This window comes from Carnobacterium gallinarum DSM 4847 (genome assembly GCF_000744375.1).
Lineage (GTDB): Bacteria > Bacillota > Bacilli > Lactobacillales > Carnobacteriaceae > Carnobacterium > Carnobacterium gallinarum.
On record NZ_JQLU01000005.1, the window covers coordinates 2,018,502 to 2,133,844 of the forward strand.

At 33.7% G+C, this 115,343-nt stretch carries 119 protein-coding genes, 1 pseudogene, 1 riboswitch and 1 other annotated feature (2 of these 122 cut by a window edge); of the genes and pseudogenes, 94 read left to right on the forward strand and 26 right to left on the reverse strand.

Annotated features, from left to right (window positions below; all coding sequences use genetic code 11):
- Both BR43_RS14150 and rpiA read left to right on the forward strand, forming a co-directional pair.
- Positions 1 to 380: the 3' portion of an ASCH domain-containing protein gene (locus BR43_RS14150; protein WP_034563060.1), read on the forward strand. The gene continues 79 nt to the left of window position 1, outside the view; only the last 380 of its 459 coding nucleotides appear in the window; its start codon lies off the left edge, out of view; the stop codon is at positions 378 to 380.
- A gap of 50 nt (positions 381 to 430) precedes the next feature.
- Complete coding sequence (rpiA, locus tag BR43_RS14155; protein ID WP_034563062.1) at positions 431 to 1,102, forward strand: ribose-5-phosphate isomerase RpiA; 672 nt, start codon at positions 431 to 433, stop codon at positions 1,100 to 1,102.
- A 37-nt stretch (positions 1,103 to 1,139) separates the two neighbouring features.
- Here rpiA and BR43_RS14160 read toward each other — a convergent pair whose 3' ends face one another.
- The 3 genes from BR43_RS14160 to BR43_RS14170 all read right to left on the reverse strand — a co-directional run bounded on the left by BR43_RS14160 (position 1,140) and on the right by BR43_RS14170 (position 4,132).
- Positions 1,140 to 2,381 carry an MFS transporter gene (locus BR43_RS14160; protein ID WP_034563064.1) on the reverse strand — a complete coding sequence of 414 codons (1,242 nt, stop codon included), beginning with the start codon at positions 2,379 to 2,381 and terminating at the stop codon, positions 1,140 to 1,142.
- Entirely contained in the window at positions 2,371 to 2,853 is a 483-nt protein-coding gene (locus tag BR43_RS14165) for a hypothetical protein (protein ID WP_034563067.1), read from the reverse strand. Before BR43_RS14165 ends, BR43_RS14160 begins: the two co-directional genes overlap by 11 nt.
- A 391-nt stretch (positions 2,854 to 3,244) precedes the next feature.
- Positions 3,245 to 4,132, reverse strand: a complete 888-nt coding sequence (locus BR43_RS14170) for an alpha/beta hydrolase (protein ID WP_034563069.1) — start codon at positions 4,130 to 4,132, stop codon at positions 3,245 to 3,247.
- Between the two features lie 171 nt (positions 4,133 to 4,303).
- On the opposite strand from BR43_RS14170, the gene BR43_RS14175 reads away from it, so the two are divergent.
- The 5 genes from BR43_RS14175 (at position 4,304) to BR43_RS14195 (ending at position 8,790) form a co-directional block, all read left to right on the forward strand.
- Positions 4,304 to 4,792, forward strand: coding sequence for an SRPBCC family protein (locus BR43_RS14175; RefSeq protein WP_034563071.1), 489 nt, complete (start codon positions 4,304 to 4,306; stop codon positions 4,790 to 4,792).
- A 135-nt stretch (positions 4,793 to 4,927) separates the two neighbouring features.
- Entirely contained in the window at positions 4,928 to 5,482 is a 555-nt protein-coding gene (locus BR43_RS14180; RefSeq protein WP_034563073.1) for an RNA polymerase sigma factor, read from the forward strand.
- On the forward strand, positions 5,448 to 6,878 hold the full coding sequence (locus BR43_RS14185; protein WP_034563075.1) for an ECF-type sigma factor negative effector: 1,431 nt from the start codon (positions 5,448 to 5,450) through the stop codon (positions 6,876 to 6,878). Before BR43_RS14180 ends, BR43_RS14185 begins: the two co-directional genes overlap by 35 nt.
- Positions 6,879 to 7,027: 149 nt before the next feature.
- Positions 7,028 to 7,711: a MarR family winged helix-turn-helix transcriptional regulator gene (locus BR43_RS14190; RefSeq protein ID WP_051933978.1), complete on the forward strand. Its 684-nt coding sequence runs from the start codon at positions 7,028 to 7,030 to the stop codon at positions 7,709 to 7,711.
- Positions 7,712 to 8,007: 296 nt separating this feature from the next.
- A complete protein-coding gene (locus tag BR43_RS14195) occupies positions 8,008 to 8,790 on the forward strand; it encodes an IclR family transcriptional regulator (protein ID WP_034563077.1) in 783 nt (260 codons plus the stop codon).
- Between the two features lie 170 nt (positions 8,791 to 8,960).
- Here the strand turns inward: BR43_RS14195 and BR43_RS20755 are convergent, their stop codons facing one another.
- The 3 genes from BR43_RS20755 to BR43_RS19970 all read right to left on the reverse strand — a co-directional run bounded on the left by BR43_RS20755 (position 8,961) and on the right by BR43_RS19970 (position 9,447).
- Entirely contained in the window at positions 8,961 to 9,137 is a 177-nt protein-coding gene (locus BR43_RS20755; RefSeq protein ID WP_169741066.1) for a transposase, read from the reverse strand.
- A complete protein-coding gene (locus tag BR43_RS20220; protein WP_169741067.1) occupies positions 9,134 to 9,274 on the reverse strand; it encodes a hypothetical protein in 141 nt (46 codons plus the stop codon). The genes BR43_RS20755 and BR43_RS20220 overlap by 4 nt, the downstream gene beginning before the upstream one ends.
- Positions 9,275 to 9,339: 65 nt before the next feature.
- A complete protein-coding gene (locus BR43_RS19970; RefSeq protein ID WP_157464047.1) occupies positions 9,340 to 9,447 on the reverse strand; it encodes a transposase in 108 nt (35 codons plus the stop codon).
- Between the two features lie 161 nt (positions 9,448 to 9,608).
- On the opposite strand from BR43_RS19970, the gene BR43_RS14200 reads away from it, so the two are divergent.
- The 13 genes from BR43_RS14200 (at position 9,609) to BR43_RS14255 (ending at position 17,630) form a co-directional block, all read left to right on the forward strand.
- Positions 9,609 to 9,872, forward strand: coding sequence for a DUF3130 family protein (locus BR43_RS14200; protein WP_034563079.1), 264 nt, complete (start codon positions 9,609 to 9,611; stop codon positions 9,870 to 9,872).
- A complete protein-coding gene (locus BR43_RS14205) occupies positions 9,872 to 10,261 on the forward strand; it encodes a hypothetical protein (protein WP_034563080.1) in 390 nt (129 codons plus the stop codon). Before BR43_RS14200 ends, BR43_RS14205 begins: the two co-directional genes overlap by 1 nt.
- Positions 10,234 to 11,727: an AHH domain-containing protein gene (locus tag BR43_RS19660; RefSeq protein ID WP_084679947.1), complete on the forward strand. Its 1,494-nt coding sequence runs from the start codon at positions 10,234 to 10,236 to the stop codon at positions 11,725 to 11,727. The genes BR43_RS14205 and BR43_RS19660 overlap by 28 nt, the downstream gene beginning before the upstream one ends.
- 20 nt (positions 11,728 to 11,747) lie before the next feature.
- Positions 11,748 to 12,203 carry a DUF4274 domain-containing protein gene (locus tag BR43_RS14215; RefSeq protein ID WP_034563082.1) on the forward strand — a complete coding sequence of 152 codons (456 nt, stop codon included), beginning with the start codon at positions 11,748 to 11,750 and terminating at the stop codon, positions 12,201 to 12,203.
- A gap of 58 nt (positions 12,204 to 12,261) precedes the next feature.
- Positions 12,262 to 12,831 carry an SMI1/KNR4 family protein gene (locus tag BR43_RS14220; protein ID WP_034563085.1) on the forward strand — a complete coding sequence of 190 codons (570 nt, stop codon included), beginning with the start codon at positions 12,262 to 12,264 and terminating at the stop codon, positions 12,829 to 12,831.
- A 38-nt stretch (positions 12,832 to 12,869) separates the two neighbouring features.
- On the forward strand, positions 12,870 to 13,028 hold the full coding sequence (locus BR43_RS19975; protein ID WP_157464049.1) for a hypothetical protein: 159 nt from the start codon (positions 12,870 to 12,872) through the stop codon (positions 13,026 to 13,028).
- Positions 13,029 to 13,173: 145 nt separating this feature from the next.
- Entirely contained in the window at positions 13,174 to 13,431 is a 258-nt protein-coding gene (locus tag BR43_RS14225; RefSeq protein ID WP_034563087.1) for a hypothetical protein, read from the forward strand.
- Between the two features lie 20 nt (positions 13,432 to 13,451).
- A complete protein-coding gene (locus BR43_RS14230; protein WP_034563089.1) occupies positions 13,452 to 14,546 on the forward strand; it encodes a hypothetical protein in 1,095 nt (364 codons plus the stop codon).
- 12 nt (positions 14,547 to 14,558) lie between these two features.
- Positions 14,559 to 15,083, forward strand: coding sequence for a hypothetical protein (locus BR43_RS14235; RefSeq protein WP_034563091.1), 525 nt, complete (start codon positions 14,559 to 14,561; stop codon positions 15,081 to 15,083).
- A 174-nt stretch (positions 15,084 to 15,257) separates the two neighbouring features.
- Positions 15,258 to 15,863: an EndoU domain-containing protein gene (locus BR43_RS14240; RefSeq protein WP_245617870.1), complete on the forward strand. Its 606-nt coding sequence runs from the start codon at positions 15,258 to 15,260 to the stop codon at positions 15,861 to 15,863.
- An 18-nt stretch (positions 15,864 to 15,881) separates the two neighbouring features.
- Positions 15,882 to 16,193, forward strand: a complete 312-nt coding sequence (locus BR43_RS14245; protein ID WP_034563092.1) for a hypothetical protein — start codon at positions 15,882 to 15,884, stop codon at positions 16,191 to 16,193.
- Positions 16,194 to 16,422: 229 nt separating this feature from the next.
- The gene (locus tag BR43_RS14250; RefSeq protein ID WP_211252930.1) at positions 16,423 to 17,145 is read left to right on the forward strand and encodes an HNH endonuclease; all 723 of its coding nucleotides are present in this window, start codon (positions 16,423 to 16,425) and stop codon (positions 17,143 to 17,145) included.
- Between the two features lie 17 nt (positions 17,146 to 17,162).
- On the forward strand, positions 17,163 to 17,630 hold the full coding sequence (locus BR43_RS14255; RefSeq protein ID WP_034563094.1) for a DUF6985 domain-containing protein: 468 nt from the start codon (positions 17,163 to 17,165) through the stop codon (positions 17,628 to 17,630).
- A 31-nt stretch (positions 17,631 to 17,661) separates the two neighbouring features.
- Here BR43_RS14255 and BR43_RS20485 read toward each other — a convergent pair.
- Positions 17,662 to 17,766 (reverse strand): annotated as a pseudogene (locus tag BR43_RS20485) (IS5/IS1182 family transposase); the annotation flags it as partial.
- 148 nt (positions 17,767 to 17,914) lie between these two features.
- On the opposite strand from BR43_RS20485, the gene BR43_RS19275 reads away from it, so the two are divergent.
- From BR43_RS19275 to BR43_RS14295, 8 genes are all read left to right on the forward strand, one after another.
- Complete coding sequence (locus BR43_RS19275) at positions 17,915 to 18,289, forward strand: hypothetical protein (protein ID WP_051933979.1); 375 nt, start codon at positions 17,915 to 17,917, stop codon at positions 18,287 to 18,289.
- A gap of 30 nt (positions 18,290 to 18,319) precedes the next feature.
- Complete coding sequence (locus tag BR43_RS19985) at positions 18,320 to 18,472, forward strand: SMI1/KNR4 family protein (RefSeq protein ID WP_342668061.1); 153 nt, start codon at positions 18,320 to 18,322, stop codon at positions 18,470 to 18,472.
- Between the two features lie 243 nt (positions 18,473 to 18,715).
- On the forward strand, positions 18,716 to 19,117 hold the full coding sequence (locus BR43_RS14270; RefSeq protein ID WP_034558808.1) for a hypothetical protein: 402 nt from the start codon (positions 18,716 to 18,718) through the stop codon (positions 19,115 to 19,117).
- A 23-nt stretch (positions 19,118 to 19,140) separates the two neighbouring features.
- Positions 19,141 to 19,446 carry a hypothetical protein gene (locus tag BR43_RS14275; RefSeq protein WP_034563096.1) on the forward strand — a complete coding sequence of 102 codons (306 nt, stop codon included), beginning with the start codon at positions 19,141 to 19,143 and terminating at the stop codon, positions 19,444 to 19,446.
- Positions 19,447 to 19,486: 40 nt separating this feature from the next.
- Positions 19,487 to 20,164, forward strand: coding sequence for a DUF5081 family protein (locus tag BR43_RS14280; RefSeq protein WP_034563099.1), 678 nt, complete (start codon positions 19,487 to 19,489; stop codon positions 20,162 to 20,164).
- Positions 20,164 to 20,481, forward strand: a complete 318-nt coding sequence (locus BR43_RS14285; protein ID WP_034563101.1) for a hypothetical protein — start codon at positions 20,164 to 20,166, stop codon at positions 20,479 to 20,481. Before BR43_RS14280 ends, BR43_RS14285 begins: the two co-directional genes overlap by 1 nt.
- Positions 20,482 to 21,642 (forward strand): hypothetical protein, encoded by a 1,161-nt coding sequence (locus tag BR43_RS20350; protein WP_211252931.1) that lies wholly within the window; start codon positions 20,482 to 20,484, stop codon positions 21,640 to 21,642.
- A gap of 9 nt (positions 21,643 to 21,651) precedes the next feature.
- The gene (locus tag BR43_RS14295) at positions 21,652 to 22,044 is read left to right on the forward strand and encodes a hypothetical protein (RefSeq protein ID WP_034563102.1); all 393 of its coding nucleotides are present in this window, start codon (positions 21,652 to 21,654) and stop codon (positions 22,042 to 22,044) included.
- A 425-nt stretch (positions 22,045 to 22,469) separates the two neighbouring features.
- Here BR43_RS14295 and BR43_RS19990 read toward each other — a convergent pair whose 3' ends face one another.
- Positions 22,470 to 22,643, reverse strand: coding sequence for a helix-turn-helix domain-containing protein (locus BR43_RS19990; RefSeq protein ID WP_245617871.1), 174 nt, complete (start codon positions 22,641 to 22,643; stop codon positions 22,470 to 22,472).
- A 374-nt stretch (positions 22,644 to 23,017) separates the two neighbouring features.
- Here BR43_RS19990 and BR43_RS14305 point away from each other — a divergent pair, with 374 nt between their 5' ends.
- The 13 genes from BR43_RS14305 to BR43_RS14365 all read left to right on the forward strand — a co-directional run bounded on the left by BR43_RS14305 (position 23,018) and on the right by BR43_RS14365 (position 43,584).
- The gene (locus BR43_RS14305; RefSeq protein ID WP_034563104.1) at positions 23,018 to 23,338 is read left to right on the forward strand and encodes a hypothetical protein; all 321 of its coding nucleotides are present in this window, start codon (positions 23,018 to 23,020) and stop codon (positions 23,336 to 23,338) included.
- 1 nt (position 23,339) lies between these two features.
- Entirely contained in the window at positions 23,340 to 23,939 is a 600-nt protein-coding gene (locus BR43_RS14310) for a hypothetical protein (RefSeq protein ID WP_034563106.1), read from the forward strand.
- Positions 23,940 to 24,250: 311 nt separating this feature from the next.
- Positions 24,251 to 24,898 carry a hypothetical protein gene (locus BR43_RS14315; RefSeq protein WP_034563108.1) on the forward strand — a complete coding sequence of 216 codons (648 nt, stop codon included), beginning with the start codon at positions 24,251 to 24,253 and terminating at the stop codon, positions 24,896 to 24,898.
- A complete protein-coding gene (locus BR43_RS14320; RefSeq protein WP_034563110.1) occupies positions 24,899 to 25,399 on the forward strand; it encodes a hypothetical protein in 501 nt (166 codons plus the stop codon). It abuts the gene before it with no gap.
- 118 nt (positions 25,400 to 25,517) lie between these two features.
- Positions 25,518 to 25,844 carry a DUF4274 domain-containing protein gene (locus BR43_RS14325; protein WP_051933980.1) on the forward strand — a complete coding sequence of 109 codons (327 nt, stop codon included), beginning with the start codon at positions 25,518 to 25,520 and terminating at the stop codon, positions 25,842 to 25,844.
- A gap of 431 nt (positions 25,845 to 26,275) precedes the next feature.
- Positions 26,276 to 26,926 carry a bifunctional 4-hydroxy-2-oxoglutarate aldolase/2-dehydro-3-deoxy-phosphogluconate aldolase gene (locus BR43_RS14330; RefSeq protein ID WP_034563112.1) on the forward strand — a complete coding sequence of 217 codons (651 nt, stop codon included), beginning with the start codon at positions 26,276 to 26,278 and terminating at the stop codon, positions 26,924 to 26,926.
- Between the two features lie 2 nt (positions 26,927 to 26,928).
- Positions 26,929 to 27,948, forward strand: a complete 1,020-nt coding sequence (locus tag BR43_RS14335) for a sugar kinase (protein ID WP_034563114.1) — start codon at positions 26,929 to 26,931, stop codon at positions 27,946 to 27,948.
- Between the two features lie 34 nt (positions 27,949 to 27,982).
- Entirely contained in the window at positions 27,983 to 28,813 is an 831-nt protein-coding gene (gene kduI / locus BR43_RS14340; RefSeq protein WP_051934061.1) for a 5-dehydro-4-deoxy-D-glucuronate isomerase, read from the forward strand.
- Between the two features lie 54 nt (positions 28,814 to 28,867).
- A complete protein-coding gene (kduD, locus tag BR43_RS14345) occupies positions 28,868 to 29,644 on the forward strand; it encodes a 2-dehydro-3-deoxy-D-gluconate 5-dehydrogenase KduD (RefSeq protein WP_034563116.1) in 777 nt (258 codons plus the stop codon).
- A gap of 84 nt (positions 29,645 to 29,728) precedes the next feature.
- Complete coding sequence (locus BR43_RS14350; RefSeq protein ID WP_034563119.1) at positions 29,729 to 30,523, forward strand: discoidin/SUN/FTP domain-containing protein; 795 nt, start codon at positions 29,729 to 29,731, stop codon at positions 30,521 to 30,523.
- Between the two features lie 300 nt (positions 30,524 to 30,823).
- Positions 30,824 to 34,900: a bacterial Ig-like domain-containing protein gene (locus tag BR43_RS20355; RefSeq protein WP_051933981.1), complete on the forward strand. Its 4,077-nt coding sequence runs from the start codon at positions 30,824 to 30,826 to the stop codon at positions 34,898 to 34,900.
- A 712-nt stretch (positions 34,901 to 35,612) separates the two neighbouring features.
- Entirely contained in the window at positions 35,613 to 37,190 is a 1,578-nt protein-coding gene (locus BR43_RS14360; protein ID WP_034563121.1) for a hypothetical protein, read from the forward strand.
- Positions 37,191 to 37,533: 343 nt separating this feature from the next.
- Positions 37,534 to 43,584, forward strand: coding sequence for a SpaA isopeptide-forming pilin-related protein (locus tag BR43_RS14365; RefSeq protein ID WP_051933982.1), 6,051 nt, complete (start codon positions 37,534 to 37,536; stop codon positions 43,582 to 43,584).
- A 165-nt stretch (positions 43,585 to 43,749) separates the two neighbouring features.
- Here the strand turns inward: BR43_RS14365 and BR43_RS14370 are convergent, their stop codons facing one another.
- Entirely contained in the window at positions 43,750 to 44,661 is a 912-nt protein-coding gene (locus BR43_RS14370) for a LysR family transcriptional regulator (RefSeq protein WP_034563123.1), read from the reverse strand.
- 188 nt (positions 44,662 to 44,849) lie between these two features.
- Here BR43_RS14370 and BR43_RS14375 point away from each other — a divergent pair, with 188 nt between their 5' ends.
- The 7 genes from BR43_RS14375 to BR43_RS14405 all read left to right on the forward strand — a co-directional run bounded on the left by BR43_RS14375 (position 44,850) and on the right by BR43_RS14405 (position 53,009).
- The gene (locus BR43_RS14375) at positions 44,850 to 46,886 is read left to right on the forward strand and encodes an oxidoreductase (protein ID WP_034563126.1); all 2,037 of its coding nucleotides are present in this window, start codon (positions 44,850 to 44,852) and stop codon (positions 46,884 to 46,886) included.
- Positions 46,887 to 47,015: 129 nt separating this feature from the next.
- Positions 47,016 to 47,885 carry a shikimate dehydrogenase gene (locus BR43_RS14380; RefSeq protein WP_034563128.1) on the forward strand — a complete coding sequence of 290 codons (870 nt, stop codon included), beginning with the start codon at positions 47,016 to 47,018 and terminating at the stop codon, positions 47,883 to 47,885.
- A 103-nt stretch (positions 47,886 to 47,988) separates the two neighbouring features.
- A complete protein-coding gene (locus BR43_RS14385; protein ID WP_034563130.1) occupies positions 47,989 to 49,182 on the forward strand; it encodes an MFS transporter in 1,194 nt (397 codons plus the stop codon).
- A gap of 53 nt (positions 49,183 to 49,235) precedes the next feature.
- Positions 49,236 to 49,997: a type I 3-dehydroquinate dehydratase gene (aroD, locus tag BR43_RS14390; RefSeq protein WP_034563132.1), complete on the forward strand. Its 762-nt coding sequence runs from the start codon at positions 49,236 to 49,238 to the stop codon at positions 49,995 to 49,997.
- Positions 49,998 to 50,045: 48 nt separating this feature from the next.
- Positions 50,046 to 51,281 (forward strand): MFS transporter, encoded by a 1,236-nt coding sequence (locus tag BR43_RS14395; RefSeq protein WP_034563134.1) that lies wholly within the window; start codon positions 50,046 to 50,048, stop codon positions 51,279 to 51,281.
- Positions 51,282 to 51,901: 620 nt separating this feature from the next.
- Positions 51,902 to 52,324: a methylglyoxal synthase gene (gene mgsA, locus BR43_RS14400; RefSeq protein WP_034563137.1), complete on the forward strand. Its 423-nt coding sequence runs from the start codon at positions 51,902 to 51,904 to the stop codon at positions 52,322 to 52,324.
- 85 nt (positions 52,325 to 52,409) lie between these two features.
- The gene (locus BR43_RS14405; protein ID WP_034563139.1) at positions 52,410 to 53,009 is read left to right on the forward strand and encodes a class I SAM-dependent methyltransferase; all 600 of its coding nucleotides are present in this window, start codon (positions 52,410 to 52,412) and stop codon (positions 53,007 to 53,009) included.
- Positions 53,010 to 53,054: 45 nt separating this feature from the next.
- Here the strand turns inward: BR43_RS14405 and BR43_RS14410 are convergent, their stop codons facing one another.
- Genes BR43_RS14410 through BR43_RS14420 form a run of 3 tightly spaced genes read right to left on the reverse strand, consistent with a single transcriptional unit; the run spans position 53,055 to position 55,716 of the window.
- On the reverse strand, positions 53,055 to 53,897 hold the full coding sequence (locus BR43_RS14410; RefSeq protein WP_034563140.1) for a MetQ/NlpA family ABC transporter substrate-binding protein: 843 nt from the start codon (positions 53,895 to 53,897) through the stop codon (positions 53,055 to 53,057).
- A gap of 52 nt (positions 53,898 to 53,949) precedes the next feature.
- The gene (locus BR43_RS14415) at positions 53,950 to 54,627 is read right to left on the reverse strand and encodes a methionine ABC transporter permease (protein WP_084679949.1); all 678 of its coding nucleotides are present in this window, start codon (positions 54,625 to 54,627) and stop codon (positions 53,950 to 53,952) included.
- 12 nt (positions 54,628 to 54,639) lie between these two features.
- The gene (locus BR43_RS14420; protein ID WP_034563142.1) at positions 54,640 to 55,716 is read right to left on the reverse strand and encodes a methionine ABC transporter ATP-binding protein; all 1,077 of its coding nucleotides are present in this window, start codon (positions 55,714 to 55,716) and stop codon (positions 54,640 to 54,642) included.
- 235 nt (positions 55,717 to 55,951) lie between these two features.
- Positions 55,952 to 56,225: a binding site (T-box leader), on the reverse strand.
- Between the two features lie 183 nt (positions 56,226 to 56,408).
- A riboswitch (THF riboswitch) is annotated at positions 56,409 to 56,514 on the forward strand.
- A 42-nt stretch (positions 56,515 to 56,556) separates the two neighbouring features.
- Between BR43_RS14420 and BR43_RS14425 the strand changes: the two genes are divergently transcribed.
- The 8 genes from BR43_RS14425 to BR43_RS14460 all read left to right on the forward strand — a co-directional run bounded on the left by BR43_RS14425 (position 56,557) and on the right by BR43_RS14460 (position 63,523).
- Positions 56,557 to 57,075 carry a folate family ECF transporter S component gene (locus tag BR43_RS14425; protein WP_034563144.1) on the forward strand — a complete coding sequence of 173 codons (519 nt, stop codon included), beginning with the start codon at positions 56,557 to 56,559 and terminating at the stop codon, positions 57,073 to 57,075.
- Between the two features lie 177 nt (positions 57,076 to 57,252).
- A complete protein-coding gene (locus tag BR43_RS14430) occupies positions 57,253 to 58,206 on the forward strand; it encodes a glycosylasparaginase (RefSeq protein WP_034563147.1) in 954 nt (317 codons plus the stop codon).
- A gap of 18 nt (positions 58,207 to 58,224) precedes the next feature.
- Positions 58,225 to 58,947 carry a GntR family transcriptional regulator, LSA1692 subfamily gene (locus BR43_RS14435; protein WP_034563149.1) on the forward strand — a complete coding sequence of 241 codons (723 nt, stop codon included), beginning with the start codon at positions 58,225 to 58,227 and terminating at the stop codon, positions 58,945 to 58,947.
- A 75-nt stretch (positions 58,948 to 59,022) separates the two neighbouring features.
- The gene (locus tag BR43_RS14440) at positions 59,023 to 59,358 is read left to right on the forward strand and encodes a PTS sugar transporter subunit IIB (RefSeq protein WP_034563151.1); all 336 of its coding nucleotides are present in this window, start codon (positions 59,023 to 59,025) and stop codon (positions 59,356 to 59,358) included.
- A 55-nt stretch (positions 59,359 to 59,413) separates the two neighbouring features.
- A complete protein-coding gene (gene celB, locus BR43_RS14445; RefSeq protein WP_034563153.1) occupies positions 59,414 to 60,772 on the forward strand; it encodes a PTS cellobiose transporter subunit IIC in 1,359 nt (452 codons plus the stop codon).
- A 15-nt stretch (positions 60,773 to 60,787) separates the two neighbouring features.
- On the forward strand, positions 60,788 to 61,306 hold the full coding sequence (locus BR43_RS14450) for a GrdB-related putative oxidoreductase (protein ID WP_034563155.1): 519 nt from the start codon (positions 60,788 to 60,790) through the stop codon (positions 61,304 to 61,306).
- A gap of 24 nt (positions 61,307 to 61,330) precedes the next feature.
- Positions 61,331 to 62,650: a Sapep family Mn(2+)-dependent dipeptidase gene (locus tag BR43_RS14455; RefSeq protein ID WP_034563157.1), complete on the forward strand. Its 1,320-nt coding sequence runs from the start codon at positions 61,331 to 61,333 to the stop codon at positions 62,648 to 62,650.
- 141 nt (positions 62,651 to 62,791) lie between these two features.
- Complete coding sequence (locus tag BR43_RS14460; RefSeq protein ID WP_034563159.1) at positions 62,792 to 63,523, forward strand: TraX family protein; 732 nt, start codon at positions 62,792 to 62,794, stop codon at positions 63,521 to 63,523.
- Positions 63,524 to 63,581: 58 nt separating this feature from the next.
- Here the strand turns inward: BR43_RS14460 and BR43_RS14465 are convergent, their stop codons facing one another.
- Positions 63,582 to 64,631, reverse strand: a complete 1,050-nt coding sequence (locus BR43_RS14465) for a YdcF family protein (protein WP_034563161.1) — start codon at positions 64,629 to 64,631, stop codon at positions 63,582 to 63,584.
- 158 nt (positions 64,632 to 64,789) lie between these two features.
- Here BR43_RS14465 and BR43_RS14470 point away from each other — a divergent pair, with 158 nt between their 5' ends.
- On the forward strand, positions 64,790 to 65,236 hold the full coding sequence (locus BR43_RS14470) for an NUDIX hydrolase (RefSeq protein WP_034563164.1): 447 nt from the start codon (positions 64,790 to 64,792) through the stop codon (positions 65,234 to 65,236).
- Positions 65,237 to 65,400: 164 nt separating this feature from the next.
- Here the strand turns inward: BR43_RS14470 and BR43_RS14475 are convergent, their stop codons facing one another.
- Positions 65,401 to 65,838, reverse strand: coding sequence for an organic hydroperoxide resistance protein (locus BR43_RS14475; protein WP_034563166.1), 438 nt, complete (start codon positions 65,836 to 65,838; stop codon positions 65,401 to 65,403).
- Positions 65,839 to 66,324: 486 nt separating this feature from the next.
- On the opposite strand from BR43_RS14475, the gene BR43_RS14480 reads away from it, so the two are divergent.
- The 8 genes from BR43_RS14480 (at position 66,325) to BR43_RS19285 (ending at position 74,819) form a co-directional block, all read left to right on the forward strand.
- The gene (locus BR43_RS14480; protein WP_034563168.1) at positions 66,325 to 66,504 is read left to right on the forward strand and encodes a 2-hydroxymuconate tautomerase; all 180 of its coding nucleotides are present in this window, start codon (positions 66,325 to 66,327) and stop codon (positions 66,502 to 66,504) included.
- 78 nt (positions 66,505 to 66,582) lie between these two features.
- Positions 66,583 to 68,064: an AcpB/EbpR/MafR family transcriptional regulator gene (locus BR43_RS14485; RefSeq protein ID WP_034563170.1), complete on the forward strand. Its 1,482-nt coding sequence runs from the start codon at positions 66,583 to 66,585 to the stop codon at positions 68,062 to 68,064.
- 280 nt (positions 68,065 to 68,344) lie between these two features.
- Positions 68,345 to 69,655 carry a glycosyltransferase family 2 protein gene (locus tag BR43_RS14490; protein WP_034563172.1) on the forward strand — a complete coding sequence of 437 codons (1,311 nt, stop codon included), beginning with the start codon at positions 68,345 to 68,347 and terminating at the stop codon, positions 69,653 to 69,655.
- Between the two features lie 33 nt (positions 69,656 to 69,688).
- The gene (wecB, locus tag BR43_RS14495; RefSeq protein ID WP_034563174.1) at positions 69,689 to 70,804 is read left to right on the forward strand and encodes a non-hydrolyzing UDP-N-acetylglucosamine 2-epimerase; all 1,116 of its coding nucleotides are present in this window, start codon (positions 69,689 to 69,691) and stop codon (positions 70,802 to 70,804) included.
- Between the two features lie 20 nt (positions 70,805 to 70,824).
- Entirely contained in the window at positions 70,825 to 70,980 is a 156-nt protein-coding gene (locus BR43_RS20020) for a hypothetical protein (protein WP_157464059.1), read from the forward strand.
- A 64-nt stretch (positions 70,981 to 71,044) separates the two neighbouring features.
- Positions 71,045 to 71,722: a Pr6Pr family membrane protein gene (locus BR43_RS14500; RefSeq protein WP_051933983.1), complete on the forward strand. Its 678-nt coding sequence runs from the start codon at positions 71,045 to 71,047 to the stop codon at positions 71,720 to 71,722.
- Positions 71,723 to 71,760: 38 nt separating this feature from the next.
- A complete protein-coding gene (locus BR43_RS20025; RefSeq protein ID WP_157464060.1) occupies positions 71,761 to 71,925 on the forward strand; it encodes a hypothetical protein in 165 nt (54 codons plus the stop codon).
- A gap of 140 nt (positions 71,926 to 72,065) precedes the next feature.
- On the forward strand, positions 72,066 to 74,819 hold the full coding sequence (locus BR43_RS19285) for a leucine-rich repeat domain-containing protein (RefSeq protein WP_051933984.1): 2,754 nt from the start codon (positions 72,066 to 72,068) through the stop codon (positions 74,817 to 74,819).
- 108 nt (positions 74,820 to 74,927) lie between these two features.
- Here BR43_RS19285 and yidA read toward each other — a convergent pair whose 3' ends face one another.
- Genes yidA through BR43_RS14520 form a run of 3 tightly spaced genes read right to left on the reverse strand, consistent with a single transcriptional unit; the run spans position 74,928 to position 78,001 of the window.
- On the reverse strand, positions 74,928 to 75,737 hold the full coding sequence (gene yidA / locus BR43_RS14510) for a sugar-phosphatase (RefSeq protein WP_034563176.1): 810 nt from the start codon (positions 75,735 to 75,737) through the stop codon (positions 74,928 to 74,930).
- Between the two features lie 15 nt (positions 75,738 to 75,752).
- Positions 75,753 to 77,132 (reverse strand): HD domain-containing protein, encoded by a 1,380-nt coding sequence (locus tag BR43_RS14515; RefSeq protein ID WP_034563179.1) that lies wholly within the window; start codon positions 77,130 to 77,132, stop codon positions 75,753 to 75,755.
- Entirely contained in the window at positions 77,129 to 78,001 is an 873-nt protein-coding gene (locus BR43_RS14520; protein ID WP_034563181.1) for a lipoate--protein ligase family protein, read from the reverse strand. The genes BR43_RS14515 and BR43_RS14520 overlap by 4 nt, the downstream gene beginning before the upstream one ends.
- A 272-nt stretch (positions 78,002 to 78,273) precedes the next feature.
- On the opposite strand from BR43_RS14520, the gene BR43_RS14525 reads away from it, so the two are divergent.
- From BR43_RS14525 to BR43_RS14565, 9 genes are all read left to right on the forward strand, one after another.
- Positions 78,274 to 79,278, forward strand: coding sequence for a thiamine pyrophosphate-dependent dehydrogenase E1 component subunit alpha (locus BR43_RS14525; RefSeq protein WP_034563184.1), 1,005 nt, complete (start codon positions 78,274 to 78,276; stop codon positions 79,276 to 79,278).
- Positions 79,275 to 80,273 carry an alpha-ketoacid dehydrogenase subunit beta gene (locus BR43_RS14530; protein ID WP_034563186.1) on the forward strand — a complete coding sequence of 333 codons (999 nt, stop codon included), beginning with the start codon at positions 79,275 to 79,277 and terminating at the stop codon, positions 80,271 to 80,273. The genes BR43_RS14525 and BR43_RS14530 overlap by 4 nt, the downstream gene beginning before the upstream one ends.
- 20 nt (positions 80,274 to 80,293) lie before the next feature.
- Positions 80,294 to 81,244 (forward strand): sugar-binding transcriptional regulator, encoded by a 951-nt coding sequence (locus BR43_RS14535; protein WP_034563188.1) that lies wholly within the window; start codon positions 80,294 to 80,296, stop codon positions 81,242 to 81,244.
- Between the two features lie 18 nt (positions 81,245 to 81,262).
- Positions 81,263 to 81,694 (forward strand): YwiB family protein, encoded by a 432-nt coding sequence (locus BR43_RS14540; RefSeq protein WP_034563190.1) that lies wholly within the window; start codon positions 81,263 to 81,265, stop codon positions 81,692 to 81,694.
- Positions 81,695 to 81,738: 44 nt separating this feature from the next.
- A complete protein-coding gene (gene rpoE / locus BR43_RS14545; protein ID WP_034563191.1) occupies positions 81,739 to 82,338 on the forward strand; it encodes a DNA-directed RNA polymerase subunit delta in 600 nt (199 codons plus the stop codon).
- Between the two features lie 454 nt (positions 82,339 to 82,792).
- The gene (locus BR43_RS14550; RefSeq protein ID WP_034563193.1) at positions 82,793 to 84,391 is read left to right on the forward strand and encodes a CTP synthase; all 1,599 of its coding nucleotides are present in this window, start codon (positions 82,793 to 82,795) and stop codon (positions 84,389 to 84,391) included.
- Between the two features lie 316 nt (positions 84,392 to 84,707).
- The gene (locus tag BR43_RS14555; RefSeq protein ID WP_034563195.1) at positions 84,708 to 85,973 is read left to right on the forward strand and encodes a UDP-N-acetylglucosamine 1-carboxyvinyltransferase; all 1,266 of its coding nucleotides are present in this window, start codon (positions 84,708 to 84,710) and stop codon (positions 85,971 to 85,973) included.
- 13 nt (positions 85,974 to 85,986) lie between these two features.
- Positions 85,987 to 87,282, forward strand: coding sequence for a transcription termination factor Rho (gene rho / locus BR43_RS14560; protein ID WP_034563197.1), 1,296 nt, complete (start codon positions 85,987 to 85,989; stop codon positions 87,280 to 87,282).
- Positions 87,283 to 87,407: 125 nt separating this feature from the next.
- Positions 87,408 to 87,671, forward strand: coding sequence for a type B 50S ribosomal protein L31 (locus tag BR43_RS14565; RefSeq protein WP_034563199.1), 264 nt, complete (start codon positions 87,408 to 87,410; stop codon positions 87,669 to 87,671).
- 295 nt (positions 87,672 to 87,966) lie between these two features.
- On the opposite strand, the gene BR43_RS14570 is transcribed toward BR43_RS14565, so the two are convergent.
- Together BR43_RS14570 and BR43_RS14575 are read right to left on the reverse strand one after the other, a co-directional pair.
- Entirely contained in the window at positions 87,967 to 88,260 is a 294-nt protein-coding gene (locus BR43_RS14570) for a hypothetical protein (protein ID WP_034563201.1), read from the reverse strand.
- Positions 88,260 to 89,222 (reverse strand): exonuclease domain-containing protein, encoded by a 963-nt coding sequence (locus BR43_RS14575; RefSeq protein ID WP_034563203.1) that lies wholly within the window; start codon positions 89,220 to 89,222, stop codon positions 88,260 to 88,262. The genes BR43_RS14570 and BR43_RS14575 overlap by 1 nt, the downstream gene beginning before the upstream one ends.
- Before the next feature lie 208 nt (positions 89,223 to 89,430).
- On the opposite strand from BR43_RS14575, the gene BR43_RS14580 reads away from it, so the two are divergent.
- The 9 genes from BR43_RS14580 to gorA all read left to right on the forward strand — a co-directional run bounded on the left by BR43_RS14580 (position 89,431) and on the right by gorA (position 96,724).
- Positions 89,431 to 89,700, forward strand: a complete 270-nt coding sequence (locus tag BR43_RS14580) for a hypothetical protein (protein WP_034563205.1) — start codon at positions 89,431 to 89,433, stop codon at positions 89,698 to 89,700.
- Between the two features lie 348 nt (positions 89,701 to 90,048).
- A complete protein-coding gene (locus tag BR43_RS14585; protein ID WP_245617907.1) occupies positions 90,049 to 91,089 on the forward strand; it encodes a GGDEF domain-containing protein in 1,041 nt (346 codons plus the stop codon).
- Positions 91,090 to 91,210: 121 nt separating this feature from the next.
- A complete protein-coding gene (locus tag BR43_RS14590; RefSeq protein WP_034563210.1) occupies positions 91,211 to 92,290 on the forward strand; it encodes a D-alanine--D-alanine ligase family protein in 1,080 nt (359 codons plus the stop codon).
- 10 nt (positions 92,291 to 92,300) lie between these two features.
- A complete protein-coding gene (locus BR43_RS14595) occupies positions 92,301 to 92,786 on the forward strand; it encodes a tetratricopeptide repeat protein (RefSeq protein WP_034563213.1) in 486 nt (161 codons plus the stop codon).
- 219 nt (positions 92,787 to 93,005) lie between these two features.
- Positions 93,006 to 93,926, forward strand: coding sequence for a helix-turn-helix transcriptional regulator (locus BR43_RS14600; RefSeq protein WP_034563215.1), 921 nt, complete (start codon positions 93,006 to 93,008; stop codon positions 93,924 to 93,926).
- A gap of 57 nt (positions 93,927 to 93,983) precedes the next feature.
- Entirely contained in the window at positions 93,984 to 94,370 is a 387-nt protein-coding gene (locus BR43_RS14605; protein ID WP_034563217.1) for a GyrI-like domain-containing protein, read from the forward strand.
- Positions 94,371 to 94,434: 64 nt separating this feature from the next.
- Positions 94,435 to 94,815, forward strand: coding sequence for an MmcQ/YjbR family DNA-binding protein (locus BR43_RS14610; RefSeq protein ID WP_034563219.1), 381 nt, complete (start codon positions 94,435 to 94,437; stop codon positions 94,813 to 94,815).
- The gene (locus BR43_RS14615) at positions 94,812 to 95,192 is read left to right on the forward strand and encodes a VOC family protein (RefSeq protein ID WP_034563221.1); all 381 of its coding nucleotides are present in this window, start codon (positions 94,812 to 94,814) and stop codon (positions 95,190 to 95,192) included. Before BR43_RS14610 ends, BR43_RS14615 begins: the two co-directional genes overlap by 4 nt.
- A 179-nt stretch (positions 95,193 to 95,371) precedes the next feature.
- Complete coding sequence (gene gorA / locus BR43_RS14620) at positions 95,372 to 96,724, forward strand: glutathione-disulfide reductase (protein WP_034563223.1); 1,353 nt, start codon at positions 95,372 to 95,374, stop codon at positions 96,722 to 96,724.
- A gap of 329 nt (positions 96,725 to 97,053) precedes the next feature.
- Here the strand turns inward: gorA and BR43_RS14625 are convergent, their stop codons facing one another.
- A complete protein-coding gene (locus tag BR43_RS14625) occupies positions 97,054 to 97,620 on the reverse strand; it encodes an LOG family protein (RefSeq protein ID WP_034563226.1) in 567 nt (188 codons plus the stop codon).
- A gap of 346 nt (positions 97,621 to 97,966) precedes the next feature.
- On the opposite strand from BR43_RS14625, the gene BR43_RS14630 reads away from it, so the two are divergent.
- The 3 genes from BR43_RS14630 to BR43_RS14640 all read left to right on the forward strand — a co-directional run bounded on the left by BR43_RS14630 (position 97,967) and on the right by BR43_RS14640 (position 101,941).
- On the forward strand, positions 97,967 to 98,989 hold the full coding sequence (locus tag BR43_RS14630; protein ID WP_034563228.1) for a LacI family DNA-binding transcriptional regulator: 1,023 nt from the start codon (positions 97,967 to 97,969) through the stop codon (positions 98,987 to 98,989).
- A 118-nt stretch (positions 98,990 to 99,107) separates the two neighbouring features.
- The gene (locus BR43_RS14635) at positions 99,108 to 100,409 is read left to right on the forward strand and encodes a pyrimidine-nucleoside phosphorylase (RefSeq protein WP_034563231.1); all 1,302 of its coding nucleotides are present in this window, start codon (positions 99,108 to 99,110) and stop codon (positions 100,407 to 100,409) included.
- A gap of 641 nt (positions 100,410 to 101,050) precedes the next feature.
- Positions 101,051 to 101,941, forward strand: a complete 891-nt coding sequence (locus BR43_RS14640) for a helix-turn-helix domain-containing protein (protein ID WP_034563234.1) — start codon at positions 101,051 to 101,053, stop codon at positions 101,939 to 101,941.
- A 252-nt stretch (positions 101,942 to 102,193) separates the two neighbouring features.
- On the opposite strand, the gene BR43_RS14645 is transcribed toward BR43_RS14640, so the two are convergent.
- A complete protein-coding gene (locus BR43_RS14645) occupies positions 102,194 to 102,808 on the reverse strand; it encodes an MBL fold metallo-hydrolase (RefSeq protein WP_034563236.1) in 615 nt (204 codons plus the stop codon).
- Positions 102,809 to 103,467: 659 nt separating this feature from the next.
- Between BR43_RS14645 and BR43_RS14650 the strand changes: the two genes are divergently transcribed.
- A complete protein-coding gene (locus tag BR43_RS14650) occupies positions 103,468 to 103,827 on the forward strand; it encodes a hypothetical protein (RefSeq protein WP_034563238.1) in 360 nt (119 codons plus the stop codon).
- A gap of 29 nt (positions 103,828 to 103,856) precedes the next feature.
- Positions 103,857 to 104,240: an ACT domain-containing protein gene (locus BR43_RS14655; RefSeq protein WP_034563240.1), complete on the forward strand. Its 384-nt coding sequence runs from the start codon at positions 103,857 to 103,859 to the stop codon at positions 104,238 to 104,240.
- Positions 104,241 to 104,899: 659 nt separating this feature from the next.
- On the opposite strand, the gene BR43_RS19670 is transcribed toward BR43_RS14655, so the two are convergent.
- Positions 104,900 to 106,305, reverse strand: a protein-coding gene (locus tag BR43_RS19670; RefSeq protein WP_157463898.1) for an IS3 family transposase whose coding sequence is annotated in 2 segments (ribosomal slippage) — positions 104,900 to 105,759 and positions 105,759 to 106,305 — 1,407 coding nt in all. Because the reading frame shifts where the segments join, the coding sequence is not laid out codon by codon here.
- Positions 106,306 to 106,415: 110 nt separating this feature from the next.
- Positions 106,416 to 106,805: a pyridoxamine 5'-phosphate oxidase family protein gene (locus BR43_RS14670; protein ID WP_034563242.1), complete on the reverse strand. Its 390-nt coding sequence runs from the start codon at positions 106,803 to 106,805 to the stop codon at positions 106,416 to 106,418.
- Positions 106,806 to 107,481: 676 nt separating this feature from the next.
- Between BR43_RS14670 and BR43_RS14675 the strand changes: the two genes are divergently transcribed.
- Positions 107,482 to 108,363, forward strand: coding sequence for a helix-turn-helix domain-containing protein (locus tag BR43_RS14675; protein WP_245617908.1), 882 nt, complete (start codon positions 107,482 to 107,484; stop codon positions 108,361 to 108,363).
- A 190-nt stretch (positions 108,364 to 108,553) separates the two neighbouring features.
- Here BR43_RS14675 and BR43_RS14680 read toward each other — a convergent pair whose 3' ends face one another.
- Complete coding sequence (locus tag BR43_RS14680; RefSeq protein WP_034563246.1) at positions 108,554 to 108,925, reverse strand: helix-turn-helix domain-containing protein; 372 nt, start codon at positions 108,923 to 108,925, stop codon at positions 108,554 to 108,556.
- A gap of 199 nt (positions 108,926 to 109,124) precedes the next feature.
- Positions 109,125 to 109,457 (reverse strand): helix-turn-helix domain-containing protein, encoded by a 333-nt coding sequence (locus BR43_RS14685; RefSeq protein ID WP_034563248.1) that lies wholly within the window; start codon positions 109,455 to 109,457, stop codon positions 109,125 to 109,127.
- Between the two features lie 473 nt (positions 109,458 to 109,930).
- Between BR43_RS14685 and BR43_RS14690 the strand changes: the two genes are divergently transcribed.
- The 5 genes from BR43_RS14690 (at position 109,931) to BR43_RS14710 (ending at position 115,266) form a co-directional block, all read left to right on the forward strand.
- Positions 109,931 to 110,248: a PTS lactose/cellobiose transporter subunit IIA gene (locus BR43_RS14690; RefSeq protein WP_034563250.1), complete on the forward strand. Its 318-nt coding sequence runs from the start codon at positions 109,931 to 109,933 to the stop codon at positions 110,246 to 110,248.
- A gap of 176 nt (positions 110,249 to 110,424) precedes the next feature.
- Complete coding sequence (locus tag BR43_RS14695; protein ID WP_051934062.1) at positions 110,425 to 111,591, forward strand: galactokinase; 1,167 nt, start codon at positions 110,425 to 110,427, stop codon at positions 111,589 to 111,591.
- Between the two features lie 29 nt (positions 111,592 to 111,620).
- On the forward strand, positions 111,621 to 113,108 hold the full coding sequence (gene galT / locus BR43_RS14700) for a UDP-glucose--hexose-1-phosphate uridylyltransferase (RefSeq protein WP_034563256.1): 1,488 nt from the start codon (positions 111,621 to 111,623) through the stop codon (positions 113,106 to 113,108).
- 21 nt (positions 113,109 to 113,129) lie between these two features.
- On the forward strand, positions 113,130 to 114,176 hold the full coding sequence (locus BR43_RS14705) for an aldose epimerase family protein (RefSeq protein WP_034563258.1): 1,047 nt from the start codon (positions 113,130 to 113,132) through the stop codon (positions 114,174 to 114,176).
- A 94-nt stretch (positions 114,177 to 114,270) separates the two neighbouring features.
- Complete coding sequence (locus tag BR43_RS14710; RefSeq protein ID WP_034563260.1) at positions 114,271 to 115,266, forward strand: LacI family DNA-binding transcriptional regulator; 996 nt, start codon at positions 114,271 to 114,273, stop codon at positions 115,264 to 115,266.
- A 66-nt stretch (positions 115,267 to 115,332) separates the two neighbouring features.
- Here BR43_RS14710 and BR43_RS14715 read toward each other — a convergent pair whose 3' ends face one another.
- Positions 115,333 to 115,343, reverse strand: partial view of a CsbD family protein gene (locus tag BR43_RS14715; protein ID WP_034563262.1) — the 3' portion only. It continues 154 nt past the right edge of the window; only the last 11 of its 165 coding nucleotides appear in the window; its start codon lies off the right edge, out of view — the gene reads right to left on this strand; the stop codon is at positions 115,333 to 115,335.

Consider the following 115,343-nt stretch of genomic DNA (forward strand, 5'->3'; position numbering starts at 1 on the left):
GGTCCTTTGGAAATACTAAGGAAATGGCTGATGAGTTAGCTGAGCTAGTTTTAGAAGGATTAAAAACAGCAACTAGTAGTGCTTTTTGTTTTTACGAAATAGATAATGAACCAGTACCAAAGGTAGGCGACTATTCGATTGTGTTAAATGGCAATGATGAAGCGATCGGAATTATTCAAAATCGTAAAGTAACGATTTTAGCTTTTGATGAAGTTTCAGAGGAAATTGCGATTGAAGAAGGCGAAGGCGATCGTACGTTAGAGTATTGGCGTAAAGTTCACGAAGAGTTTTTTAAGCGAGCCTTTGAGGAATATGATCAACTTTTTTCAACAGATATCATGGTTGTGTGTGAGCAATTTGAGCTAGTTTATGCAGCATAAATAAATGAATAGAAACTAGGAATCATCTAATCTAGGAGGAATGGAAGAAAATGAATTTGAAGCAAATGGTTGGCGAAAAAGCCGCAGAGTACGTTAAGGATGGTATGGTTGTTGGGTTAGGAACAGGATCCACAGCCTATTATATGGTTGAGGCTGTAGGTAGAATGGTACAAGAAGGAATGTCGATTATTGGTGTAACGACATCTAGTCAAACAACAGAACAAGCTGAAAAATTAGGTATTCCTCTAAGAAGTGTGGATGAAGTTGATGTAATTGATTTAACGATTGATGGCGCGGATGAAATTAGCCGTGATTTTCAAGGAACTAAAGGTGGCGGTGGTGCCTTGTTATTTGAAAAAATTGTCGCAGATTATTCAAAAAAAGTAATTTGGATTGTGGATGAAAGTAAAATGGTTGAAGAACTTGGGGCTTTCCCTTTGCCTGTTGAGGTCATGCCTTATGGTAGCTTACAATTATTCAGAATTTTTGAAAAAAAAGGCTATAAACCTGCTTATCGTTTAGATGAAAATGGTGAAAAGTTTGTAACCGATGGTGGACATTTGCTGATTGACTTGGCGATGGGAACGATTGAAAAACCTCATGAATTAGCTAGCTGGTTAGACAGCTTAACCGGAGTTGTGGAACACGGTCTTTTCTTAGATCGCGTGAACACCGTTATTGTTGGCTATCCAGAGGGACCAAAAGTGTTAGAAGCACGTTAATTAACTAGTTAAACCTTCAAAAGTTAGACATAATAGTCTAACTTTTGAAGGTCTTTTTAATTTCAATAGGTTTAATTTTGTCGAAATGTTCTAGTTGATAAATGGATTTATTTAGAAAGTAGATGATTGCTGTTATCCCTAAGGCAAAAGCGTTAAATGACATGACAACTTTTAAAGGAAGTACGGCTATTAATACCCCACCTAATAAAGAACCGATGGGCATTGCGATTGTAATAATTGAATTTACAGAAGTATTAATTCTACCTAAAAGCTGCGGAGGAGTCATTAATTGGAATAAAGAGGAGAAGATGATATTGTATCCTCCCATGCACAAATTAGCTAAGAAAATAAAGAAATAAGCCAAATAGGGTGTAGGACTGATGATTGTTAAGAACCACATAACTCCATTAAAAAACAAACCAAAAGTCAGAATTTTTCCTGGTAATGACTTTTCCTCTATCTTGTTTATAAGAAGGGCGCCAATCATGCTACCTGCCCCACTAAAACTCAGTAAAAGTCCATAAGTTGCAGGAGATGTCGAGAGGCTATTAGCAAAAAAAGGTAAAGAAACCATATTAATTGCAGTGAAAAAATTTAAAAAAGCCAAGGGTAGAACCATTAATCGAATTTTAGATTTTAAGACAAAATGCAATCCCGCTTTTAAATCTTGCTTGTAGTTAGCTAACTTAAAAGATTTTTTGTGTTGAACAGTTAAGGTTAATTTCAAAGAGCGTATCAGCAGTAAAGGAACTAGAAAAATAAAAAGATTTATCCCATAGATCATTGAAACCGTACTAATAGCCAAAAGAATTCCAGCTAGTCCATCAAATAAAGAATTGGTCATCTTATAGGCAATGCTAAACAATGAATTCGCTTTTACGATTTCATGATTCTCAACAATTTGAGGAATCACTGTTTCTTCAACTGGATAGGTTATTGAAGATGCTGTGGCCGATAATAGCAATAAGATCAGTAATAGGGGGATGTTGACTAGATTAAAAGTAAATAATAAAATAAGGACTAAATGAACGATAATTTGGATTAAAGTAGAGACCGTTAGAATTTTTTTGGGATTAAAATTATCGATAAAAGGACCAAAAAATAGTAATAATGTTTCTGGGAGTGTAAATAAAAATACGACTAAGCCAACATAAAAAGAACTAGTAGAATGGTTAGCTATATACCACATAGTTACAATAAAAAAGATACTATCACCAATATTCGTAAAGATACCAATTGAAAAAATTGATTTAAAATTTTTATTTGTTCTAAGAATCATGTTCACCTCCCATAGTTATAATTTTATTGTAAAGGATATTAAAATCGTTACTACTAGTATCTAATAAATAGTTGATACCTTTTAATTTATCTAAAGATTCATTTAGGTAAACATCAAGTAATCCACAATTGCTAAATTCCATACCTTGTTGATCTAGTTTTAATCCTGATCGAGAGTTAATTAATATAAGATTTTTTATATGTCCCAGTCGATCTAATAGTATTGAAAAATCAAAATATGAACCAAGTAAACTTGAATCAAATACAATAACTTTTAATGAGTTCTCTTTTTGTTTAGAACTTTTTTGACTGAACTCCTCGACAGTGGTTTTATCAAGAGTAAAGGTAGTTTGAACTGGTTCTAAAATAAAAAAATTATAGTTTGCCAAAGGCTTGTTATACAACATATAGTCCATATGCATATTTTTTCTGTATTCATTTAATAGTGAAATGGATTCAAAATAACCAATCATCTAGAATTAAATCAACATCAAAATTATTTTGATTTTCCATATTATCACCTCCGTTTATTTGATATACTATACAATGTAAATCAAATTATAATCTGAATCAAGTTAATTTTTAATTCAAATGAAATTAAAAATTAATAAAAAGTATTGATTATAATTATATAGAAAAGGGAATTATTTATGAAAAAGATAACATTAGGAGCAAGTAATAGTGATACTTATTTAGTTGTGTTAAGTCAATGTTATTCTCACGGGAAATGCTAAAAATTTATTATGTAATTTAAAAATAAGCATTGATAAGTATGTTGAATAGTGGCATTATTTTCTTATAAAAAATCGCGACTCAAAAAAAGTTAGATACAAAAATCTAACTTTTTTGAGTTTTGATATAATGTTAGTCATTCCATAAAAATTTTTGAACTAAGCGATCAACCTTGAGATTTTCATGTAAAAGGCTATGTGCAGCCCAAAATCCCGTAATCGCTACTTCCTGATAATTCTCTGATGGAAAGATAAATTTGGCACTTAAACCACTATCAACAGCTACCGCACCATCACTGCGACTCCCGTCATCTAAATCACCAACAATATTTAGAACGTGCAACTGTTTTGGAATAGAATCTTGTCGCTCTTTTAGTTTCTTAAAATAAATTGATTCTTTTTTAGGTCCAGTTGAACTTAAATCATAGTCGGTCACTCCGTCATCCCCAATGGCGGAACCATTAAATGGGGTACCAAGGGCAACGAATTTATGGATTTCTGGGAAGGTTTCTTGATTATAGAGGTATTCAGTAAAGTAAGTAAAATCTAATCCACCATAAGAATGACCAATGACATCTATTTGATTAATATGATAAGTATTTTTCAATTCTGCCATAGCACTCGATAGCCATTTAACATTTTGTTTGAGCTTTGCTGTATTATCTTCAAATTCAATCCGAATCATTGGATGCTTCATGGCTGGATCATAAACACCAGAAGTTTGGAGTGAGCCATCTTTTTGAACTCTTAAAACAAGTGAAGGCGTGGCTATATTTTCGATGCTATAACGTAAATCAGTTGTAAAAAAAGTCCATTTAGAACCAGAATATCCATGAATGAGAACCGTGGGAATTGAATTGGTAGGCTGCTCTTCTTGGGTAGACATAGCCGTAAAAAAATGTTGAAGTCGATAATAAGTAGGGGCTAGTAAAGTTGTTTGTGTGCCAATAAAAAATAAAATAAGAATGGAAATAATTAGACTTGCCACTTTGAAATTACGTTTTTTTTGTTTAATAGACATCAGAGTCACCTTCGTTTCATGCTTATATAGTAGCATATTTTTTTGAAAATTCAATGAAAAAAGATCAAGGTAAAATGAAAATAAGAGTAATCGTATTTAGTTGATTTTATTCTAATTTTTTGTGTTAAAATAGCGGAGAAACGAAATCATAAAAAAGTGAGGGTTATGCTGATGAAAGAGAGAATTGAAGCGCAGGAAGATGCGACAATTGAAGCATCGTTTGACTTGTTTTTAGACGTAGATCAAAAAACGGCATGGGAATTATTAACTACAACAGAAGGTTTGCAAAAATGGTTTAATGAGTTGCAAATTGGCGAATTAGGTGCTACAGGCTTTCTAGAATTTATTATGACTCCAGAGGAAAAAATCACTATGCCGATTCTAAGCTATCAACCGCAGGAAGTTATTGGTTTTCAATGGGATCAAAATCAAGTATTGTTTCATATAGAAGGTGTGAAACCGCAACAAACAAAATTAACTTTTAGAGAAATTATAACAGCAGTCAATGGGCATACCGGTCGGGATATTGCTGGTTGGAAGATGTGCCTGCATAAATTAATGCGGGTTAGTCAAAATAAACCTTATGTATTTAATCAAGTCGAATTTGATCAAAGTGCTCTTCGTTATCAAAAAGAGTGTGAATTTCTAGCTGAAACCTAGATTGAAAAATAAGTGTTGATGGAAAACCATCAATGCTTATTTTATTATAAAGAAATCTACCTACATACGTTTTTTCTGAAAAATGTCACAAAAGCTTACTCCCCATTCGTTATATATTTTGAAAGGAGGAATTAGATGCGGTCCGTAAAGAATCATTATCAAAAAATGGAAGAATTATATCAACTATATGAACAAAAAATATACTACGTAGCTTACTCGATTTTATCGAATGTCCAGCAAGCGGAAGATATTACACAAGAAACATTCATTACTCTGTATCAAAATTTAGAAAAAATCAGTCTGTTAGATACTCATGAGCTAAAGAGTTATATTTTAAAAATTGCGAAGAATAAAGCGATTGACAGTTATCGAAAAAATCAACGGCAAGCTTTATTCATTGAAGAATATCAAAAAGAAGTGAACGAAGCAGAAACAAGTACGAAAAATCAGGAACAGTATTTAATGTCTGAAGCACAAATGGATACGCTACTAAGTACACTGAGCGACTCCTATAAAAAGGTGTTTAAATACAAAATATTTTATGGATTAAACTATCAAGAAACCTCTGAATTAATGGGGATAACCGAGGCGACAGCACGAAAACAATTTGAACGAGCCAAAAAAAGAGTGATGAATATTATAGGAGGGAGTCCAAATGACGAATTTGAAGAGCTCAAAAAAAATAGATGAACTAGCAGAAAAAATTGCATTAGAGGATTTTGATAATATAGAGAAAAATCATGAATTTTCAGACACGTACCAACAGAAAAGAAAGGTTTTTATGAGAGACATTAGAAAAAATAGCCAATCAAAAATAAAACATAATAAGAAAAAAATGATTAGTGTAGCCGCCGCAATTTTATTTATTGCCATACCAACAACTGTTTTTGCAGCAACTAAAATTTATGATAGTGTAGTGAAGCAACAAAAATATGAAACAAGGATTTCATTAATAAATAAAGATGACAAGAAAATAAATAAAGAGTATCAATTGGTTATAGCAGATTTACCTGAAAATATGGAAGCTATGAATAATGAGTCCTTAAAATATTCATTTAAAGATAACTATGGTAAAGGTGGATTTTCATTTTTATTGTGGCGGGTGGGCAAAAAAAATGAGTTTATTGCTGAAAACACAAAGGATTATGTAGAAAAAGAAATTAATGGTAAAAAGGCAATTATCGTTAATGTAGATAACGGAATAGAAAAGCTTTCCTTCAATAAACATATCTATCTAGTTTTTGAAGAGGAAGGAATTGTTGTAGAAAGTTACGTTGGTAGCGATGTTTCTGATGAACAAATGATGGCTGTTTTAGGAAGTATTTCTTTTAAACCAACAACAAAGGAAGTAGCTTCTTATATAAGAGACTATGATTCAGAGCGTTCAACCAACCAAATTCCAGCATCAGTAGCTGATCGTAAGATTGTTCCCTTGGAAAAAGAGAGTAAAAAATTATTTAAAGTTGGTCAAAAAATTCCAATAACAACGTTTGAAGGGAGTAAGTTAGACTATACAATTGAAAAAGTTGAAGTTTTTGATTCACTTGTCAATTTCAAAGAAGAAAGTTTTAATCCTTTTATTCTAGAGCGTTTAAATGAAGCGAATGCAATGGATCAAGCTAAAAATTTAATTCCTTATCAAAGAAGTGAATTTAAAGCTGGCGATGGCAAAAATACAATTAATGAATTAACCAATAAAACGTTAATCAAACCAAAATTTGTGTTCATAACAACTTCAGTTAAAAATATGAAAACAAAAGCAACTGAAGAGATTTATATGACGCCATCTTTAGAAATACTAAAATCAGAAAAAAATGGTTGGACTTTTGCACAAAAAAATGGAACGTTTGAAAATGGAATCAAAACTGGCGAAGTCGATTATTTAGAACCTGCCGGTGAAGGAAAAGCCTTTTATAATATTGGGAGACTCGCTCCTGGCAAAACAATAACTATCAAATTAGGTTATCTTGTGGATGAAGATAAGCTGGATTCAATGTTTATTGATGCATTTAATAATCAAGGGATGGATGATAAAAAAGAAGATTTAAATGCTGAAAAATACACTTGGATTGATATTCGTCAATAATAGTAAAGCGCGTAAAATTTGAATTTTATGCGCTTTTTTTACTACTTAAAATAAATAAATTAAAAATAGTTGACATTTTTGTAAGGTACCTGTATTATATCGTGTATAAGGTACCTTACTAAAAAATGAAAACAGAGGAGCATGACATTATGACTGAAAATACAAACAATAATACCCAAGGAAAACACACATTAACTGAGCAATTTAGACAATTGAATAAATTACAACACTTCTATTTTGGTAAAAAACGTATGGAGGCTTTTGGTAGAAATCCGCAACGTGAACAAGGTCGCGTATTAGTTATCATCAAAATGCAACCAGAAATTAGTCAAAAAGAATTAGCTTATTTATTGGATATGCACCCACAGGTCTTAAATGAGCTGTTGGCTAAACTAGAAAAAGATGATTTAATTACTCGCGTTTCAAGTGAAGAAGATCAACGCAGTATAAAAATCACGTTAACAGATGCCGGGTTAAATGCAATCAATCAAGAATCAGAATCAACAGATGAAGCAACAATCTTTGCTGTTTTATCTGTTGATGAACAAGTCCAATTATCTGAATATATAGAACGCATCATTAATGAACTAGATAAAAAAATGCCAAAAGAAGAAATCGAAAATTTTAAAGCTAAAATGCAACAAATGCGTCATGGTAAAGGGGATTTTCCTGAAAGAGGTCGAGGTGGTCATGGTCATTCATTTAAAGGGGAACATAGTCCACGTTTTAATAGAGGTGAGAGTGATGTTCATAAGTTTGATAGAAGAGCGGACCCATTCTTTGCTGCGGGTTCAAGCTTTGAGAGATTTTCTTTTGATCAAGAAAATAGCTAACTAAATAAAAATAAAAGGAGTTGATGGTTATGATTGCCATTTGTTTATGGATAGTTTATACTTACAAATTATCCAAAGAATCCCCTGTAAGTGCATAATTAGCAAACAGGAGTATTAAAATTAGCTAGTCAAAAAGCAGCTAGTTTTAATACTACATACTACTCTTTAAAAAATAACTTTTTATGGTTATAAGAAATTTTTCTCGCATCTTTTAATATTTAACGGTATACTGAATTTCTAAATAGGAAAGAATAGTTCTTCTTACTAAATTAATTTAGCTAAAAGGATGAGAATAGATGACAACTGAAAAACAACCTTATGGAACAGTCTTAATTAAAGCATCAAAAATCGTTGATTTTCTCTCAGAGAGTAAAAATCCGCAACCTTTAAATATGATTGCCAAAGAAACAGAAATGACTAGTCCAACGACTTTAAAAATCTTAGATACATTGGTCTTAATTGGCTATGTAAAAAAGGATTCAGATACGAAAAAGTTCAGCTTAGGTCCAGCGTTAATTCGCTATGCTAATCAATATTTGGCGAATTTAGATTTGATTAAAATCAGTTATCCTTACCTAAAACATTTGCAAGACCAATTCGATGAAACGGTTCATCTAGGAATGTTAGAAGGGGATAAAGTGATGTATGTAAATAAATTGGAAACTAAGAAAACAATAACATGTACAAATTCACGCATTGGAATCAGCACACCTTTATACAGTTCAGCAATGGGCAAATCCTTGTTAGCGGAGTACCGTGGAAGTGATCTTAAAACATATTTAGACCAAATTGAGTTACGCTCGTTTACTTCAAATACCATCACAGACAAAGACGTATTGATGAAAGAAGTCATTGAAGCACAAAAAAAGGGGTATGCCTTTGATGATGAGGAAAACGAGAATGAAGTTTTTTGTATTGGTAGTTCTCTAGTATTAGACGGCGAAATCTATGGCGCTTTTAGTATCAGTGTGCCAAAATATCGAATTACTGAGGAAAGTAAAAAAGAGTTTGCTAGAGAAGTTTTGGAAACAAAGAAAAATATTTTAGCAGAATTGCAACAGATGAAAAATTTTATGTAAGAAAGTTAGCAAGTGAATAAGGTAAATAATTGGACTCTTTGTCAATGAGGACGGATGAGTTACTTTTGTACTCTTATTTAAATTTAAAATGGCTCTACGTCAAATGGTGTTGATGGGTCTTCTTCAAGAGAATAAAATCGGTTTGGTTTAAGCAGTTTGAGAGGGAACTTTCAAGCTGCTTTTTGCGTGGTGCGACAAGCCAGTAAAATTCTTGGTCTTAGACTGGAGAAACTGCGGTAACTAGAAGCAATGGGCTTTAAGGTTTTGATTTTGTTGAGGGTTTCCAGAGGACCGCTGGAGTAAGGCAATTGGAACGTAGGGGCAATCCGATGTTTATGCTTCTTCAAGGTATGGTTTTTAGCTCTTCTGATACTTGGGTAGGAATCGCATGTAACAACGCTTCAAAGGACGCAAAATCCTTTTGTTTAAAGGTATAAAAAAGATCTTGATCATACAAATAGCTGGCTTTTGATTCCTCATCCAACGTCAGGAGATAGTCGGTGAAATTCAAGGTGTTGGAATCCTTTAAAAACAAGCGCCAATACCGTTTTAACACTGAACGATATGAAAAGGGTCAATCACGGTTTTCGCGTTTGGAAAAAGCTTTTGAATGACAATGAAATAATATGTTGATGTGCAATATAAAAAATCTATCATATAAAAACTTAGTAAACTGTTTTTGATAAAATAGACAAGATACTATATAAAGTGTTATTCTATTTATAGAAGAACATTTATTTTTTTATAAATGGATGGGAAGTAAAGATGTAAAGAATTAGATGACCATGTATGAGTCTGCAAATTAAAGGAGAATAATCATGACAGGACAAGTATCTACAAATAAGGAAGTGGTTTCAACTCTTACTAAGGGAATGAAACAACCAGTAAAAGAAGTGGATTTTTCATTACAAAATTCTATTTCTTATTCAAATAGTACAGCTGTAAGTAAATTAAAAAGCTGTCTCTCTACGTTAAAAAATGGAACGAAAGAATTTAAAAAAGATGTTGAAGTGGACGTTGGAAATTTAGTGAAAATTCATGAAGCCATTCAGAAAACGGACCAGGAATTAGGGAGGAAGTAATGAATCATCAAAAAGAAGTTAAGAAAAGTAGTCGACAATTAAATGAAGAGTATTTAGATGCGGAAGCAGGTGTACAACGATTAAATAAAGCTAGAAATACGATTGATATCGCTTATTTAGATTTTCAGAAATTTGCAAAACAAGAGCGTGAAATTTGGGAAAGATTGGCTACTTTAAGCAAAGGAACAGAGGCTGAACGTTCTGTTTATCAAGAATTAGATTCTTTAGATGAAGAACAGCAGATGTTCAATCGTGTATTATCCAATGGAGAAGAAGAATTGGATCAAACAATCACTGACAAAACAGCTCAAAGAAATCAATTAGAAGAAGCGACTGTTCAAGCTAGAAAAGAGGAAACTGAATGCCAAAAATCGACTACCAAGAATTAAAAAGTTTGTCAGATGAGCTGACTGCTCTGCGTCAAACCACCGTGTCTCACTTGGAAGATTACGAACAGTCAAATGATGCCTTCACTAGTGATACTATCTTGACTGGAACAGCATGGGATTCCGGTAAAAGGTATCATAAGAACTATAAAATCATTTCCAAGAGCATCTTTAATGCCCTTTATGATAGTGATGATGCGCTTAAAGCATATCTTTCGGCCTTCAAAGGAGTTGTTGGTGAAGCTGAAAATCGTTTAGATACAGATGAATTAGTTGAGTTGGAAAATGAATTGCGTAGACTACAGACTCAAAAATTAGAGTTTATGGAAGCCATGGCTGAAGTTTTTAAAGATGTTCCGATTTTAAAAGATTTTTTTGCACAAAATACGATGAATGGTACAATAAAAGAAATTGAACTGTTAAAAAGATATGAGTACTTTGAAAACACGACACAAGGTAGCTTTGATGAAGTCTATGAAACCATCGTTGCTATTACTGAAGCTCTTGCCTTTATGGGAGAAAGTAAGAACTTTGCAGGAGGTTCAAAGGGCTACAATGAAGTGGATTTTTCCTCACTGGGCTGGCATCAACAACTAGATAAATACAATCAAGCAAACGAAGAAGACCATTATGAAATCAGAGAAACTAAAACCAAATATGGCACCTTTTATCAGGTGTTAAAAAATGGGAAGGTACAAAAAGAAGCCTCCGAAGCCTTACAATCTTCCGAATTACTGGATGCGCTGGGTGGAATGGCTAAATTGACTCCTGAAATCTTGAAAATATTAGTTGGCTTAGATGATGTCGAAATCTTATTAGATGATGGCTCCACTAAAGTTCAAAAAATGGGTGCGGGTTTTTGGTTATTGTTAAGTGTCTTACCGCCAGACAAGATCAAGGATATCCTTAAGAGTGCCAAACTAGCAAAAAAATCAGGAAAAGCATTAGATGGTATTCATATTACCGAGAAACAATGGAAAGAATATAAGGCGTTAGATAAAAGTGCAACTACACTTGGAAGGTTAGTTCCTGGTGAGGTTGGTAAAGTTACAGGTGGGAGCTCAACCAAGTTAGGGAAAAATTTATTAGAGTCAATGGGGCTAAAAAAATCGGGGAAATGGTCAGGATACCAAGCACAGCACATAATCCCTTCCGAATTAGGCAGTCATTCTGTTATTAAAAAAATGGGAATGGATTTAGATGATGCGACTAATGGTATATTTTTAAGAGTTCCTGATGATGCATCCAGTGCAATGTCCCGGCATAGAGGGTATCATTCAACATATAGTGAAGTAGTAAAAAGACAGCTTGATAAAATTGATATAAATTTGTCGCCTCAAGAATTACAAGAACAGGTTGCTAAATTACAGCAGAACTTAAAAAAATTACAAGAGAGTGGTTTGCCTTTGTATCCTAGCCAAGGAGCCACTGTTGAAATGTGGGAAAGATATTTGACTAAACTTAATTAAAATGTGAGGAGTTAAAAAAAATGAATGATAAAGAAAAAGAGATTATAAAAAAAATACTTTATAATGAAGACTCTGTGGATAAAAAAAGGTTAATTAAAGAAATAAATAATCCAGAACAATTATTTTCACTTGTGGAAAACTATAATTGGAATGACGGATTTGAAATTCCTAAAGAAGTAATTGAGAATGAATTTTGTGATTTAAGTACGGCATTGTTAACTTTTTATTTAGCTGACGGATACAGACTATTAGAAGACAGAAAATCCTTTGAAAATAAAGATTTACCTCAATGGGGAGCATTTATTAAGGATTTATTTAATCGTATTCAATCGAATAAATTTAATGAAAGTAGAATAAAATATAAGCCGGAATTAAACAAAGTACAAAAATATAAACTCATGAAGTCAAATCCTGATGTACTCTCTGTTTTTTTTGAAGGTATTGATGGAGAGTTAACAGATACTAATATTGAATAAAGGAATTTGAATCAGACTCTATTCATAATAGTTAATTTAATTAATAGGGGCAAAATAAATGTTAAAAATAGTTAAATTTGATAATACAGATGTATCTAATGAAGTTAGTGACTTTGAACAGAAGTATGATTTGCAATTACCTGATTCGTACAAAAAATTCTTATTAAAGTATAATGGTGGGAACACTCCAAAATCTACATTTAAAATTAATGGGGTATCTAGTGATATAAGAGCTTTTTATGGCTTTAAGAACGCAACTAAAGAGTATAACTTTTCCTATCTAGTAGAGATGAGCTACTTTGAAGAACTTTTAGAAAATCACTATCTACCAATTGCAACAGATAGTTTTGGGAACCAAATAGTTATTACTATAAGCGAAAAAAATAATGGTGAAATTTATTTTTTTGATAGCGAAAAAAGTGAATATGAGTATCTAACAAAAACATTAGAAGATTTTTTTGATAATGTGAAAAGTAAAAAATTTGTTGTTAGAAGTATTGAAGAGAGAATAAACGGAATGAAAGAGTCGGATATTGATATTGAGGTAGATGAAGAACTACTAGGATTATGGCAAAGCGAAATTGATAAGTATTTAGATGGTAAGCAAGAGAAGGTTTTATTGGATTAATAATAAGATAATTCTAGCATACGAGGGGGTTATTAGAGATGGAAGAAAACAAAACATTTCATTCAATAGTGTTCAAAGATTTAGAAGAAATTAATCAAAGAAAACAACAAAAGGTTGTAGAGTTAGATGATAAAAAAAAGGAAGTTGCGTTAAAAAATATTTTAGATATTATGGCCTTTTTTGGAGATAAATCTTAACTAATGATTTTTAAGATGAACAAAAATTCTATAAATAATGACCTTTGAAACAATACTAATCACAAATATATATTATCCTTATGAACCAATCCTAGATCGTTTTAGGATTGGTTCTTTTTATCTATCCAAAAGAAGGAGGAAAACAATGAGTAGTCATTTTAGGAAAGAGTATTTTTGTGATTGGCTGATGGTAAATGAAGGTCTTATTTTAGAGGAGGATTGTGTGAAAGAATCAGTTGATATACTGCTTCATGAGGAACTTCCCTTCATTTTACAATCTATCATAAGAACTATAAAATCATTTCCAAGAGCATCTTTAATGCCCTTTATGATAGTGATGATGCGCTTAAAGCATATCTTTCGGCCTTCAAAGGAGTTGTTGGCGAAGCTGAAAATCGTTTAGATACAGATGAATTAGTTGAGTTGGAAAATGAATTGCGTAGGCTACAGACTCAAAAATTAGAGTTTATGGAAGCCATGGCTGAAGTTTTTAAAGATGTTCCGATTTTAAAAGATTTTTTTGCACAAAATACGATGAATGGTACAATAAAAGAAATTGAACTGTTAAAAAGATATGAGTACTTTGAAAACACGACACAAGGTAGCTTTGATGAAGTCTATGAAACCATCGTTGCTATTACTGAAGCTCTTGCTTTTATGGGAGAAAGTAAGAACTTTTCAGGAGGAACAAAGGGCTACAATGAAGTGGATTTTTCCTCACTGGGCTGGCATCAACAGTTAGATAAATACAATCAAGCAAACGAAGAAGACCGTTATGAAATTAGAGAAATTAAAACCAAATATGGGACCTTTTATCAGGTTTTAAAAAATGGGAAGGTACAAAAAGAAGCCTCCGAAGCCTTACAATCTTCCGAATTACTGGATGCGCTGGGTGGAATGGCTAAATTGACTCCTGAAATCTTGAAAATAGTAGTTGGCTTAGATGATGTTGAAATCTTATTAGATGATGGCTCAACAACTGTTCAAAAAATGGGTGCCGGTTTTTGGTTATTGCTAAGTATTTTACCGCCAGACAAGATTAAGGACATCCTTAAGAGTGCGAAGCTCGCAAAAAATTCAGGAAAAGCATTGGATGGTATTCATATCACGGAGAAGCAGTGGAATGAGTATAAGGTGTTGGATAAGAAAGTCAGTGGGGTTAAGGTACCTGATGTTGAGATCAATAATCCATTATCAAAAAGAAATATTAAGCACATACAAACTAGGCATAATGTTGATTCAATAAATTCTCAAGCAGAATATTTATCAGATGCTCAACTGGCTGAAAAATTAAAAGATCAATCTTTTTTTAATTCTAAGTGGACGACCGATGAGATAACAAAATATTCAGAAATTGCTTATAATGACTTGTTAAATCAAGGGAAAACAGGTGGTTTGTTTGAGTATTCGATAAATGGAGAGAAATTGAATGTTTATATTCATAATGATGGAACATTTGGAAGTGTTTATGGAAACCACACATATTCTGTGCAGGATATACGGAACTTTATGAAGTAGAGGGGGATTGAAATGTTTAAAATTAAGTATAAAATTTTTGATGATTCAGAAGATGAAATTGAGGGAAATGAAATTCATGGAGAAATAGGATATTTTCAGCTAATAGTAGGAGATAGTGAATATGGTGCTTACCTCGATAAAGAAGTGGATATCGTATCTGTATCTATCTATTGGTGGATGAGATATTTTGTAGAAGCTACTTTGAAGCTAAGAGAAGAAAATCCTATATATATTAGTGATATAGAGACGCCAAGAGTATGGATTGAGCTCGCAAAGCAAGATGACAATACAATAATTATTAGTAAGATAGAATCTCCAAAATTAGAAGGTTCTTCTGCAATTGAGTCGGAAAATAAGATTGAGAAGAAAAAAATTGATTGGGAAGAAAAAATTAATTTTGAAGAGTATAATGTGGAATTAATTAGTGCATTTGAAAAATATTTGAATGATTTGAAAACTCTAAATATACAAGAGAACTGTTACATTGAAGAACTAGAAAAGTTATTGAATCAGTTGAAAAATAATGAAGATATTTAAATGATTTCGAGAAAATATCTCAAAGATCATTAAGAAATTATCTTTTTAAAAGCTATTTTGCTAGATTCTGAATAGTGTTTTACGGATTAGAAGAGTTATTCCTATCTTTGAGCCAGTTCTAAGAGTTAGTAGGATTGGTTCTTATTAGATGATGGCTCCACTAAAGTTCAAAAAATGGGTGCTGGTTTTTGGTTATTGCTAAGTATTTTACCGCCAGACAAGATTAAGGACATCCTTAAGAGTGCCAAGCTCGCAAAAAAATCAGGCAAAGCATTAGATGGTATTCATATCACGGAGAAGCAGTGGAATGAATATAAGGTGTTGGATAAGAAAGTCGGTGGTGCTAAGGTACCTAAGATTGAAATTTCAGAACAAAGTTTGAAACATGCAAATGTCGGAGATTTTACTGTTAATCCTTCTACAGGGAAAGTGTCCAAAATGAAAGGTGGCGGGCATGGTCAATCTAACATTGATTTTCTAAAGGAAAATGGGTTTGAGGTAAATATTGAAAAAACGTACCCGAATGGTGTTAGAACTGGAAATATACCAGACCATAAAGTTAAGGCTAAAAGAACTGGAAACAATCAATCTTGGTTTCCTGAAAATTGGACGAATAAAGATATAGAGAGTGCCGGACAACATATTGCTAACCACCCAAACTTTGTAGGTGCTAAGGATGGGGAAGCTATTTTTGGAGAGTTTAATGGTGTACGAGTTGGGGTAATAAAAACTGATGGAAAGCCTGCAACTATATTTCCAGATGCGACCAGACAACCATAAAATTTTAGGAGGAAAATCATGGAATTAAAAAATGAGATGGCAACTATTTTAAAAAAAAGAAAAAGTTTAAATATAAATGATGATTTTGGAATAGAAAAGTGCTGGAACGAAATGACAAAATTTTTAACTCAGAATGAAGATGAAGCAATAGATTATCTTAATGAGTGTAACGAGGATGATTTATATTATATCAGTGAAATTTTTGAAGATATATCTGAGAAACTTCAAAGTGAGAGATTTATTGCTTGCTTAAGAAATCTTGATAAAAAATTTCCTGAGTTAGATATGACCAAAGACATTGATATTGCTGAGAGTTATATTGAAATATAAATAAAAAAGCATTTTGTTATTCGATTGGTGTCGGATAGTGATATTGAGGTAGATGAAGAACTACTAGGATTATGGCAAAATGAAATTGATAAGTATTTAGATGGTAAACAAGAGAAAATTTTATTGGATTAAATATATATATGTAAAAATTAAATTGTTTGCTTTGAGCCAGTTCTACGAGTTAGTAGGATTGGTTCTTATTAGATGTTGGCTCAACAACCGTTCAAAAATGGGCTCTAGTATGTGGCTATTGTTAAGTGTCTTACCACCAGATAAGATTAAGGATATCCTTAAGAGTGCGAAGCTAGCAAAAAATTCGGGTAAAGCATTAGATGGTATTCATATTACAGAAAAACAGTGGAAAGAATATAAGGCGTTGGATAAGACAGTTGGTGGTGCTGTTGATGATATTCCTACAGCTTTTAAACAGACCGAATTTGCTAGTACTTACGAAGCTCGTTTAGGTCAAACTCCTGCACTCGGAAATAAAAAAGTCCAGTTTGTAGGGGCTCGTGGAGAATCACTCTCTACTCTAAAACCACCGCCAGACGCTAAGTTGGAAAGTATATTAAAAAATGCAGGAGTAGAAGGTGTATACTATAAAAATGGGGTCCCTGATTTTTCACCATTTTCTAAAGCAGAAATTGAAATTGAGTACATGCTTGGTGGAAAAGGTGCTTTGGGCAGTAAAGCCAGAGATTTCAATTTTCAACAAGCAAATTCAAATTTGGCTAAACAGCTAAATGATTCTCCAAATTTAGCTAAAACATTTGGTATGGAATCTGGCAATATAAAACCAAGAGACATTGAAAAATATAGGGTACAAAATAATTTGACATGGCATGAATTAAATAATGGCACGACAATACAGCTTGTACCTTCAGAAATTAATAGTACATTTGGCCATATCGGTGGTGTAGGTGAGATAAATGCAGGTGCATTTGTAAAATAGGAAAGGAAGTATTTTAGATGAAAATTAATGATGAAGTTTTTGGTGGGTTAGAATTTGATTATTCTTGGTTTAAAACAAGTAAAATTGATTTTTATAATAAAGAAGTTGAGATAGTTATTTTAGTTGCAGGAGATGAAGAAGCAGATTTTGAAAAAGAGCAATATGAAGCCTATAAAATGTTAATAAAAAATTGGGTGGATATTCAAAAAATATTTTTATCCCCTATTTTAGATTATTATCAAAATAAAAGAGAAGAGCTAGGGTATGATATTGAATTAAATGACAATTATCCTGAAATAGTGACAATAGAAGAAATATTGGAACATATTACATTAGTTGGAATAAAGGTTCCATATGGAGAATTATATGGCGGAAGAAGCATAGGCATAAGTTTTGACTGTACATGGGATTCGGAGAATGAAATAGGTATAAGATTGAGCGACGAAAAAGTGATAGAAGTAGGCTACCAAGATGTAGCAATATAAAAATATTTACTAGAGCGTATCTGAAAAGTAATTTAATCCATAAAGTGATTGCTGCTAAATTGATAAATGCCAGAAAAGAAGTCGCTAGTTTATTATAACGGGTAGCGATTCGACGAAAAATTTTGAGCTTATTAAAAAGCATTCAATGATTATAATAGAGTACAAAATTCTGGTGGAAATTATATAGACGATACAGGTGCTTTTCCAAGTAATGCAAATCGACAAGATGTTAGAGAACTACCCCATTTTTATTTTTAAAATTAAAATTAATAAGGGGAATAACTATGAATAAAGAAAATAAAATCGAACAAAACTTGGCTTCTTTTGATTTTATAGATAGCATAATAACAAAATTATATTATGAAGAGAACCTAACGGATTTAATTATAGAGGTTGATTATTTTTGGACTGAATTAGACACAAATGAGTTAATTAAATTAGAAATTTTTAATTGTCTGAGTTTAAATTATGAGATTCCTGAAAATCTATATGAGAGTAACAATGGAATGTTAAATTTGAGTCAGTTTACTATTCAAAAAATAGAATTTAGTATAGAGAAAAATCCTACATTAAAGATATTCACTTATGATTATAATAAACCGTTGTTAGCTCTTACTTTTATGAACTTATCAATTTCAAGAAGTGAGATACAACCTTAACTATTAAAACTCCTAAACGTTTTTTATGGAATAGATGATATGTATGACAATTTACAAAAAAATATTGATTTTTCAGATGAATTACTTGAAGTTGGTTTTCTTCCAATAGCTGACGATTCAGGAGGGAATCAACTATGTATCGGCATATCTGAAAAGCATTATGGAGAAATTTATTTTTGGTAACATGAGCTTGGAAATGAAAATGAGTTAGAAAATCTATTTTATGTTTCTGATAGTTTCATTAATTTTCTGAACAGCTTGCATGATTAATAAAATAGTTCTTAAGACCTAACTGGTTTTGAGAGCTTATTTTAGGTTATTTTTATAGAATATAAATTAAAATCATCAAAATAATAAAAAGGCGTGTAATTGTAGTAGTAGTTGTGATAATATATATATATAGTTATTTTAAAAGGAGAGAAGAGTATGTATTTTCAAACAGTGGAATACAAAGAAAAACGAGATGCGTATGAATCCTTAGAAACAAAGCTAGCAACTCGATTTGATAACCAAACGAACTATTTAAAAGCGATTCAATCAATGGTTAGTAACGTGAATAAAATGAACTTTTCGGCAGAGTCTGAGGGTCTTCCTAATCAAGATTCAGTCGATAAATTTATGGAATTAAATGGAGAGCTTTCGAGTTTAGTTGATGTCCAGCATCGACAAGCTGAGTCACTTTACTATGCTTCTACAGTAGCGAGAGAGAAATATGAAGAATACAGTGGGCTTTATCAGGCAGAAAAGAAACGTGAAGAAGACTATAATGCAGAAGAAGCGAGAAAAGCAGAAGAGAAAAAGCGTGAGGAACGTGAAAAAATGAACTAAAACAGATTCGGAAAGGAGAACAGATGAGTGATGTAAGAATTAAAGGAGGGGCATTAGCTGATGCAATTGCTACTTCTAAAGAGTTAAAAGAAGCCTTGCACCAATCTTTGAAAACGATTCATACCTTAGAAGGCATTTCATCAGGGTCCGATCGTACCTGGACTGGAGAGTCAAAATCTATCTATTTAATGTACCTAAACATTTTATTGAAAAGCCATCAAAAGCTCGAAGAGATTGTCAAGGTTCAAGATAAAGCCTTGCGAGCGTTGAAGAAGGATAGTGCCAGCATGGATAAAGGTGCCACTATGGCGATGATTCGATCAATTTGATGCGTTTATAAAATAACAAACGTGATCAAGGAGGGGAAAGATGAAAAAAGATGTTTTTTCAGCACAAGAAGTATATGTGCTGATGGATATTTTAGGGGGAACTGAGTTATTTGGGTTCCCAGAACTGTATTTAGTTGGTTTAACGGCACTAGAAAGTAGTGAAGTCGGGGTTGAAAGACTACAAAAGAAACAGATCGTTACGAAAGAAAACCAGTTAACCTCTATTGGAATGACTCTATTGAAAATTTTAGAACGTTATTGTGAAAGTGAAACGTATGTGATGGTTGAAAATCATTTCCTCGTTCCAGATGAAAAAGAAACGATTTGTCTAGAAAAAGTACAAGAAGGCTATCGACTCTCTGTTTTACCAGGGAAAGCGTTATTAGAAAAGTTGTACCATGAGTATGAGCTAGTTCGACGAGAAGCAACTGAGGAAGAATTGACATTTAAGAAGCAACGCCTGCGTCGTTCAGAGTTGAGACAATTAGGTTTAGAAGAAGCAGAATTTCAAGTAGCTCCTCTTTCTATCGGGAAAGTTAGTCCGACAGAATCTGGAATCAGCAAAGAAGAATGGGTCTTTTTTGAGTTAGAAAATCAACTGTACGCTGTCTCTCCTTCCGAAGAATATGTGTATAAAATGAGTCACTATTGGTTGACTCACTGGTTGGTAGAAGAATTAAAGGTACCCTATGAATTGCCAGAAGGAGTGACAGCCTAATGGGGAAAATTCAAGTTAATCCAGATGAATTAGCCGATATTCAAACCTTCTTAAAAAAAGCAGTGACGCAGTTAGAAGTTGCCTATAAAGCCGCAGAGAAATTAGAGCAGATTGATTTTTATGAAGCAGGGGATGCCATGGGACAGATTGGCATGTATCCAGTGTTAACACAGCACGTTGCAGGTTTGTTGGGACATTATCAACGAGTAGACGAGTATGTGAAATTTACAGGAGAGACCTTTGTGGAGCTGGATGAAAGTTTAGGAAGAGGAATCGACGAACCAGGGGAAAAAGTTCCTGGTGGGAGGATTTTATAGATGGATGTGGGGTATAATGAAGAAGACTGGTTGAATAAAATCCAAGCCACTCAATGGTTAGGCTCAGATGGTGCCAATGAAGAAGGCTTGTCTGTGGTTGAATTACTAAAGAAAGCGGCGAGAGAGATTGAGAAAGCCGAGGATGACATTGCGAGATATGACAAAGATTACGTCATCCGTTTAGATGTGCGCCAGTACCCAAGTCAGTACGATGTTTGGGGTGAAAAAATGTACTGGCTGCAGCAAGCTGTGACGAAGATTCCAGATGAATTGTCTAGTAGTATAGATTATCCTTTTTTACAAAGCATGGATCAATTTGTGGAAAAGCTCAGTCATTTTGATATTGCATCTGAAACGACACCGGCTAAAGTAGCGATTCCCAACCCGAATTATTCAGCAGATGGAATGGATCGAAATGGATCGCTTCAACAGGTTAGCTTAACGGATTTAATGTACCGAAAAAGCCCACTGACAACGTACATGAAGGCTGAGTATCTTGCACTCCAACAAGAGTCGGGTGTAGGATGTACGTATGAGGAATATGAAGCGTTGGCCTTTGCGAGTACAGCGTTTGAGTACACGTCTTTCAATGAAAAGAAAACAAATTTAGTAGTCAATACCGTGGTAAATGGAGCGGTATTGGCTATCGGAGCGGCATTGCCATGGAAAATAGCGATGGGATTAGGTTTGGTTTCAGGTAGTGTGAACAGTTATGAATCAATCTCTGGAAACACGATTGGTGGCCGAAAGTTAAGCGGAAAAGAGCGCATTTTGCGTGGAGTATTTGGCACATTGGATCTTGCATTAGCGGGGTATAGTGGTGTGAAAGGGTTTAGGAATAGAGGGAGTAAGGTTCCTGAAATTCCTGAGAAAGCTGGTGGAGCTAACCTTAACAAATTAAAACCTAATGAAATTAATAATATGTCGTTAGATGAATTAAGGAATAGTATCCCCGATGATTGGCAAATTTTTGAAAATAATGGTCGTGTTCACATTAAAGATTCTTTTGGTACTGATAGAGTTAAAATTGATCCACCTGATAAAGTAACTAACTATGATCATATGCATATTTTTGATGCTGATAGAAATCCATTAGATATAAATGGAAATATAATAAATAGAAAAAGTCCAGATGCTCATATTCCTTGGACAAAGAAATAGGAGGAAATAATGAATATTCAATTGCTAGAGGAAGAAATAGAAAAAACCGAATATTGGGATATGACAATACTAGATGTTCAAATTAAATATTTCGGAGATGAAGTAGATATTTTTATAGAAGATGATGATAAAACCTGTTGGAAAATTAGTTTTATTTCTTGCTACAAAGTTGGCTATGAAACAGATGTGAATTGGAGAATGATACGTAATGTAAAAGATATGAAATGGAAACAGTTAGGATATTATGGACAAGATATCTCTTTAAAAAAGTATGAAGAAAATGAAAATTTTGTACACTGTTCCCTAGATTTGTCAATCATGTCCATGGAAATAATTTGTAAAGATATCTCTGTTGAAAAAATAGGCATGGAAGATGTTTCATTTTTTTGGGAAGAAAAATAAATTCTGAATACTAGGATAAATATTTAAACCATGCTATTTTGCAAGATTCTGAGGGTGAAATAAAAAAGGTTTGAAAGAACAAATTCAAATGCTAAAGCAAACGGTGGGCATGTCATGCTGAAAAAGCTCGAGGAACAAGTCAAGGTGCTAGCTATTTCGTGAGTTCCTCGGGCACTAACAAACAGACATGTCCAATAAAGAAAGTCAATAGCGACGTTAGGAGAGTTTAGCGGTCTATTGACTTTCTTTATAGTATTTTACGGATTAGAAGAGTTATTCTTATCCTTTTCTTTTTCTTTCGCTTCTTTTAGAAATTATTTTATGACAAATACCTTCATTGCTTCCATTTCGTCCTCTGTCATATTGAATTTCTCTTTTCCAGCTTCAAAAATAGTGTCCATGTTTTGCATTAATGAACTTGATAATTATTTTGCTTCTTCTTTACTTAAATTTTGTATATCCTCTTTGGAGGTATCCAAAAGATTAATATCTGAATTACCAAGAAGATAATCAACTGTGGTGTTCAGCTCTGTCGCAAGTTCTACAATCTTATCTAGTTCAAGCTCTCTCTTTCCGTTTTCCCAATTGGTATAAATCACTCTATTCAACCTTATATTTTCTTGCGATTCAACAAATCTACCTTACGAATAAGGGAGAGCCACGAAACATAGTGTATCGGGCTTATTTCGAGAGCAAGCTTTTAGAAGGAAAGACAAAAATCCAAGCATTAATTTGTATTATGCGGAAATTAATTCGTGTGATATATGTGATGATTAAGAAAAAAATAGTGTACCAATTGCCTAAAATTGAAGTAAAAGTCGCTAGTTAAGAAAAGTGTGCTAAACTGTTGGTATAAAAGCATTTTAGCACATTTATTCTAAAGCAGGTTTCCCGCCCCGAGAAAGCCAGTGGGGCTGATATTCCAAAGAACTCAAAAAATAGTGCCCAATATCAAAAGTATAAAAATGAGTTAATGAAAGGTGATATACTCGAAAACTCAAAACCTATTATATCTGGTTCTGATTTAAAAGACCCTAAGGTAGTTTCTGAACTTACTAAGGATAGAAGTTCCGTGTCAGACTGGGCGAAAATGGAGTCAACATATAGTTATGAAACGTCAATGGGGAAAGGAAAGATTCACTATTATCAGAATTTAAAAACTGGTAAAATTAGTTTTTATGATGTGAAAATGAAAGTACCCATTCCTAAAGACCTTAAAATTAGGAATGGGCTTACTGATGATTTTTGGATTATAGACTTAGATAATAATTTTATACCAAAGGGGGTTAGATAATATGATTGTAAAAGTAATTTCTAACAAAGCAAATAGAGATATTACTATTAATAAACTCTATCCAGTTCTTATAAAAAAAGAAAATGAAATTAGAATAGTTGATGATTTTGGAGGATTATCAATATATGAACTTAAAGATTTTCAGGTTTACAAAGAAAATATTAGTTCGTACATTAAAGATATGACTTCATTAGTTTATGAGTTAGTTGATTATCCCGCTTTTTTAGAAAATTATTATAATGACGACAAAAAAGCTAGAAATGATGTAGATAAGAGCCGATTAAACATCTTTAAAGAGGATTTAAATGAAGATGAGCTTATTGAATTAATTACATCAGAAGATTATTCAAGCTATGAAAAAATTATATTTATTGAAGTGGTAGAAAATAAAATAAATGACAATTCAGTCAAATTATTAGCTAAATATTTTCAAAATAATCACAATATAGAATCAGAAATGTTGTTGTCTATTTGTAAACTTCTATCTAAGTATAAAAACCAAGAAGTTTATGATTTATTTTTAAATTTTATTAGCGATGATACAATTAATAATAATTTTATGCAAAATATAATTATTGAGTATTTCAACAATTATAATTAAAAAAGGCACTTTACCATTTGATTGGAATCGAGCGGTAAAGCCTTGACTTAGTAAGAATGCACTCACTAATCAAGTTGCCAATAGCGAACAAAAGCTAGCTGTATTCATTGTAAAAAAACTCATGATTTAAAAAGAAACGATTCAACTTTATCGTTTCTTTTTCTACTCTTATAGCTCAATTTATAGCCCCTAGAAAGACAAGGCTGCTCCAACAAGAGTCGGGTATCGGATGCACGTATGAAGAATATGAAGCGTTAGCCTTTGCGAGTACAGCCTTTGAGTATACATCTTTCAATGAGAAGAAAACAAATTTGGTAGTCAATACCGTGGTAAATGGAGCGGTATTGGCCATCGGAGCGGCATTGCCATGGAAGATAGCGATGGTATTAGGCTTGGTATCAGGCAGTGTGAACAGTTATGAAGCAATCTCAGGAAACACAATTGGTGGCCGAGAGTTAAGCGGAAAAGAACGCATTATGCGTGGAGTATTTGGTGCATTGGATCTTGCACTAGCAGGGTATAGTGGTGTGAAAGGGTTTAGGAATAGAGGGAGTAAGGTTCCTGAAGTTCTTGAGAAAGCTAGTGGGGCTGGAAAACTAAAAAATCCAGAGATAGGAAATAAACTTGACTATCTTTTCGGAAAAGCCAAGGGAAATAAACACAACATTCAAAGGTCACAAACTATGCAAAGTGAGTTAAGTAAGATTGGTATTTATGATACGCCAAGTAGCAGAGAACTTTTGAATAATCATTTGAAAAATGTAGTGAATGATTCTTCAAATATTTTAAAAATAGAATCTAGGAGCTATATAGCTAAGGAGTTACCTGGTACACCAACAGTAAATTATACAGCTACTGTAAGAGAGAGCTTTTTAAAAGGTCCTAACGGAGGCGTAAAAATAGAATCTGTTTGGGATGGAGATAGACTACTAACGATAATTGTTAAAGGTGGGAAATAAATGAATTCTTTTGAGAAAAAATCTTATGAATCAGCGGTTGAACTAGAACAAAGCTTAGATGAAAATTCTTTTTTATTCAGTGAAGAAATTTCTGAAAGTAACAAATTCATAAAATTTAGTAATAATTTGGTTGACATAGGATTTATTTACTATGATGTAGGTTTGGAGCCCCAGATAAAGTTGTTAACTTTATCAAATAATATATTCGTAGGAATAAACAGCATTTATGCTTGTCTAGACTATACCACTAAGACTGTATTGTTTGAAGAAAAATTGCCTTCTCTGTTATATGAAATAATGATAGATTCAGATTCTAAATATATTGTATTCATTTGTGAATTAGATGTATTTGTTTATGAAAATGGCGGTTCTTTATTATGGAGTATGGGATTTAGAAATGTAATCGAAGATTACTACTTAGAGGGAACAGAATCCATTGTTATTGAATGTGATGATGGTGATAAAACAACATTTTCTCTAGAGTCAGGAAGGGCAGAATAAAAAGCACATGCCCCAATAAAGAAAGTCAATAGCGACGTTAGGAGAGCTTAGCGGTCTATTGACTTTCTTTATAGTGTTTTACGGATTAGAAGAGTCATTTATAACTTAATTTCCAGATGTGGATAACTATAATTGGAATGACGGATTTGAAATTCCTAAAGAAGTAATTGAGAATGAAATTTGTGATTTAAGTACGGCGTTGTTAACTTTTTATTTAGCTGACGGATACAGACTATTAGAAGACAGAAATTCCTTTGGAAATAAAGATTTACCTCAATGGGGAGCATTTATTAAGGATTTATTTGATCGTATTCAATCGAATAAATTTAATGAAAGTAGAATAAAATATAAGCCGGAATTAAACAAAGTACAAAAATATAAACTCATGAAGTCAAATCCTGATGTACTCTCTGTTTTTTTGAAGGTATTGATGGAGAGTTGGTAGATACTAATGTTGAATAAAGGAAATAAAATCGAACAATTCTACAGAAAAGTTAGCAGTAGCTATAGAAAAAATAGTTTTTGATTCATTCGGAGCAAAGATTATTAATGTATCTAAAGAGGTATATATTTCTTTAGTCGATAACAGTTTAAAAAATAAATATGACAACTAGAGACAATCGTTCAAACTTAGTTTTTTTCATTGAAATAAGTCGAATCACAGCTATCTATAAAAGCTAGTTATCTTATAGAGATAGCTGTTTTTTTTGTTTTTAATTTCTTTATAGGAAATCATTGATCCTATAAAGAAATTTTTTCTTGAAATATGACTTTTTCACTTGAATAATTTAATGGCTAATGTATAATAAGGGTGTGAAGTTTCTTAATAGAAAATGATATTTCCTATTTGGAAATAAAAGAATGAGGAGGTTGAAAATGAAAAAAGTTGAAATCTTAAATAAATTAGAAAAAAGTGGTGTCATCGCAGTATTGAGAGCGGATTCAAAAGAAGACGCTTTGAAAATCAGTCATGCGGTAGTTGCTGGTGGGATGACAGGTTTAGAATTAACATTTACTGTGCCTGATGCAGACCAAGTGATTCGTGAACTAAAGGCTGCTTATCAAACTCGTTCAGATGTTGTGATTGGAGCAGGTACGGTGCTAGATGTGACAACAGCACGTTTAGCAATTTTAGCTGGTGCAGAATATATTGTTAGCCCGTGTTTTGATCAAGATACAGCAGAACTTTGTAATTTGTATCAAATCCCATACTTACCAGGTTGCATGAGCATTACAGAAATTAAAACAGCTATGAAATCTGGTGTCGATATTGTTAAGCTATTCCCTGGAAGTGCTTTTGGACCAAGTTTCATTGGTGCGATAAAAGCTCCGTTGCCACATGCGAATATCATGCCAACAGGTGGAGTAAGTATTGATAATATGGATGAATGGCTAAATGCGGGGTGTGTTGCAGTTGGAGTAGGAGGCAATTTGTTAGCGCCAGCCAAAACAGGCAATTATGGTAGGATTTCTGAATTAGCGAAAGAATATATGGATAAGTTAGCTGAAATCAGAAAGGACGCTTAGTTATGAGTAAAATCTTAACTTTAGGGGAAATTATGCTGCGTTTAGCAACAGATACCGGTATTCGTCTAGATCATACACAGCAATTTATGGCTCACTATGGTGGTGGCGAGGCGAATGTTGCGATTAGTTTGGCTAATTATGGTCATGAAGTGAAATATGCGAGTAAGGTACCTAGTAATCCTCTAGGAAATGCAGTTAAGAAGCATCTACAAAGTTATGGAGTCTTAGTGGATTCTTTAATCATGGGTGGAGAACGCTTAGGTATGTATTATCTAGAAAGTGGCTGTGGTGAAAGAGGTGCCGCTGTTGTTTATGACCGTGCCTATTCAAGCTTTGCAACAATGAAAGAGTTAGAATGGAATTTCGATCAACTTTTTGCGGACGTTGAGCTGATTCATTTATCTGGAATTACACCAGCCTTATCAAAAAATTGGCAAAAAATGATCTTGGAACTTTTAAAAGAAGCAAAAAAACGTTCTATTAAAATCAGCTTTGATATGAATTATCGTGGCAAATTATGGACAGTCCTAGCAGCTAAACAAACTTTTAAAGAAATCTTACCATACGTAGATTATTGTTCAGCTGGCAAGTTAGATGCACTAAATTTTATGGATATTCCAGAAAATGAAAGCGCACTAAACTTAGAGTCAGCCGCTGATATGGCTTATTATTATCAAGCAATGAACGCTAAATATCCAAACATTCAAGTGTTTTATTCAACTTTACGGGAAGTCTACTCAGCTAGCCACAACACACTTCAAGGAACTGTTTGGAATCAAGGTGAGCTTGTAACTTCAAAAATTCATGAAATCAATCCAATTGTGGATCGTGTTGGTGGTGGGGATGCATTTGCTGGTGGGATTTTACATGGCTTACTAGTGAAAATGAAGTTGAATGAGATGGTTGATTTTGCTACAGCTGCTTCAGCATTAAAGCATACGATACATGGTGATTGTAATCAATTTTCAATTGCTGAGGTGAAAGCTTTTGTCGCAGCAGAGTCAGGGAAAATTGTTCGATAAACTAATAGAAATAGGGAGCGATTAAGCAATGAAAATGGAAACAAGGTACACACACAGTCCAGAGGACATTCGTCATTATTCAACAGAAGAATTAAGAAGAGAGTTTTTAGTTGAAAAAATCTTTACACCGGGTGAAGTTCAGTTAACGTATACTCACAATGACCGTATGATTTTTGGTGGGGTAACGCCAACAGATCAACCACTATCCATTGAATTATCAACAGAATTAGGCGTAACTTATTTCTTAGAAAGACGCGAATTAGGTGTGATTAACATTGGTGGACCAGGAGCAATCCAAATAGAAGGTGTGACTGAGTCAATGAAAAAACAAGACGGCTACTATATTGGTAAAGAAACAAAGGACATTCAGTTTACATCAGAAGATCCTAAAAATCCTGCCAAATTCTACTGTGTTTCAGTACCCGCTCATCATAAATACCCAAATGTAAAAATTAGTATTGATTCAATTACACCGATGGAAACAGGCGAGTCAGGTACACTAAACAAACGTAAAATCTATCAATATGTTCATCCTAATGTTTGTGAAAGTTGTCAATTACAAATGGGCTACACTGTTTTAGAGCCAGGTAGCTCTTGGAACACAATGCCTTGTCATACACATGAACGCCGTATGGAGACGTATTTATACTTTGATATGAAACCTGAAACACGTGTGTTCCACTTTATGGGCAAACCAGATGAAACTAAACATCTAGTGATTGGAAATGAACAAGGAGCAATCTCACCTAGTTGGTCAATCCATACAGGCGTTGCGACAAGCGATTATACTTTTATTTGGGCAATGTGTGGCGAGAATATCACGTATGATGATATGGATATGGTACCAATGAGTGAATTAAAATAAGCAACTAGTATTAGTGAATGAAAATAAAAATAACATTATATAGGAGGAATTGGAATGAGTTTAGATAGTTTTAAAATGAATCTTTTTAGTCTTGAAGGGAAAGCAGCAATCGTAACAGGTGGGAATACTGGTTTAGGACAAGGGTATGCAGTGGCATTAGCAGAAGCTGGAGCAGACTTATTTATTCCAACATTTGATAATAATTGGGATGAAACACGAGCGTTAATCGAAAGTAAAGGTCGCCGTGCTGAATTTATTCAATTAGATTTAACAAAAGAAGATTCGCCTAAAAAAGTTGTGGATGCCTGTTTAGCAGCTTATGGTAAAATTGATATCTTAATCAACAATGCTGGAACAATTCGTCGTGCACCGTTATTGGAATACAAAGCGGAAGACTGGAATGCCGTAATGAATATTAATCTAAATGCGGTTTATTTCTTAAGTCAAGAAGTTGCTAAAGTTATGGTAAAACAAGAAAGTGGAAAAATCATCAATATTGCCTCAATGCTTTCATTCCAAGGTGGAAAATTCGTACCGCCTTATACAGCTAGTAAACATGGGGTTGCTGGGATTACGAAAGCATTTGCGAATGAATTAAGTGTGCATAATGTTCAAGTGAATGCCATTGCACCTGGATATATTAAAACAGCAAATACAGAACCAATTCGTCAAGATCCAGCACGTAATAAAGAAATTCTAGATCGTATTCCAGCAGGTCGTTGGGCAGATCCCGAAGATTTGATGGGAACAGCAGTCTTCTTAGCAAGTAAAGCGTCTGACTATGTGACAGGACACATTCTTGCAGTTGATGGCGGTTGGTTAGTTAGATAATTAGGTAAATGATAGCTGAACTCAATTCTTAGTTGGGTTCAGTTTTTTAGTGAAAAAATGTAAGCAAATGAAAGAGGGACAATCATGTCAAAAATGACGTTAGCACTTTTAAATCAAAACAATGAGATTCAAAAAAGCCGAACAGCCGAAGAAACCGTTTATTTAGATTATCTAGCTGACTATCAAGCAGGTGATAAATTACGTTTAACAATTGAAGTGCCAAATGCCTATTATATGGTTCAACTGGATGAAACGTTAAATCCATCTTTACTTTATTTAACTGGTACAACATGGGACTATGAAATTCCAACAAGCGAAGAAGCGGTTCGTGCTTATTCTCCAAAAGCCTTTATAGGTAAAAAGCATTATAGTACAGCAAGAGTAGCAACAGAAGCAGAAATTACAGCATATCAAAACTTAGCGTTAAATCCACATGATCAAAAGCAAGAAAGTGGTGCTTACCCGCATGCAGTCGCTAATGTCGAAACACGGAATGACTCGACTTTCTTTGCACGAAATGCGATTGACGGAGTTATGGCGAATCAGAATCATGGATCATATCCATATCAATCGTGGGGAATTAATCAACAAGCAGATGCCTTGATCCGAATCGACTTTGGACGTAATGTTAAAATTGATCAAGTTGCACTAGTTTTACGTGGTGATTATCCTCATGATAGTTATTGGACTGAAGTTAAATTAGAGTTTTCGGATAATTCTAATGAAACTCTTAATTTGGATAAGGTTTTGGACCATCAATTTTTTAATTTTAATCCGCGTATAATTCAATGGGTGGAATTAAAAGAATTAAAAAAAGCAGAAGATGAATCGCCTTTCCCAGCTTTAACACAGATCAAAGTTTTCGGTATAAATGGCTGATTAACACTAGTTTAACCTTTCTTGTTTGATCAATAAGAAAGGTTTTTATAATGGGCAATTTCTATGTTTATGTTTTTTAAAAAAATGTATATATAAATAAAAACTTATGTTAGAATAAGATTAAAGTTGGTTTTTTGTGTTATTTTTAATCATTTTAATGTTATTATAATCTTAGTTGGAAGCCTTTTATTAGACAAAGTTATTTTGGGGATTATTGTTATTGATTGTTCAAAGATGAACAAAAATTGATAGCTAGAATTGCTAGAGTCAAAAAGGTTTTATATTTTAGGAGGATGATTAATGAAGAAAATGGCAGTAGTATTTTTGATTGGGAATTTGATGTATATGAGTGCAGCACCTGCAATCGTAAGCGCAGAACCACTAGTTTCTGACACGAGTGCAGTGACAGACTCATCTGTAGTTTCAGAGGATAGTAGCTCTGAAATGGTCGATTCATCAAGTGAAGAACCACAAAAAAATGAAGTTGATAAGAGTGAAGAATTAACAAATTCGGATGAAAATAAAATCACAAGCGAAACACCTAGCATTGAGGATAGTTCAGAAGCTGTCAAAGATTCTAGTGAGGTGGTTGATTCTGAAGTGAAACCAGCAAGTAGTGTGGAAAGCGCTGTTAAACCAGAATCAAGCAGCGATGTGAATACAGCTGCAGATGTGTCACCGAAATTAGTTGATACTGGGGTTGCTGGAACAAGTAATTGGCACTATTCACCAGTAGATAAAACCTTATCTATTGGTGCGGGAACATTAACAGGCGATGAATTTAAAAATATTTATGAAGAAACGAGACCAAATGTACTTGAAAAGGTTATCTTTGAAGGGCCGGTTAATTTAACAGGAAGTGCTGAAAAATTATTTTGGGATTTAGGTTCAAAGGTCTCAGAAATTCAAAATTTATCTTATTTAAATACTTCACAAGTTACGAACATGGCGTATATGTTTGCAAATATGAGAGATTTAATAAGCTTGGATGTGAGTCAGTTTGATACGTCGCAAGTCACAGATATGGCACACATGTTTATGAATGTGGGTAAAGTAGAAAGTTTAGATGTGAGTCATTTTAATACCTCAAAAGTGACGAATATGAAAGAAATGTTTTATGAAATGAGAGCGTTAAATCAGTTAGATGTGAGTCGTTTTGATACAAGTAAGGTGACGAATATGAATGGTATGTTTTACTCAGGGTTGAGCTCATTAATTACTCAGTTAGATGTGAGTCATTTTGATACGTCGCAAGTGACGGATATGGAATTGATGTTCAAAGGTTTAGGAAATGTCTCTTCTTTGGATTTGAGTAACTTTGATACTAGCAAAGTTACAACTATGCGTGCAATGTTTACTACGATGAAGAGTATTGAAAGCTTAGATCTGAGTTCTTTTGATACAAGTAATGTGACCAGTTTTGAAATGATGTTTTATTCGATGAATAAATTAACAGATTTAGATGTGAGTAGTTTTAACACAAGTAAAGCTACTAATACCGCTACTATGTTTGCAATTACCGAGGCTTTGTATAAGTTAGATGTGAGTTCTTTTGATACAACAAATGTAACCACACAAAAAGGTATGTTTTCTAGTGCAGCGGTACATGAGCTGACTCTTGGAACTAACTTTCACTTTTTAGGTACGGAATCAGAACTATGGGAAGCTAATAGTGGTCGTAGTAATAGCGATTATACAGGACTCTGGATAAATCTTGGTTCTGGAACGCTTCTTGATCCAAAAGGTTCAGCATTAACAGCTGAAAGCTTGATGCAAACGTATGATGGAACAACAATGGCAGATACCTATATTTGGGAAAGAAATAAAGTTGAATTAAATGCACATGATTCAGAAATTTATGTAGGAGATACTTGGAATCCAGTCGATAACTTCGATAATGCTATTGATAAAGATGGAAACCCCGTTGATTTCAAAGATGTAACAGTAACAGGAACCGTAGATACAACCAAAGCAGGAACTTACAAACTTACGTATAGTTACGATGGCGTAAGTAAGGCAATCACCGTAATCGTAAAAGCCAGACAAACAGCAGTGAATGCTCATGATTCAGAAATGTACGTGGGAGATAGCTGGACACCTCAAGACAACTTCGATAATGCCGTAGATAAAGATGGAAATCCTGTTGATTTCAAAGATGTAACTGTGACAGGAACCGTTGATACCACAAAAGCCGGAACATACAAAATCACCTATAGTTATGATGGAGTAAGTAAAGAAATCACCGTAACCGTGAAAGCCATCCAAACAGCAGTAACCGCTCATAATTCAGAAATATATGTAGGGGATAAATGGACACCTCAAGACAACTTCGATAACGCCGTAGACAAAGATGGAAACCCCGTTGACTTCAAAGATGTTAAAGTAACAGGAGCTGTTGATACAACCAAAGCAGGAACTTACAAAATTATCTATAGTTATGATGGAGTAAGTATAGAAATCACCGTAACTGTAAAGGATCATGGACCAGTACATGTAGTGGCACCACTTATTAATCAGCCTTATGCTGGCGATACGGTCATTACTGGAACTCTAGCTACTAAAGGAACAGCAGCAGACGGAACAGAAACAAGAATTACCTACAATGGAACGGCTGCTTGGATTACAATTAATGGGAAAATGTATAACAATGTTGTTGCTTATACAGTTGATAGTAATCAACGTTTTAGTTTAACTTTACCAAATAGTATTGTGCTAAAAGCTGGAGATGAAATTCGGGCATTTGCTATTCCAGGGATAATTGATGAACCGAATAAATTTGGGCAAGTCAAATATGATTTAGGTCAAGCGGATGCAAAAACCATCCAAACTGCAGTCAATGCCCATAATTCAGAAATGTATGTAGGGGGCAAATGGAAATCAGAAGATAATTTTGATAACGCCGTAGATAAAGATGGAAAACCAATTGGCTTTAAAGATGTTAAAGTAACAGGAACTGTTGATACAACCAAAGCCGGAACTTACAAAATCACGTATAGTTATGATGGAGCTACAAAAGAAATCATCGTAACCGTAAAAACCATCCAAACTGCAGTCAATGCCCATAATTCAGAAATGTATGTAGGGGGCAAATGGACACCTCAAGACAACTTCGATAACGCCGTAGACAAAGATGGAAACCCCGTTGACTTCAAAGATGTTAAAGTAACAGGAACTGTTGATACAACTAAAGCCGGAACTTACAAAATCACGTATAGTTATGATGGAGCTACAAAAGAAATCACCGTAACCGTAAAAACCATCCAAACTGCAGTCAATGCCCATAATTCAGAAATGTATGTAGGGGACAAGTGGAAATCAGAAGATAATTTTGATAACGCCGTTGATAAAGATGGAAAATCAATTGACTTTAAAAACGTAACAGTAACCGGAACTGTTGATACAACCAAAGCCGGAACTTACAAAATCACGTATAGCTATGATGGAGCTACAAAAGAAATCACCGTAACCGTAAAAACCATCCAAACCGCAGTCAATGCCCATAATTCAGAAATGTATGTAGGGGACAAGTGGAAATCAGAAGATAATTTTGATAACGCAGTAGACAAAGATGGAAAATCAATTGACTTTAAAAATGTAACAGTAACCGGAACTGTTGATACAACCAAAGCCGGAACTTACAAAATCACGTATAGTTATGATGGAGCTACAGAAGAAATCACCGTAACCGTAAAAACCATCCAAACTGCAGTCAATGCCCATAATTCAGAAATGTATGTAGGGGACAAGTGGAAATCAGAAGATAATTTTGATAACGCCGTAGATAAAGATGGAAAACCAATTGGCTTTAAAGACGTAACAGTAACAGGAACCGTTGATACAACCAAAGCTGGAACTTACAAAATCACGTATAGTTATGATGGAGCTACAAAAGAAATCACCGTAACCGTAAAAACAGTAGCTCATAAAATTGTGATTAATGCTCATGACTTAACTATTTACGAGGGAGATTCTTGGATAAACTCAGATGATTTTGACAATGCCGTTGATGAAAATGGAAATCCCGTTGAGTTTGAAAAAATTACAGTAACCGGAACTGTTGATACAACCAAAGCAGGAGCTTACAAAATTATCTATAGCTATCATGGCGTAAGTAAAGAAATTACAGTAACCGTGAAAGCCAAAGCAATCAGTAAGCCGAATCCTAGTGAACCAGGAGACACTAATAGTTCATCAAATAACAACAATTCAGGAACAAATACTGGTTCAACAAACGAAAATAATCAATCAAAAGAAGAAATCGCAACTTTCCCGCAAACTGGAGAGCAAGTTGGACTTAATCCACTTCTCTTAGGAATTGCATTTGTTGGAATAGCAACAGCTTTCTTAATAAAAAGAAAAAATAAATTTAGTAAATAAGAATAGAAACAAAGAAGAGCAGAGTTTTTTATCTGCTCTTTTTAATATGAATGAAAGAGGAACCATTCAGACTTTGTGATTTGTTACTAGTTCAACCTAAAATTTTTAATAAACTGTTATTTTAATAGATTTTAGTTTGGAAATACTGTACAAGGTTGGTTACAAAACTATCCAATCCAGATTATTTAATATAGATTATGAAGGTTAAAACGAAAAAAAGGATTTAGGTCTTACCAGAACCAAAAGGCGGAGAAGGTAAACCAGAATTAGGTGAGAGTGAACGGTTACGTATAAGCGTATCAACAAGTAATCGTGGAAATTAGTCCAATTGTTGACTTGATATTGACATTAGAACAAGCCGTAACCTAGGCAGGCACTAATCGAAAATCTTCAGCCGAAAGGACTTTGACTTTACTAGAATTAAGTATCAATAAATAACGATATAAATCATATGTTTAAGCTGTAACACTACAGAATTATAGTGTTTTTTTTGTCACGTTATGGGGTTAAAATAGATAGAAATTAAGCTTGTAAATGGATGCATTTATGGGTATATTAAGATGAGCTAAGAAAATTAGAGCTAAAAAGTGAACTTTTTTCAATTAGATAGATATTGTATACTAGATAGGTAGGAGAACCCTTAATAATAAGATTATTTTAATTAGTAGAATAGAAATACGGATACAAAGTATTAAATGAGATGAGGGTCCCGATGGAGATAAATTTTAAACTATTTAAACAAGATAAGTTCAATCGTGATGAATTTGGGTCTAGAGTGGTCTATTATAAAAAATATTTTTTAATCAATGAATTACGTAGCTTAGGATTGAAATTAACAGGAAAAACAGGAGAAAAATTTAGTAATCAGGAACATCTACCTGAATGGTTTTTATACCCAGAATCGTTAATTAAACAAATAATTATTGAGTTTACAGATTTTGAAGAAGAGACAGTAATCAATGAAGCAATAAACAAATACTTATCATCTTTTGAAAAGAGACATCCTACAATTACTGTATATGAGATTTTTCAAATATCTTTGCCACAAAAAATTCTATTAGGAATGAACTTTTTTATAAACTTTACTTACAATTCAGAACATAGCTTTGAACAAGTTGATTTTATTGAATCCTTGAAATCAATTGGTTTTTCAGAAAGAGATACGGTCTTTGATTGGAAAAAAAGTGAATCTCAGCGACTACTTCAATTAATAAAAAATTCTGATTTGTCAGAAACTATTCAGTTATCAGAAGGCGTCTATGAGAAACAGCCAGAACAACAAAAAATCACTAAAGAAATAGCAGAAATAAAGTCAGCAAACAAACAAGAAGTAGAAAAGCAGGCAGAAAAAACGTTTGCTAAAGTTCAGACCTTGATGGAACAATTGGATCAGAAATTAGCAGAAGTAGCATTAGAGTTAGTTCAACAGCATTCGCCGAATGAGGCAATGATCAAATCCTATCAAGTAATAGAAGATCAAATAAAGCAATTAAAAGAAGTACTTCCTAAAATACTTGTGAAATTTAAAAACTTAAGTCACAAGGCACAAGAATTCATTTTATTAGAAGATAAGATGAACAAACTTGAAAAACAAAGTTATACTCTTAAAGAAACATTGAAGAAATCTCAGCTACCTGTTTCAGAGAGTGAAGATAAAAGTCTGACTGATTCTAATCAAGTAGATGGATTAAATCAGAAAGTAGAATATCTTGAGATTCAGAATTTTAGATTAAAACAGAAAACAAAACAATTAGAAGTAAAAATAATCAGTGAGAAACGTCAACGAGATAAGCGGATTAGACAATTAAAAATGGATCAAAGTAAACTTCAACAAGAAAATCAACTTCTTCAAGAAAAGTTAATGTTACAAGAGGAACAGCCTATCGATTCGCCAGAATCTCTATTCAATAGTGGTAGAATCCGAAGCGTAGATAAGTATAAAGGTTCGCATAAAATGTCTGTCAAAGAGTATAAAAATATGATTAGAACGATTAACTACTTAGAATATACGTGGTCGATTTATCAAAAATATACAGAAAAACTAGATACAAAAACTAGTGATGTCGATTTAAAGATTATTATGAAAAAAATTAAAAAAGAAAAAATTCAACAATTTGTCTATAATCATACATTAAATGACATAACACCAAGAGTAACGATTAAAAAAGTACCCTTACGTGGCAAAGCAATTGTGGTTATCTCAAATAAAGATTTTCGATTGTGTTGTATGATGGAAGAACAATATCATCTAATGCAAACGGCTGTTCGTTATATCCAAAAAATGAATTAACCATTTTCGCCATCCACCAAGAATGAGTGCATTCATTCTTGGTGGATTTTGTTCTATATCAATTAATAATTGATATTTATTGTATAGAAAAATTAATTTAATTTTATTTATTTATGGATTTTTAAAACGATTTAATAACGTTTATATATTGGTTAGGAAATTACTTATAAGAGCTTTGGTTGCGTTTTATAAGCATTTGTTCAATGTTGTTTAAATTAGTAGTTTGTTAAAAATAACTAAGAATTAAAAAAAGAAAGATTAAAAATCACAGTATTTTGTTTTCGTTTTTTCATTTTCTTATATTATGATAGGAAAATACTTAATTTTAAGGGAGCAGAAAATGATGAAAAAAAAATGGAACATTATGGCGTTAATAATTTTGTTACTGCAGACATTTACACCAGTTATTGGTGTAGCACAAGCAGCAGAAGTAAATAAAGGATTTTATTTAACAGATGTGGAAGTTAATAGAAGTGAATTGAAAAATTCAACTGAAGTAAATCTAAACATAATTGGTAACGCTCAAACGTCTAAGGCAGAGACAACAATTTTGACGGTTTCAAGCAATATAGCCTTAACTAAGACTAGTGGGACAGTAGTGAATGAAAAGAAGCAGCAAGTGGGTACCTATCAACAAGAGCAACAACAAATTATTGTTAAGCTAGATGCTGAACTAACAGAAACGGCTTCTCTCGCTATTACGGGAAAAGTAGTTGGTGATGAAAAAGATTCTCAAACGGTTACGATTACTTCTGGAACATCGAGTGTGACAAAAGAAATACCTGCTCAAACTACCGAAGAAGCAACAAAGCCAGATTCTAGTATAGATACAACGATAGATTCAAGTGCTACAAAAGATTCAACAACTCCAACAAAGCCTGATAAACAAGTCGTTGCTGGAACTGCAACAACGAAGCGTGATCCGATTAATATTGGTAATCTTTTGCCATCAAAAGATGGACAAACCTCTTTGATTACTGGAATGGAAGTTTTAGGAAAAGATGGAAAGCCTATTACATCAGGAAGTATTGGGGATTATTTTAAATTCAATATGGATATGGTAATTCCAGAAGATATTCGTGAGAAATTACAAAATGGTGATTATTTTGAATTTCAATTGCCAGATCAAATCAATATTACTCAAAATCAAAACTTTACCTTAACTGATGAAAATGGTGAGCCATATGCGACTGTGTCTATCACAACAGATGGTAAAGTAGTCATCACATTTAATGAAAAGATTACACAAGAATCAGATGTAAGTGGAAACTTTAATTTTGATGGTCAATTTGATAAAGACAGTATTACTGGACCAGGAGATATACATGTGGATACCCCATTTGTAGATAAACAACCAGGAATTGATATTACAATTAAGCCAGAAGTGGATAGTAGCGTTGATAAAGAAGGTGCTTTTGATAAAACGCCTAATCCTGGAAAAGTTATTTGGAATGTTGATGTTAATAAAGCGATGGATGAGATTACCAATGCTACCGTTACAGAGAACTTTCCTGATGGATTAACCTTTGATAGTGTGAAAATTTATACAGTTGATGTTGATTTTGAAGGAAAGGTTATTCCAGGATCAGAAAAATTAGTTGATCCTAGTGACTATACAGTTGATGCCAAAGGGAATGTGACGTTTAAAAATAAAATTGACGGAGCCTATCGTTTAACTTATGAGTCAACAATTGATGAAGATAAGAAGCCGGGAGCTGACGGTGGAAAAGTAAAATTTGAAAATAAAGTGAACTTTGATGGAGATGAGATTAACTCAATTCCAGCTAGTTCAACAGTAACAGCTGATTACAAAAAAGCCTTAGAAAAAGGGCAAGTAGGTTATGATCCTGAAAATCAAACTTTTGATTGGACGATTAAATATAATTACAATGAAGCGAATATTAAAGAATCACAAGCAACAGTTACCGATACAATCAATAGCAACATGAACTTAGAAGATGGTTCAGTTGTGTTGAATAAAGTTACTTTTGATGCAAAAGGAAATCCGATAGAAGGTGCACCGTTAGTTGAAGGACAAGATTATATTTTAGTGCCTAAAGCTGATGGAAAAGGGTTTGACATTCAATTTATTGGTGATGTCGATTATGCTATTACTATTCATTACACAACTAAAGTGGATGAAGAAATTGATGAAGATACAGACTTTAGCAATACGGTTGAAGATGGAAGTGGCAATAAAGATACAGAAGAAGGACATGCAAAGCAACAAGGAGTTGTGAAAGATGTCAATCATGTGGATCAGAATGCTAAGATCATTGAATGGGTCATTGAAGTTAATAAAAACAACTATGAAATGCAAAATTGGAGTTTAACTGATCAATTAGGTGATGGCTTAACGTTATTAAATGCTCCATTTGTTATTGAGGATTTAACAACTGGAAAATCATTAAAAAAAGATATCGATTATACTTTAGACTACGATGCAACAACCAATCGTTTTAAAATCGTCTTTCTTAATAGCTATCTAGTAACATCAGATACATTTAAAATTCACTATCAAACTCGATATGATATTGATAGTCTGCCAGCGGGTAGTTCATTTGTGAATACAGCAAACTCAGATTGGATTAGTACGACGGATAATACTCATAAAAATCCAGGAGACACAGCTGATTTTAAGCCAAATGAAGAAAGCAATAATAATGGATTTAAATCCGGTGACTACAATGCTGTTGATAAAAAAATTACTTGGACATTAGGTGTAAATTATAACCGTGTTCCGTTAAAAGATGCATTTATCACAGATCCAATAACCGGAAATCAAAAATTTGTACCTGGTAGTGTAAAAGTATTCCACTATCAAATTACTTCAGACGGAAAATACATTAAAGGTGCGGAAGTAACAGGCGCTGAATTAGATGGTTTTGAAATTCTGGAACCAAACTTTGCTAATAATAATGTTTTAAGTATTCATTTACCAGATGGCCCTTCAACAAGTCAGTATATGTTTGAATATCAGACTTCTTTAGAAGGACAAGTCATTAATGATTCGGCAACCTATACAAATACTGCCAAAACAACAAATGTTGATAGTCCAGATTATAGTGTTACCGGAGAAGTTAGTGTTGCTCATGGTGGAAACTTAGCTGAAAAATCAGGAGCTCAAGATGAAAATGGTTTTGTTAATTGGAGTGTGAATGTCAATCCAAGTCAATCTACAATTAGTGATGTAGTAGTCCATGACAATCCTTCAACCAATCAAGTAGTTGATGAAAAATCGATTATTGTGTATGAAACAACAGTTGCAAAAGATGGTACGATTACTAAAGGAGCTCCATTAGATCCAAGTAAATATCACGTTGTCTTAACTACTGATAATGAAACAGGATTACAACATTTACAAGTAGCCTTTGATGGTGTCATAACAACTAGTTATGTTCTTGAATATCGTTCAATGATTTTTCTTGATAGCGGCAATACTGGCACAGTTAATAACGAATTAACCGTAACTGGTAAAAATCATGGTGAAGTAACGGGTGGTGATAACACGGATGTGACGGTGAATGTATCAGATGGTGGCGGAATTATTTTTGGGACAAAAGGCAGTTTAACTATTCGCAAAACAAACGATAGCCAAAAAGCTTTAGTAGGTGCCAAATTTGAACTTTGGGATGCCAAAAATGTTCTTAAATTAAGAGAAGGTCAAGTCGATGCCAGTGGTCAATTGATTTTTGGCGCGTTGCCTTATGGAACGTATAGTTTGAAAGAAGTTCAAGCACCAATCGGTTATACCATTCCAGATGATTTGGTAACAGGTCGTGAAGTCACTGTAACCAAAGAAAGCTCACTATCAGGTGCCATGACAAATATTATGGATCCAGAGTCGGCAGTTACTTTAGTTAAAAAATCTGAATCAGGTGCTTTACTAGCAGGAGCAACATTTAAATTAGAGCTATTAATTGGAACTGTTTGGACACCCGTTCGGACAGCAGAAAAATTTATCACAGATAGCAAAGGTCGCTTAATTGTGAAAGGATTAGATGTAGGGCACTATCGCTTTACAGAAACAAAAGCACCTTTAACTCCAAAAGAATATATCTTAAATACAGTTCCAGTTGAGTTTGATGTAACACGGAACGCAAATGGTCAAATTATTCCTGTAACCGTTGGACCATTTATTAACTATCTAGGTAGTGCTGTTTTTGAAAAACAAGATGCTAAAGGCAACCCTTTAGCTGGCGCAGAATTTACAGTTAAACGAATGAAAGATGGTTCAGGCAATAACGTAAATGAAACCATTGCTACTAAGGTGAAATCTGATGCGACTGGGAAAGTTAATTTGAAAGATTTAGCTCCTGGTGTTTATGAAGTTACGGAAACAAAAGCCCCAACAGGTTATCTGCTAAATACTAGTAAACTAACCTTTACAATTGTTCAACAAGCTAGTGGTCCTGTTGCAACGATTGATGCTGGAATCTTTAAGAATTATCAAGGAAGTATTCAATTTACGAAGAAAAATGAAGCTAAAAAGACTTTAGCTGGCGCCATTTTTGAAGTTCAAGATAAAGCGGGTAAAGTGATTCAAACCAACTTAGTCAGTGATAGCAAAGGGATTGTAAAAGTAACAGATTTAGCTCCGGGAGAGTACAATTTAGTTGAAATTAAAGCCCCAACAGGCTATCTTTTAAATACTCACAAAACAGCCTTTACAATTGGCAAAGAAGCAAATGGTCAACCAAACCCAGTTCAATTAGTTGATCAAATTAATTACCAAGGTAGCGTTGTATTAACAAAAATCAATAGTAGCTACGATCCTTTAGAAGGTGCGGAATTTACCTTATATGACGAAAATAATCAAGTTGTTGGTGTTTATACCTCCGCTAAAGATGGGAAAATTAATATCAATGATTTAGCTCCGGGTGATTACAAATTAATCGAAACTAAAGCACCATTACAACCAAATGGCAAACCATATATTCAAAATAGCTATCCAATTACATTTACAATTGGAACAAAAGCAGATGGAAGACCGAAACAACTAGATTTAGGTTACTACCAAAACTTCCATGGAAAATTAGTCTTAACTAAGAAAGATGGTGAGGGTGGAGCTGCTTTAGCTGGTGCAGTCTTTAATCTATATCGTCTAGGAACTACTGATCCAATTGCAACAATTGCGACAGACAAAAATGGTTATTTAGATTATGGGAAATTAGCAGCAGGTTCTTATAAACTTGTAGAAATCAAAGCTCCAGCAGGTTATGTTATTAATACAAATCCAGTTTATTTTGTTGTGAGTCAAAGTGAAACAGGAAATACAGAGGATAAATTTACCTTTAAAAACTTCCAATCGGCAATTGAATTCAATAAGGTTAATGAAGCTACGCAACCTTTAAAAGGTGCAGAATTTAAAATTATCCAAAAAACAGATGCAGCAGGAACCGTTGTAAACCAAACAATTGTTGAAAACTTAGTTGCAGATAAAGATGGTAAATACCGTTATAAAGGTTTGGAAGAAGGTACGTATGAATTAATCGAAACCAAAGCAGCTACGGGTTATATGTTAAATACAACACCATATGAATTTAATGTTGAACCTAGTATGAATAAAGCTCCAATTAAATTATTAGCTAATTTCATTAATTATCGTGGTGCCATTAGTTTTAATAAAACCGATGAAAAGGGCAAAGGCTTAGCTGGCGCAGAATTTAAATTATTTACTAAAAAAGGTGAAGCTGTAAAAGATGTAAAAGGTAAGGAAATTACAGCAACATCTAATAAAGATGGAAAAGTCAGTCTAGATCATTTAATGCCTGGTGAGTATGTCTTAAAAGAAACGAAAGCCCCAACAGGATATTTGCTAAATGAAGCTGAAATTGTGTTTACTATTCAAGCAAGTAATGCAGGAAAACCAACAATCAATCAATTACCAGATTTTATAAACTATCAAGGATCTGCTAAATTAATAAAAGTTGATGCAGATAATCAACAAAAAGTATTAAGCAATGCGGTTTTTGAATTAGTCGATGAAAAAGGGAAAATAGTTTATCAAGGTTTAAAAACCAATAACTTAGGTGAATTTACAGTTGAACGATTAGCTCCTGGGAAATATCATTTTATTGAAACAGAAGCACCAACAGATTATCAGTTAAGTAAGACTTCCTATGAGGTGGTTATCCCTGATAAAGCAAACCAAAAGCCTGAATTGATTACAATAATGGCAACAAATAAACATGTTGAACCAAGTATCCCGAAGGTTCCCCAAGTTCCGAATGTACCAAATGTTCCAAATACACCAAATACACCAGATACACCAAATAAAACCTATCCACAAACAGGTGAGCAAATGAACAATACACTTTGGATGGGATTACTATTACTAGGATTAAGTAGTTTGGTTAGATTTAAACTAAAACCAAAGAAAACGAATAATTAAAGTTGAAAATGGTTAAGGCTTTTGCTGCCTTAATCATTTTTTATTGATTATTTCCCAGGAAATAATCGTTTAATTTAATGAATTGATTTTATTTTCAAAGAAGTTTAGATCTATGTTATCAAGAAAAAAACAACTTTCAGCGTTATAGATCTGAAAGTTGTTTTTTTAAATTCGTTTTCCAGTTGCTAAGAAATTTTGTTGTCCATAGTCTACAATAAAATCTCTAAAAATGCGGGTTGCTGGAGAAAGATAGTGATTCTTTAAAGTAGCCACATAAATATAACGTTGATAGCTAGGATTCGTGATGTGAATAATCTTCACATCATAATAATCTAAAGCTGAGATTCTTGGAAGTATTCCGATACCATGACCAAAAGCAACAAAACCTGCCATTGTATGATCCTCTTCGACTTCACAAACAATTTTTGGCACAACATTCACTTCGGCTAACATAGCATCAATAGTTGGACGAATCCCACTTTTTTTATTAAACGAGATAAAGGGATAAGCGGCTGTATCCGCTAAATCAATGCTGTCCAAGGTTGCTAAGGGATGATTCAAAGGAACAATTAAAACAATTTCTTCTTCCGCAATAGGTTCAAAATGAATTTGATTATCAGGCGTAATCATAGAACATAACGCAATATCCGTTTTTTCCGTTTTTAAATTATGCAAAATATTTTTGGTATTTCCTTGATAAAAAGAAAAAGAAATCTTTTTATGAGCTTCTACCTGTTTAAATTCTTGCAAAAGCAAAGGAGCAAAATAGGGACCTAGCGTATAAATAAAGGCTAAATCAATCTGGCCTTCATCAGGACTCACAAGCTCCTTCAAAGCTTTTTCCCCCTGCTCTAATTCATTTAACGAACGTTCGACATAACTTAAAAAGAATTCACCATACTTAGTTAGCCGGATATTTCGTCCAGTTTTTTCAAATAAAAAGGCGCCTAACTCTTTTTCTAATTCAGTCATAGAATGACTTAAACTAGGTTGAGTAATTGATAAAAGCTCTGCCGCTTGGGTCATATGTTCTGTTTTAGCTAAGGTTTTAAAGTAATAAAGTTGTTTTAAATTCATACTACGCATCCTTTCGTTTGTTTATCCATAGTTTTATTCTATCAATAAATACAAAAATATGCATTAGATTTATGCTAATTTTCGTATTATACTGAAATTGTGAAAAAGAGAACAAGAGAATTTGTGAATTATATTGTAAAAATAATCACAAACGACAGTAGATAAAGAAATGAGACGGAGGAAATACAATGGAAAAATATGCTGCAATTTTTGAACCCTTAACAATTAAACGGATGACCTTAAAAAATCGTGTGATGATGCCCCCAATGGGAACTAATTTTGCGAATATGGATGGCTCATTTAACAACGATCATATTAAATATTATGAGCAACGTGCAAAAGGTGGAACGGGATTGATTACCTTAGAAAATGCGTGTATTGATTTTCCGATGGGAACCAATGGAACGACGCAGTTGCGAATTGATAATGACCAATATTTACCAGGTTTATGGCGCTTTAATGAAGTTATGCATGCATATGGAGCTTGTACATCCGTTCAAATCAATCATGCTGGTGCTTCAGCGTATGGCTTACGCTTAGAAGGAAATCAACCAGTATCTTCATCAACTATTCCATCTAAAACAGGGAATACAGTACCACGATCATTGGATAAAGAAGAAATTATGGAAATTGTCAAAAAATATGGTGATGCAGCGGGGCGTGCACAACGAGCTGGCTTTGATTGTGTGGAGATTCATGCAGGGCACTCTTATCTTGTTAGTCAATTTTTATCACCATTATATAACAAACGAACAGATGAATTTGGTGGATCGCCAGCTAACCGAGCACGTTTTGCTAAACTAATAGTTGACGAAGTTCGCCGTGTAGTTGGTCCCATGTATCCCATTTCAATGCGTGTCAGTGCTGATGAATTTTTAGAAGGCGGCAATAATCTGGAAGATACATTGGAATTAATGACTTATTTTGCTGATGAAGTGGATATTTTAAATGTTTCAGCAGCTTTGAACGACAGCATTCAGTATCAAATCGATCAAATGAATTTAGCTGATGGTTGGCGCTCATACATGGCGAAAGCTGTGAAAGAGAAATTTGGTAAAGTAACGATTACTTCTGGGAACATTCGCAGTCCGCAAATTGCTAATGATATTTTAACTCGTGGTGATGCTGATTTACTAGCGATGGGACGCGGCTTGATTGCAGAGCCTAATTGGGTCAACAAAGTAGCTACAGGTCAAGAAAATTTATTACGTAAATGTATTTCATGTAATATCGGTTGTGCCGATCATCGAATTGCAAAATCTCGTCCATTGCGTTGTACGGTAAATCCTGATGTGATTCATGAAGATGATTATAAATTAAACCAAGTGAAAAATAAATTAAGCATGGTCGTTATTGGTGGTGGAACAACTGCTTTAGAAGCGGCAACAACTGCAGCTGAAGTTGGTGTTCAAGTTACTTTATTTGAAGAAAAAAGTTATCTAGGTGGATTGGCTCATGAGATTGCGCGCTTGCCTGATAAAAAGCGGATTGATGATTATGTTATCTATCTAGAAGAACGTGCAAAACAGTTACCAAACTTAACTGTTCATTTAAATACTCGTGCCGATTTACGAACTATTGAAATGTTAGCACCAGATATTATTGTTAATGCCACGGGTGCAAAACCGTTATTGCCACCAATTGCTGGCTTACAAAAACAATTAGAAAATCCAAATCGTAAAGTCTTCTCGATTTTTGATTTGTTAAACAATATGGATCAGTTCCAAGAATTTGAAGGCAAGCGCATCGCCGTTATCGGTGGTGGAGCTGTTGGATTAGATGTTGTTGAGTACTATGCAGAACGTGGAGCAGCAGAAGTATCTATTATTGAGATGCAAGAAAAACTTGGAAAAGACTTAGATATGATTACTCGTATTTCAATGATGGATATGATGAAACGTCACGGCGTTCATGAATTAACCGAAACAGCTTTAACTGAAGTTTGTGAAGATCACTTTAAAGTGAAACGTGACGGTGAAGAAGTTGAGATTCCATTTGATCTGGGCTTTGTCTGCTTAGGAATGCGTGCAGAGAGTCCTATGATGGAAGCCTTAACCGAATATGGCAAAGTAACAGATACGGCGATTGTGAACCTAGGCGATAGTAAAGTTGCTCGTCGGATTTATGAAGGTAGCCGAGAAGCTCGTGATATTGTAACAACAATTCATCAAGTTGATCGTACAAAGCCTCTAAGTCAATTAAAAATGTTTTCTAATGCTTATTAAAATGCTATCTACTAGTTTTACTAGTTGAGATAAATTTTTTCTAGGGGGATACACAACCACCTTATCTCTCCCTCTAGAAAATAATTAAATAAAAAATAACTAAACATACATTAAAAGGAGTCGAAAAAAATGACAGAACGTTTATCAGGACATACCGAACTTATTGGATTAATGGCAACACCGATTCGTCATAGCCTTTCACCAACAATGCACAATGAAGCTTTTGCAAAGTTAGGTTTAGATTATGCTTACTTGGCTTTTGAAGTCGGCAATGAGCAATTAGAAGATGGGATTAAAGCAATTCGTGCATTAGGCATGCGTGGCTCAAATATCTCAATGCCAAATAAACAAGTCGTATTAAATTATTTAGATAAACTATCACCAGCAGCAGAAATGGTTGGAGCAGTAAATACAATCGTCAACGATGATGGTGTGTTAACTGGACATATTACTGATGGAACAGGTTATATGAGTGGACTAAAACAAGCGAATGTAGATATTATTGGCAAAAAAATGACGATTTGTGGTGCTGGTGGCGCAGCAACGGCTATTTGTATTCAAGCAGCTATTGATGGTGTAAAAGAGTTAGCTATTTTTAATCGCCAAGATGAATTCTTTAAAAATGCAGAACGTACGGTAGCGATGATTAATGAAAAAACAGATTGTCAGGCAACTTTATATGATTTAGCTGACCAAGATAGCTTACGCTTGGAAATTGCTAGTAGCGCTATTTTTACCAATGCTACAGGAGTTGGTATGAAACCATTACAAGATCAAAGTTTAATTACAGATCCAACAATGTTACGTTCTGATTTGGTTGTTGCAGATGTGGTCTACGTACCAAGTGAAACGAAGCTCTTAACGTTAGCTAAAGAGCAAGGTTGTCAAACAGTTAATGGATTAGGTATGATGTTGTGGCAAGGTGCGGCAGCTTTTGAACTATGGACAGGTAAAGAAATGCCTGTTGAGTATATTCGTGAATTGTTATTTAAAAATTAATTAGCCAAAAATCAGAGAGCTAAAAAATCAGCTCTCTGAATGATTGAGTTAATTTATTGAGTAGAGTTGTGAAGTAATGAACAAATAAAAGGAGTGTTTAATGATGAAAAACAAGTATATGCCCACGGCAATTAGTTTATACATAAACTATTTTGTCCATGGGATGGGTGTTATTATTTTAGCCCAAAATATGGATGCATTAGGTCAACAATGGGGAACAGATAGTGCGGGAGTCGCAATTGTTATTTCTTCTTTAGGAATTGGTCGTCTGTTAGTTTTATTAGTTTCAGGAGCCTTGTCAGATAAATTCGGTCGCAGACCCTTTGTTTATCTAGGAATGGCAACGTATGTCTTATTCTTTGCTGGAATTTTATTTAGTCCAAGTATCGGAATTGCTTATATTTTTGGTATTTTAGCCGGAATTGCCAATTCTTTCTTAGATTCAGGAACCTATCCAGCTTTAATGGAATCTTTTCCAGAGTCGCCTGGTACAGCAAATGTTATTATTAAAGCCTTTATCTCTGCCGGTCAATTTGCCTTACCTTTAATGGTTGGTTTCATTGTTTCGACAGGTATGTGGTATGGTTGGACCTTTGTTTTAGCAATCGTAATTTTCTTAGTAAATGGCATTTATTTATTTAACAAACCTTTCCCAGATCAAAAAGCAGCTGATTCTGAAACAGCTGAAGTGACAGTTAAGAAGCCGATGGGCAAAGTTAAATTTGCAGTTGAAGGTGTTTGCTTTATTTTATACGGATACATCTCACAAGCGACTTTCTATCTAGTTAGTCAATGGTTAAGTAAGTATGGTTCTGAAATTGCTGGAATGGGTGATACGGGTTCCCGTGCCTTAATTAGTTATTATAGTATTGGTTCATTAGCTTGTGTGTTCTTAACATCTGCTTTAGTGAAAAAACAATTTAAACCAATTCAATTTTTAGTAATCTATACGTTTGTTTCTTTTGCATCGTTACTAGTGTTATGGATGTTCCCAACACCACTGGTTTGTATAGTATCAGCCTTTGTGATTGGTTTCTCCGCAGCAGGTGGTGTTATGCAATTAGGTTTAACTGTCATGGCAGAGATGTTCCCAGCAGGAAAAGGAACCGTTACTGGGATTTTCTACACAGCAGGAAGTATTGCGTCATTCACAATTCCATTGATTACAGGACAGCTTTCTAAAACCAATATTGCTGACATTATTTTATTAGATGTTGGGATTGCTTTTGTTGGATTTGTGCTAGCGATTATTATTTACTTGCGTTATAATAAGGTGTTTACGAAAGCGAAAGCTTAAATTCATTGAATTTTACTAGATAAATTGTTGAAATGAACAGGAGGAAAATTTAAATGAAAACTGTAATGGTTAAAAATGTAGTGATTGGTGAAGGCGCTCCTAAAATTATTGTACCGATGGTTGGGAAAACGTTTAGTGAGCTTTGTGAAGAAGCTAAACAATTAAACCAGATTGATTTGGATTTAGTTGAATGGCGTGTTGATTTTTTTGAAGATGTAGAAGACTTGGTCAAGGTACAAGCTGTAGCTAAGGAAATTCGTCAAATTTTAAATGAAAAACCAATTTTATTTACCTTCCGTACGAAAAAAGAAGGCGGCGAACATGAAGTTTCAGCTGAGTATTACTTTACTTTAAATCAAACGATGATGGCCAGTGGCTTAGTCGATTTAACAGATATTGAATTATTTATGGGCGATGAAGAAGTACTAGCTGCTGTTAATTATGCACACCAACATCATGTAAAAGTAGTGATGTGTAACCATGATTTTGATCAGACACCTGCTAAAGATGAGATTATTGCTCGATTACAAAAAATGCAACATTTAAACGCAGATATTTGTAAGATTGCCGTGATGCCTCAATCAGCTAAGGATGTGATTACGCTATTAGATGCCACTACAACAATGAGTGAAGAATATGCGGATCGTCCGATTGTGACGATGTCAATGGGCGGATTGGGTGTTGTCAGTCGAGTAGCAGGCGAAATATTTGGTTCGGCCATGACTTTTGGCGCTGCTAAAAAAGCTTCTGCTCCTGGACAAGTTCCAGTAGCGGAATTACGTTCGGTATTGGATTTAATGCACAAAAGCAAATAAGAAAATGAACAAACTAGTATAAAAGAATGACGAGAGGACGAATGAGATATGCGTAAGAATTCCTATTTTTCAACTGTATTGGCTCTGTATATCAACTATATTTTACAGGGGATGGCGGCGATTATTTTAGCCCAAAATATGGTGCCGTTAATGGCGCAACTAAATACGAATGCAGCGGGTATCTCATGGGTCATCTCGGCAATTGGAATCGGTCGGATTTTAATCTTGTATTTTGCTGGACGGATGTCCGATCAGTACGGTCGAAAGTTAATTGTTTGGCTAGGTATGTTGAGTTATGTGATTTTCTTTGGTGGTTTGTTGATTAGTCAGAATGTTTGGATGGCCATCTTTTTCACATTGTTTGCAGGATTCGCTAATGCGTTATTAGATACAGGAACCTATCCAGCCTTATTAGAGGCATATCCTAATTCTAATGGGTTCATGAGTGTTTTAAATAAAGCTTTTATTTCACTAGGTCAGTTATTTTTACCTATTTTAGTCGGTTTTCTAGTTGCTAATAATCTTTATTACGGCTATAGCTTTATCTTGTGTTTAGTTGCAATTATTGCTAATTTACTCTTTATGTGGAAAAGACGTTTCCCCAAGATGGTACAGACGGATTCAGTAGCAGAAGAAGTTGCTACAACCCCCACGCCGTCAAAATTTAAACAAAAACCAAAATTCTGGATTGAAGGAATTGCTTTAACTCTATTTGGTTTTACTTCAGTTTCAACTTTTAATATTATTGTTTTGTGGTTGCCACGGTATGCAGAGAATCTAGCACAGATGTCAAAACCAAGTTCATTGATGTTAATTAGTTTGTATAGTATTGGGTCGTTAATCTCTGTTTTTGCAACAGCATTCGCAGTAAAAAAATGGATACAGCCCATTCAGATGATTGTTTTCTGTTCCTTAGCTTCATTATTAGTCTTAGTGTTGATGGTTTTCTTCCCAACGCCTCTAGGCTGTAGTATTGCTGCTTTTGGAATTGGAATTTTTTCTTCCGGGGGTATTTGGCAATTAGCTTTATCGATTTTATTAGAATTCTTCCCTAAAAACAAAGGGCGAATGACCAGTTATTATACTTTAATGACTTCGTTTTCTGTTATGTTAATTCCTTTAATTACTGGATACTTAAGTGAATATAATGTTCTGTATGTAATGTTGTTTAATTGTGGGGTTACATTGATAGGTGTCTTCATTTCATTACTTGTAGCCATTCGTTATCATAAATTAGTGGAACCTAATGAAAAAAATAGAACTTTAGCAAATGTTATTGAGTAAAAGTAATAGACTGATCTCTTAATTTTAGAGGTCAGTTTTTTTGTTATTTAAAAATGAAATCGCAAATTTAAAATCGAATGTTAGTGTTAAGGAATGATCGTTAGAATGAATTAAGTTTTAGGAAGTTTATTAGAGTTTATTTTTAATTGGTAGTGAGAGTAATCAATATGGAAAGCTAGTAGTTTAATTTTTAATGAGTTGGATAAAAAGAATGAAGTATAGGGAGAAAGTGATGATTTTAGAATTGGTTAGAAAAAATATAAGCTATTTTTATATCTAGAATCATTTCAAATTATATAACAACATTAAAAATAAAAAAAATAGCTACCTCATAGAGGTAGCTAGGGGGAGTGACTCTTTTCAATAGGGGGGAGAAAAGAGTATAAAAATAAAAAAGATTTAGTTTGGACTACATAGAGTATCTTACCATCTTAACATAACAAAATAATGACAAGACTATAACCTTTTTGAATCAATTTGGTGAAAGTTTAATGAAAGTGTTTTCGTTGTTTTTATTCTTATTTTAATTATACGTTTTTAGAAAAATCAGTGATACTACAATCAATAGAAAACAGTATGGTATGATAGAGGAAACGATTGTTTAAAAGGGAGATAGTTATATGAATATTGCTTTGATTGCTCACGATCGAAAAAAAGAATTAATGATTGAATTAACGATTGCTTATCAAGAAATTCTAAAAAAACATACTTTATACGCTACTGGTACAACTGGAAAGCGTATTATTGAAGCAACAGGTTTGGATGTTCATCGATTTAAATCAGGTCCATTAGGAGGCGATCAACAAATTGGTGCGTTAATTTCGGAAGATAAAATGGATATGGTACTTTTTTTACGTGATCCATTAGCGGCCCAACCTCATGAACCAGATGTGACGGCCTTAATTCGTTTAAGTGATGTTTATGAAATTCCTCTAGCGACAAATATAGGCACAGCTGAAATCTTATTACGTGGTTTAGACTCTGGTTTCGCTGACTGGAGAGAAATAAAAAATCAAAATACTGGAGAAATTTTAGATATTTAATGAGGGTGAAAATCCATTTAAGTGCAAAAAACATTGAAATAAGCAGAATTAGGTTATAATAAATTATTAACATGGAGGTGTTTGTTTGGCAAATAAGGATATATTTGATAAAATGGCTAATTCATATGATTCTGAAGATCGTTTAGAAGTCGGTTCTCATATTATTCGTGAAGCGCAAAAGCATGTAGCACAACTGGAAACAAAAAATACATTGATTGACTTTGGTTGTGGTACTGGTGAAATTGGTCTAAATTTTATTCAAGATTTTAATCAAGTCTTATTTTTGGATGTCTCAGAAAATATGTTAAACGTTGTGGAAGAAAAGCTAGCGGCAGCAGTGATTAAAAATGGAAAAACAATGCTAATTGATGAAATAAGCAATTTTAGAGTAGAAGCGGACTGCATTATTGTATCGCAAGTCTTGCTGCACATTCCAGATACAGAAGCTGTTTTAACCAGTTTGTTTCATATGTTAAAGACAGAAGGTTCATTATTAATTGTAGATTTCGACAAAAATGAATTGGTTCAATCTGCATTAGTTCATAATGGCTTTGATCAAAATAAACTAGCTGATCAACTGAAAAAGCTAGGATTTTCTAAAGTTCACTCCGAAATCTTTTTTGAAAGAGATCAATTATTTATGGGACAAGCGGCATCTTTATTTTTAATGGAAGCTGTTAAATGAAAATCAGCAAGTATGAGTTTAACTTTCTCATACTTGCTGATTTTATTATTTTTTATCTGTCCAAACAGGTACAGAAGAGCCTTTTGACGTTTCTTCAATCACTTTGATGGTTTCGGGTGATTGGTAAGCTTTTACAACTTTTTTGTAGGTTTCATTGTCTTTGTCTTTATTGTTTGCCACAATAATATTAATATATGGTTTTGACGTTTCATCAATAGGTTCTAGGAAGATCGCGTCTTTTGTTGGAACAAACCCTGCATCCACAGCCATACCACTATTGATTAATGAAATTGTTGTATCTTTTAAAGCACGGGCAGTTTGAGCAGCATCTAATTCTTTAATTTCTAAGTTTAATTTATTTTCAGTAATATCTTTAACTGTAGGCGTTTGTTTGGCAGCTGGATTAACTTTAATCAAACCGGCTGTTTGTAAAAGTAATAACGCACGTCCGCCATTGGTTACATCATTAGGAATTGCAACAATATCCTTATCTTTTAATTCTTTTACATCTTTAATTTTTTCAGAATAGATTCCAAGCGGCGCAATAACAGTTTCGCCAATCGAAACTAGATCGGTTCCGCTATCTTTGTTATAGGCATCTAGAAAAATTTGATGTTGGAAAGAGTTTAAATCAATTTCTCCTGAACTTAAAGCAGAGTTTGGTTGATTATAATCAGTGAATTTTACAATGTTTAACTCAATATTCTCTTTCTTCAAACGTTCTTTTACAGAATCCCAAACCTCCGTATTTTCACCAACAACTCCAAGTTTAACAACTGTGGGTTTCTTTGTATCGGCGGCCGTATTGCTACCACTACCACAAGCAGCTATAAATCCTACACTTAAAATTAAGACTAACGCTAAGATGATTTTTTTTACATTTTTCATTTTCTTATTCCCCTTTTAATTTAAGTTTGATAAAACACATATGAATGATCTATTAATGACTAGTTTTACGAATTAAATAATTGCCGATTGCTTGACTGATAAAGACTAAGATTAAAATAATGATTGTTGCGACTAAGGTTACATCATCTTGAAAACGATTATACCCACGAGAAATAGCTAAATTTCCTAATCCCCCAGCACCAATTGCACCAGCCATCGCAGTTAAACCAATTAAATTAATGATGGTTAAAGAAGAAGCACGAATAATTCCATTTAATCCTTCTTTTAAATAAACGCGGAAAATAATTTCTAGCGGGCTAGAACCCATCGATTGTGCAGCCTCAATTACACCAGGATCAACTTCAACCAATGCATTTTGAATTTGTCTAGCAAAGAAAGGAATAGTTCCGATTGATAATGGAACGATAGCAGCTGTAGTCCCAATGGATGTTCCAACAATTAAACGTGTAAAGGGAACAATGACAGCTAGCATGATAATAAAAGGAATCGAACGGAATAGGTTAATCACTTTATCTAAAATATTGTACAACGTACGATGTTCCAGAATGCCACCACGGTCAGTAGCAACTAATATGACCCCTAACACAATACCTAAAACTCCAGCAATTAGAGCGGTCACTCCAACCATGTAGAGTGTTTGAATCGTACTTTCGATAAATTCTTCTTTCAAAGGTGGTACATTTTTAAAATAAGTGTTAATAAACTCCATAATTTTCACTCCTTAGCTAATTTGGCTCTTTTTTTGTGGGTAGGGAATTATTTTTTCTTCATGTGGAATTAAATCTACTTTGACATCTTTAGCAGCAAGATAGGCTAACGCTTTTTCACGCTTAGCTGGTTCACCAGAAAGAATTACGATTAAATTCCCAATCGGTGTATTCTGCAAAATTTCAACATTTCCAAAAAGGATACTAGTAGAAATAGTAAATTGACTATATAAATGCGAAATCAGTGGTTCACAGGTACTTTCTCCAACGTAAGAAATTTTTGCCAGAACATCATTAGGTTTTAAATCAAGTAAAGTAGGATGGTTTAAAATCGTTTCTACTCCTTGATCGACATGTGTTGCTGTGTTGATAAAGTCTTTTGTAAGAGTTTTTTTAGGTTTAGTAAAGATCGAAACGAGACTACCTTCCTCAATAACTTTGCCGTTTTCCATGACTGCAACCTTATTACAGATTTCTTTCACAACTTGCATTTCATGGGTGATAATAACGATTGTCAACGCTAATTTTTTATTTAATTCTTTTAGCAATTCAAGAATCGATAAAGTCGTTTTTGGATCCAAGGCACTAGTTGCTTCATCACAAAGGAGAACTTCTGGATCATTTGCTAATGACCGAGCGATGGCTACCCGTTGCTTTTGCCCCCCAGATAATTGAGAAGGAAAGGCATTATGTTTATCAGATAAGCCAACTAAGTCCAATAAATCACTCACCTTTTTCTGGATTTCAGTTTTAGATAGGCTAGAATTTTTTAAAGGAAAGGCAACATTATCAGCAATTGTACGAGAATCCATCAGATTAAAGTGCTGAAAAATCATGCCAATTTTCTTACGAGCGGTACGAAGATCTTTTGGCTTAAGACTAGATAAGTTTTGCTTTACCACAGTCACAGTCCCTTTTGTGGGACGTTGTAATAAATTGATTGTACGGACGAGCGTACTTTTTCCAGCTCCGCTATAGCCAACAATACCAAATACATCGCCTTTTTCTACATGTAAATCGACTTGATCGACTGCTTTAACAAGTTGCCCCTTACTTTCAAAAGTTACTTCAATATCTTTTAGTGTAATCATTTAAGTTCCTCCCATTTCCCAATAAAGCTCAAAATTGTTTATCTATTTTCATGAACACGTATTGTTTGTGTGACTAACAGAAATTCGCATCAGTCTAAAAACAAGATTGTATTTACACCTTTTCTGTTAAATAGTATTTCTACAAGAATTCTAATAGAGTATTCCACACTCCTGACTGCCTTTCAAATTAGAAAAAATAAAAAACTCTCATCCTTTTATCAAATGAATCATTCGATAAAAGGACGAGAGCTATAATTTGCTTCGTGTTACCACCTTTGTTTATAAAACTATTGCTAGTTTTACCTTAACCAGTTCTTGAAAAACTTACTTTTCGTTAAACTGTGGCGCTTTATCGGGCGCACCCGTAACAATCTAAAGTATTAAAAATTAATACAATTCAACTGTTTCACTCCAAGACCATCTTCAGTTCTCTCTCCATTACCCGCTTCCACCAACGAGGGCTCTCTATAAATGTGTTAAAAACGTACTCTTCTCTTCAATGTGAATTTAATCATATTCTCATTTATTTGTAACTTAACACTTACTATACAGGGGAACTTAAATTTTGTCAATAAAAATTTAAAAATAAAATTACGAATCAAATAAACTCTTTTAGCTAGTAAAAACCTCTCTAAATATGCTATAGTATCCATTAGATGAATTGACTTGTTAAGAGTCAGTTCATCTAATAAATCAGAGTAGGGAATGAAGCGTTAAGTGCTGAAGGGATGGGATGTTGCCTTTTGGACGAAAAGCTATCTTTTGATAGGTTGCGGTTTTATTCTTGCATTCGCTGCATAATATTTTTATGTTGGAAGCTCTTAAGAGGAGATTTTCAAAATGAACAAGAAAAAGTTAGATGCACGAGCTATTGCTATTATTGGACTTTTAATGGCCTTAGAGATTATTTTAACGCGAGTTTTCTCGTTTGAAGTACCATTCTTTAGAATTGGTATAGGCTTTTTACCAGGAGTTATGATTGCTATGATGTATGGTCCGTGGATTGCAGGGATTACAGCATTAGCAACAGATATTATCGGTATGACCTTATTGCCTAAAGCGATGTTTTTCCCAGGATTTACATTGTCAGCTGTTTTAGGAGCAGTAATTTACGGCTTGGTTTTATACAAAAAGCCTAAGTCATTAGGACGGATTATTGTTGCAGTATTACTTGTTTCAGTAATAGTTAACCTTGGTTTAAACAGTCTATGGTTATCAATGATGTACGATAAAGCGTTTATTGCAATTTTTCCTGGTCGTGTCGTATCTAATTTAATAGGTACACCATTACGTGTAGCACTGATTTATCTTGTAGTTAAAAGTCGCGTGTTGGAACGATATTTGCAGCCAGTATTATAATAAATAATAAAGAAACAAACATCCAAAAAAGGCAACCTTATCAACTATAAGGTTGCCTTTTTTTCGTTTAAAATGAATTTGGTATATACAAACTAGTATATACTATTGTATAATGAATTTGGATTCTTTAAGAAAGCGTTTTAATATAAACTTGAATTTAAAAATGGAGGTAAAAAAATGACCTATGGAATGATTGCAACTTGGCGAATGGCCTATGATGGTGTGGCAGAAATGACTAAGGAGTTGCAAAAGGGAAAAGATGCAGGAGATGCTTTAGTAGAGGCAATTAAACAAGTTGAGGATTATCCTTTTTATAAGTCAGTAGGTTATGGTGGATTGCCGAATGAGCATTGTATTTTAGAAATGGATGCAGCGTATATGGATGGAAATACTTTCGATATTGGGGCTGTTGCAGGCATTCAAGATGTGAAAAATCCGATTGCTGTGGCTCAATCTTTGAGCCATGAACGGTTTAATTCATTTTTAGTAGGTTCCGGTGCAACCAAGTATGCCAAAAATGCTGGATTTGAGTGTCAAAATATGCTGACAGAACGCGCAAAACGCTTATGGGAGCTACGAATGGAAGAGATTCAAAAGCATAACCTAAGTCCTTACGATGGACATGATACGATTGGTGCAGTTTCCTTAGATATTCACAAAAAAATGGTAGCAGGAACATCCAGTAGTGGTTTATTCATGAAAAAAAGTGGGCGGGTTGGAGATTCCCCCCTATCTGGTTCAGGATTTTATGTTGATAGTGAGATAGGCGGAGCAACGGCAACAGGCTTAGGTGAAGACTTAATGAAAGGCTGCTTAAGTTACGAGATTGTCCGTTTGATGGGAACAGGGCTGCATCCACAACAAGCTGCGGATCAGGCTGTCTATCAATTTGCTGAAAAATTAACAAAACGTAAGGGGAAAGCTGGTGCTTTTTCATTAGTTTGTATGAATAAATCAGGTGAATGGGGTGTTGCTACAAACGTAGAATTTTCATTTGTTGTAGCAACAGAACATGAAGCAGCCGAGATTTATTTGGCATATCCTGCAGAAAATCAAACAACAAGAATTGAGATTGCCTCAAAAGAATGGTTGGCAGCCTATGAAACTCGAATAAAAAAACCACTTGATTAGATAAGAGGAGTGAAGCAATTGGAAAATAAACGATTAGGAATTTACTTGGAAGTTTCTGATCAAATTCGTTCACGAATTAGTGATGGAACCTATAGTTCAGCTCAAAAACTGCCTTCAGAATATGAGTTAGCCAAAGAATATGCTGTGAGTCGCTTAACTGTTCGCAAGGCGATTGATGAGTTAATTAAACAAGACATTTTGATTAAATATAAGGGCAAAGGCACCTATATTATGACGCAACAAAAAATTCAAAGTGGTCGTGGTGGGTTACAAGGATTTACCGAGGCAGCAAAAGCGTATGGCTTAAGCTCGGAAACTAAAGTAATTGAATTTAAAAAAATAAAAAACATTCCAGAAGAGGTTCAGAAAACATTAGAGCTTGAAACTGGGCAAGAAGTCTATCATATTAAGCGTCTAAGAATTGCCAATCAAGAACCCATGACTGTTGAAGATATGTATATTGCTAAAAAATATTTGCCCACCATTACAAAAAAAATGGCGGTAGAATCACTATTTCATTTAATTGAAAAAGAGATTGCGATTGCATATTCACATCAAGAAGTTGAAGCGATATTAGTAGATGAAGCAATGGGGCAATTATTGCAAATCGATGTAGGACAGCCAATGTTATTAGTTCATTCAGTTACTTTTTCAGTGACTGGAATTCCAATTTTATATGATACTTCCTATTATCGTGCTGATAAATATACCTTTAAAAATACACTTCATCGAATTAAGTAATCTTTAGTAAGTTTATGCATGGATTTAAATGTTAGTTAGATAAATAAAATTAGTTAAATTCGAGGAGGAAGAAAAATGAGTAAGAAAAAGATTTATTTATTTTGTGATGCAGGAATGTCAACGAGTATTATGGTGAATAAAATGCAGGCAGTCGCGGATCAACATCAAATGCCTTTAGAAATCTCAGCTTATCCAGTAGCTCGTGCCATTGAAGTAGTCACAGCAGAAAAGCCAATCTGTATTTTATTAGGTCCACAAGTTCGCTTTTTATTGCCAAAAATTACAGAACAATTTGAGCCATTAGGAATTCCTGTTGGTGGCATTGATCCTGAAATCTATGGCATGATGGATGGCGAAAAGGCTTTAAAATCAGCATTAAAATTAATTAAAAGCAAGAAACAATCATCTTAATTGATTGTTTTGCTAAGTCAGATTTATCTTTTGTCAAATTGAGAGGAGAGCAAAAATGAAAAAACTTTTAGATGGGATGGAACGGGTTTTAATGCCGTTAGCTAAAATAATTGGAGAGAATAAATATTTAATTGCAATTCGTGATGGTTTTTTAATTTCTACGCCAATGCTGATTATTGGTTCCTTGTTCTTATTAATTGCAAATTTTCCTTGGACAGGCTTTGGTGACTGGATGGCAAGTTTTCTAGGTGCAGACTGGGCAACAAAAATGTCTGTTCCAGCTTCAGCTAGTTTTGATGTGATGGCTATTTTAGCTGTTGTTGGAATTGGGTATAGTTTAGCGAAGCAGTTTGATATTGATGCAATTGCATCTGGTGTGTTATCGCTAGTCTTGTTTTTTATGGTGACCCCCTTCTTTACAAATTATACAATTGAAGGTACAAATGAGATTGTTAAAGTTACAAGTTTACCTTTAGAGTGGATGGGTTCAAAAGGACTTTTCTTAGGTATTATAGTTGCATTAGTCGGAACACGAATATTTGCAGCAGTCATTAAAAAAGGCTGGGTTATTAAAATGCCGCCAGGAGTTCCGCCAACTGTAGTAAAATCTTTTGAAGCATTAATTCCAGGATTTATTGTTATTTTTATTTTCTTTGTTATTAGTTGGCTGTTTACATTAACGTCATTTGGTAGCCTGCAATTATTTATTTTCAAATTCTTACAGACACCATTATTGAGTTTAGGTAATACTTTAGGAGCAATGATTATTGCGTATCTATTCTTACATTTCTTCTGGTTCTTTGGTATCAATGGTTCCAGTGTTGTAGGTGCGGTTTTTAATCCAGTTTTGAGAGCGTTATCAGTAGAGAATTTAGATGCGTTTAAAAGTGGCGCACCCATTCCAAATATTATTACAGGACAATTTCAAGATATGTTTGCTACATTTGGAGGTGCGGGTTCAACGTTATCTCTAATTGTTGTCATGGTTTTTGTTTGTAAGAGTCAGCGGATCAAAAAACTGTCTCAACTTTCCTTGATTCCAGGTGTTTTCGGGATTAATGAACCGATTATTTTTGGCTTACCTATTGTGTTAAATCCAATATTATTAGTACCATTTGCTCTTGTTCCAACGATTAATATTATTGTTGCTTACTTTGCTATGTCATGGGGATGGGTACCATTTACGAATGGAATTCAATTGCCTTGGACAATGCCGATTCTAATTTCAGGGTTCTTAGTGAGTGGTTGGCAAGGTGCTGTTTTACAGGGATTATTGTTTGTTTTAGGAATGTTTATCTACTATCCATTTATTAAAGTACTAGACGATCAATATTTGATTGATGAGCAAAAATTATTAGCAGAAGAGGAAGATGACGACATTTCCTTTGATGATTTTGATTTTGATGAATTATAAGAGGTGGAAACAGAAATGATAAAAGTGATACTTGTATTAAATCATGTTCAGGCTGGTTTTGGTAGTGATGAGAATGCTAGATTAGCCCCTGGTGGCAAGAAAAAAACTATTGGACCAGGAATGACATTGGAGCCTTTGATTAAAGAATTAGGCGGAGAAATTGTGGCGACACTTTATTGTGGTGACCAGTATTTTCTAGAAAATCAGTTAGACGTTCAAAAAAAATTCATTGGATTTGCTAAGAAATTCGGAGCAGATGTCGTTTTGTGTGGTCCTGCGATGCACTATCCGAATTTTGGTGAAATGTGTGGTGGTTTAGCTAATGCTTTTAATGAAGCGAATATTCCAGCAATTGCAGCAATGTCCATTGAGAATCCAGCAACTGAGAAATATAAATCCGTATGTCCAATTGTAAAAATGCCAAAAAAAGGTGGGATTGGGCTAAATGAATCCTTTAAACAAATGACTCAATTAGCCATAGCTAAAGGTCAAGGAGTAGATACAACTCAATTAGAAAAGGACTTATGCTTTTAAATAAAAGAACGAAGGTGTAAGAAAATGAAGAATTATCAACAAATTAGTGAGGCTGTTTCAGATCACCAGAAGACTTTTTTAGCTGGTTTAAAAAAAGTGATGCAAGTTGCAAGTGTGAAGGGAGAATCCTTGGTAGATGCGCCGTTTGGTGTAGAACCTAAAAGGGTCTTAGAAGTTGCTTTGGCTTTAGCAGAAGAATTAGGGTTTGAAACTAAATTGGTTAATAATGCGATGGGATATGTACAATATGGTCCAAATAATTCAGAGTATATTGGGATTGTGGGACATTTGGACGTGGTTGAAGCTGGTGACGGCTGGAGTTATCCACCATTTGACTTAACTTTGGATGAACGTACTGGCAAAATATATGGACGTGGCATTTTGGACAATAAAGGGCCAGCAATAAGTACGCTTTATGGCTTGTGGGTATTAAAGGAACTAAAAATTCCATTAACAAAAACAGTAAGGATTATTTTTGGAACAGATGAAGAAAGTGGTTCAGCAGATATTCCGTTGTATTTAGCCAAAGAGCAACCGCCTATCTATGGATTTACCCCAGATTGTAAATATCCAGCAGTTTATGGTGAACGTGGCATGGTGGCTTTAACAATTAAAACAACATTACCAGCCCGTGAATTAGAGCAAATTCAACAATTAAAAGGAAACTTCACAAGAAGTTCTGTGCCAGATAATCTAAAAGTACAACTGGCTAGTGGCGAATATAGGGTGGTTAAAGGAATTCGCGCTCCAAGTAATGCTCCTGATATGGGAGAAAACGTTATTACAAAATTTGCTACTTTAGCTAGCTCACAGTCACTAATCACTGGAAAATTAAAAGATTATTTCACTTGGTTAAGTAATTCTTTAGATGGAAAGCATGATGGTAGTGGACTAGGAATTGACTTCTCTGATGAGGCCTCAGGAAAATTAATGCTAACTCCGTATGATTTTGAGCTTAAATCAGAAGAAATCTGGTTAACGCTATCAATACGATACCCAATTTCAGTAACTGAAGCAGACATTTTAGCTGAGTTGAACCAGCATCTTCCTCTGAATAGCGTGATTGATGTTAGTAGAAGGATGCCTTCAACAAGCTTTCCAAAGGATCACCTAATGTTAAAGATAATGCAAGAGGTTTATGAGGCTTGTACTGGATTAGATGGAACGCCAGTTACTACTACTGGTGCCACATATGCTCGAACAATGCCGAATATTATTGCTTTTGGACCTTCATTTCCTGGACAAAAAGGCATAGCCCATAATAAAGATGAGTACATGGATTTGACAGACTTAATGAAAAATATGCAAATCTATGCGTTAACGATTGCTGAATTAGCAAAATAAAAAAACTGCTCACTACATTTTATTTTAGATGTAGTGAGCAGTTTTTTGCTGGACTAGAAGCAAATTAGACTTTAGTTGGATTCTAAAGGTTACAGCCTATGATATTCTTTTAAATAGATTGAAAGAAGGAGCGAGATAAAAATGAAGAAAAATTTAACAAGCTTTCCTTTGAAAATAATAGCGATTGTGGCAATGACGCTAAATCATATAGGACAGGCATTTCACTTAGGAGATTACTCAGAAGTGTTATTTTTTGGTACAGAGTTTATTGGGAAATTAACTTTTCCAATTATGGCGTATTTATTAGTAGAGGGAGCATATTATACACGTAGTAAATGGAAATATGCAGGTCGATTAGCTATCTTTTGGTTGCTTTCGATTTATCCTTTTCACTTAATACATGCTTTTAATAGTGCATTTGGTCCAATAGAATTCGTTAATAATATCTTTTTTACACTTTTAATGGGCTTAATTTTAATCATCTTTTACGAGAAGACTACTAATAAATGGATACATATAGGGTTAGTTGTCCTATTTTCGCTCTTAACGATTATGTCTGACTGGAATTTAATTGGAGTAATCATTATTTTTGGATTTTATCGAATTAAAAATCCAATAGTAAAGAAACTTATTCCTCCTATATATGCAACCGTATTTTTATTTTCATTAATGTTGCTAATATTTATGATTTCTCCATCTTCCGTTCCAGCGTATATCGTAGTATCAGCCTTAGGTATTTTAATGGTGATACCATTATTATTGAAATACAATGGTAAACGAGGGTATTCCCCAACATGGTTAAAATGGGGATTTTATGCCTACTATCCGTTACATTTGCTGGCAATTTTTATAGTGAAGATTTTGTTCTTTTAAAGTGAATAAAGTTAAACCTACGCCAATTTCTATTTTCTAGAAATTGGCGTAGGTTTAGTTATTGAAATTGAGGTAGCCAGTAAGTGTTAAGAATTTTTGCCACAATAAGTGTCACTGCAATGAGACTAACAACAAGTATATGGAATTTTTTATGCATGACGATACTTGCGATAAATTCACGAATCATTGCATTTGGCCAGTAATAAAAAGCTGTTTTTGCACCAATACCTTGAGCTGATAACCCAGCTTTTTTAGCGTAAATCCCAGCACGAAACAAATGGAAATTATTTGTTGAGAAAATTGCTCGATATCCAGTTGGACTTAATTTATCCATAATTTCTTTAGAAAATTGCATATTCTGGAGAGTGTTAACTGAGCGATCTTCTACAAGTGTATCTTCAAACGGAATACCCTTTTCTTCAACCGCATATTTTTGCATAGCTACAGATTCGGCTAAATGTTCATCATCGCCACGGCCGCCAGAAAAAATTATTTTTGGTGGTTCTTGTTTCGCTTTTTGCTTTTCATAAAAGGCAATAGCATGATTGATTCGGTTTGCCAATAGCTTAGGAACTTTGTAGCCATCAATTAAGCCACTACCTAAAACAATAATGTAATCTTTATTCAGCTTTGGACGATAAAAGAGATAAATAAGCGAAGCCGTTAAGAAATTAACAAAAATAAAAGCAAAATAAATTATGACTAAATCAATAAAATGAACTAAAATTTGCAAGATTGCAGGAAGCTGACTATTAATATTTGTAAACGAAAAGATTAAGGTAAATAAAATAGCAATACCAGCAAATAATGTTAGTAAATTAGCAAATCGCTTGCCTTCACGCTGTATCATTAAGCGAGCATTGAAGAAAGCAGCAATCATTAGAATGAATAAGCCAAACAATAAAATAAATATAAAAGCTAGCAAAAGAAAAGCCGTTAAGGTCATTAAAATTGGATTTTGGCTATCAAAGGCTAGATAGGCTATTGAAATACAGCTTGAGAATAAAACCAAATTAAACAAGAAACCATTAATAATTTTACGTCGATCATGCCAATAGGAACTAACAAAAATAACAACTATAGCTAAATTTAGCCAGTAAAAAAACATATACCTACCTCCTAATAAATACGTCTGTCTATTTTATTATAACAAAAAAAGAAGAGCATAAATAAGGAAATGAATGAATTTATAAGAAAAAATAATAAATTAGAGAAATAGTGTGAAAAATCTGATAAAATAGATAAAAAGTAGATAGGGGATTAGGTATGAACATAAAACGATTTGGAACTAAGGTTGAAGATCAAGACTACAAAGTACGCATTGGCGTTTATGCTCTTATTTTTAATCAAGATAAAACGCAACTATTAGTTGTATCACCACCAAATGGTTCTTATTTGTTGCCTGGGGGCGAAATGGAAGGTTTGGAAACACAGGCTGAAACCTTACATCGTGAAGTTATGGAAGAGCTGGGGTTTATTGTTGAGATTGGTATGTATTTAGGCGAAGCTGAAGATTATTACTACTCAACTTTTAGAAAACAATATTATCATAATCCAGGATATTTTTATATGATCGATAGTTGGAAAGAAGAATGTCCACCATTAGAGGATTTCAACCGTCTAGAATGGATGAATACCGAAGTAGCAATTGAGCGATTAAAACGCGGTAGTCATAAATGGGCGATTCAACATTATCTAGAATTAAATAACTAATTAACAAAAAGAAGCTGGGACATAGGTTTTAAAATAGAGAAAACTGTAAGAAATCCATTTTTACAAATGTTGATTTCTTACAGTTTTTTTATTTGTATTTAACAGATTTTTATCCGAAATAGTAGTTTTGCCCACTAACTTTGTTTACTATAAAGTGGATAAAGTTAGATTTCTTGATAAGCAACTGCTTTAACGGTTACGTCAATATTGCCATTAGTTGCTTTAGAATAAGGACAAACAGTATGAGCTTTATCCGCTAATTCTTGAACTTGGCTTAATTCTTTCCCTTCAATGGCTACATCTAATTCAACGCCGATTTTAAAACCATTGTCTGTTGGATCAGCTAGCAATTCAACCGTTGCCGTTACTTGGGATTTTCCAGCAACCTTTTGTTGTCCCATGACTAATTCTAAGGCTGAATTAAAGCAAGCACTATATCCTAGAGCAAATAATTGTTCAGGATTGCTTCCTTGTCCTTTTCCGCCCATTTCTTTAGGTGTAGATACATTGACTGAAAAAGAACCATCAGGTAATTGACTTTTCCCATTACGTCCACCAGTATTAATTGCTTGAGTGTGATATAAAACTTTAGATTCTGTCATATAAAAAATCTCCCTTCAACTTTTGTTAACGTATTCTACCTCTGTTATTCTAACGCATCTAGGAAAGATTTGGCTACTAATGTGCTTGTGAATTCTAAGGATATGCTTGAATGTAATTCATGTTGTTCTACTGAAAAGTAAGGTTTTCATTCGTGCGGAATGTAAATAGAAATTAAAAAAAGTATCCAAATGAAAGAGCTTTGTTGCTATCATTAACCAGATATTGAACGAACTTTATCTTTGTAATCGAGGATTGCTTTTAGCATTTGATAGCTTGGATTAAGAGGATAAATGGGCGATATTCGGTTGTTTATTGATTCAAAAGGCTGCGGAAGTGAAGGATCTTACGATTCAATGGAATCAAACGTTGAAGCAACAAATCTTGTTAAGAGATTTTATGTGGGATCGACAAGTAGCTGGATTAAGCTAGAAAGTAGTAAAGTATGATAAACTAAGTAAAAACCTAAATAAAAGGAGAGAATGCTGATGCCATTTGTTCATATTGAAATGTTAACAGGGCGTACCCCTGAGCAGAAACAGCAATTAGTGAAGGAAGTAACGGAAGCCGTAGTCCGAAATACGGGAGCGCCTAGTGAAAAAATCCATGTGATTATTCGAGAAATGCTGCCAACTGAATATGCTCAGGATGGAGTATTTAAAGGGTAAACTTAATTTCTGTAGCAATCAAGAGTATGTTCTAAAACAATCAGCATACTCTTGACGGGAATCAAAGGAGGTAAGCTATTGTTTGATGACAGTGAAATAATTGAAATTAAAATTTTGCAAATTTTGGACACAGAAGAAAAATGGTGGCAAAGTCTTGAAATTGCCAAACTACTTAATCAGTCAAAATCAACGACTCAAAAATATTTAAAGTTATTAAAGGAAAAAATTTCAACCTTTGATAAAGAGTTAGTAGATATAGAAATAAGTAGTAGCCGAGGAATCTTTTTTACACGAGCGCCATCATTTAATTTACAGTTTCTATATACTGAAATACTCAAAGAGCTCCTATTATATTCGGTTGTTGAAAGTTTTATTTATGATGGAGCATTATCAATCACCCAATTTTCAATGGTTCATTATGTCAGTGTTACATCAATAAGAAGAAAATATACAATCATTCAAGATTATTTAGAAAAATTAGAACTAACAATAAAAAAAGATCAACTTATTGGGGAAGAAAAGCAAATTAGATGGTTCTTAACTCATTTCTTTTGGGAAGTCTACCAAAGTTCAGAGTGGCCCTTTTCCACTATTTCAAAAAATGAGCTAACTACAATTGTCAGAGATATTGAAGACAAGTTCAGTTTGCAATTAATTCCTGAAATGAGAGAACAATTACTTTATTGGTTAGCAGTGAATATCATTCGTACGAATAAAGGGTATAAGTTGCCAATTGATGAAGAAATTGATCTATATTTAAAAGATCATCCTGTTTTTTTTGAGTTTAGGGGAGTAATTAGAGCGAAATTTTATAATCCGATTCGGTCGGAAAAAGAATTTTTGGGGAATGTAGGTGAAGTGCAACATCTCTTTTTTCTATGCACGATTTTCCCAGTTTTAGAAGGGGAGGAAACTCTAAGCACAATTAACTATCAAATGCATAAAAATAAACAGACACAAATGTATGCTGCAACTCAAAGGTGGATCACTATGTATGAAGAGTTATTTGATTCAATTGATGGTGATTTAAAGAAGAATCAAATCGAAAAAAAATTACTACGAATCCATAGTTATTCTTATTTATATAAAATGGGCGATGATCTTTTTCATACTCACGATTATATCGATGATCTTTTTGTGAAATATCCGAATTATTCTAAAAAAATGAATCAATTATATCAACAAATACAACCTTCAAATGAACTGGTTTTAAAAAATCAACAGTATCTAATGAAAGCATATATGTTACTTTGTTATGAAGAATTTGAGATGATAAACTATGAAAAAAATATTCTGATTTGTCTAAGTATTGGTGATGGAAGTACGTATGAAGGGATTATGAAAAATGAACTTAAAACCAAATTTCAAGATAACTATAATTTAAAATTTATTTCTCAAAAAGAAAGTGCGGATATTTGGATTACGAATTTACCAATAACCAATCCTGATGATTCAAAGTATCAAGTGAGTGTAAATAACTATTTTACTAAAAGAGATTATAAGTATATTGAAAATTTCTTTATTGAAATTATTGGGAAAGCGTCTATAGCTGATAACTAGTTATAACAAAATTCAATAATAATAATTATTTTAAAAAAACAAGGACTGCTTCAGTCTCTTGTTTTTTTTTGTTGATAAGTAACGATGCGGGTACGACATTGTTAAATAAAGTTGTTAGTCTTTAAACATAAGCCTGCCTTACTCAAATGAATCAATAAGATACAAAATAGTCTACTTCTAAAAAAAATCAGAATTAAGGTCAAGAAAGACTTAATTCTGAATGTTTCTAGAAGGTAGAACGTTTTATACTGAATGCATAGTAAAAGAAGGAGCGTGTTTAATGTTTACTTTGCCAGATTTATTATTTAAAGGAGTGTCAATGGTTATTTTAATTACATCAATCATGGTGTTTTTTCATTTAGGTTTTTATACCTTATTAGCGCTAATAGGATTAAAAAAGCCGAAAAGAACATATGAGATAAAGTCAGATAAAAATAAGTTTTTATTTATTGTCCCGGCCCATAATGAGGAAAAAGTGATTCAAAATTGTTTAGAGAGTATTTCACGCTTAGACTATGATGCTCAATTAGTGAATGCAGTTATTTTAGCAGATCACTGTGAGGATAGGACAGCTGAAATTGCACGTTCTATAAATAACTATACGGTATATGAGAATACCTATGCTGAGGGAGATGTAAGAGGAAAGCCTCACGTTATTGGAAAATATTTGAAGGAACATAGAGACATATGGTTAAAGTATGATTTTATCGTGTTTTTAGATGCAGATAACTTAGTTTCATCAAATTATTTAAAAGAAATAAATTCCCAGTCTATTGCTCAACCTGAATATATGGTGATTCAAGGTTATTTAGATAGTAAAAATATCGGTGAATCAATGCTGTCTAGAGGATATGCGGCGGCGTACTTTATTACAAATCGAGCAATTCAATATTCAAAGCATTTACTTGGTTGGAATGCCTCTATCGGTGGTACGGGGTTTGCGCTTAGAACAGATTATATTGAGCAATATGGCTGGAATCCTAAAAGTTATACGGAAGATTTTGAGATTCAAGTTGAATTATCAATTGAAGGGAAAAAAAGCACGTGGAATCATTTTGCAAAAGTTTATGATGAAAAACCAAATACTTTAGTTGTAAGCCATGTTCAGCGGACTAGATGGTCACAAGGACATTGGCATATTGCATTTACAAAAACTGGCAAGCAACTACTCTCATTAGTGAAACCACAAGGAATTGTCAGTTGGAGCAATCGCTTAGAAACGCTTATTTATTCTTATTCGATGTTCAGATCAGTCTGGCTCTTGTTTTTATTTATGCTAGTAGCTATTGATGTTAGACTTATTTCTCAACTTCCCTATTTCTTTTCATTTTTCTGGTTTTGGTTAATATTTGAAACAATCAATTATATTGTGATTCCATTTACTTACATCATTCAAGAAGGGAAAGAATACATGGGAAATTTTAATACATCCAAAAAGATTTCAGAATTTTTTCTACTGTGGGTTGGTTATTTTTATTCAACAGCAGTGTATTACTTTGCTCAAATAAAAGGGTTCTTTACTTGGTTTTTACCGCAAAATCATTGGCAAAAGACCGAGCATACAAGTCAAGTTAGTTCGGATGATTTATAAAATCCTAGAAAAGTAAGGATAGAAAGGACACTTATGAAAAAATTCACAGTTATGGTTGTGATTGGAGATGATCAGGAGGCCTTAAAAATGGCTCCAATTATTGACAAGCTAAAGAGAGAGTTTGAAAAATTTAAAGTAAGCATTGTAAGTACAGCAAGTAATAAACCAGCAGTCAAAAAAATCCTAGGGCTGTATCATGTAAAAACGAATATCGATTTGAATGTTAGAAAAAGAAATCAACAATTAAATGAATATATAGTGGCTGTGACTGCAGGAATTACAAAGGCCATTCATCATGAAAAACCTGATTTAGTCTTAGTTCATGGAGATTCTACAACTAGTCTAGGAGCTTCTTTATCGGCTTTTTATCAAAAAATTAGTGTTGGACAGATAGATGCTGGTCTACGCTATGGCAATAAATATAGTTCGTTTCCAGCTGAAATGAATCGACGTTTGACAAGTGTAATTGCTGATTTTCATTTTGTTTCTACAAATTCAGCAAAAGCCAATTTAATAAAAGAAGGCATTCAAGAAAATCATATTTTTATGACAGGAAATACGGTTATCGAAACGTTGCCCAAAACAGTAAAAGAAAAATTTATCTACAATGAAATTTCAATTCATAGCGACAATAGTCTAATTTTACTGTCTCTTGATCAACTAGAGGAAATCAATCCAAAATTAGAGGAACTGTATGCAGCTATTAAACAAGTAGTCGCAAAAAATAGCAAAGTGGAAATTATTTATCCACTGCATTTAAATCCAGTGCTGCGAAATCATGCGATTGATACTCTATCAACTATAGAAAGAATTCATCTAGTAGAGCCTTTAGATGTTGGCAAGTATCACAATTTAATCAATCAAGCCCAATTAGTGCTAACAGATACTAGCAGTATGTATGAAGTTGCTACCAGTTTAAAAACGCCTTTATTGATTATGGCGGCTGACATAGATCATCCTGAAATAATTCATACAGGCGTTGGCAAATTAATTGAGATGAATTCGGTGACAATTACAGAGGAAGTTATGAAATTAATGACAGATACTTTTTATTATGATTCTATGCTTTTAAATGAGGAAGTCTTTACGAATGGACTTGAAAGTGCGAGTGAAAAAATTGTGGAAGTAATAAAAAAACAAATTAGATAAGGAATGGGGAATAAAAAATTATGCAATATTCAAATGAAAAAATTGGAATCGAACTAAAAAGCAATACACAGAATCAGATTAAGCAGAAAAAAGGTCAATTAGCGGTAGTTAATGCTCTATTTTTACTGGCTTTTGTTTCAGTAGTCAGTACATTTATCTATTTGGCCTTTTTTTAAGAGAGAAAGGCAGCAATTCTGAAAAAGTAGTGGTTGTTTATTTAGCTGGCAAGGAGGAAGTAGGATGAGAATAAAGAACCATAATTTTGCCAATGTGTATAGATTCTTATTTTTGCTAGTTTGTGGCTATGGACTGTATCTAAATTCTGGACTAGTAAATGGAAAATTAGAGCTAGGTTATCTATGGTTTTATACAATTTTAAGTAATCTTGTTTGTTTTATCTATTATTTTTATTTAGAAATACAGTCCATTCGAGGGTTTCCTTATCAAGAGACTTCAAGAATGAAGGGTGCTATAACAATGTGTATTACTGTGACACTGGTTGTCTATCATTTTTTACTAGTACCAAATGCTTTTGAAATGAACCCAGAATATACAATTTTTAGTTTGGGAAATCTGATTGTTCATTATATTGTTCCTATATTGGTACTTTTGGATTGGTTACTCTTTGATAAAAAAGGCGTAGGTAAAGTGAACGATCCGATTCTATGGTTACTGTTGCCATTTAGTTATTTTTTAGCTGTATTTATGCGAGCTTTGATTTTAAAAACACCTTTAGTTGGTAAAAGTTTATATCCTTATTATTTTATGGATAGTCAACAAATTGGAACAGCTGGGGTCGCAATCACAATCATTTTTTTAGTACTGTTATTTTTATGTATTGGGTATTGTATTTTTGGAGTGGATTTAGTTCTTTCAAAAAGAGAAATTCTAAAAAAGGGTAAGTTTTTTATTGATTGATTGGATAGTAGAGTGACTTTGATATGGAGGATTTTAACATGACTAAATTTGAATTTTATGAACGTCTATTAAAAGAACTTGAGAATGATTTCTGTTTTTTAAAGGAAAAAATGTATACAGATGAAGAGTATAGTAAAGTAAAAAATTTATTACTGGAAGTTTTTAGGATTGAGCTAACTAGTACTTCCCTAACAGAAGATTGATGCCACTAGTTACTAGTTTCCATTTTGAATTTTACTAATTCAGCTTTTAAGTCAACTTGACCTGAAATTTGGTCATAAATAAGGTGGATTTGACAGTATACTAGATTTTGACTAACAAAAAAATTAGAAGGAGCGAAAAAATGAAAAAACAGAAACAGTCATATACAAAGATTATGAGTTCACTATTAGTAGCAAGTATTTTAGCAGCACCGGTATTGGAGTTAACCAATCCGTTAAAAACGGTATTTGCAGAAACAACGGAGCTGGTAGAAGAAAAAACAGAAACAGATGAAACAGAAGCAGAAAGTCAGGAAGAATCCGAGGAATCTACTCCAATTGAAGCAGAACAAGAGGAGGAGAATCCTGCCGAAATATCAGTTGAACCAGAGGCTGTAGATGTAGAAACATCCTCAAATCCAGTTAAAGCAGCCACTGTTGGAACAAAAGCGGATACAGATCTGATTACAGCGGCTGATTTAGGGAATGAACAATGGTTGATTGATAACGTGCAAAGCCAAACAAGAAAAAAAGTTGGCGTTGATCTAACTTTTGGTGATTTAAAAACAATCACTGATATTAAACTTGAAAGAAGAGATGTAGTTGGAAGTATTCCTACAGAAATAGAGAATTTAAGTAACTTAGTGAACTTGAATTTGAACTCGAACGAAGTGAGTGGAAGTATCCCTGAAGGCATAGGGAATTTAAGCAAATTAACAACTTTAAATTTGGAGAATAATAAATTAAGTGGGAATATTCCTGAGATTCTAGGGAATTTAAGTAATTTAACAATCTTGAATTTGTATAATAATCAACTTGATGGAAACATTCCTGATATTCTGGCGAATTTAAGTAACTTAACCAACTTAGATTTGAGGGGCAATCAACTGAGTGGAGACATTCCTAAAAGTCTCGGAAATTTAAGTAACTTAACGAACTTGAATTTGGGTGGTAATGAATTAAGTGGAAGCATTCCTGAGGAACTGGGGAACTTAAGTAACTTAACGATCTTGAATTTATATTTTAACCAATTGAGTGGAAATATCCCTGAAAGTCTAGCCAATTTAAGTAACTTAAAGACCTTGAGTTTTAATACAAACCAATTGAGTGGAAATGTCCCTGAAAGTCTAGCCAATTTAAGTAACTTAACAAGTTTAGATTTGAGGACAAATAAACTGAGTGGAAGCATTCCTGAGAGTTTAGGGAATTTAACTAACTTAGTAGGCTTATATTTGAGTCACAATCAACTGAGTGGAAGTATTCCCGATAGTCTAGGTAATTTAAGTAATTTAAGTGGATTTAGTGTATATGGTAACCAATTGAGTGGAACCATTCCTGAAAGTCTAGGAAATTTAAGTAACTTAAAGAGTTTAGATATAGGTCGTAATCAATTAAGTGGAACTATTCCATCGAGTCTAGGAAATCTAAATAACTTAGATAGTTTTTTTTTCAGTTATAATAAATTGATTGGCATCATTCCAGAAAATCTTAAATCAATGGAGAAGATTTCTAATAGCGCTGCTTATGATAATCAAGTAACAAGCAATTCAAATGGTCCATTTGATTTTGATAATGGGAAAAATCTTCATTCACTTGGTACATTTATTAATGCTGAAGGTTCCAAATTACAATTGAACTCAAATTCAATTCTCTATTTAAATCCCAAAATGGCTGATTTAAAACCATTCGATAGTGAAAGCGATAGTTATTTCAATATTGGATTATCAAATGGGGAAGAGCTATTTGAAGGCCATATCTATACAATTAAAGACAAAGCAACAGGCGAAGTCAAGTATAGTGGTGAGGCAGATGATTCTGTTGTTTTACCAAATCCAGGTAAGGCCACAACGTATCAAATTATTCTAGATGAAGCAGATAAAAATCCAAATAATATAACAGAAACTAGAGTAACAGTACAGGGGCCAGTAAAAGTAGAATACAAATCAGAAGCAGGGACTGAGATAGCTCCTATTCAACTATTAGAAGGCGAAATTGGGACGCCCTATACAACCAGTGCGCTAGATATCGAAGGGTGGATTTTAAAAGAAACTCCGGCAAATGCGAACGGAACGTATACAGCTACCGAACAAACGGTGACTTATATTTATCAAGCAATACCAACTCCTTATAATACATTCACGAATGGCTACTGGAGAGATTATGGGTTTATTCTTGAAGGACGTGCTGGAATTGACACAGAGAAATTTAGCGCCGAAGATTCAGTCACGAAAAAAGTAGAAATGTTAGATAATACTGGAACTATTGTGAAAACATGGGATGCACAAAATACAAACTGGTATGACGCGACTACCTACGATGGCTATCAAGTGATTTTAACAACTGCTGATATGGCGACGTTAGCTGCTGGAAATTACACATTCCAAGTAGAAGTGACTTTAAAGAATGGTGACAAATATGTTGAAGCTATTCAAGAAGGAAGTTCAGCCTTGGGATTTATTGGTGAAGAAAGTCAAACGATTGCTGGTTTAGAAAATGGTATAGCTAACTCAAATGAGGTTGCTTTTAGTACAAATGGTCGCAATGTGATGCAAATGAATATAGCTTCCTCGACTGCAGCATTTAATAAAATTACCCAATATACAAGTGAGGCAGGAACGACCATCATTGATGGCTGGGTTGCAGAAACCAGCTTTAACTTTGCCGATACCCATACAAAAGAACTTGTGATTGAGAATGCTGAAGGAACAGAAGTCTATCGTGAGATAGCTCCTACATGGGATATTACAGAAACATTTGGTATTACAGTCAACGATGAATGGAAACGTGCAGGATTCCAAGCCGATATTCCACAATTACATGATGTAAGTGAAAATAAAGCGTATATCGTAGTAAAAAATGAAGATGGAACAGATATTAGTAAAACACAAATTAAATAAGCAAAATAGAGTGTGAGTAGGATAGAACTCTATCTTCCAAAGAAAAAAGGTGGGAAACTAGAAAAATCTAGTTTCTCACCTTTTTTCACTACTTAAATCTATCAAAAATTAAAATGCAAATTTTTCAATGGCAACCGCAACGCCGTCATTAACGTTCGTTTCAGTGACATAGGTACTAATTGCTTTCACAGAATCAACAGCATTTCCCATCGCAATCGCATAATGAGCATATTCTAACATGGCTAAATCATTTTCATTATCTCCAATAGCCATGACATTTTCAGCAGGGATATTTAAACTTTTCGCTAAATCAGCAACAGCATTTCCTTTGTTGGCTTTCTTATTTAAGATTTCAAAGTAAAAATCAGTACTTTTAATTAACGTATATTTGTCGTAATAACTAGGATCTATTTGAGCAATTCCATGATCTAAAATCTCAGGTTTATCAATCATCATCATTTTACTGATTTCCATTGTCTGATCCATTTCTTCAACAGCCCGATATTTTAAAGGAATACTTACTAAAGTAGCTTCATGAACCGTATATTCACTAATATCTTTATTTGCAGTGTAAAGGTGATCCATATCAAATGTTTGAAAATGAACGCCGATTTTACGACTTAAAGCTTCCAATTCTAAGAAATCTGAATAACCTAATGTATGATGGACAATCGCATGACCATCATGAGTACTTTGGACAAGGGCGCCATTATACGTGATACAGAAATCGCCTTCCTCTTGTAAGTTCAATTCTTCTAAAAATTTAGTTACCCCAACTAATGGGCGACCCGTGCATAAAACAATTTTAATGCCTTTTTCTTTAGCTTTTAATAACGTTTCCTTTACAAACGGGCTGATTTTACTTTCAGGTGTTAACAAGGTTCCATCCAAATCAATGGCAATTAATTCAATACTCATACTGTCAAATTCCTCCTAGTTGTTTTTTGGCTCCGTAATGGCTCCATTATTAATATAGTGCGTAAACTCTTCAAAAATAGATTCAAAGAGATTAACTTCTGTTTGTTGGGCAAGAGGGGCTAAAATTTCTTTTGGAAAATAAAAACGCTCATCGCCACGGGCTTTTCCTGTAATCGCAGCTACAATGTCACTAGCTTTGGAAAGTTCAATAAAACTACCATCAGCTTGAACAAGTTCAATTTGAGTTCTTGTATTGACAGTTTTTGGTCGATAGAAGTCATATGGTAAATCATAACTATTATTTAACGCCGTGTAATAGTCTGTATCATAGCCAGCAGCTGTAATTAATGCCTTCATTTTTTCAATAATTTCTAAATCAGTATCTAAATTAAAAGAAACCGACTTAAATGGATGTCGATCTAAGAAACGCCCCGCTAAATCACTTAAAACAGAATCATTTTCTTCTCGCCATTTAGTGAAATAAGTAGTAAGCGTTCCATCATCAAGTTTTAGATAGTCTTTTAAAGTGACCTTATTTTCAAAGAAAGGAATTAACGAAGCTACCGAATGCTGAAACTTGTAATCAGGATCTAAATAAAGTTCCTTCGCCCGCTTTAGCAAATGGTTTAAAATAACTTCCATTCCACGAGATACTGGATGAAAATAAACTTGCATATACATTTGATAGCGGCTGACAATGTAATCTTCCACTGCATGCATACCAGAGACTTGAAAAGAAATTCCTTCTTTGTAAGGACGGATGACACGCAAAATTCGTGTTAAATCAAATGTTCCATAATTCACCCCGGTAAAATACGCATCGCGTAACAAATAATCCATTCGATCAGCATCAATTTGGCTAGAAATTAATTGCACAACTTGAGGATTGGGATACGTTTTTTGAATCACACTAGCAACTTTTTCTGGGAAATCATAGCTGACTTGACGTAAAATACGGTTTACCTCAGTCTCTTCAGAAGTAATAATTTCTGCAGTAAAGGCTTCATGATCGGTTTCAAAAATCCGTTCAAATGTATGAGAATAAGGTCCATGTCCCATATCGTGAAGCAACGCTGCACATAAAACAACTAAGCGTTCACTATCATCCCATCCACCATCTCCAGGTGTGACTGTTGCAAAATTACGGGTAAACTTATCACAGATGCGGCGAGCGATTTCATAAACACCAAGAGAATGAGTAAAGCGAGAATGCTCGGCTCCATGAAAGGTAAATAATGCTGTTCCTAGTTGCTTTATCCGACGTAAGCGTTGGAATTCTCGGCTACCAATTAAATCAAGAATCACTTGATGTTGTACATGAATATAATCATGTACGGGGTCACGAAAAACTTTTTCAACTGGTAATAACTGATCTTTGTAAGGGACCAAACTCATTGTAACAACTCCTTATTTAAATTATCTTGTAACATTTGTTCATTTCGTTGAACCATTTTCGTAAAGGCAATCTGATAATCTGTTACTAATTCATCAGTATAGCTTCCAGTTGTAATTTGATTGCCAGCAGTTCGCAAGCTAGTCAAAATCAGTTCTTTAACTTGTTCAACGGTAAGAGTGGTTTCCAATAATTCATCAAGGTTAGCCATTACGTCAGGATCCACTGCTGGGAATTTCCATTTAGTTGCTTCGCCTTTTAAACCAGCCGTATAGAAGCGCTGAATCATTTCTGAACGTTTTTTTTGGTTGCCATTTACACTCATATAAATCATGATGCCAACCCCATTACGCATACGACGTTGAGCAATTCCAGCGAATTTTTTGCCATCAATACTTAAATCAAAATCACCAGGGCAATAAGAATCCACAATTTCATAGGCTTCAATCTGCTTGCCGTAGTCTTTAAAGGCTTGTCGAATCAGCTGTAACATATACTCATAACCAGCATCAATACTGATTTTATGTCCAAGGGATTCAGGTAAAATTAAAGATAGATTTAAAATTCCGCTATCGGCTACAACTGCTAATCCACCAGCATTCCGAACTAAATAATTTTTTTGTTCTTTTTCTAAAGTAGTCAAGCCGTCTTGGAAATAAGGCAATTTTGTATCCATCATGCCTAAAATAACTAATTCCTCAGCTGTCCAAAAATGCAAAGCACCCTTTGCTTGATTCGCACCAACTTGTTTTAATAAGCTATCACCTAAAGCAAAGTGGCTTAAAAATTGATTAGAAAAAGGCATCGATTTGCTATCAAAGAGTTCATACGGTTGTTCATATAAATAATTAACATTAGTCAATTCGGTCATTCTATCGACGTCCTTCATAAGTGTATTGTACATATAACTTGCTAATTTAACATATTTCTAACCTTATTATAGCAAAAAATATACAGAGAAGTCCGGATAATAAATGATTTTAAAAAATTACTAAAAGTTTTGGCAGAATGATTGACCTTTATTTGAGAAAAAGGCTATACTGTTTACAATTGATTCTAGAGAGAACATATGTAAAAGGAGGTTATTTAAGATAGATAAAACGCAACGCTTATTTACTTATGAAGGGTGTTAGGAGGATTAAAATGAAGCACATTGCAAATTTAGCTGGACTAACAGATGCAGACTTTAAACAGATTTATCAAAAAATGTGGGAGATTCGTTTTTTTGATGAAGAGGTAGAACGTCTATTCAAAGCTGGTGAGATTCATGGAACAACACATTTATCTATTGGTCAAGAAGCTACTGCTGTAGGCTCTGGATATTTGTTAGAGAAAACGGATTGGATTACATCGACTCATCGAGGGCATGGACATACGATTGCTAAAGGAACAGATATGACTGCAATGATGGCAGAATTATTTGGTAAAAAAAGTGGAACGAATGGTGGTAAAGGTGGCAGTATGCATATTGCTGAATTAGCGACAGGAAATCTAGGTTCCAATGGAATTGTTGGAGCAGGTTATCCTATTGCCGTTGGCGCGGCTTTAAGCATGCAGATGCAAAATAAAGATGCCATCACCATTTGTTATGCGGGAGATGGCTCTACTAATGAAGGTAGCTTTCATGAAGCCTTAAATCTAGCATCAATTTGGCATTTACCTGTGATTTTCTTTATTGAAAATAATCAATATGGCATGAGTAGTAAAATCGACAAAATGATTAATATTCCTGAGATTTCACTGCGAGCAGCTAGTTATGGATTTCCTGGTGTCACTATTGATGGCAATGATTTAGTCGCCGTTATCGATGCAACCTATACAGCTATTCAACGCGGGAAGTCTGGTGCTGGTCCTACTTTAATCGAAGCTTTAACTTATCGTTTTAAAGGGCACTCTAAGTCTGATCAACGACTGTATCGAAGTAAAACGGAGGAAGATGAGTGGCAAGAACAGCGAGACCCTTTAAAACTAACTAGCAAGTTGTTAATTGAATCTGGTGCGGCAACTAAAATAGAACTGATAGAAATTGAACAAAGTGCTTTAAAAAATGTTCAACAAGCCACTGCAACAGCTCGTAACAGCGAAGATGTTACCTTAGCCGATTTAACGACACATGTTTATGCGGATTCAAAGGAGGCTCATAGATGAGAGAGATTACTTATATTGAAGCAGTTAATGAAGCTTTAGATGAAGCATTGGCAGAAGATGAAGCTGTCTTTTTATTAGGAGAAGATATAGGTGTTTATGGAGGTGGATTTGGTGCGACGAAAGGATTAGTTGAAAAATACGGTGAACAGCGAATTCGTTCTACACCAATTTCAGAAAGTGCCATTGCAGGAGCGGCAGTTGGGGCAGCAATTACTGGAATGCGTCCGATTATTGAATTACAATTTTCTGATTTTATTACAATAGCTATGGATCAGTTAGTCAATCAAGCAGCTAAAATTCATTATATGTATGGTGGAAAAGCGAAGGTCCCTATGGTGATGCGCACAGCTGGTGGTTCAGGAACCGGAGCGGCCGCTCAGCATTCCCAAAGCCTAGAAAATTGGACAGCCCATATTCCAGGTTTAAAAGTTGTTCAACCGGCAACTGCTTATGATGCAAAAGGTTTGCTTCATGCAGCGATTGAAGATGATAATCCAGTGATGTTTTACGAGCATAAATTATGTTATCAGACAACCTCAGAAGTTCCAATTGGTAAATACATTATTCCATTAGGTGTTGCGAACATTAAACAAGTAGGAACTGATTGTACCGTTGTAGCAACAGGAATTATGGTTCATAAAACAATGGAAGTTGCTAAAAAATTAGCTAAAGAAGGCATTTCAGTTGAAGTCATCGATCCTCGGACGTTGGTTCCATTAGACAGTGAAACGATTATTCAATCTGTTAAAAAAACGGGACGTTTAGTCGTAGTTCATGAAGCGGTGAAGCGGAGTGGATTTGGTGGAGAAGTAGTAAGTTTAGTTGCTGAAAGTGACGCTTTTTATCATTTAAAAGCACCTATTAAGCGGTTAGGTGGAGTGGCGATTCCAATGCCTTATCAAAAAGAATTAGAAAAACATGCAATTCCACAAGTTGAAGAAATTACCCAAGCAATCTATGAAGTAATGACTAGTAATGTAACTATAACTAAATAACTTTAAAAGGATTTGGATACGTGAAATTTACAGAAGATCGACGTAAAATTTTAAAAGTAGCAACAATGTATTATACAGATGGATTAACTCAAGCTGAGATTGCTGAAAAAATTGGTATTTCAAGACCAGTGATTTCAAAACTATTGAGAGAAGCTAGGGAACTGGGGATTGTTGAAATTTATATAAAAGATGAAAATGCCTGCTCGATTTCATTGGCATTAAACATTGAGACGGATTTTGCTTTAAAAGATGTAATTGTTGTCCCGACTACAAAGGAATTTTCTAAAAGTGTGATAAAGAAAAGCGTGGCTCGTGCTGCGGCTTCTTACATTACAAATCAATTAACTAAGGTAGAAAATTTGGGCTTATCTTGGGGAACAACAATTGCTGAAGTAATTGATGAGATGCCGTATTTATCCTATCCTAACTTGACAATCCATCCTTTAGTTGGTGGAGTAGCTAGCCGTCACTTATTCTTAGATGCCAATCATTTAGCCTTTCTATTATCTGAAAAATTATCGGCTAATTGCCGGTACTTATATGCACCAGCCTTAGCTGAAAGTTTAGCTTTAAAAAAGATTTTAGAAACATCAATCTTAACAACCAGTGTCCTTCAGCAAGCTAAAAATGTTGATTTAGCATTAATTGGTGTCGGCAACCCAACGAATTCCAGTACATGGGAAGATCTTGCTTACATTGATTCAAATGAGTTGGAAAAATTACAGGCGTTACATGTTGTTGGGGATGCAGTTGCCTCCTTTTTTGATGAAAAAGGGCAGCCTCTTCAAACAGATTTGACGGAACGTTTAATGGGCGTTACTATTGAAGAGTTAAAACAAGTCAAGAACGTTGTAGCAGTAGCCACAGGTAGTGAAAAATGTGGGAGTATTCGAGCATTATTATTAGCAGGAGTCATAGATACCTTAGTGATAGATCAAGAGATTGCAGAAGGCTTATGCCGAGATAAGTAATGGAAGAGGAGTGAAGAAATGGATTTAAAAGCTGGGACAGATGTAAAAATTCATCTGACAACGCAAGTAAGCCAATATGGAACCCCGGAACAACATGTTTTTGATGTGATGGGACAAATGGTGCAAATGGGATCAGGATTGTATTTGCGTTATATAGAAATTGAAGAGGGGCAAGAAATTCCAGTTACCATTAAAGTTGAAGCTGATGGAACGCTAACTTTAATTCGTGCAGGAGCAACCAGAACACGTTTAAGATTTGGGATGGGTGAACGTTATGTAACTAATTATACGACTCCACAAGGCGTAATTGCATTAGAAACAGTGACCCATAAAATGCAAGTTAGCCTAAAAGAGAAACCCTTTTCAGGTGAGATTGATATTAACTATGATTTATATTTAGGTGAAGAAAAATTAGGAGAATATAAATTACAATTGCTTTTTACTGCCTAAATATTGTATGATAAAGAGTAGACTGTTGAAAGGACGTGGCAAACGTGGAATTGAAACAATTTGACGGTATGAAAAAAGAAGAATTGTCAATGATTGAAGTAGCTCATGCCATTTTAGAAGAAAAAGGAGATGTCATGGAATTTTCTGATGTAACAACAGCCATTCAGAAATACTTAGGCATTACCGCTGGCAAAATGAAAAAAAATACACCCCAATTTTATACAGATTTAAATATTGATGGAAGCTTTATTTCTCTAGGTGAAAATCGCTGGGGTTTACGTTCATGGTTCCCAATTGATTCAATTGATGAAGAAGTATCTCACTCAAATGATGAAGAAGATGAGGTTCCACGTCGTAAGAAGCGTAAGAAAGTTAGTGCTTTTGTTCCCGATGGCGACGATGTAATTGACTATAATGATGACGATCCAGAAGATGAGGATGTTGTTTTAGTTGATGAAGAAGGCGTTGTAATTGATGATGACGAAGAAGAAGTTGAACAATATAAATCTGATTTAACTGAACTTGGTGCGGATGAAGATGAAGAAGATGACTTGCCAGACGGCATTGAAGGCTCATTAACCTTAATCGATGAAGATGATGACGAAGATGATGATTACACTGAAGACGAAGATGAAACAATCTAATCTTTAATTTCAATCATATATCTATTTCTATCGTTATTTTATATGGAAATTAAAAGAAAAAAATAAATATCTTGACGAGTGCGTCATTAGATTGTATTATCTTTATTGGGCTCCCTAAAGAGAAATCTTAAAGGACCGATAAGATAAAATGATATCTAAGCTCCCTATTCATTAGTGAATGGGGAGCTTTGTTTTGTTTTTTTAGCAGATGAAACCCAGATAAACCAGCGGGGAATTAAAAAACATCTTAAAAATCAGATGTTGCTTTAAGTGCCAAACGAAATCTATCAGTAATTGTTATTTATTTTTAGATTGAGGAGCTTAAGTTTTTGATTACTTAAAAATTTAACGAAAAAGGGAGTGAAAGCAACAAGTTTGATACTGGTTTGTCAATAAACAATTAATTTATTGATTTTAATGAAACACAACACTAAAAAAGAAGGAGTTCGATTTAATGACCAAGTATATTTTTGTAACAGGCGGCGTTGTATCTTCAATAGGAAAGGGCATTGTGGCAGCTTCTTTAGGCCGATTGCTGAAAAATCGTGGATTAAAGGTAACCATTCAAAAATTTGATCCATACATTAACGTTGATCCAGGTACAATGAGTCCTTATCAACATGGGGAAGTTTTTGTAACCGATGATGGTGCGGAAACTGATTTAGATTTAGGTCATTATGAACGTTTTATTGATATCAATTTAAATAAATATTCAAATGTAACCACAGGAAAAGTGTACTCTGAAGTGTTACGTAAAGAACGTAAAGGGGAGTATCTAGGCGCAACGGTTCAAGTTATTCCTCACATCACGAATGAAATCAAAGAAAAAATTATGCGTGCTGCCCAAACAACAGATGCGGATATTATTATCACAGAAGTTGGTGGAACGGTTGGGGATATTGAATCATTGCCATTTTTAGAAGCATTGCGTCAAATGAAAGCTGATGTTGGTTCTGAAAATGTGATGTATATTCACACAACATTAATTCCATATTTAAAAGCCGCTGGTGAAATGAAAACTAAACCAACTCAACATAGCGTGAAAGAGCTACGTAGTTTGGGGATTCAACCAAATATTTTAGTAGTTCGTACTGAAAAACCAGTAGCACAAAATGTGAAAGACAAACTAGCTTCATTCTGTGATGTCAATCCTGAAGCAGTTATTGAGTCTCGTGATGTAGAAACACTTTATTCAATTCCATTGGCCCTACAAGCTCAAGGAATGGATCAAATCGTCTGCGATCATTTGAAAATAGATGCCCCTGTTGCGGATATGACGGAATGGATTCAATTGGAAGAAAAAGTATTGAGCTTGAAGAAAACAACAAGAATTGCGTTAGTTGGGAAATACGTTGAGTTACCAGATGCGTATTTATCAGTAGTTGAAGCTTTGAAACATGCTGGATTTACCTATGATTCTGATATTGAGATTGACTGGGTGAATGCAGAACACGTGACAACGGAAAACGTTGCTAGCTTATTAAAAACTGCAGATGGAATCTTAGTTCCAGGTGGATTTGGTGATCGAGGGTTAGAAGGAAAAATTGCAGCGATTCAATATGCCCGCGAAAGTAAAGTACCATTTTTAGGCATCTGTCTAGGAATGCAATTGGCTTGTGTTGAGTTTGCTCGTAATGTTGTTGGATTAGAAGATGCAGATTCTGCTGAAACGAAACCGGATTGCCAAAATAATATTATTGATTTAATGAGCGACCAAGAAAATGTTGAAAATCTTGGTGGAACGTTACGTTTAGGATTGTATCCATGTCAATTAACTCCAGGCTCTGTTGCCGCAAAAGCCTATGATAATGCTGAAGTGGTTGAAGAACGTCATCGTCATCGCTACGAATTTAACAATGATTACCGTCAACAATTAACAGATGCAGGGTTAGTATTCTCTGGTTTATCACCAGATGGTCGTTTAGTTGAGATTGTTGAACTTGAAGATCATCCATTTTATGTTGCGTGTCAATTCCATCCAGAATTAATTTCACGTCCAACACGTCCCCAAAAATTATTTAAAGCTTTTGTTGGTGCAACATTAGCTAAATAAAATTAGTAAAAAGTTGTTTAGACTCAGAAAAACTCACTTTTTTGAATCTAAACACTTTTTATTTTACATAGAAGTCTTTGAAATAAAGTCAAATTGCATTATTAGAAGATTAAGTTTCTAAATGAGCTATTGTATTTTTCTGATTTCTTTTCTATTATGGTAGTAGGTTGAGTCTAATGAATTAAACTTAATTAAAAAACCCTAGTAAACTATTTAGTTTGCTAGTCGGTTAAAAAAGCCTAAAAATGAAAACGAAAGATGTTTCATTTTTACGATCTATCTTTTAAGTAGACTATATAAAGTGAGGGTTAAATAAATGAAAAAGTTAATCGTTAACGGCGGTCGTCCGTTGTCTGGAGAGATTACCATCAGTGGCGCAAAAAATAGTACAGTGGCTTTAATACCAGCAGCTATCTTAGCGAATTCGCCAGTTACTTTAGAAGGCGTACCAGATATTCAAGATGTACATTCTCTAATGGAAATACTAGAAATGATGAATGTAAAGGTTGATTTTGATGGTTCAACTTTAGTCATTGATCCAACAGAAATGGTTTCTATTCCAATGCCAAGTGGTAAAATTAAAAGTTTACGAGCTTCCTATTATTTTATGGGTGCTTTATTAACAAAATATGGTCAAGGAGTCGTTGGTTTACCAGGGGGCTGTTTTTTAGGTCCACGTCCAATTGATCAACACATTAAAGGGTTTGAAGCATTAGGAGCAACAGTGGATAATGAGCTAGGTGCCATGTATTTACGAACAGATGAAAAGGGACTAAAAGGTGCACGAGTTTATTTAGATGTGGTTTCAATTGGAGCTACAATTAATTTAATGCTAGCCGCAGTTAAAGCACAGGGCAAAACAGTTATTGAAAATGCTGCTCGTGAACCAGAAATCATTGATGTAGCTACTTTATTAAATAATATGGGTGCTAAAGTTCGTGGTGCTGGAACGGATATTATTCGTATTGAAGGAGTCGAAGAGTTAACAGGCTGTCGTCATACTATTATTCCAGATCGAATTGAAGCAGGAACCTATTTATCAATGGCAGCAGCAATGGGAACCGATATTGTTGTTAAAAATGTAATCTTTGAACATCTAGAAGGCTTAATTGCTAAAATGGAAGAAATGGGTGTGCCGATGGAAATTGGCGAAGATAGTATCCGTGTTTTAGAAGCGAAAGAATTGAAAATGGTCAGCATTAAAACCTTGCCTTATCCAGGATTTGCAACAGATCTACAACAGCCTCTTACACCGCTATTAATTAAAGCACAAGGAGAAGGGACTATTATTGATACTATTTATCCTAAACGTGTGAAACATGTCCCAGAGCTAGCTAGAATGGGCGCTAAGATTCGTGTTGAAAGTGATATGATTTTAATCGAAGGTGCTTCTGAACTAACAGGTGTAGAAGTGGAAGCAAGTGATTTACGTGCGGGGGCTTGTTTAGTGACAGCTGGTTTGATGGCTAAAGGTACTACAACGATTACTGGAGTGGAAAATATTTTACGTGGATACGACCATATTGTTGAAAAATTAACGGCTTTAGGAGCCGATATTCAAATGATTGAAGACGGCCAATAAAGGAGGTAGGATGATGAAAGATTTACTAACATTAGCAGATCTTGAGAAGAAGACGCTGAAAGAAATTTATACATTTGCTAAGGACTTTAAAATTCCCTATTATAGCCAAATGAATAAAAAAGAATTATCCTTAGCCGTTTTACGAGCACAAGAAGAAAAACAAGGTTTTTTTGTAGCCGAAGGCGTTCTTGATATTGTTTCACAGGAAGGTTTTGGTTTTTTACGTCCGATTAACTATACGCCTAGTCAGGAAGATATTTATATATCTGTTTCTCAGATTCGTCGTTTTGGTTTGCGAAATGGGGATAAAATCCAAGGAAAAGCTAGACCACCAAAACCATCTGAACGTTATTATGGTTTAATGCATGTCAACGCTGTGAATGGAAAAAATCCAGAAGAGGCTAAAGAGCGCTCTCATTTCCCAGCATTAACCGCTTTGTATCCAGATCGACAAATTAAACTAGAAACAGAACAAATAAAAATATCTAACCGTTTAATTGATATTTTAGCACCAGTAGGATTTGGACAACGGGGATTAATCGTTGCTCCGCCTAAAGCAGGTAAAACAATTTTACTTAAAGAAATTGCCAATGGTATTACAAAGAATTATCCAGATGCAGAGTTAATTATGCTTTTAATTGATGAGCGTCCTGAAGAAGTGACCGATATCGAACGTAGTGTGAAGGGGGATGTTGTTTCCTCAACCTTCGATCAACAGCCAGAAAATCATGTACGAGTTACCGAATTAGTTCTAGAACGGGCAATGCGCTTAGTTGAGGATAAACGTGATGTGATTATTTTAATGGACAGCATTACTCGTTTAGCTCGAGCCTATAACTTAGTCGTTCCTCCAAGTGGACGCACATTAAGTGGTGGGATTGACCCAGCTGCCTTTTATCGTCCAAAACGTTTCTTTGGTGCTGCACGTAATATTGAAGAAGGCGGCAGTTTAACGATTTTAGCAACAGCATTGGTAGATACAGGTAGCCGAATGGATGATATTATTTACGAAGAATTTAAAGGAACTGGGAATTTAGAGTTACATCTTTCTAGAGAATTAGCTGAACGTCGCATTTTCCCAGCAATTGATATTAAGAAATCAAGTACACGTAAAGAAGAATTATTGATGCCAGGCACTCGCTTGGAAGAAATATGGAAGTTACGTCGTTTGATGGTTGGAGATTCACTAGAGTTTACGGATAAATTTATTAAACTATTACGCAAATCAAAAAACAATGATGAATTTTTCTCTAGTTTTAGTGAAGAAGCTTTCGGGCGTGGTCGAGTGAATCGAGTACCTCGAAAATAAATATCTGCTAGAGTAGATAAAAGCATTGCAATCCCAATAAGAACATGATATTATTTTAATGTTGTCGTACAGACAAAAATAACTCTGTTTCAGCAAATGAATCAGGGCAAAGGAGCGAAAAGACTATGAAACAAGGAATTCATCCAGAATACAATCCAGTAGTTTTCATGGATACAACAACAGGTTTTAAATTCTTATCTGGTTCTACTAAGTACTCAGAAGAAACTGTTGAATGGGAAGATGGTCAAACATACCCATTAATCCGTGTCGAAATTACATCTGATTCTCATCCATTCTATACTGGGCGTCAAAAATTCACCCAAGCAGATGGCCGTGTGGATCGTTTCAACAAAAAATACGGTATCAAAGACACAAACGCTGCAGAGTAATCTCAGCTTAAAAAAACACTTAAATCATTGTGTAAACAATGGATTAAGTGTTTTTTTGTTTTGTATCGAAGAATAAAGTGACTAGCTTTCACTATAAACAGTACAGATATAGTTTATATTTGTTCAATTACAGGTTTAATGAATTAAATAAGACTACTAAATGGCGAGGAACAATTATCATGAAAGAATTATTTGAAATTCAATCATTTCCCTCTATATAACTAGACTTCAACTAACATAAGAATGAAAACTAATGATCTTAAAGTTAGGATAAAATCATTAGTTTTCCACTAGCCTAACTACTTTCTTCTAATCCATATTCAGCCAGTATTTTTTTTGAATAAGGTAATGAGTGCTTCTCAAGTAAAACTTGGAAAAAGTTTAGTTCTTGTTCAGTAGCAGGGATTTTCTCTAAAATATCTATTTGTTTGGCTAATTTTAATTCTTGATTAAAGGTAAAGTTAGTTCCAGCAACATTTAAATGAACAAAGTTACCAGATAGAATTCCCTGAGCTAATTCATAATCTTTACTTAAGTCTTGAAAAAGATAGGTGTTTTGATTTTTAGTTTTAATTTTAACTAATTCCATTATTTGAACATCTCCTTTAATTGTTTTTCAGTCAAAATATGAATATCTTTCCCTTTGGCAATTAGCTCACGAGCTTTTCTTTGTTTGCCACTTAATCCATCGTCACCAACAATTGATAAATCCTGTACACCTTCAACAACATAATCCGTTTTACCAGAGACAGCTGATTTTAAAATGCCACCTTTTTCCACAACTTGCTGCATTAATTGATCTTTATTACTTGTAAAATCACCAGTAAAAACAAATGATTTAGCTAAAAATAAAGGATTATCAATAAGCGTATTTTTCTCAAGAGCATTAATTTCTTTCAAGTTTGATGTCTGAAAACGTTTGACCTTAGCAGAGGGATAACTAAAATATTTGCTCGTTTTAAGTTGATTGAAATCTTTCACATTGATACTAGTTGCATACATGGTTAAATAATCAACAATTGAAAGTTGGTGTAACTCTTTTGTACAGGCAATCAGAAGTGCTCCACAAGCAGTAGCATCAGAAAGTGCATCATGATGAGAATCTAAGGCTACATTGAATCGTTGACAGCGTTCCTTTAAACCATTGGGAATTCCTTCGCCAGCACAAGCTTTAGTACTGTATGGGATTGAGTCAAAATAAGCAAAATCAATTGATTCTATTTGATAGTGAGCTAAAGTTTCAGCTAAGACAGACATATCAAACTGCGCGTTATGAGCCGCAATATAGTGGCTTTCTTGAAGTAATCGTTTAATTTCAGGCCAAATCAGTGGGAAATCAGGGGATGTACTAGTATCTTGACTAGAAAGACCATGAATTTCAGTATTTTTAAGGGAATAGCGATTGTTAGGTGGCTGAATGAGCCAACTATAGCTAGCAACAATCTCAAGATCTTTAATCAAACACATTCCTAACGAACAAGCAGAGTAGTTATTATTCGTTGCCGTTTCAAAATCAATCGTAGCAACATCATATTTTTTATTAATAGACATTTAGACACCTCATTTAGTTGAACGTTCATTTATCAAATAATAGAGAAAAAATAGCTGATAATCAACGTATTAATACATCTATCATACCTTATCTAGGTGAAAAAGTTAACGAAATATTTTCCTTAACCGAAAACGGATCTAGTATATTAGTGGGAATCATTTTCCAAATTTGTTATGATAGCCTTAAATTAAGAGAGAAGGGATTAAGATGATGTATAAAATAAAGTTTCATTTAAGCGATGGAAATGAAATTACGGTTGATGATATTGTAGCGAAAAATCCAGAAGAGGCTTGGCGTGAAGTTTGTCAAGAAGACGAAGCGGGTTATTTGATTAAGGTAGAAACTAAGGAAACGATTCATCGGGTATTTAAAGGGCATTTAGTTAGTATTGAAACGAAGGACAAAAGCGCATCCTCTAGAAAAAATACAGAAACAGCCATGACGGCGATTGATGCACTGTCTAATATGGGATTGTAAGGTAATTCTTAGCCATTGATTTCAGTTAAAATGAAAATTAATTAAATAGTTGGTTAGGGCTATTCTAATGCCACTTAATAATAGGGGTGTTAGAATAGTTTTTTTTGTATTTTTTTCTAAAAAAAATGCAAGTAGATTCTTAATGAACTAACAGACAATCCTTATTTATATTGATAAACTAGAATTGAGCGTGTATAGTAAATGATTGAGTTTAGTTATTTAATGAACTGTTGTTATAAAATGTAATGACTCCTTTTTTAAGAGAAATAGAGCCAAACAGTGTAGAAAGGAGCGATATTTATAGTTCAAGTATTTAAAGTTATCAGCTTTGTTTTTTCAAATATTTCAATCTTAGTATTTGGTTATTATTTATTATCAAAATTAACCAAAAGTACCCTTGATTTTGACAGTCCTCTTAGACTTAAATTATTATACGGTGTTGCCGGAGGTCTTTTTAGTTTAATTTTAATGAATTTTTCTGTTTTAATTGATCAAATTGTGATTGTTGATTTAAGGTTAGTTCCAGTTATTATTAATAGTTTCTTTTTTGGTGGGTTGCCAGCCTTTATTACTGGAATAATTATTACCGTTGGTCGGTTAATTTTTGGCAATCGAACAGATGTCTATATTTATTCGTACCTCTATGCTGTTATTAGTATTAGTCAATTGCTTCTAATGCCCGTTCTAAAATATTATAGTGGAACCAAACGATTGATAATTATTTTTCTTAGTGTCATTATTCCAACCGTATTTACTATTACATGTATTTTAGATAGTGTTTATTTTTTTGAGACAATTGTGATTGTGATTTATATGATTTTGGGAACAATTATTTGCCATTATTTAATTTTAGAATTGCAGAGAAGTCAGAAAAATTTTATTTATTTTGAAAAAATGTCTAAGATAGATTTTTTAACTGGACTTCCAAATCGTTTTTCTTATGATAAGAATAGTGAACGTTTATTCAAAAGCCTGGATCAGCCAGTTGTTTGGCTCTTTTTATTAGATATTAATCATTTTAAGCCAATTAATGATACCTATGGTCATGATATTGGGGATCTAACATTAAAGTTGTTTTCAGCAAAATTAAATCTGCAACCTTATATAAAGAACCATATTTATCGGCTAGGTGGCGATGAATTTGCAATCCTTCTAACGGACTATTCAAAAGAAGAGATTGTTCAAATTGCTGAAAATATTCGTAAAAAAATTCTAGAAATTGATATTCAAGTTGAAGGACAAAAAATTGATATTTCGGCTTCAATTGGAATTAGTAATTCTCAAAAAGTATCTTCACCAGTAGAGCTATATAAATTCGCAGATATTCAACTGTATGAAGATAAAGAAAAATATCGAACTGCATATTATAAGAACTCAACTTTGAACTAACGAAGTTGAGTTTTTTCTTATTTGTACAAAAATTTAAGGATCTTTAATTAGTTATTTTATGATAGATAAGCTAAAATAAAGAACATGATCGCATTCTCAAAAATAGAAAGGTTGAATTTAAATGACGAAAAAAATTAATGTTGGAGTCGTATTTGGTGGAAAATCAACGGAATATGAGGTGTCTCTACAGTCAGCAAAAAACATTTTGGAAACACTAGATTCTGAAACCTATCAAGTTCATTTATTTGCTTTTTCCAATGAAGGTCAATTATTAAATTTGAAAGATTCAACTACCTTGCTTACAGAAGAAATTCAACCAAATGAGTCATTAAGTGGAGTTAGTTTAAGTCACTTAATTGATACAAAAGTTGCGTTAGATCAACAAGAAATTGATGTTTTTTTCCCAATTCTACATGGAAATCTTGGAGAAGATGGTAGCTTGCAAGGATTTTTTAGAATGCTGAACAAACCCTTTGTTGGCAGTAGTGTTTTAAGTTCAGCACTTTGTATGGACAAAGATTTTAGTAAACAAATTTTTAATTATAATGAATTTAAAACAGCTAAAAGTTTGACAGTGAGGCTAGAAGACAATCGTGAAGCCTTAGTTGAAAAAGTTGTTGCAACGCTTGGCTTTCCCGTTTTTATTAAACCAGCTAACCAGGGTTCTTCTATTGGAGTGAGCCGTGCAAAAGATCCAATAAGTTTTGAGGTAGGCATTGCTGAAGGATTTAAATTTGATAACAAATTAATTATTGAAGAAGAGATTGTTGGAAAAGAAGTAGAATGTGCGGTTTTAGGAAACGAAAAACCTATTGCTTCGGGGCTTGGTAGTATTGCGACAGATAACTCTAAGTTTTATACTTATGAAGAAAAATATCTTGATGAAAGTGGAGCAATTTTGGAGATCCCAGCTAAAATATCTGACTCTTTAACTAAAGAAATTCAAAAACAAGCCTTAGCAGCATATCAACTTATGGAATGTAAAGGATTGGCTCGGGTTGATTTTTTTCTAACAGCAGACAACCAAATTTATTTAAATGAAATCAATACGTTACCTGGTTTTACAAATATTAGTATGTATCCTCAACTGTGGAAAAATGCAGGACTTGCATATAGCGAACTAATTGAAACCTTATTAACTTTAGCGATAGAAGAATTTCAACGAGAAGAAAAACTTCAACGAAAAGTTAATTTGGAGTAGGAACAATCAGATGGAAAATGAATTAAGAAAAGCAATTGACTTACGTAAGAATGGAGATAACCAAAGACCCATTGACCAATTAAAACAGTTAGCTCAGCTCTATCTTGAACATGCTGAAATTCAGTATCAATGTGCTTGGAATCATGATGTTATAGCTTTAGAAAAAGAGGCTATCCCATTTTATGAGAAGGCTATTCAACTAAAAGGGTTGACCAGGATAGATTTACAAGGTGCTTACTTAGGCTTGGGGAGTACCTATCGAACAATTGGAGCCTATGAAGAATCAGAAGCCTTATTGTTACTGGCGATTACTGAATTTCCTGAAAACAAAGTGTATTCAGTTTTTCTAGCAATGACTTACTATAATTTAGGGAAACATTTCAAAGCAATGGAAGGGTTATTAACAATTATTAGCCAAACAATCAATGGTCCAAATCTTCAAGAATATCAGACGGCTATTGCTTTTTATACAGATAAATTAGATCACGTTTGGTAATGTAAACTAAAAAGTTCTTAATTTCTATCAAGTTCTTTGGAATTAAGAATTTTTTAGCTTGTCAGAAATTTTTTTAACGATTAAAATTAACCTAATACTAGATTTAAAGAAAGTTGTTGGCAATTAAACTCTTTATTAAGTTTTTAAATAGTAGACCAATAAACCTGTTTATAATGACCGAATAACCTATTTCAATTCAAACGAAAGGAATGATGAAGGATGTTAAAAATCGAGCGTATGTTTGCAATTTTAATTCGATTGTTACATAAAAAAATCATTACAGCGGAGGAGTTAGCACTAGAATTTAATGTTAGTAAACGAACAATCTATCGTGATATGGATTCATTGTCATTTGCTGGAATTCCTGTCGTATCATTACCAGGAAACAAAGGTGGTTTTACCTTGATGGAGAATTACCAATTAACTCATTTTACTTTTACGGAAGCTGAAAAAATGAGCTTGCTAACGGGATTGAAAATGCAAGAAGAATTGCTTTATGGATTGCATTTATCTGATTTAATGCAAAAAGTAACCTTACTAACAACGGAAGATGCAGTTAATTATGTTCCAATTTCACTATCTGCAGCATCACAACATCCACCAGAAATCGATGCTTTTGTTAAAGCTAATTTAGAAATCATTTTAAAAGCGTTAGATAGTCAAAGCAATCTATTCATAAAATACATTTCTGGGGCTGGGGATATATCAGAACGCAAAATTCAACCACAAGAAGTACGTTTTATTAATGGCAGTTGGTATGTAGACGCTCACTGTTATTTACGAGGTGCAGAGCGCCAATTTAAAATAACACGAATGCTGGCTTTAGAACTTAGCCATTCAAAGAAACAGGCAAAGGAAATCGAGAAAAAATCGACGAAACCCAAAACAATACGAACAAAAGAAAAATCAGTTCTGATTTTTCAAGGAAAGGCATTAGGGCGCTTAGTTGATTATTTTGTTGAAGAAGAATGGCAGGAGTTAGAGGATGGACGAATTCAAGTTGATTTTTTTATAGAACCTCCTTATAATTATATTCCTTTTCTTTTAATGTTTGGTCAAGAGGTTGAAATCATTGAACCTCAATGGTTGTATGATCAGTGGTTAAATGAAGTTCAAGCGATGTTTCATTCAAAAAGATGACAGACAGTTGTCAACTTCCTTTTGGTAAAGTAAAACTAACAAAAGGAGGCAAACACAATGACAAACTATTTAAATGAACTAAAATTATATGGACTTAAAGGACGAGCGAATAATACAAATCCCGTTCCAATTGGTATTCTATGGCAAAAATTTGTGCAAGTAAAACCAGCAGGTGAATGTTATGGAATCTATACTAATTATGAAAGTGATTACACAGGCGATTATGATTTTATTCTGGCGACTCCAACTGAGTTTACAGATGCAGAAGAAGTAAATTTACCTGCAGGAAATTATCTGGTATTCGATGTAGAAGATGGTCAAGAAGGCGTGCTTAAGGTCTGGCAAGAAATTTGGCAGATGTCTCTAAATCGAGTCTATACAAGTGATTTTGAACATTATCAAGCCGACGGACAAGTGAAAATCTATATCGCAGTAAAAGATTAGACGTAAGCTAAAACTATGGTAAAATGAGTGGAAGAAGCTGATTACTAGGGGGGCGTTAATCAAAATGGCAGAAAAGTATCTATGGATGAATCAAGCAATTAAGGATTTGCCAGGAGCAAAACGTTATTATAAAACTGAATGGGATACTGATGTTTTTGCAGTAGCGAATAAAATTTTTGGAATGTTGGGTCAGCCCAAAGGAGAAATGAAGCTACTAACTGTTAAAGGCGAACCAAGTAAGAACGAAGAGCTTAGGGAAATCTATGCCGATATTATTCCCGGTTATCATACAAATAAAACCCATTGGATTTCAATCCGAATTGAGAGTCCAGAAATTACTCAACTCCTTATGGAAAAAACGTTACAGAATGCTTATCATCTTGTTTTTAATAAATTACCTAAAAAAACACAGCAAGCAATTATGGAACAGGAGGAAGAACAATGAAATTAGATATGGTAGGAATTATTGTAGCAGATATGCAGAAATCCTTAGATTTTTATCGAGTTTTAGGTTTTGACTTTCCTTTATCAGCGAATCAAGAAGACTATGTGGAACTAAATCAAGGGGGAATTCGTTTATCTTTTAATACTGAGAAAATGGTAACTCCAATCTTTGGTACACAAGAAACGCCGCAAGGACAACGAATCGAATTAGCTTTTCTATGTGAAAGTGTCGATGAATTAAATCAACTACATGAAAAGAGTGTCAGTAAAGGATATAAAAGTATCAAAGCGCCATGGGATGCTTTTTGGGGACAACGTTATTGTATTTTAGAAGACTGTGATGGAAATCTAATTAGTTTATTCTATCCTTTAAATTAACAGCGAAAGGGCTAAGTAATTAGCTCTTTTTATTTTAGTTTCGTGTAATTTGTAACAATCTCTTTAAAAAAATTCATTCACTTTTTAGCCTTAATAGAAAATTCTTCAAACCGATAAATTTACTTTTTATAAAACTTTCTTTATACTAAGAATAGAATTTGAGTTGGAGGGTTAATAAAATGACAAAACATTATGATTATATTGCCATTGGTGGCGGTAGTGGTGGGATTGCTTCAATCAACCGTGCAGCTAGCTATGGATTTAAATGCGCTTTAATTGAACCAAAAGAACTAGGCGGAACGTGTGTCAATGTTGGCTGTGTTCCTAAAAAAGTTATGTGGTATGGTTCACAAGTAGCAGAAGCAATGAAATTATATGCACCTGATTATGGTTATACAGTTGATGTAAAAGAATTTAATTTTAAAAAATTAATTGAAAGTCGTGAAGCTTATATTGATCGGATTCATCAGTCTTATGATCGTGGTTTAGCGAATAATAAAGTCGATGTCATCAAAGCATATGCAACTTTTGTTGATGAAAAGACACTTGAAGTCAACGGCGAAAAAATTACTGCGGATCATATTTTAATTGCTACAGGTGGTAAGCCAACTTTTCCATCTATTCCAGGAGCAGAATATGGGATTGATTCAGATGGCTTCTTCGCTTTAACAGAATTGCCAAAACGAGTTGCTGTAGTTGGAGCAGGTTATATTGCAGTTGAAGTTGCAGGAGTTTTACATGGATTAGGGAGCGAAACACATCTATTTGTTCGTCGTGATAAACCATTGCGTACCTTCGATCCATATGTGGTTGAAGGTTTAGTTGAATCGATGGCAAAAGATGGTCCAACCTTGCATACAGAGTCGGTTCCTAAAGAAGTCATTAAAAATGTTGATGGCAGCCTAACATTGCAATTGGAAAATGGAACAAGTCAAACGGTTGACACGGTTATTTGGGCAATTGGTCGAACACCTGTAACAGAAACATTAAAATTAGAAAATACAGCTGTGGCTTTAAACGAAAAAGGCTATATTACAGTTGATAAATATCAAAATACAACAGTTGCTGGAATTTATGCAGTTGGAGATATTACTGGACAGCTTGAATTAACCCCAGTAGCAGTGGCGGCAGGTCGTCGTTTGTCTGAACGTTTATTTAATCATAAAAAAGAGGAACATTTAGATTATAACAATATTGCTACCGTTGTATTTAGTCATCCACCAATTGGAACAGTTGGATTAACCGAACCCGCTGCTATTGAAAAATATGGCGCAGATCAAATTAAGGTGTATCAATCCTCATTTACATCAATGTACACAGCAGTCACAGAACATCGTCAGCTATGTCGTATGAAGCTAGTTTGCGCTGGTCCAGAAGAAAAAGTTGTTGGTCTTCATGGAATTGGGTATGGAGTAGATGAAATGATTCAAGGATTTGCAGTAGCAATTAAAATGGGAGCAACAAAAGCTGATTTTGATAATACTGTAGCCATTCATCCAACAGGCGCTGAGGAATTTGTAACTATGCGTTAAAGCAATTAAAACAACTGGCCGTACAGATAGTCTATTTTTCTGGATAGCTAGTTGTTTTTTGTAAAGAAATGGAAATTACTGATAAAATATTCACTATTTTTTCATAGAGGATTGATTATTTGTGTTGATGTTTTTAATTTTTTTCTGATATCTATGTAAAAAGAAATAAATATCACCCTTAAATTCATAGTATAATAAATTTATCATTTCAGTCAGAAGTGATCCAACTTATTATTTTATTGTTGTAGAGTTTTTGCTACATTTAGTCGAAACTCTAAAAAAAACTACTCGTTATTAAGGCCCCTCTGCCTTTTTTTCGAGTAGTTTTTTTATGAATATGTTTTGATAGTTGGAGCTTGATAGTTCTCAAAATACTGAATAATTTCAGCAGGAGTAGTTCCAATGATCATGCCCTTACGACTCTGTTTAGTCATAAAACCAGTGTGTACCATTGTATCAAAATGCTGACTTAAATGAGCATAAAAGCCATTACTATTGAAAATTCCACATGGTTTTTGATGAAGTCCGATTTGTCCCCATGTGAAAGCTTCAAAAAGTTCTTCTAAAGTGCCAGGACCGCCTGGTAACGCAATAAATCCATCTGCAAGTTCCATCATTTTTTCTTTCCGTTGATGCATATTTTCAACAACAATTAATTCAGTTAATTGTTCATGAGCAATTTCCCGATTTTTAAGTAAGACAGGCATTACGCCGATAACGGATCCACCATTTTTTAAAACGGCATCTGCAACAATTCCCATTAATCCTACTTTTGAGCCACCATAAACAAGTTCAATTTCATTTTCAGCAAGATATGCCCCTAAATCTGCTGCATCCTTGGCAAAAATTTCTTGATTTCCACTATTTGACCCACAATAAACGGCAATACGTTTCATTTTTTAGCCTCCTTATAATCTCTAAAATAGTATAGCAGAAACTTCTTTGTTTTTTTAGCAATAATTGTGACAAAAAAAGAAAAAACATTTAAGCCAGCCAGGAGTATAATAAACATATGGTAGTGCTTCTACCAAAACACTCTTAATTATCTTAAGCTATACGTTTTTTAGGGGAAATCGGTACTTAGAGATAAAATTAGTTGATAGAAACTTACAAAGTGAATTCTTTGTAAGTTTCTATTTATTGTCGAGGAATAGAGTACAGATTCATAAAAATGTGTTAAACTAATTTTGCATTCTATAAAATAAAGTAGGCGTTTATTCAAGAGATTGGGGGATGGAATAGATGAAGATGACTATTAAAGATATTGCACGATTATCAGGTGTTTCGATTACAACAGTGTCCCAAATTTTGAATCATAAAGGAGAACGATTTAGTGCCAAAACACGAGAAAAGGTTTTGACAATAGTTGCTGAAAATGATTACAAGGCAGACTATTTTGCTAAAAACATGGTTCATAAACAAACTAAAACAATTGGAATGGTTGTGCCAGATATTACAGATTTATTTTTTTCAAAGTTAATTGAAGGTGTTGAACATTATTTAAATGAATTAGGATTTATGATTTTGTTGTGTAATTCTAATCATAGTAGTGAAAAAGAAACTATTTATATTGATGAACTGCTTCATCGTTCAGTAGATGGGATCATATTAGCAAGCCCAAATCCTATTCATTTAGCTAAATTAATTAATGAAGAGGGAGAGAAAAAAATTCCTTATTTTTTAATTGATAGAGGGATCAATCAACGAGATGAAGGCAAATTGTTAATTAATGAATTTGCTGGGGCGTATCAAGCGATTGAATTTTTGATTAAAGAAGGGCATCAAAAAATTGGTATGTTAGGTAATGAAAGCGGATATTATGAAACTACGGACCGTTTTTCAGGATATCAAAAATGCTTAGAAGATTATGGGTTAGAACAATCTTCTAGTTGGATTGCAAATGAGCCTTTAACGATTAAAGGTGGCTACGAAGGTGCTCAAAAAGTTTTAAAACAAAAAGAAATTACGGCTTTATTTTGTGGAAATGATCAGATGGCAATCGGTGCCTATCGAGGGATTCAAGAGTTGGGACTAAAGATTCCAGATGATATTTCTGTAATAGGTTACGATGGTTTAGAAATTACGGACTATCTTGTACCGGCCTTAACAACTGTTCAGCAACCAATCTATGATATAGGTTATACAGCTGCTAAATTTTTATTAGAAAACATTGGCAATCCTCAAGAAAAAATTCCAAACCAATGCTTTGATACTCAACTATTGAAAAAGAGTAGCACAAAAAAACTTGCGCCAGTAGATAAATAATGCTACGCTTTCTTTGTGAACTTTAGTTTTAAGTTGTTAAAAGAGATGTAATTTTGTTTAGATACAGATAAGTAAAACGTTTTACCTAGATAAAATGAATTCAAGGAGTGATAAGCAGATGAGAATGGTGGACCTAATTGAGAAAAAACGTGACGGGCATGAACTCACGAATACAGAAATTAACTTTATTGTAACAGGATATACAAATGGGGAAATTCCAGATTACCAGATGAGTGCTTTAGCAATGGCTATTTTCTTTCAAGATATGACAAATGAAGAAATTGCTAACTTAACCTTAGCAATGGCTAATTCAGGTGAAATAATTGATTTATCAGCTATTCATGGTATTAAAGTAGATAAACATTCAACTGGTGGAGTTGGTGATACAACAACGATTGTATTAGCTCCATTGGTAGCAGCTGTGGGTGTACCCGTTGCTAAGATGTCTGGTCGAGGCTTAGGTCACACAGGTGGCACAATTGATAAACTTGAAGCCATTCCTGGTTTTAATGTTGAAATTTCAAATGAAGAGTTTATTGAATTTGTCAATCGCGATAAGGTTGCAGTTATTGGACAATCAGGTGATTTAGCTCCAGCTGATAAAAAATTATATGCTTTGCGTGACGTTACAGGAACTGTCGATTCAATTCCTTTGATAGCTAGCTCTATTATGAGTAAAAAAATTGCAGCGGGGGCAGATGCTATCGTTTTAGATGTAACTACTGGCGATGGTGCCTTCATGAAAAATCAAAAAGATGCTGAACGTTTAGCAAAAACAATGGTGCAAATTGGTAAGTTAGCCAATCGTCAAACAATGGCTATTATTTCGGATATGTCTCAACCACTAGGCTTAGCCATTGGAAATTCATTAGAAATCAAAGAAGCAATTGATGCATTAAATGGGAATGGTCCAGCAGATTTAATGGAGATGGTCTATGTTTTAGGCAGTCAAATGGTTGTCTTAGCTAAAAAAGCTGAAAATTTAGCAGATGCTCGTACTATGTTAGAAGAAGCGATTGTTTCTGGTGCGGCCATTCAAAAATTTAAAGAAATGGTTCAAAATCAAGGTGGCGACAGCACGGTGATTGATCATCCTGAAAAACTGCCACAAGCGGAATATCAGATTGTATTGCCAGCAAAAGAAGCTGGAGTAATCTCAAAAATGGTTGCCGATCAATTAGGAATAGCAGCAATGTTGCTAGGAGCAGGCCGTCGAACAAAAGAAGATCAAATTGATTTTTCAGTAGGTTTGATGTTGCATAAAAAAGTTGGAGACAAGGTTGCTATTGGTGAACCATTAGTGACGGTTTATGCGAATTCAGAAGAGATAGAAGAAGTAAAAAATAAAATTTATGCAAGTATCACAGTGGCTGAAAATGCAGAGGAGCCAATTTTAATTCATCAGATTATTACAGAATAAATAAAAAGGCGTAAGTTCGTGTGAGGCGAAGAACTTACGCTATTTATTTTGCTAAAATAGACAATCAATACCTAATTTCTTTAAGAAATTAATCAGGTGATATTTCTAGAAAACATAAATATTGTTAAAATAGTGTTAATATAGTATGATATTAATTATTAAATGTTATCTATATGATTTTAAGGATGTGAGGCAATTTCACGAGGGGTTAGCAGCTGTTTTAATAGTTGTAAAAAAGTATAAGTATTCATTTGTATTAAAAATAATCAATAGATGAGGAAGAATCCGAGCGTTTATTTTAGGGGTAGAATAAGATAGAAAATCCAATTTGGAGAATCTTGTTTAGGGATTATAAAAATTACTTATGTATATAACTAAATAAAAAAGCTGAAAATATGCTTCATACTTCCAGCTTAATAAAAATGATTTAACCAAAATCAAGGTTGCCGTAAGGTGTAATTGGTGATAATTGAGTAATAATAATTTCTTCAATAGTCATGGGAACTCCTCCTTTTTTAACAGTGTAATTTTAAAATACACCATTAATATTTTGTATTTAATATTTAATACAACTCTATAATATAACATTAAGGTACTATTATGCAAGTATATAAACAATATAATTGAAAGGATATGATTAAATGGGACATTTGGGAGGAAAAATAAAAGAAATTCGTTTGATAAAAGGAATTACACAAAGAGAGCTTGCTGAGGGAATTTGTACACAAGCCACTATTAGTAATTTAGAAAATGAAACGAGTTTACCATCGTTATCGATTTTACTATCGATTGCCGATCGCTTGAATATTGATTTTAGTGAAATTTATGAATATATCGCAATTAATGGGAACAGCTATTCTGAAATATTTAAACGAGTTCGTGTGATGTGTGGACAAAGAAAACATAAAGAAGCCTATGATTTAATTAAAGAAAAAATTGAGTTTGACAAACTTGGAACACCATATGAGTTAAAACAATACTACTACTATATTGGTATTACAAACTTAATTGGTTTCAAAAACTATTCAGATGCTCACTATTATTTTAATTTAGCTTTGTCGACAGTCGTTGGAAAGAACCTAGACTTCTTAGATGTACTGGCAACGAACGGAATAGGTGTTGCTTATTTAATGGATAATGAACTAGAAAAAGCCCGAACTTACTTTGAAAAATCATTGGTTCAGCTAAATGAAATCATCGGGACAAGTAATAGTCTTCAAGATAGTCTTGAAATAACTAAAATTTACTACAATACTGCAAAATTCTATTCAAGTGTTGAAGATTACGAAAAAGCAATTCAACTGTCAACATTGGGAATTGACTTATTGCACCGTGAAAATTTATCTTACTATTTAGATTTTCTTTTATATGAAAAAGGTTTTAATCTAATGAAATTAGGTGAAAAAACAGAAGCTAGTGAATATTATTTCTACGCGGCAGCAATGGCAAAATTAAACAATAATGAACATGCGATTGAGGGCATTAAAGCGGATATGAAAAAATATAAAATTCCAAGCTACAAATATTCATAAACTAATAAAATACATCACTGACAAGGATACTTTCAGTGGTGTATTTTATTTTAAAATAACACCTAGTAGGAAATTAATAGAAGCCTGATTAAGAATTGTAATTTATTGACTGATGTAATTAGATTTAAATTCGTTAAACTAGCCTATCTACTTGAAATAGAGGTAGATAGGACTTACGATGACTCCAGAAGGAAATTAAAGTTAATTTAAAAATCCCTGTAAGCTCATTTTATTGAGTTTACAGGGATTTTGTTAATTGAAATGCGGATTAGTAGTTTTTTCAATACCAATCGTTGTATCGTCGCCATGACCAGGATAAACAACCAAGTTATCTGGCAAAGTGAATAGTTCTGTGTTGATAGATTCGATTAATTGTTGAAAACTAGCATTTGGTAAATCTGTTCGTCCAATACTGCCTTTAAATAAAGCATCGCCAACAACTACAAAATCATCAAAAATAAAACTAACACTACCAATAGAATGGCCAGGAGTTGGGACAACTTTAAATTGAATTCCTTCCAAGTCGTATTTTTGATAGGCTAAATCAAATTCAGCAGGATTGGCAATAACCGATTGACCAAAACGTTCAGATAGATTTAACTCTGGTGAACCTAACCAAGATTGTTCAGCTGGATCAATATAAACAGGAATCTTAAAATGGTTGCGAATGTCTTCAAGGGCACCAATGTGGTCAAAATGTGCATGTGTAAGTAAAATAGCTACAGGAGTAACAGCCAAAGTTGCAATCGTAGCAATGATTTTATCCGCATCATTACCTGGATCAACAACGATACAATTTTTTTGATTTGAGAGGATATAACAATTTTCTTCAATAGTACCAGTCTTAATTCGTATTACCTTCAACATAAATGAATCCACCTTCTTTAATAAGATAAGTAAAGTATAACGGAAAAAGCCTTTTTTGAAAATGGGAAAGACTTCCACTAGATATAAAGTATTTTTAGTTATGATAATAGTATATTTCTAAAAAATTGTTACTTTATGCTAGAAAAAAAGAAATAAACAGGAAAAAAAACCGATATATTTGTGTAGTTATTTAAAAAAAACAATTAAAATGAACAAATTGTGAACAAATGTTTTGACTTTTTTTAGTTTTTTAATTTTATGTAGTCTAAATTAGAGTTGCTATAAAGTAAGAGAAACTCTAGTTTAAAAGGGATTGATGTTTCTTTACCTAAAACCTAATAAAAAAAGAAAGCTAGTTATTTTAAATTATTTACTGTTTTTCTTTTATTTCCTAAATAAAGGAAAAAAATTCAAGAAAAAAAGAGAATTTTATTTTTTTGTCTTTCGATAATAGGGTATTATAGTTGTATCATCCAGTTTTAGTTATATATTCTAATGACAAGTAAACAAGTATGTTTTTAGGATGAAAGAAAAATATATATGGAAATGTTTGATTTTAATATAGTGGTATTCGTTATTTTAATTAATTATGATTCATAACTAAAAAATAGTTATTTAGTAATAATACATATAATTATCGAAATTTTGGGAGGAAGAGTATGTTTTCAATTATGGATAAAGTTAAACAAAATTTAGTAATTCTTAGAAATCATCTAACGATACATAACTCTAATGATGTATTTGTTACAGCAGGAGGAAGTTTTCAATTAGATCAGGAATTAAATAATGGAACAATTGCTTACATTTGTGCTGAAAAGCCACAGGGCAGCGTCTATTATTCACGTACAATAGAAAATGTTTATCATTGTCAAGATTGCAATGGGAAATTAATTAGACAGTATAATCAAGGAGAATATAGCTTAACTAAAAAAGGCAACTATTATAGATGTACGAAGTGTGAGAAATTACATTCACCATTGGTTATTGAAAAAACTAAAAACAATGAAATATTGAATTAATAAACTAGAATAAGAAATGAGGACCTTCAATGAAAATTTTAATTGACGAAACTAGTTATACTGTTGCAAAATATTCACCTAAGGCTCAAACACCAGATTTAGCAAGCTGTAGGGGATTTAAAAGTGTGACCTACACAGATGAAGAGTGTTCTGTTATTGCTGCAACAGCAGATTTGGATTTAACTGAAGCCTTAGAAAGTGAAAGTGAATGGTTTATACTAAAAATTGATGGAATTCTTGATTTTTCACTAACTGGAATTTTAGCTAAGTTGGCGTTACCTTTAGCAGAGAATAAAATTAGTATTTTTGCCATGTCTACGTACAATACAGATTATATTTTATTAAAAGAAGCAGATAAGATATTGGCTATTCAAGTATTAGAAGCTGAAGGCCATGAACTAGTAAAGCGTTAAATTTATTTGATTAAGTGAAGTTAGGCGAAAATCAGAATGAATCAAGAATTGCTTACTATTTTTCCAAAAGCATATTATTAATAATTGAAGGAGATAGTCAACAACTTGCTCTGTCTTTGGAGTTAGCGGCGACTTGAATGATTTGGGGCTATGGTTATTTTCCTAGAACGAACAGCTATCCTTTAAATCAAAATACGCAACCGTTACTTTTGTTAACATAAGTGAATTTTGCTGAACTATCAAACGTTAGAAGATTATCCAAAATAGGGAATTCTCGCTTTGTATAGTGATGAGTATGACGACTTATTAGTAAAAATCCTATTGATCAAAATGGCTGTGCTGTATTCTATTTTACAGAGATTGATGGTAGTGCTAGCTAGTCAAAATAGAGTCAAGTTACGTTATTATCGCAACTATTTTAGTTGAAGACTGTTATTCAACGGTAGAAAGGGCGTATCAGCTTAAAGAAAATCTTAAATCAGCAAGTTATTGTTTAGGCATCTGTTGAATTTGAAGCAGTTTATGGAGAAATCTAGTACACACTTTTTTGTATAATAGGGAATTGTTACTAAAAAGTGCAAAATAAAAAAAGCTAGTCATCTTGTAGTGACCCCCAAAAGTTAGACTTTTTTACAGAGTAGATTTTCTACTCTGTTTTTTTACGCAGTTAAACTCATTTTCTTTCTAAATTGAACTGGGCTTAGCCAGTCTAATTTTTCTTTTATTCGAGAATGATTATAGTACTCTATATAGTGTTCAATCGCTTGTTTTAATTCTTGGTAGCTTTTGTAGATAACGCCATGGTAAAGTTCTTGTTTGAGAATACTAAAGAAATTCTCCATAGGAGAATTATCTAAGCAGTTTCCCTTACGAGACATACTTTGAAAAATATGATGCTTTTTTAATTCATGGCTATAGGCTTTCATTTGGTATCCCCATCCTTGGTCGGAATGGAACGTTCGGCGATAGAGGCAATCATTCGTTTTCACAATAGCTCCATTTAATGCATCCATAATCGCTTTTGCTGTAGGTTTCTCTGAAATTGAGTAAGAGACAATCTCGCTATTATACATATCCATGAACGGGTTTAGATAGAGTTTCTTAATACGCAAACTACCCGAGTGATCTTTTTCATAATACTTAAATTCTGTTGTATCTGTTGTCATTTTTTGATGAACAATACTTGTATAAAAATGACGATGAATCCGATTTTTTGCCACTCTCCCAACAGTTCCTTTATAGGAATTGTATTTCCGTGATTTCCGTGTGAATGAGCGTACCAAGATTCCTAATTTTTTCATTAAACGTTGCACTTTCTTTTTATTCACAAGGATACCACGGTTTCTAAGTTCTTGATTCATCCGACGATAGCCATAATCCTTATGTTCGTGATGAATTTTTTCCATTTCTTGTTCAATTGGTTTATCTGGATTTTCACGGTTAAAGCGTTTTTGCCAATACATATAGGTTGACCTAGGAAACCCTAGGGTTTCAAGAATGTCGATTAATCTGAATTTCCCTCGGAGGCTATGAATGATTCGTGCTTGTTTTTCTGTTGCTGTTCCATCAAACGCAACCTCCTTAATTCTTTTAAATAGGCAAGTTCAATTTTTAACTGTAGATTTTCTTTCTCTAGCGCTTCTAAATAGGTTAACTCTTTTTTTGAAGAATCAATAGCTGGTAATTTATTCTTTTTTTTAGGCATTTTAGATGGACGTCCTTTCGGTTGTGAGAGCCCATCTACTCCATTTTCTTGGTAAGCTTTACGCCAATTGGCAATCATAGAAAAATTGGTCATTCCAAACTGATTGGCAACTTCTCGATAGGACATCTCTGTTGTTAGATATAACTCTATCGCATCTAACTTGAATTGAACAGAATAAGTTTTATTTTGGCGACTACGAAGTAGACCTTCCTCACCAAATTCTTTGTACGTATTTATCCAAATTTGTACTTGAGAGATTCCTTTAATGCCATATTTTTTAGCTAAATACTTCATTCCACCTTCTCCATTTAAATAGTTTTGTACAACGTTCATCTTAAATTCTGTGCTATATTTTGCCATACAAAAAGACCCCCAAAAGTTAGATTTTTTAGGTCTAACTTTTGGGGGGCGGTACATCTAAGAGTTATTTTTTCTTAGTTTGACTAGTTTTTTTGCTATCCATAGAGCGTTTAAAATAAATGTGTTTGGTAATCTGAATAGAGTAACCCTTCAATACTGGTAAAATGAACAATTTGGTATTCTTTTTGACTAAGTAATAACGTTCCATTAGACAAGTGGATTTGATTCTCTGGAATAACTCTTAGCAAACCTTTTAGTGTAACTTTTTTATAAATGGTTGGATTATAGAAACTGAAGCTGGAATTGGTTGTAACAATAAGGTTGCGTAATGTTAGAGAATCATGTCTTGTGTAAAAATAATAGTTTTTAGCCGTGTCTTTATATATTGGCGTATCAATGATTTCAGTATAAGGAAATCCTCCAGAATCAATAGTATTAATTAAGAAAGTGGTACAGTTCGTATATAGTAGATTTGCAATTTCTTCATGTGATAGTTGCACACTCAACCCTCCAATACAATGTGTTTGATACAATATATTTTATTTATAATCCAATTGTATTATATCATTAATAGAAATATTATGTAAACCTTTATCCTCTGAAATAGATGTATTTTTAATAAAAAACAAGATATAATGGGATGAACTGAGTATCTTTAATTCAGTTTCTTAAACCTAACCTTATGCTAAAGTATGTTTATAAGTGTTTATTGCTGATGTTATTTAACTAATGTTGGTTGAAGTTTATTTTATGGAGCAAGTAATGTTTAGAAATGGGAATGGCTCTTTACACGAATAGAAGTCGATTACATTTTGAATTTACTGTGGGGTTAACGTGTTAAAATTAGCTAAAATAGTTGATTTTAAATAAATAAAAAATTTGCTTACTCATGTAAAATAGTTGAAAAAGTTATTCAAAATTTGAAATGAATAAGCTTTAATTCATGCATCTAACTGTTGTAAAAATATCAAGAATGACAGTGACCTAATCTAAATAAGCCTAATCGTAGTATCTATTTTTCGCCGGTGCTTCTTTAAACGTGTTCTCCAAATAATAGAAAATTCCAAATTAGCTTAAATGAAAACGAAGTAGTAAAAAGTTTTATCTTTATAGTTGGACAAACCTCATATAGAAAGTTACGATAATATTGTTTTCAGGGAGTTGTTGATTAAATTGATGATTTTAGGTGACAAAGTAAAAAAAGCTCGTAAAGCAAAAGGTCTTTCACAAAAAGAAGTTGCCCATGGAATTTGTACTCAAGCAACCATTAGTCAGATGGAAAATCATAATAAAGTTCCAACGATGTCAATTTTTGTGAAAATATGTAATCGGTTAGAAGTCTCGCAGGCAGATATTACATCTGAGAACGATTCTGAGATGAATTATCTTGCATTTTATGAGATTGATCAATTATGTAAGAAGAGGAAGTATCAAGAGGCGTACACGATTTTAACTGAATCAATCGATGAAAAAAAACTAAAAAATGATAGCGACCAAAAGAAATACTATTACTTTTTAGGGATCATTAACCTATTCAGTTTAAAAAATGGTGAAGAGGCTCTTTTTTATTTTAATCTGGCTCTGACATTAGATAGTGCTAAAGAGCTGGCAGAGCTAGATATTTTGTTAACAAATAATATTGGTATAGTTTATGAATTAAAACAAGATGTTCAAAAAGCCAAAGTCTATTATGATAAATCATTAGAAGATATTCATAAAATAAAAGATAAACTAAACGATAATTTTGATGAAATCACGGGAATTTACTTTAATGTAGCAAAATTTTATTCTAAATGCCATGAGTATCACAAAGCTATTCGTTTAATTGAAACAGGCATGGACATCTCGATTCATTCAGCGAACTATCATTTATTGGACTCTTTATTATATGAAAAGGGTCTTAACCGCTATAAGCTAGAGAAGTCTGTATCTGAAGAAATTAGCAAGGACTATACGTTGTCTTATGCACTCGGTTTGATGAATGCCAATCAAGAATTAACTCAGGTTATTGAGCAAGATGCTCTGGAGTTTGGAATCAATTCATTTAACTTTTTTTAATTATTACCTAGTAATCCATCATGTAACAATCTAAATAATCATACTTAAAAGCAAAGGCAATTGGTTAAAGATAAAAATAGTAAGTAATTATCCGTTAAAAGATAGTTAGTTGCTATTTTTAACCCTCTCATACATAGTAAAAAGAAAAAAACAACTCATATAGTTATGAATTGTCTTTTCATCGAATCATTTATTTTTTGTAAATATCTTCTAATAAATTAAAATCTTTTTTAATCATTAGTTTTAAAAGCTCAGCAGTTTCCTCAGAAACATCCCCATTACGAATATATTCATAACTTTCTTCATAAATAACTTCATCTAAAATACTTTGAAATGTACGTTCTAAAGCAGAGACTTTAGTGGAACGATCAATATCCAATAAATAATCTGAAGTGACATTAAAAGTTGCTGCAAGCAATCGAACAATTTCAAGTGGAGGTTGGTTGACACCTTTTTCATAAGCACTGATAGCATTTTGTTTAAGAAAAAGTTGTTCAGCTAATTGCTTTTGAGTTAAGCCACTCTTTTCACGCAGCATTTTTATCTTTTCGCCAATCGTCATATTAACTAGCCTCCTTACTTAATAATTTATCTATCACTAATAGTATCATTTATAGCGATTTTTTATTATTAAAAAGCATAAAATGTGCTTTATTTGTTTGGTATATCATAAAAGGTGCTTTTTTTTGCAGTAAAATCGTAAATGGCTATACAAAAATAAACCTTCTGAAAACAAAAGAAGGTTTATTAAAACATATCATCTAACATTTGTCGTCTTTTTTTATCCCATGTGCTTGATTAATGAACCAATGCTTTAAATATTCAGCTTGCTCTTCAATCGTTTTACCGGGTTGAATATAATTCTTAGTATCCGCCAATTCCTCATAAATATTCTCATGGTTATTCCCAACCAAGTAATCAACAGAAACGCCAAAAAAACGTGCCATGTCAGTGATTGTTTTAATTGAAGGCTGGCTAATTCCTCTTTCATAGGAACTAATCGTTGTTTGCTCCAAATGGAAAATTTTCCCGAAATCTTCTTGCTTTAAATATTTTTTTTCACGTAACATCCGAATGCGTTCACCTAGATTCACTACTTACCATCCTCCCAATTGTCGCAATATGTATCTTTTTATCAAAAAATTATAAAATAATCTTTATAAATAAATAATAGCATCAAAGTAAGTATTTTGTTGTCTAAAATCATAAAATATGCTATATTAAGATTATTATCACGAAACATGATGGAATAAGTGCTAAAATCGTTTTTCGTGCTTAATATTAATGTAAGAGTGTTCTTATTTTGCCATAGATTTAAGAACAGTAGAACTGTAGCGATCATTAGTTTGCCTTTAATCAAATACATCGTGCCGATCAGGTTGAAGGTATCTAATGGTTTCTATCTCTACTAACTCTGCTAAACAGTAAAAGAGAACTAGGATTTAACTGTTAATTAACAGAATCATCAAGCAAACAATCAGATTCAATCCTTAAAAATCCTCATCAGTTGAATTAGCAATATAAATAAACTATTCAATAGACGGTATATTTAGTGGAGGTGTCAGTCTTGGAAAGAGAGCTAAATGAGCAAGCAATGAAGATAATTCTTCATGTTGGAGATGCTAGACAATCTATTGCAGAAGCATCAAAGAGTATTAGTCAACAACAATACAACCTAGCCCAAGAGGAATTACTTTTAGCAAAAAAAGAGTTACAGATTGCGAATCATTCACAAATGAAAATTTTACAAAAAGAGCGAAATGGAGAGAAACTTCCATATTCTTATTTGTTTAATCATGCCCAAGCCTTACTAATATCAATTACAAGTGAATGGAATATTACTAATCAACTTATTAAAATAATGACAAATTTGAATAGATTATAATGAGTGAATTAAATAGTTCACTTTACCGCTTATGAATTTCTTTAGCTGATTTAGCAAAGAGATTCGTAGGTGTTTTTTATTTAGTAGTTAATTAAATTAGTAAAAAAGTTTGTGTTTTAGTAAAATTAATTGTATAATTTAGTAAAATAAATTAAAAAAAGGAGAAAATAATGAAAATTAATGAACTTATTCAAAAATTTGAAACCGTTTTTAAAGAAAAAAATCCTCAAGAATTTTTTGCCCCAGGAAGAATTAATTTAATTGGTGAACATACAGATTACAACGGCGGATATGTATTTCCATGTGCGATTACAATTGGCACATATGGGTTAGCGACTAAACGACAAGATACACTAGTAAATCTTTACTCAGAAAACTTTTCTGAGTTAGGTGTGATTTCATTTGATTTAGCTGAGTTAGATTATCGAAAAACAGATAATTGGACTAACTACCCTAAAGGAATGATCCGCTATTTGCAAGAAAGTGGGCATGTCATTAACCGTGGTATGAATATTCTCTTTTATGGAACGATTCCTAATGGGGCAGGACTTTCGTCATCAGCGTCGATTGAATTGCTAACTGGCGTGATTTTACAAAATTTATTTGATTTGCACTTGGCTGAGCTAGAACTAATTTTTACAGGTAAACGAGTTGAGAATGAATTTATAGGCGTTAACTCTGGTATCATGGATCAATTTGCTATTGGAAAGGGTCAGAAAGATAAAGCTATTTTACTTGATTGTGATACGTTAGCCTATGAAATGGTTCCCGTTGTTTTAGGGGATCACAAAATTGTGATTATGAATACGAACAAACGTAGAGAACTGGCGGATTCTAAATATAATGAACGTCGTAGTCAATGTGAGTCAGCTTTGAGTCAGCTTCAAACAAAATTAACAATTGATTCTTTAGGACAACTAGACGAAGAAACCTTTTTTGGCAATCAATCCTTAATTGATGATCCGATTTTACTCAAACGAGCAAAACACGCTGTTACAGAAAACCAACGAACAATTAAAGCAGCAACTGCTTTAAAATCTGGGAAGTTAGAAGAATTTGGCCAATTAATGAATGCCTCTCATCGTTCGTTACGAGATGATTATGAAGTATCAGGAATTGAATTGGATACATTAGTAGAAGTCGCTTGGGAACAACCAGGAGTGATTGGAGCTAGAATGACAGGTGCTGGTTTTGGAGGCTGTGGTATTGCGATTGTAGCAGTAGATAAAATTGATGAATTTATTCAAAACGTAGGAGCCAGCTATCAAGCTAAAATTGGTTATCCAGCTGATTTTTATCTAGCAAGTATTAGTGATGGGGCAAAGTATTTAGGAGTAAAATAAATAAAAGTAAGAGAAGGAGCGAAAACCAAATGATTGACCAACAAATAATTGATTTTATTGAAATTGGAATTATCCAAAAAGAAATTGCCTCAATAGATCGTATTTATTTAACCAATCTACTTGCTGAATTAATTGGCAAAAAAGAATTGAAGCTAGATTTAAAAGCTTCATCTATTATACAGCCTCGCTTAACCATCATGGATCAACTGGTAAACTATGCAATTGAACAGCAAGTGATTAGTTTAGTTGAAAGAGAGATGCTTGAGGCACAAATTATGGATTTAATTACACCGATGCCTTCAGCTATTAATCACGAATTTCAGAAAAAATATCAAGAAAACCCAATCACGGCTACTGATTATTTTTACCAAATAAGTCAAAATAATAATTATATTAAAACACGAGAAATTGCAAAAAATGATTTATTCACTGTTGAAACGAAGTTTGGTTTATTAGAAATTACCATTAACTTATCTAAGCCAGAAAAAGATCCTAAGCAAATTGCGTTAGAAAAATTAACTCCTGCTGTTGATTACCCTAAATGTTTATTGTGTATAGAAAATGAAGGGTATGCAGGAAGAGTAAATCATCCTGCTCGAACACAACATCGAATTATTCGGTTAGAATTAAATCAAGAAGCATGGGGATTCCAATATTCGCCCTATGCGTACTATGAAGAACACTGTATTTTCTTAGCAGCAGAGCATCGTCCAATGAAAATTGAAGCAGCAACTTTTCGTAAGTTATTTGGACTAGTTCAACAGTTTCCACATTATTTTGTTGGTTCCAATGCAGATTTGCCAATTGTTGGTGGATCAATTTTATCTCACGATCACTATCAAGGGGGACGCCATATTTTTGGGATGGCTAAAGCATTGTTAATCAGTCATTTTAAGCTACCAGATTTTCCAACGGTATCTGCGGGTATTGTAAAATGGCCAATGTCAGTAATCCGTCTAAGTGGTGAAAATCAGCATGAATTAGAATTGGCAGCTGTTTATATTTTGGAGAAATGGCGAGGATATTCAGATAATGCAGTCGCTATTCAAGCAGTTTCTGCTGATGGAACACCGCATAATACGGTTACACCAATTGTACGGAAAAATGGCATTTATTTTGAATTGGATTTAGTTTTACGAAATAATCGGACAACAGCTGATTATCCAGATGGAATTTTTCATCCCCATAAAGAAAGTCAACATATCAAAAAAGAAAATATCGGATTAATTGAAGTGATGGGATTAGCGATATTGCCACCACGTTTGAAAGAAGAGCTACAAGTAGTAAGACGCTATTTGTTGAATCAAGCCGAAGAAGTTGCACCCTATCATCAGATTTGGGCAGCTCAATTAAAACAAGCCCACTCACTTATCACAGTGGATAATGTAACAAGAATTATTGAGGAAGCCGTTGGAATGGTTTTCTTAAAAGTCTTAGAAGATGCAGGGGTCTTTAAACAAACAGAAATAGGCTTAGCTGCATTTAATCGGTTTATTTTAGCATTAAAAACAAAATAAATTCACTTAAGGAGCTAAAAAATGATTATTTTTGAAAAAAAATTTGGAGTTGTTGGTGACGATCAAATTACAGAATATACATTGGAAAATAGCCAAGGTATGCAAGTTTCAGCCATCAATTATGGTGGAACAGTCACTAAAATTAGCGTTCCAGATCGTTATGGTAAACGAGAGAATGTTGTATTAGGATTTGACTCAGTAGCAGAGTATCAACAACAAACTGCTTTTTTAGGTGCTACAGTTGGTCGTGTTGCAGGTAGAATTGCGTTAGGTAAATTTACATTAGATGGAAAAAACTACCAAATAAGTCAAAATGAAGGCGAAAATCAGCTTCATGGAGGTGGTGGTTTTAACCAGAAAGTCTGGCAAGCTAAGACGTATCAAACAGAGTCAGAAGCTGGTGTGATATTTACTACTGTTAGTCCAGACGGTGAATTTGGTTATCCTGGAAATTTAAAGGTGGAAGTGACCTTTAGTTTAAATGAATTCAATCAATGGAAGGTGCATTATTTAGGTGAAACAGATCAGAGTACCTTATTTAATCCAACGAATCATGTTTATTTTAATTTAACTGGTAATCCAAAGCAGTCTATTTTAGACCATCAGCTAATGCTGGTTAGTGACCGATTTGTTGCGTTACAATCTGATTTAATTCCAACTGGCGAGTTGCTAGAGGTTAGTGGGACAGCCTTTGATTTTCAACGACCAGAAGTGCTTAGACGTGGTATATCTAGCCAGCACGCTCAAAATAAATTAGCACAGGGATACGATCATGCATTTGTATTTAAAGCGAATCAGGAGCAGCAAGTTAAAGCAAGTTTAGTTGAGCCAATGAGTGGACGCCGTGTGCAGATGTATACCGACTGTCCTTCTGTAGTTGTATATTCTGGAAATCAATTTAATGGTGAATTTGAGTTGGCTGACGCACCTGTACAGCAGTATGCAGGAATCACGTTGGAAACTCAAGGACTACCAGATGCAGTGAATCAACAAGGCTTTGGTTCGATTCAATTGAATGCTGACAAAAAATTTGAATCTGAAACGATTTACCAGTTTGATGTGATTTAAATCCTTTTTAAGGAGATGGATTGTTTTAACTAAGAAAATTTGCTAGTATCTTAATAGATACAAGAAAAAAAGATAGAAGGGGAGCGAATTTAAGATGGCGACAATTAAAGATATTGCCCAACAAGCTGGGGTATCTAGCGCTACAGTTTCCCGCGTATTGAATTATGATGAGAGCTTATCTGTTGGGGATGAAACGAAAAAACGAATATTTGAAGTGGCAGAGCAGTTAGAGTATACCAAGCATAAGAAAGTAAAATTAACTAAAAATGGCAAAATTGCAATTATGCAATGGTCAACAGAAAAAGAAGAATTAGATGATGTTTACTATCTTTCTTTGCGGATGGGGGCAGAAAAACGAATCGCGGAGGAAGGGTATGAAACATTACGTGTCTTTCAAGATACACCATTTGAAATGACAAAAGACATCGTTGGCATCATCTCATTAGGTGAATGTAGCCCAGTCCAAGTTGCTCGACTAACAGAATGGGGAAAGCCTATTTGTTTTATTAATTTTGACCAGTTGATTCATAAATACGATTCAGTTGTAGTTGATTTTGAACAAGCTGTGCGATCGGTTTTGGATCATTTTATTGCTACAGGACACACTAAGATTGGCTATATTGGTGGATTAGAATGCTATGGTGATCGTTCAGGGACAATTATTGATACACGAACAAAAATTTTTGAAAGCTATTTGCGGGAAAAGAAGCTTTATGTAGAGGGCTATTGTTTTATTGATTCCTTTGAAGTTAAAGCTGGATATGAGCAGATGAAAAAAGCAATTAGTGAACTGGGAGAGGATTTGCCGACAGCAATTTTTGCTGGAAATGATCCAATTGCTGTGGGGTGTTTACGCGCTTTACAAGAAGAGGGCATCCAAGTACCAGAACGAGTGAGCCTGATTGGTTTTAATGATATTAGTGTAGCTAAATATGTTTTTCCATCATTGAGTACAGTGAAAGTTTATACAGAATTAATGGGAGAAACAGGCGTTGATTTACTTTTGGATCGAATGGCCTCTAATCGTCAAGCCGCTAAAAAGATTACTTTATCAACAGATTTAATTTTAAGAGAAAGTACCTTGAATTAGTAAAAAACGTTTTAAACAAGTGATTCCTTGTTTAAAACGTTTTTTAGTATCTTAGTTAGAATAAATTTATTTTTTTA

What these genes read in the sequence shown, in the direction of transcription:
- rpiA (WP_034563062.1), top strand. Translation starts at nt 431, where the DNA reads ATGAATTTGAAGCAAATGGTTGGCGAAAAAGCCGCAGAGTACGTTAAG.
- BR43_RS14160 (WP_034563064.1), bottom strand. Translation starts at nt 2,381, where the DNA reads ATGATTCTTAGAACAAATAAAAATTTTAAATCAATTTTTTCAATTGGT.
- BR43_RS14165 (WP_034563067.1), bottom strand. Translation starts at nt 2,853, where the DNA reads ATGATTGGTTATTTTGAATCCATTTCACTATTAAATGAATACAGAAAA.
- BR43_RS14170 (WP_034563069.1), bottom strand. Translation starts at nt 4,132, where the DNA reads ATGTCTATTAAACAAAAAAAACGTAATTTCAAAGTGGCAAGTCTAATT.
- BR43_RS14175 (WP_034563071.1), top strand. Translation starts at nt 4,304, where the DNA reads ATGAAAGAGAGAATTGAAGCGCAGGAAGATGCGACAATTGAAGCATCG.
- BR43_RS14180 (WP_034563073.1), top strand. Translation starts at nt 4,928, where the DNA reads ATGCGGTCCGTAAAGAATCATTATCAAAAAATGGAAGAATTATATCAA.
- BR43_RS14185 (WP_034563075.1), top strand. Translation starts at nt 5,448, where the DNA reads ATGACGAATTTGAAGAGCTCAAAAAAAATAGATGAACTAGCAGAAAAA.
- BR43_RS14190 (WP_051933978.1), top strand. Translation starts at nt 7,028, where the DNA reads ATGACTGAAAATACAAACAATAATACCCAAGGAAAACACACATTAACT.
- BR43_RS14195 (WP_034563077.1), top strand. Translation starts at nt 8,008, where the DNA reads ATGACAACTGAAAAACAACCTTATGGAACAGTCTTAATTAAAGCATCA.
- BR43_RS19970 (WP_157464047.1), bottom strand. Translation starts at nt 9,447, where the DNA reads ATGATAGATTTTTTATATTGCACATCAACATATTATTTCATTGTCATT.
- BR43_RS14200 (WP_034563079.1), top strand. Translation starts at nt 9,609, where the DNA reads ATGACAGGACAAGTATCTACAAATAAGGAAGTGGTTTCAACTCTTACT.
- BR43_RS14205 (WP_034563080.1), top strand. Translation starts at nt 9,872, where the DNA reads ATGAATCATCAAAAAGAAGTTAAGAAAAGTAGTCGACAATTAAATGAA.
- BR43_RS19660 (WP_084679947.1), top strand. Translation starts at nt 10,234, where the DNA reads ATGCCAAAAATCGACTACCAAGAATTAAAAAGTTTGTCAGATGAGCTG.
- BR43_RS14215 (WP_034563082.1), top strand. Translation starts at nt 11,748, where the DNA reads ATGAATGATAAAGAAAAAGAGATTATAAAAAAAATACTTTATAATGAA.
- BR43_RS14220 (WP_034563085.1), top strand. Translation starts at nt 12,262, where the DNA reads ATGTTAAAAATAGTTAAATTTGATAATACAGATGTATCTAATGAAGTT.
- BR43_RS19975 (WP_157464049.1), top strand. Translation starts at nt 12,870, where the DNA reads ATGGAAGAAAACAAAACATTTCATTCAATAGTGTTCAAAGATTTAGAA.
- BR43_RS14225 (WP_034563087.1), top strand. Translation starts at nt 13,174, where the DNA reads ATGAGTAGTCATTTTAGGAAAGAGTATTTTTGTGATTGGCTGATGGTA.
- BR43_RS14235 (WP_034563091.1), top strand. Translation starts at nt 14,559, where the DNA reads ATGTTTAAAATTAAGTATAAAATTTTTGATGATTCAGAAGATGAAATT.
- BR43_RS14240 (WP_245617870.1), top strand. Translation starts at nt 15,258, where the DNA reads ATGGGTGCTGGTTTTTGGTTATTGCTAAGTATTTTACCGCCAGACAAG.
- BR43_RS14245 (WP_034563092.1), top strand. Translation starts at nt 15,882, where the DNA reads ATGGAATTAAAAAATGAGATGGCAACTATTTTAAAAAAAAGAAAAAGT.
- BR43_RS14250 (WP_211252930.1), top strand. Translation starts at nt 16,423, where the DNA reads ATGGGCTCTAGTATGTGGCTATTGTTAAGTGTCTTACCACCAGATAAG.
- BR43_RS14255 (WP_034563094.1), top strand. Translation starts at nt 17,163, where the DNA reads ATGAAAATTAATGATGAAGTTTTTGGTGGGTTAGAATTTGATTATTCT.
- BR43_RS19275 (WP_051933979.1), top strand. Translation starts at nt 17,915, where the DNA reads ATGAATAAAGAAAATAAAATCGAACAAAACTTGGCTTCTTTTGATTTT.
- BR43_RS14270 (WP_034558808.1), top strand. Translation starts at nt 18,716, where the DNA reads ATGTATTTTCAAACAGTGGAATACAAAGAAAAACGAGATGCGTATGAA.
- BR43_RS14275 (WP_034563096.1), top strand. Translation starts at nt 19,141, where the DNA reads ATGAGTGATGTAAGAATTAAAGGAGGGGCATTAGCTGATGCAATTGCT.
- BR43_RS14280 (WP_034563099.1), top strand. Translation starts at nt 19,487, where the DNA reads ATGAAAAAAGATGTTTTTTCAGCACAAGAAGTATATGTGCTGATGGAT.
- BR43_RS14285 (WP_034563101.1), top strand. Translation starts at nt 20,164, where the DNA reads ATGGGGAAAATTCAAGTTAATCCAGATGAATTAGCCGATATTCAAACC.
- BR43_RS20350 (WP_211252931.1), top strand. Translation starts at nt 20,482, where the DNA reads ATGGATGTGGGGTATAATGAAGAAGACTGGTTGAATAAAATCCAAGCC.
- BR43_RS14295 (WP_034563102.1), top strand. Translation starts at nt 21,652, where the DNA reads ATGAATATTCAATTGCTAGAGGAAGAAATAGAAAAAACCGAATATTGG.
- BR43_RS14305 (WP_034563104.1), top strand. Translation starts at nt 23,018, where the DNA reads ATGAAAGGTGATATACTCGAAAACTCAAAACCTATTATATCTGGTTCT.
- BR43_RS14310 (WP_034563106.1), top strand. Translation starts at nt 23,340, where the DNA reads ATGATTGTAAAAGTAATTTCTAACAAAGCAAATAGAGATATTACTATT.
- BR43_RS14320 (WP_034563110.1), top strand. Translation starts at nt 24,899, where the DNA reads ATGAATTCTTTTGAGAAAAAATCTTATGAATCAGCGGTTGAACTAGAA.
- BR43_RS14330 (WP_034563112.1), top strand. Translation starts at nt 26,276, where the DNA reads ATGAAAAAAGTTGAAATCTTAAATAAATTAGAAAAAAGTGGTGTCATC.
- BR43_RS14335 (WP_034563114.1), top strand. Translation starts at nt 26,929, where the DNA reads ATGAGTAAAATCTTAACTTTAGGGGAAATTATGCTGCGTTTAGCAACA.
- kduI (WP_051934061.1), top strand. Translation starts at nt 27,983, where the DNA reads ATGGAAACAAGGTACACACACAGTCCAGAGGACATTCGTCATTATTCA.
- kduD (WP_034563116.1), top strand. Translation starts at nt 28,868, where the DNA reads ATGAGTTTAGATAGTTTTAAAATGAATCTTTTTAGTCTTGAAGGGAAA.
- BR43_RS14350 (WP_034563119.1), top strand. Translation starts at nt 29,729, where the DNA reads ATGTCAAAAATGACGTTAGCACTTTTAAATCAAAACAATGAGATTCAA.
- BR43_RS20355 (WP_051933981.1), top strand. Translation starts at nt 30,824, where the DNA reads ATGAAGAAAATGGCAGTAGTATTTTTGATTGGGAATTTGATGTATATG.
- BR43_RS14360 (WP_034563121.1), top strand. Translation starts at nt 35,613, where the DNA reads ATGGAGATAAATTTTAAACTATTTAAACAAGATAAGTTCAATCGTGAT.
- BR43_RS14365 (WP_051933982.1), top strand. Translation starts at nt 37,534, where the DNA reads ATGAAAAAAAAATGGAACATTATGGCGTTAATAATTTTGTTACTGCAG.
- BR43_RS14370 (WP_034563123.1), bottom strand. Translation starts at nt 44,661, where the DNA reads ATGAATTTAAAACAACTTTATTACTTTAAAACCTTAGCTAAAACAGAA.
- BR43_RS14375 (WP_034563126.1), top strand. Translation starts at nt 44,850, where the DNA reads ATGGAAAAATATGCTGCAATTTTTGAACCCTTAACAATTAAACGGATG.
- BR43_RS14380 (WP_034563128.1), top strand. Translation starts at nt 47,016, where the DNA reads ATGACAGAACGTTTATCAGGACATACCGAACTTATTGGATTAATGGCA.
- BR43_RS14385 (WP_034563130.1), top strand. Translation starts at nt 47,989, where the DNA reads ATGAAAAACAAGTATATGCCCACGGCAATTAGTTTATACATAAACTAT.
- aroD (WP_034563132.1), top strand. Translation starts at nt 49,236, where the DNA reads ATGAAAACTGTAATGGTTAAAAATGTAGTGATTGGTGAAGGCGCTCCT.
- BR43_RS14395 (WP_034563134.1), top strand. Translation starts at nt 50,046, where the DNA reads ATGCGTAAGAATTCCTATTTTTCAACTGTATTGGCTCTGTATATCAAC.
- mgsA (WP_034563137.1), top strand. Translation starts at nt 51,902, where the DNA reads ATGAATATTGCTTTGATTGCTCACGATCGAAAAAAAGAATTAATGATT.
- BR43_RS14410 (WP_034563140.1), bottom strand. Translation starts at nt 53,897, where the DNA reads ATGAAAAATGTAAAAAAAATCATCTTAGCGTTAGTCTTAATTTTAAGT.
- BR43_RS14415 (WP_084679949.1), bottom strand. Translation starts at nt 54,627, where the DNA reads ATGGAGTTTATTAACACTTATTTTAAAAATGTACCACCTTTGAAAGAA.
- BR43_RS14420 (WP_034563142.1), bottom strand. Translation starts at nt 55,716, where the DNA reads ATGATTACACTAAAAGATATTGAAGTAACTTTTGAAAGTAAGGGGCAA.
- BR43_RS14425 (WP_034563144.1), top strand. Translation starts at nt 56,557, where the DNA reads ATGAACAAGAAAAAGTTAGATGCACGAGCTATTGCTATTATTGGACTT.
- BR43_RS14430 (WP_034563147.1), top strand. Translation starts at nt 57,253, where the DNA reads ATGACCTATGGAATGATTGCAACTTGGCGAATGGCCTATGATGGTGTG.
- BR43_RS14440 (WP_034563151.1), top strand. Translation starts at nt 59,023, where the DNA reads ATGAGTAAGAAAAAGATTTATTTATTTTGTGATGCAGGAATGTCAACG.
- celB (WP_034563153.1), top strand. Translation starts at nt 59,414, where the DNA reads ATGAAAAAACTTTTAGATGGGATGGAACGGGTTTTAATGCCGTTAGCT.
- BR43_RS14450 (WP_034563155.1), top strand. Translation starts at nt 60,788, where the DNA reads ATGATAAAAGTGATACTTGTATTAAATCATGTTCAGGCTGGTTTTGGT.
- BR43_RS14455 (WP_034563157.1), top strand. Translation starts at nt 61,331, where the DNA reads ATGAAGAATTATCAACAAATTAGTGAGGCTGTTTCAGATCACCAGAAG.
- BR43_RS14460 (WP_034563159.1), top strand. Translation starts at nt 62,792, where the DNA reads ATGAAGAAAAATTTAACAAGCTTTCCTTTGAAAATAATAGCGATTGTG.
- BR43_RS14465 (WP_034563161.1), bottom strand. Translation starts at nt 64,631, where the DNA reads ATGTTTTTTTACTGGCTAAATTTAGCTATAGTTGTTATTTTTGTTAGT.
- BR43_RS14470 (WP_034563164.1), top strand. Translation starts at nt 64,790, where the DNA reads ATGAACATAAAACGATTTGGAACTAAGGTTGAAGATCAAGACTACAAA.
- BR43_RS14475 (WP_034563166.1), bottom strand. Translation starts at nt 65,838, where the DNA reads ATGACAGAATCTAAAGTTTTATATCACACTCAAGCAATTAATACTGGT.
- BR43_RS14480 (WP_034563168.1), top strand. Translation starts at nt 66,325, where the DNA reads ATGCCATTTGTTCATATTGAAATGTTAACAGGGCGTACCCCTGAGCAG.
- BR43_RS14490 (WP_034563172.1), top strand. Translation starts at nt 68,345, where the DNA reads ATGTTTACTTTGCCAGATTTATTATTTAAAGGAGTGTCAATGGTTATT.
- wecB (WP_034563174.1), top strand. Translation starts at nt 69,689, where the DNA reads ATGAAAAAATTCACAGTTATGGTTGTGATTGGAGATGATCAGGAGGCC.
- BR43_RS20020 (WP_157464059.1), top strand. Translation starts at nt 70,825, where the DNA reads ATGCAATATTCAAATGAAAAAATTGGAATCGAACTAAAAAGCAATACA.
- BR43_RS14500 (WP_051933983.1), top strand. Translation starts at nt 71,045, where the DNA reads ATGAGAATAAAGAACCATAATTTTGCCAATGTGTATAGATTCTTATTT.
- BR43_RS20025 (WP_157464060.1), top strand. Translation starts at nt 71,761, where the DNA reads ATGACTAAATTTGAATTTTATGAACGTCTATTAAAAGAACTTGAGAAT.
- BR43_RS19285 (WP_051933984.1), top strand. Translation starts at nt 72,066, where the DNA reads ATGAAAAAACAGAAACAGTCATATACAAAGATTATGAGTTCACTATTA.
- yidA (WP_034563176.1), bottom strand. Translation starts at nt 75,737, where the DNA reads ATGAGTATTGAATTAATTGCCATTGATTTGGATGGAACCTTGTTAACA.
- BR43_RS14515 (WP_034563179.1), bottom strand. Translation starts at nt 77,132, where the DNA reads ATGAGTTTGGTCCCTTACAAAGATCAGTTATTACCAGTTGAAAAAGTT.
- BR43_RS14520 (WP_034563181.1), bottom strand. Translation starts at nt 78,001, where the DNA reads ATGACCGAATTGACTAATGTTAATTATTTATATGAACAACCGTATGAA.
- BR43_RS14525 (WP_034563184.1), top strand. Translation starts at nt 78,274, where the DNA reads ATGAAGCACATTGCAAATTTAGCTGGACTAACAGATGCAGACTTTAAA.
- BR43_RS14530 (WP_034563186.1), top strand. Translation starts at nt 79,275, where the DNA reads ATGAGAGAGATTACTTATATTGAAGCAGTTAATGAAGCTTTAGATGAA.
- BR43_RS14540 (WP_034563190.1), top strand. Translation starts at nt 81,263, where the DNA reads ATGGATTTAAAAGCTGGGACAGATGTAAAAATTCATCTGACAACGCAA.
- BR43_RS14550 (WP_034563193.1), top strand. Translation starts at nt 82,793, where the DNA reads ATGACCAAGTATATTTTTGTAACAGGCGGCGTTGTATCTTCAATAGGA.
- BR43_RS14555 (WP_034563195.1), top strand. Translation starts at nt 84,708, where the DNA reads ATGAAAAAGTTAATCGTTAACGGCGGTCGTCCGTTGTCTGGAGAGATT.
- rho (WP_034563197.1), top strand. Translation starts at nt 85,987, where the DNA reads ATGAAAGATTTACTAACATTAGCAGATCTTGAGAAGAAGACGCTGAAA.
- BR43_RS14565 (WP_034563199.1), top strand. Translation starts at nt 87,408, where the DNA reads ATGAAACAAGGAATTCATCCAGAATACAATCCAGTAGTTTTCATGGAT.
- BR43_RS14570 (WP_034563201.1), bottom strand. Translation starts at nt 88,260, where the DNA reads ATGGAATTAGTTAAAATTAAAACTAAAAATCAAAACACCTATCTTTTT.
- BR43_RS14575 (WP_034563203.1), bottom strand. Translation starts at nt 89,222, where the DNA reads ATGTCTATTAATAAAAAATATGATGTTGCTACGATTGATTTTGAAACG.
- BR43_RS14580 (WP_034563205.1), top strand. Translation starts at nt 89,431, where the DNA reads ATGATGTATAAAATAAAGTTTCATTTAAGCGATGGAAATGAAATTACG.
- BR43_RS14590 (WP_034563210.1), top strand. Translation starts at nt 91,211, where the DNA reads ATGACGAAAAAAATTAATGTTGGAGTCGTATTTGGTGGAAAATCAACG.
- BR43_RS14595 (WP_034563213.1), top strand. Translation starts at nt 92,301, where the DNA reads ATGGAAAATGAATTAAGAAAAGCAATTGACTTACGTAAGAATGGAGAT.
- BR43_RS14600 (WP_034563215.1), top strand. Translation starts at nt 93,006, where the DNA reads ATGTTAAAAATCGAGCGTATGTTTGCAATTTTAATTCGATTGTTACAT.
- BR43_RS14605 (WP_034563217.1), top strand. Translation starts at nt 93,984, where the DNA reads ATGACAAACTATTTAAATGAACTAAAATTATATGGACTTAAAGGACGA.
- BR43_RS14610 (WP_034563219.1), top strand. Translation starts at nt 94,435, where the DNA reads ATGGCAGAAAAGTATCTATGGATGAATCAAGCAATTAAGGATTTGCCA.
- BR43_RS14615 (WP_034563221.1), top strand. Translation starts at nt 94,812, where the DNA reads ATGAAATTAGATATGGTAGGAATTATTGTAGCAGATATGCAGAAATCC.
- gorA (WP_034563223.1), top strand. Translation starts at nt 95,372, where the DNA reads ATGACAAAACATTATGATTATATTGCCATTGGTGGCGGTAGTGGTGGG.
- BR43_RS14625 (WP_034563226.1), bottom strand. Translation starts at nt 97,620, where the DNA reads ATGAAACGTATTGCCGTTTATTGTGGGTCAAATAGTGGAAATCAAGAA.
- BR43_RS14630 (WP_034563228.1), top strand. Translation starts at nt 97,967, where the DNA reads ATGAAGATGACTATTAAAGATATTGCACGATTATCAGGTGTTTCGATT.
- BR43_RS14635 (WP_034563231.1), top strand. Translation starts at nt 99,108, where the DNA reads ATGAGAATGGTGGACCTAATTGAGAAAAAACGTGACGGGCATGAACTC.
- BR43_RS14640 (WP_034563234.1), top strand. Translation starts at nt 101,051, where the DNA reads ATGGGACATTTGGGAGGAAAAATAAAAGAAATTCGTTTGATAAAAGGA.
- BR43_RS14645 (WP_034563236.1), bottom strand. Translation starts at nt 102,808, where the DNA reads ATGTTGAAGGTAATACGAATTAAGACTGGTACTATTGAAGAAAATTGT.
- BR43_RS14650 (WP_034563238.1), top strand. Translation starts at nt 103,468, where the DNA reads ATGTTTTCAATTATGGATAAAGTTAAACAAAATTTAGTAATTCTTAGA.
- BR43_RS14655 (WP_034563240.1), top strand. Translation starts at nt 103,857, where the DNA reads ATGAAAATTTTAATTGACGAAACTAGTTATACTGTTGCAAAATATTCA.
- BR43_RS14675 (WP_245617908.1), top strand. Translation starts at nt 107,482, where the DNA reads ATGATTTTAGGTGACAAAGTAAAAAAAGCTCGTAAAGCAAAAGGTCTT.
- BR43_RS14680 (WP_034563246.1), bottom strand. Translation starts at nt 108,925, where the DNA reads ATGACGATTGGCGAAAAGATAAAAATGCTGCGTGAAAAGAGTGGCTTA.
- galT (WP_034563256.1), top strand. Translation starts at nt 111,621, where the DNA reads ATGATTGACCAACAAATAATTGATTTTATTGAAATTGGAATTATCCAA.
- BR43_RS14705 (WP_034563258.1), top strand. Translation starts at nt 113,130, where the DNA reads ATGATTATTTTTGAAAAAAAATTTGGAGTTGTTGGTGACGATCAAATT.
- BR43_RS14710 (WP_034563260.1), top strand. Translation starts at nt 114,271, where the DNA reads ATGGCGACAATTAAAGATATTGCCCAACAAGCTGGGGTATCTAGCGCT.